The organism is Nonomuraea sp. NPDC050680, assembly GCF_040654555.1.
Taxonomy (GTDB): domain Bacteria; phylum Actinomycetota; class Actinomycetes; order Streptosporangiales; family Streptosporangiaceae; genus Nonomuraea.
This window is the reverse complement of record NZ_JBFAIF010000006.1, coordinates 225354-338611: the sequence shown is the minus strand read 5'-3', so window position 1 is coordinate 338611 and position 113258 is coordinate 225354. Positions and strand designations below refer to the sequence as shown.

At 69.5% G+C, this 113258-nt stretch carries 107 protein-coding genes, 1 other RNA gene and 3 pseudogenes (2 of these 111 cut by a window edge); 66 read left to right on the top strand and 45 right to left on the bottom strand.

The window, feature by feature from the left end; genetic code table 11:
- Both AB0H88_RS24045 and AB0H88_RS24040 read left to right on the top strand, forming a co-directional pair.
- On the top strand, positions 1 to 775 hold the end of the coding sequence (locus AB0H88_RS24045; protein ID WP_357647911.1) for a hypothetical protein. The gene continues 1508 nt to the left of window position 1, outside the view; only the last 775 of its 2283 coding nucleotides appear in the window; its start codon lies off the left edge, out of view; the stop codon is at positions 773 to 775.
- A gap of 322 nt (positions 776 to 1097) precedes the next feature.
- Positions 1098 to 1358 carry a WhiB family transcriptional regulator gene (locus tag AB0H88_RS24040; protein ID WP_214633495.1) on the top strand — a complete coding sequence of 87 codons (261 nt, stop codon included), beginning with the start codon at positions 1098 to 1100 and terminating at the stop codon, positions 1356 to 1358.
- A 91-nt stretch (positions 1359 to 1449) separates the two neighbouring features.
- Here AB0H88_RS24040 and AB0H88_RS24035 read toward each other — a convergent pair whose 3' ends face one another.
- The 3 genes from AB0H88_RS24035 to AB0H88_RS24025 all read right to left on the bottom strand — a co-directional run bounded on the left by AB0H88_RS24035 (position 1450) and on the right by AB0H88_RS24025 (position 3315).
- A complete protein-coding gene (locus tag AB0H88_RS24035) occupies positions 1450 to 2670 on the bottom strand; it encodes a methyltransferase domain-containing protein (RefSeq protein WP_357647909.1) in 1221 nt (406 codons plus the stop codon).
- Positions 2670 to 2816, bottom strand: coding sequence for a hypothetical protein (locus AB0H88_RS24030; RefSeq protein ID WP_357647907.1), 147 nt, complete (start codon positions 2814 to 2816; stop codon positions 2670 to 2672). The genes AB0H88_RS24035 and AB0H88_RS24030 overlap by 1 nt, the downstream gene beginning before the upstream one ends.
- Positions 2817 to 2922: 106 nt before the next feature.
- Complete coding sequence (locus tag AB0H88_RS24025; RefSeq protein WP_357647905.1) at positions 2923 to 3315, bottom strand: metallopeptidase family protein; 393 nt, start codon at positions 3313 to 3315, stop codon at positions 2923 to 2925.
- Positions 3316 to 3498: 183 nt separating this feature from the next.
- Here AB0H88_RS24025 and AB0H88_RS24020 point away from each other — a divergent pair, with 183 nt between their 5' ends.
- The 5 genes from AB0H88_RS24020 to AB0H88_RS24000 are packed head-to-tail and all read left to right on the top strand — an operon-like array spanning position 3499 to position 7587.
- The gene (locus AB0H88_RS24020) at positions 3499 to 3867 is read left to right on the top strand and encodes a DUF3499 domain-containing protein (RefSeq protein WP_225295960.1); all 369 of its coding nucleotides are present in this window, start codon (positions 3499 to 3501) and stop codon (positions 3865 to 3867) included.
- A 41-nt stretch (positions 3868 to 3908) separates the two neighbouring features.
- Entirely contained in the window at positions 3909 to 5345 is a 1437-nt protein-coding gene (locus AB0H88_RS24015; RefSeq protein ID WP_357647902.1) for a phosphomannomutase/phosphoglucomutase, read from the top strand.
- A complete protein-coding gene (locus tag AB0H88_RS24010; protein WP_214633501.1) occupies positions 5342 to 5509 on the top strand; it encodes a Trm112 family protein in 168 nt (55 codons plus the stop codon). Before AB0H88_RS24015 ends, AB0H88_RS24010 begins: the two co-directional genes overlap by 4 nt.
- Positions 5506 to 6612: an SIS domain-containing protein gene (locus tag AB0H88_RS24005; protein ID WP_357647900.1), complete on the top strand. Its 1107-nt coding sequence runs from the start codon at positions 5506 to 5508 to the stop codon at positions 6610 to 6612. The genes AB0H88_RS24010 and AB0H88_RS24005 overlap by 4 nt, the downstream gene beginning before the upstream one ends.
- A 51-nt stretch (positions 6613 to 6663) precedes the next feature.
- Positions 6664 to 7587 (top strand): cation diffusion facilitator family transporter, encoded by a 924-nt coding sequence (locus AB0H88_RS24000; protein ID WP_357647898.1) that lies wholly within the window; start codon positions 6664 to 6666, stop codon positions 7585 to 7587.
- 103 nt (positions 7588 to 7690) lie between these two features.
- On the opposite strand, the gene AB0H88_RS23995 is transcribed toward AB0H88_RS24000, so the two are convergent.
- The gene (locus AB0H88_RS23995; RefSeq protein WP_357647896.1) at positions 7691 to 9418 is read right to left on the bottom strand and encodes a phosphatidylglycerol lysyltransferase domain-containing protein; all 1728 of its coding nucleotides are present in this window, start codon (positions 9416 to 9418) and stop codon (positions 7691 to 7693) included.
- Between the two features lie 134 nt (positions 9419 to 9552).
- Between AB0H88_RS23995 and AB0H88_RS23990 the strand changes: the two genes are divergently transcribed.
- A complete protein-coding gene (locus tag AB0H88_RS23990) occupies positions 9553 to 10641 on the top strand; it encodes an alpha/beta hydrolase-fold protein (RefSeq protein ID WP_357647894.1) in 1089 nt (362 codons plus the stop codon).
- Positions 10642 to 10647: 6 nt separating this feature from the next.
- On the opposite strand, the gene AB0H88_RS23985 is transcribed toward AB0H88_RS23990, so the two are convergent.
- Positions 10648 to 11118 carry a GerMN domain-containing protein gene (locus AB0H88_RS23985; protein ID WP_357647892.1) on the bottom strand — a complete coding sequence of 157 codons (471 nt, stop codon included), beginning with the start codon at positions 11116 to 11118 and terminating at the stop codon, positions 10648 to 10650.
- On the bottom strand, positions 11115 to 11474 hold the full coding sequence (locus AB0H88_RS23980; RefSeq protein ID WP_357647890.1) for a MerR family DNA-binding transcriptional regulator: 360 nt from the start codon (positions 11472 to 11474) through the stop codon (positions 11115 to 11117). Before AB0H88_RS23980 ends, AB0H88_RS23985 begins: the two co-directional genes overlap by 4 nt.
- 101 nt (positions 11475 to 11575) lie before the next feature.
- Between AB0H88_RS23980 and ahcY the strand changes: the two genes are divergently transcribed.
- Both ahcY and AB0H88_RS23970 read left to right on the top strand, forming a co-directional pair.
- Positions 11576 to 13003 carry an adenosylhomocysteinase gene (gene ahcY, locus AB0H88_RS23975; RefSeq protein ID WP_357647888.1) on the top strand — a complete coding sequence of 476 codons (1428 nt, stop codon included), beginning with the start codon at positions 11576 to 11578 and terminating at the stop codon, positions 13001 to 13003.
- A gap of 148 nt (positions 13004 to 13151) precedes the next feature.
- Positions 13152 to 14387, top strand: coding sequence for an adenosylhomocysteinase (locus AB0H88_RS23970; protein ID WP_357647886.1), 1236 nt, complete (start codon positions 13152 to 13154; stop codon positions 14385 to 14387).
- A gap of 80 nt (positions 14388 to 14467) precedes the next feature.
- On the opposite strand, the gene AB0H88_RS23965 is transcribed toward AB0H88_RS23970, so the two are convergent.
- Positions 14468 to 15100, bottom strand: coding sequence for a DUF305 domain-containing protein (locus AB0H88_RS23965; protein WP_357647884.1), 633 nt, complete (start codon positions 15098 to 15100; stop codon positions 14468 to 14470).
- Positions 15101 to 15276: 176 nt separating this feature from the next.
- On the opposite strand from AB0H88_RS23965, the gene AB0H88_RS23960 reads away from it, so the two are divergent.
- The gene (locus tag AB0H88_RS23960; protein ID WP_357647882.1) at positions 15277 to 16668 is read left to right on the top strand and encodes a hypothetical protein; all 1392 of its coding nucleotides are present in this window, start codon (positions 15277 to 15279) and stop codon (positions 16666 to 16668) included.
- 117 nt (positions 16669 to 16785) lie between these two features.
- Here AB0H88_RS23960 and AB0H88_RS23955 read toward each other — a convergent pair whose 3' ends face one another.
- Entirely contained in the window at positions 16786 to 17058 is a 273-nt protein-coding gene (locus AB0H88_RS23955) for a hypothetical protein (RefSeq protein WP_357647880.1), read from the bottom strand.
- A gap of 255 nt (positions 17059 to 17313) precedes the next feature.
- Between AB0H88_RS23955 and AB0H88_RS23950 the strand changes: the two genes are divergently transcribed.
- Positions 17314 to 17850, top strand: coding sequence for an XRE family transcriptional regulator (locus AB0H88_RS23950; RefSeq protein ID WP_357647878.1), 537 nt, complete (start codon positions 17314 to 17316; stop codon positions 17848 to 17850).
- Positions 17851 to 17903: 53 nt separating this feature from the next.
- Positions 17904 to 19265 (top strand): hypothetical protein, encoded by a 1362-nt coding sequence (locus tag AB0H88_RS23945; RefSeq protein ID WP_357647876.1) that lies wholly within the window; start codon positions 17904 to 17906, stop codon positions 19263 to 19265.
- 5 nt (positions 19266 to 19270) lie between these two features.
- On the opposite strand, the gene AB0H88_RS23940 is transcribed toward AB0H88_RS23945, so the two are convergent.
- Positions 19271 to 20290 (bottom strand): RDD family protein, encoded by a 1020-nt coding sequence (locus tag AB0H88_RS23940; RefSeq protein WP_357647874.1) that lies wholly within the window; start codon positions 20288 to 20290, stop codon positions 19271 to 19273.
- A gap of 51 nt (positions 20291 to 20341) precedes the next feature.
- Here AB0H88_RS23940 and AB0H88_RS23935 point away from each other — a divergent pair, with 51 nt between their 5' ends.
- Positions 20342 to 21334, top strand: a complete 993-nt coding sequence (locus tag AB0H88_RS23935; protein WP_357647872.1) for a stage II sporulation protein M — start codon at positions 20342 to 20344, stop codon at positions 21332 to 21334.
- Between the two features lie 23 nt (positions 21335 to 21357).
- On the opposite strand, the gene AB0H88_RS23930 is transcribed toward AB0H88_RS23935, so the two are convergent.
- The 5 genes from AB0H88_RS23930 to AB0H88_RS23910 are packed head-to-tail and all read right to left on the bottom strand — an operon-like array spanning position 21358 to position 26763.
- A complete protein-coding gene (locus AB0H88_RS23930) occupies positions 21358 to 22731 on the bottom strand; it encodes a DUF58 domain-containing protein (RefSeq protein ID WP_357647870.1) in 1374 nt (457 codons plus the stop codon).
- Positions 22731 to 23708 (bottom strand): MoxR family ATPase, encoded by a 978-nt coding sequence (locus AB0H88_RS23925; RefSeq protein ID WP_357647868.1) that lies wholly within the window; start codon positions 23706 to 23708, stop codon positions 22731 to 22733. Before AB0H88_RS23925 ends, AB0H88_RS23930 begins: the two co-directional genes overlap by 1 nt.
- Positions 23698 to 24885, bottom strand: a complete 1188-nt coding sequence (locus tag AB0H88_RS23920; protein ID WP_357647866.1) for a DUF4350 domain-containing protein — start codon at positions 24883 to 24885, stop codon at positions 23698 to 23700. The genes AB0H88_RS23925 and AB0H88_RS23920 overlap by 11 nt, the downstream gene beginning before the upstream one ends.
- A gap of 34 nt (positions 24886 to 24919) precedes the next feature.
- Positions 24920 to 25540 carry a DUF4129 domain-containing protein gene (locus AB0H88_RS23915; protein WP_357647865.1) on the bottom strand — a complete coding sequence of 207 codons (621 nt, stop codon included), beginning with the start codon at positions 25538 to 25540 and terminating at the stop codon, positions 24920 to 24922.
- On the bottom strand, positions 25537 to 26763 hold the full coding sequence (locus tag AB0H88_RS23910) for a glycerophosphoryl diester phosphodiesterase membrane domain-containing protein (protein WP_357647863.1): 1227 nt from the start codon (positions 26761 to 26763) through the stop codon (positions 25537 to 25539). The genes AB0H88_RS23915 and AB0H88_RS23910 overlap by 4 nt, the downstream gene beginning before the upstream one ends.
- 269 nt (positions 26764 to 27032) lie before the next feature.
- On the opposite strand from AB0H88_RS23910, the gene mtrA reads away from it, so the two are divergent.
- The 6 genes from mtrA to AB0H88_RS23880 all read left to right on the top strand — a co-directional run bounded on the left by mtrA (position 27033) and on the right by AB0H88_RS23880 (position 34216).
- A complete protein-coding gene (mtrA, locus tag AB0H88_RS23905) occupies positions 27033 to 27710 on the top strand; it encodes an MtrAB system response regulator MtrA (protein ID WP_043620615.1) in 678 nt (225 codons plus the stop codon).
- Positions 27711 to 27728: 18 nt separating this feature from the next.
- Positions 27729 to 29477, top strand: coding sequence for an MtrAB system histidine kinase MtrB (mtrB, locus tag AB0H88_RS23900; RefSeq protein WP_357647861.1), 1749 nt, complete (start codon positions 27729 to 27731; stop codon positions 29475 to 29477).
- Positions 29464 to 31287 (top strand): LpqB family beta-propeller domain-containing protein, encoded by a 1824-nt coding sequence (locus AB0H88_RS23895; RefSeq protein ID WP_357647859.1) that lies wholly within the window; start codon positions 29464 to 29466, stop codon positions 31285 to 31287. The genes mtrB and AB0H88_RS23895 overlap by 14 nt, the downstream gene beginning before the upstream one ends.
- Before the next feature lie 65 nt (positions 31288 to 31352).
- Positions 31353 to 32072, top strand: coding sequence for a phosphoribosyltransferase family protein (locus AB0H88_RS23890; protein WP_357647857.1), 720 nt, complete (start codon positions 31353 to 31355; stop codon positions 32070 to 32072).
- Between the two features lie 615 nt (positions 32073 to 32687).
- On the top strand, positions 32688 to 33347 hold the full coding sequence (gene raiA / locus AB0H88_RS23885; protein ID WP_357647855.1) for a ribosome-associated translation inhibitor RaiA: 660 nt from the start codon (positions 32688 to 32690) through the stop codon (positions 33345 to 33347).
- 170 nt (positions 33348 to 33517) lie between these two features.
- Complete coding sequence (locus AB0H88_RS23880) at positions 33518 to 34216, top strand: response regulator transcription factor (protein ID WP_357647853.1); 699 nt, start codon at positions 33518 to 33520, stop codon at positions 34214 to 34216.
- A gap of 89 nt (positions 34217 to 34305) precedes the next feature.
- Here AB0H88_RS23880 and AB0H88_RS23875 read toward each other — a convergent pair whose 3' ends face one another.
- Positions 34306 to 35487, bottom strand: a complete 1182-nt coding sequence (locus AB0H88_RS23875; RefSeq protein ID WP_357647851.1) for a crosslink repair DNA glycosylase YcaQ family protein — start codon at positions 35485 to 35487, stop codon at positions 34306 to 34308.
- A gap of 132 nt (positions 35488 to 35619) precedes the next feature.
- Positions 35620 to 35880 (bottom strand): HGxxPAAW family protein, encoded by a 261-nt coding sequence (locus AB0H88_RS23870; protein WP_357647849.1) that lies wholly within the window; start codon positions 35878 to 35880, stop codon positions 35620 to 35622.
- A gap of 223 nt (positions 35881 to 36103) precedes the next feature.
- Here AB0H88_RS23870 and secA point away from each other — a divergent pair, with 223 nt between their 5' ends.
- The gene (secA, locus tag AB0H88_RS23865; protein ID WP_357647847.1) at positions 36104 to 38896 is read left to right on the top strand and encodes a preprotein translocase subunit SecA; all 2793 of its coding nucleotides are present in this window, start codon (positions 36104 to 36106) and stop codon (positions 38894 to 38896) included.
- Positions 38897 to 39015: 119 nt separating this feature from the next.
- Here secA and AB0H88_RS23860 read toward each other — a convergent pair whose 3' ends face one another.
- From AB0H88_RS23860 to AB0H88_RS23850, 3 genes are all read right to left on the bottom strand, one after another.
- Entirely contained in the window at positions 39016 to 39381 is a 366-nt protein-coding gene (locus AB0H88_RS23860) for an Rv3235 family protein (RefSeq protein WP_357647845.1), read from the bottom strand.
- Positions 39382 to 39807: 426 nt separating this feature from the next.
- Entirely contained in the window at positions 39808 to 41127 is a 1320-nt protein-coding gene (locus AB0H88_RS23855; RefSeq protein ID WP_357647843.1) for a PTS transporter subunit EIIC, read from the bottom strand.
- 24 nt (positions 41128 to 41151) lie between these two features.
- Entirely contained in the window at positions 41152 to 41892 is a 741-nt protein-coding gene (locus AB0H88_RS23850) for a GntR family transcriptional regulator (RefSeq protein WP_357647842.1), read from the bottom strand.
- Between the two features lie 113 nt (positions 41893 to 42005).
- Between AB0H88_RS23850 and AB0H88_RS23845 the strand changes: the two genes are divergently transcribed.
- The 6 genes from AB0H88_RS23845 to nagZ all read left to right on the top strand — a co-directional run bounded on the left by AB0H88_RS23845 (position 42006) and on the right by nagZ (position 47179).
- Entirely contained in the window at positions 42006 to 43043 is a 1038-nt protein-coding gene (locus tag AB0H88_RS23845) for an SIS domain-containing protein (protein WP_357647840.1), read from the top strand.
- Positions 43044 to 43051: 8 nt separating this feature from the next.
- Positions 43052 to 43315, top strand: coding sequence for a PTS glucose/sucrose transporter subunit IIB (locus AB0H88_RS23840; RefSeq protein ID WP_263655705.1), 264 nt, complete (start codon positions 43052 to 43054; stop codon positions 43313 to 43315).
- 11 nt (positions 43316 to 43326) lie between these two features.
- Entirely contained in the window at positions 43327 to 43773 is a 447-nt protein-coding gene (locus tag AB0H88_RS23835; protein ID WP_357647838.1) for a PTS glucose transporter subunit IIA, read from the top strand.
- Between the two features lie 76 nt (positions 43774 to 43849).
- The gene (locus AB0H88_RS23830) at positions 43850 to 44110 is read left to right on the top strand and encodes an HPr family phosphocarrier protein (RefSeq protein WP_357647836.1); all 261 of its coding nucleotides are present in this window, start codon (positions 43850 to 43852) and stop codon (positions 44108 to 44110) included.
- The gene (gene ptsP / locus AB0H88_RS23825) at positions 44107 to 45819 is read left to right on the top strand and encodes a phosphoenolpyruvate--protein phosphotransferase (RefSeq protein WP_357647834.1); all 1713 of its coding nucleotides are present in this window, start codon (positions 44107 to 44109) and stop codon (positions 45817 to 45819) included. Before AB0H88_RS23830 ends, ptsP begins: the two co-directional genes overlap by 4 nt.
- A 70-nt stretch (positions 45820 to 45889) precedes the next feature.
- Positions 45890 to 47179: a beta-N-acetylhexosaminidase gene (nagZ, locus tag AB0H88_RS23820; RefSeq protein WP_357647832.1), complete on the top strand. Its 1290-nt coding sequence runs from the start codon at positions 45890 to 45892 to the stop codon at positions 47177 to 47179.
- A gap of 32 nt (positions 47180 to 47211) precedes the next feature.
- Here the strand turns inward: nagZ and AB0H88_RS23815 are convergent, their stop codons facing one another.
- Positions 47212 to 47817, bottom strand: coding sequence for a FoF1 ATP synthase subunit a (locus AB0H88_RS23815; RefSeq protein WP_357647830.1), 606 nt, complete (start codon positions 47815 to 47817; stop codon positions 47212 to 47214).
- Positions 47818 to 47957: 140 nt separating this feature from the next.
- On the opposite strand from AB0H88_RS23815, the gene AB0H88_RS23810 reads away from it, so the two are divergent.
- The 5 genes from AB0H88_RS23810 to AB0H88_RS23790 all read left to right on the top strand — a co-directional run bounded on the left by AB0H88_RS23810 (position 47958) and on the right by AB0H88_RS23790 (position 51224).
- A complete protein-coding gene (locus tag AB0H88_RS23810) occupies positions 47958 to 48602 on the top strand; it encodes an HAD family phosphatase (RefSeq protein WP_357647828.1) in 645 nt (214 codons plus the stop codon).
- Between the two features lie 31 nt (positions 48603 to 48633).
- Positions 48634 to 49131 (top strand): hypothetical protein, encoded by a 498-nt coding sequence (locus tag AB0H88_RS23805; protein WP_357647826.1) that lies wholly within the window; start codon positions 48634 to 48636, stop codon positions 49129 to 49131.
- A gap of 105 nt (positions 49132 to 49236) precedes the next feature.
- Positions 49237 to 49689, top strand: coding sequence for a DUF2690 domain-containing protein (locus AB0H88_RS23800; protein ID WP_357647824.1), 453 nt, complete (start codon positions 49237 to 49239; stop codon positions 49687 to 49689).
- Between the two features lie 113 nt (positions 49690 to 49802).
- The gene (locus tag AB0H88_RS23795; RefSeq protein ID WP_357647822.1) at positions 49803 to 50429 is read left to right on the top strand and encodes an HAD family hydrolase; all 627 of its coding nucleotides are present in this window, start codon (positions 49803 to 49805) and stop codon (positions 50427 to 50429) included.
- A 30-nt stretch (positions 50430 to 50459) separates the two neighbouring features.
- Positions 50460 to 51224: a haloacid dehalogenase-like hydrolase gene (locus AB0H88_RS23790; protein ID WP_357648038.1), complete on the top strand. Its 765-nt coding sequence runs from the start codon at positions 50460 to 50462 to the stop codon at positions 51222 to 51224.
- Between the two features lie 111 nt (positions 51225 to 51335).
- Here AB0H88_RS23790 and AB0H88_RS23785 read toward each other — a convergent pair whose 3' ends face one another.
- Positions 51336 to 52901, bottom strand: a complete 1566-nt coding sequence (locus AB0H88_RS23785) for a penicillin-binding transpeptidase domain-containing protein (protein WP_357647819.1) — start codon at positions 52899 to 52901, stop codon at positions 51336 to 51338.
- Between the two features lie 114 nt (positions 52902 to 53015).
- On the opposite strand from AB0H88_RS23785, the gene AB0H88_RS23780 reads away from it, so the two are divergent.
- Genes AB0H88_RS23780 through AB0H88_RS23770 form a run of 3 tightly spaced genes read left to right on the top strand, consistent with a single transcriptional unit; the run spans position 53016 to position 56806 of the window.
- Positions 53016 to 53933, top strand: a complete 918-nt coding sequence (locus AB0H88_RS23780; protein WP_357647817.1) for a LysR substrate-binding domain-containing protein — start codon at positions 53016 to 53018, stop codon at positions 53931 to 53933.
- The gene (locus tag AB0H88_RS23775; RefSeq protein ID WP_357647815.1) at positions 53930 to 54787 is read left to right on the top strand and encodes a serine hydrolase; all 858 of its coding nucleotides are present in this window, start codon (positions 53930 to 53932) and stop codon (positions 54785 to 54787) included. Before AB0H88_RS23780 ends, AB0H88_RS23775 begins: the two co-directional genes overlap by 4 nt.
- Before the next feature lie 57 nt (positions 54788 to 54844).
- Positions 54845 to 56806 (top strand): acetoacetate--CoA ligase, encoded by a 1962-nt coding sequence (locus tag AB0H88_RS23770; RefSeq protein WP_357647813.1) that lies wholly within the window; start codon positions 54845 to 54847, stop codon positions 56804 to 56806.
- A 48-nt stretch (positions 56807 to 56854) separates the two neighbouring features.
- On the opposite strand, the gene AB0H88_RS23765 is transcribed toward AB0H88_RS23770, so the two are convergent.
- Both AB0H88_RS23765 and AB0H88_RS23760 read right to left on the bottom strand, forming a co-directional pair.
- Entirely contained in the window at positions 56855 to 57415 is a 561-nt protein-coding gene (locus AB0H88_RS23765; protein ID WP_357647811.1) for an NAD(P)H-dependent oxidoreductase, read from the bottom strand.
- A complete protein-coding gene (locus tag AB0H88_RS23760; protein WP_357647808.1) occupies positions 57415 to 58332 on the bottom strand; it encodes an NADP-dependent oxidoreductase in 918 nt (305 codons plus the stop codon). Before AB0H88_RS23760 ends, AB0H88_RS23765 begins: the two co-directional genes overlap by 1 nt.
- A 90-nt stretch (positions 58333 to 58422) precedes the next feature.
- Here AB0H88_RS23760 and AB0H88_RS23755 point away from each other — a divergent pair, with 90 nt between their 5' ends.
- The 3 genes from AB0H88_RS23755 (at position 58423) to AB0H88_RS23745 (ending at position 63190) form a co-directional block, all read left to right on the top strand.
- The gene (locus tag AB0H88_RS23755; RefSeq protein WP_357647806.1) at positions 58423 to 59385 is read left to right on the top strand and encodes an AraC family transcriptional regulator; all 963 of its coding nucleotides are present in this window, start codon (positions 58423 to 58425) and stop codon (positions 59383 to 59385) included.
- Between the two features lie 110 nt (positions 59386 to 59495).
- Complete coding sequence (locus AB0H88_RS23750) at positions 59496 to 61562, top strand: hydantoinase/oxoprolinase family protein (RefSeq protein ID WP_357647805.1); 2067 nt, start codon at positions 59496 to 59498, stop codon at positions 61560 to 61562.
- Positions 61559 to 63190: a hydantoinase B/oxoprolinase family protein gene (locus tag AB0H88_RS23745; RefSeq protein WP_357647803.1), complete on the top strand. Its 1632-nt coding sequence runs from the start codon at positions 61559 to 61561 to the stop codon at positions 63188 to 63190. Before AB0H88_RS23750 ends, AB0H88_RS23745 begins: the two co-directional genes overlap by 4 nt.
- A 38-nt stretch (positions 63191 to 63228) precedes the next feature.
- Here AB0H88_RS23745 and AB0H88_RS23740 read toward each other — a convergent pair whose 3' ends face one another.
- The 5 genes from AB0H88_RS23740 to AB0H88_RS23720 form a co-directional block, all read right to left on the bottom strand.
- Positions 63229 to 63858 carry a GNAT family protein gene (locus AB0H88_RS23740; protein ID WP_357647801.1) on the bottom strand — a complete coding sequence of 210 codons (630 nt, stop codon included), beginning with the start codon at positions 63856 to 63858 and terminating at the stop codon, positions 63229 to 63231.
- A 42-nt stretch (positions 63859 to 63900) separates the two neighbouring features.
- Positions 63901 to 65337, bottom strand: a complete 1437-nt coding sequence (locus tag AB0H88_RS23735) for an FAD-binding oxidoreductase (RefSeq protein WP_357647799.1) — start codon at positions 65335 to 65337, stop codon at positions 63901 to 63903.
- Positions 65338 to 65506: 169 nt separating this feature from the next.
- Complete coding sequence (locus tag AB0H88_RS23730; protein WP_357647797.1) at positions 65507 to 66982, bottom strand: ferredoxin; 1476 nt, start codon at positions 66980 to 66982, stop codon at positions 65507 to 65509.
- Positions 66983 to 67037: 55 nt separating this feature from the next.
- Positions 67038 to 67817: a hypothetical protein gene (locus AB0H88_RS23725; RefSeq protein ID WP_357647796.1), complete on the bottom strand. Its 780-nt coding sequence runs from the start codon at positions 67815 to 67817 to the stop codon at positions 67038 to 67040.
- 53 nt (positions 67818 to 67870) lie between these two features.
- Positions 67871 to 68989: a DUF1996 domain-containing protein gene (locus AB0H88_RS23720; protein WP_357647795.1), complete on the bottom strand. Its 1119-nt coding sequence runs from the start codon at positions 68987 to 68989 to the stop codon at positions 67871 to 67873.
- Positions 68990 to 69004: 15 nt separating this feature from the next.
- On the opposite strand from AB0H88_RS23720, the gene AB0H88_RS23715 reads away from it, so the two are divergent.
- Positions 69005 to 69217: a hypothetical protein gene (locus AB0H88_RS23715; protein ID WP_357647794.1), complete on the top strand. Its 213-nt coding sequence runs from the start codon at positions 69005 to 69007 to the stop codon at positions 69215 to 69217.
- A gap of 146 nt (positions 69218 to 69363) precedes the next feature.
- Here AB0H88_RS23715 and AB0H88_RS23710 read toward each other — a convergent pair whose 3' ends face one another.
- Entirely contained in the window at positions 69364 to 69975 is a 612-nt protein-coding gene (locus tag AB0H88_RS23710) for a DUF4142 domain-containing protein (RefSeq protein WP_357648036.1), read from the bottom strand.
- Between the two features lie 148 nt (positions 69976 to 70123).
- On the opposite strand from AB0H88_RS23710, the gene AB0H88_RS23705 reads away from it, so the two are divergent.
- The 4 genes from AB0H88_RS23705 (at position 70124) to AB0H88_RS23690 (ending at position 76664) form a co-directional block, all read left to right on the top strand.
- The gene (locus AB0H88_RS23705) at positions 70124 to 70669 is read left to right on the top strand and encodes a sigma-70 family RNA polymerase sigma factor (protein ID WP_357647792.1); all 546 of its coding nucleotides are present in this window, start codon (positions 70124 to 70126) and stop codon (positions 70667 to 70669) included.
- Entirely contained in the window at positions 70669 to 70866 is a 198-nt protein-coding gene (locus AB0H88_RS23700; protein WP_357647790.1) for a zf-HC2 domain-containing protein, read from the top strand. Before AB0H88_RS23705 ends, AB0H88_RS23700 begins: the two co-directional genes overlap by 1 nt.
- Positions 70867 to 70950: 84 nt before the next feature.
- The gene (locus tag AB0H88_RS23695) at positions 70951 to 71754 is read left to right on the top strand and encodes a tryptophan 2,3-dioxygenase family protein (RefSeq protein WP_357647789.1); all 804 of its coding nucleotides are present in this window, start codon (positions 70951 to 70953) and stop codon (positions 71752 to 71754) included.
- Between the two features lie 38 nt (positions 71755 to 71792).
- A complete protein-coding gene (locus AB0H88_RS23690) occupies positions 71793 to 76664 on the top strand; it encodes an NAD-glutamate dehydrogenase (protein WP_357647787.1) in 4872 nt (1623 codons plus the stop codon).
- Positions 76665 to 76854: 190 nt separating this feature from the next.
- Here AB0H88_RS23690 and AB0H88_RS23685 read toward each other — a convergent pair whose 3' ends face one another.
- Positions 76855 to 77679 (bottom strand): NAD(P)H-binding protein, encoded by an 825-nt coding sequence (locus AB0H88_RS23685; protein ID WP_357647785.1) that lies wholly within the window; start codon positions 77677 to 77679, stop codon positions 76855 to 76857.
- A 98-nt stretch (positions 77680 to 77777) separates the two neighbouring features.
- On the opposite strand from AB0H88_RS23685, the gene AB0H88_RS23680 reads away from it, so the two are divergent.
- Positions 77778 to 78581 carry a helix-turn-helix transcriptional regulator gene (locus AB0H88_RS23680; RefSeq protein WP_357647783.1) on the top strand — a complete coding sequence of 268 codons (804 nt, stop codon included), beginning with the start codon at positions 77778 to 77780 and terminating at the stop codon, positions 78579 to 78581.
- Positions 78582 to 78843: 262 nt separating this feature from the next.
- Here the strand turns inward: AB0H88_RS23680 and AB0H88_RS23675 are convergent, their stop codons facing one another.
- The gene (locus AB0H88_RS23675) at positions 78844 to 79860 is read right to left on the bottom strand and encodes a hypothetical protein (protein WP_357647781.1); all 1017 of its coding nucleotides are present in this window, start codon (positions 79858 to 79860) and stop codon (positions 78844 to 78846) included.
- A 47-nt stretch (positions 79861 to 79907) separates the two neighbouring features.
- Between AB0H88_RS23675 and prfB the strand changes: the two genes are divergently transcribed.
- Complete coding sequence (gene prfB / locus AB0H88_RS23670) at positions 79908 to 81023, top strand: peptide chain release factor 2 (protein WP_357647779.1); 1116 nt, start codon at positions 79908 to 79910, stop codon at positions 81021 to 81023.
- Here prfB and AB0H88_RS23665 read toward each other — a convergent pair.
- Complete coding sequence (locus AB0H88_RS23665; RefSeq protein WP_225295827.1) at positions 81009 to 81200, bottom strand: hypothetical protein; 192 nt, start codon at positions 81198 to 81200, stop codon at positions 81009 to 81011. The genes prfB and AB0H88_RS23665 overlap by 15 nt on opposite strands.
- 203 nt (positions 81201 to 81403) lie before the next feature.
- Between AB0H88_RS23665 and ftsE the strand changes: the two genes are divergently transcribed.
- The 8 genes and pseudogenes from ftsE to AB0H88_RS23625 all read left to right on the top strand — a co-directional run bounded on the left by ftsE (position 81404) and on the right by AB0H88_RS23625 (position 88287).
- Positions 81404 to 82093, top strand: a complete 690-nt coding sequence (ftsE, locus tag AB0H88_RS23660; RefSeq protein ID WP_049564761.1) for a cell division ATP-binding protein FtsE — start codon at positions 81404 to 81406, stop codon at positions 82091 to 82093.
- A 20-nt stretch (positions 82094 to 82113) separates the two neighbouring features.
- Positions 82114 to 83019: a permease-like cell division protein FtsX gene (gene ftsX / locus AB0H88_RS23655; RefSeq protein WP_357647777.1), complete on the top strand. Its 906-nt coding sequence runs from the start codon at positions 82114 to 82116 to the stop codon at positions 83017 to 83019.
- A gap of 23 nt (positions 83020 to 83042) precedes the next feature.
- On the top strand, positions 83043 to 83510 hold the full coding sequence (smpB, locus tag AB0H88_RS23650; RefSeq protein WP_357647774.1) for an SsrA-binding protein SmpB: 468 nt from the start codon (positions 83043 to 83045) through the stop codon (positions 83508 to 83510).
- Positions 83507 to 85405 carry a penicillin-binding transpeptidase domain-containing protein gene (locus tag AB0H88_RS23645; RefSeq protein WP_357647772.1) on the top strand — a complete coding sequence of 633 codons (1899 nt, stop codon included), beginning with the start codon at positions 83507 to 83509 and terminating at the stop codon, positions 85403 to 85405. The genes smpB and AB0H88_RS23645 overlap by 4 nt, the downstream gene beginning before the upstream one ends.
- A gap of 281 nt (positions 85406 to 85686) precedes the next feature.
- Positions 85687 to 86070: a transfer-messenger RNA gene (ssrA, locus tag AB0H88_RS23640) on the top strand.
- Between the two features lie 188 nt (positions 86071 to 86258).
- Positions 86259 to 86936 carry a DUF2071 domain-containing protein gene (locus AB0H88_RS23635; protein WP_357647770.1) on the top strand — a complete coding sequence of 226 codons (678 nt, stop codon included), beginning with the start codon at positions 86259 to 86261 and terminating at the stop codon, positions 86934 to 86936.
- Between the two features lie 93 nt (positions 86937 to 87029).
- Positions 87030 to 87710 (top strand): annotated as a pseudogene (locus AB0H88_RS23630) (pyridoxal-phosphate dependent enzyme); the annotation flags it as partial.
- A gap of 217 nt (positions 87711 to 87927) precedes the next feature.
- Entirely contained in the window at positions 87928 to 88287 is a 360-nt protein-coding gene (locus tag AB0H88_RS23625; RefSeq protein WP_357648034.1) for a 4'-phosphopantetheinyl transferase superfamily protein, read from the top strand.
- A 242-nt stretch (positions 88288 to 88529) separates the two neighbouring features.
- Here the strand turns inward: AB0H88_RS23625 and AB0H88_RS23620 are convergent, their stop codons facing one another.
- The 4 genes from AB0H88_RS23620 to AB0H88_RS23605 form a co-directional block, all read right to left on the bottom strand.
- Complete coding sequence (locus AB0H88_RS23620; protein ID WP_357647768.1) at positions 88530 to 88655, bottom strand: hypothetical protein; 126 nt, start codon at positions 88653 to 88655, stop codon at positions 88530 to 88532.
- 176 nt (positions 88656 to 88831) lie between these two features.
- Positions 88832 to 89206: a hypothetical protein gene (locus AB0H88_RS23615; protein WP_357647766.1), complete on the bottom strand. Its 375-nt coding sequence runs from the start codon at positions 89204 to 89206 to the stop codon at positions 88832 to 88834.
- Positions 89203 to 89748: a hypothetical protein gene (locus AB0H88_RS23610; RefSeq protein ID WP_357647764.1), complete on the bottom strand. Its 546-nt coding sequence runs from the start codon at positions 89746 to 89748 to the stop codon at positions 89203 to 89205. The genes AB0H88_RS23615 and AB0H88_RS23610 overlap by 4 nt, the downstream gene beginning before the upstream one ends.
- A gap of 265 nt (positions 89749 to 90013) precedes the next feature.
- Positions 90014 to 90886, bottom strand: coding sequence for a M55 family metallopeptidase (locus AB0H88_RS23605; protein WP_357647762.1), 873 nt, complete (start codon positions 90884 to 90886; stop codon positions 90014 to 90016).
- A gap of 128 nt (positions 90887 to 91014) precedes the next feature.
- Between AB0H88_RS23605 and AB0H88_RS23600 the strand changes: the two genes are divergently transcribed.
- Positions 91015 to 91302 (top strand): hypothetical protein, encoded by a 288-nt coding sequence (locus AB0H88_RS23600; protein WP_357647760.1) that lies wholly within the window; start codon positions 91015 to 91017, stop codon positions 91300 to 91302.
- Positions 91299 to 91727 carry a type II toxin-antitoxin system VapC family toxin gene (locus AB0H88_RS23595; RefSeq protein ID WP_357647759.1) on the top strand — a complete coding sequence of 143 codons (429 nt, stop codon included), beginning with the start codon at positions 91299 to 91301 and terminating at the stop codon, positions 91725 to 91727. Before AB0H88_RS23600 ends, AB0H88_RS23595 begins: the two co-directional genes overlap by 4 nt.
- 64 nt (positions 91728 to 91791) lie before the next feature.
- Here AB0H88_RS23595 and AB0H88_RS23590 read toward each other — a convergent pair whose 3' ends face one another.
- Positions 91792 to 92772 (bottom strand): alpha/beta hydrolase, encoded by a 981-nt coding sequence (locus AB0H88_RS23590; protein WP_357647757.1) that lies wholly within the window; start codon positions 92770 to 92772, stop codon positions 91792 to 91794.
- 67 nt (positions 92773 to 92839) lie between these two features.
- Here AB0H88_RS23590 and AB0H88_RS23585 point away from each other — a divergent pair, with 67 nt between their 5' ends.
- Together AB0H88_RS23585 and AB0H88_RS23580 are read left to right on the top strand one after the other, a co-directional pair.
- Positions 92840 to 93418, top strand: coding sequence for a TetR/AcrR family transcriptional regulator (locus tag AB0H88_RS23585; protein ID WP_357647755.1), 579 nt, complete (start codon positions 92840 to 92842; stop codon positions 93416 to 93418).
- Positions 93419 to 93748: 330 nt separating this feature from the next.
- The gene (locus AB0H88_RS23580; RefSeq protein ID WP_357647753.1) at positions 93749 to 95623 is read left to right on the top strand and encodes an MOSC and FAD-binding oxidoreductase domain-containing protein; all 1875 of its coding nucleotides are present in this window, start codon (positions 93749 to 93751) and stop codon (positions 95621 to 95623) included.
- A 31-nt stretch (positions 95624 to 95654) separates the two neighbouring features.
- On the opposite strand, the gene AB0H88_RS23575 is transcribed toward AB0H88_RS23580, so the two are convergent.
- A complete protein-coding gene (locus tag AB0H88_RS23575; RefSeq protein ID WP_357647751.1) occupies positions 95655 to 96149 on the bottom strand; it encodes a DUF4142 domain-containing protein in 495 nt (164 codons plus the stop codon).
- A gap of 243 nt (positions 96150 to 96392) precedes the next feature.
- Here AB0H88_RS23575 and AB0H88_RS23570 point away from each other — a divergent pair, with 243 nt between their 5' ends.
- Positions 96393 to 97124 (top strand): ABC transporter ATP-binding protein, encoded by a 732-nt coding sequence (locus AB0H88_RS23570; protein ID WP_357648032.1) that lies wholly within the window; start codon positions 96393 to 96395, stop codon positions 97122 to 97124.
- Entirely contained in the window at positions 97118 to 99520 is a 2403-nt protein-coding gene (locus AB0H88_RS23565; RefSeq protein WP_357647749.1) for an ABC transporter permease, read from the top strand. The genes AB0H88_RS23570 and AB0H88_RS23565 overlap by 7 nt, the downstream gene beginning before the upstream one ends.
- On the opposite strand, the gene AB0H88_RS23560 is transcribed toward AB0H88_RS23565, so the two are convergent.
- Positions 99506 to 102184 (bottom strand): AAA family ATPase, encoded by a 2679-nt coding sequence (locus AB0H88_RS23560; protein ID WP_357647747.1) that lies wholly within the window; start codon positions 102182 to 102184, stop codon positions 99506 to 99508. The genes AB0H88_RS23565 and AB0H88_RS23560 overlap by 15 nt on opposite strands.
- Positions 102185 to 102350: 166 nt before the next feature.
- Positions 102351 to 103016 carry a DUF6069 family protein gene (locus AB0H88_RS23555; protein ID WP_357647745.1) on the bottom strand — a complete coding sequence of 222 codons (666 nt, stop codon included), beginning with the start codon at positions 103014 to 103016 and terminating at the stop codon, positions 102351 to 102353.
- A gap of 197 nt (positions 103017 to 103213) precedes the next feature.
- On the opposite strand from AB0H88_RS23555, the gene AB0H88_RS23550 reads away from it, so the two are divergent.
- Positions 103214 to 103480: a cell division protein CrgA gene (locus tag AB0H88_RS23550; RefSeq protein ID WP_357647743.1), complete on the top strand. Its 267-nt coding sequence runs from the start codon at positions 103214 to 103216 to the stop codon at positions 103478 to 103480.
- Positions 103481 to 103584: 104 nt separating this feature from the next.
- On the opposite strand, the gene AB0H88_RS23545 is transcribed toward AB0H88_RS23550, so the two are convergent.
- From AB0H88_RS23545 to tnpA, 3 genes and pseudogenes are all read right to left on the bottom strand, one after another.
- Positions 103585 to 103932, bottom strand: a complete 348-nt coding sequence (locus AB0H88_RS23545; protein ID WP_357647741.1) for a hypothetical protein — start codon at positions 103930 to 103932, stop codon at positions 103585 to 103587.
- A gap of 243 nt (positions 103933 to 104175) precedes the next feature.
- Positions 104176 to 104346 (bottom strand): annotated as a pseudogene (locus AB0H88_RS23540) (alpha/beta hydrolase); the annotation flags it as partial.
- Positions 104347 to 104441: 95 nt separating this feature from the next.
- Positions 104442 to 104870: pseudogene (gene tnpA, locus AB0H88_RS23535) on the bottom strand (IS200/IS605 family transposase).
- Positions 104871 to 104895: 25 nt separating this feature from the next.
- Here tnpA and AB0H88_RS23530 point away from each other — a divergent pair.
- The 3 genes from AB0H88_RS23530 (at position 104896) to AB0H88_RS23520 (ending at position 108309) form a co-directional block, all read left to right on the top strand.
- Positions 104896 to 105414 (top strand): hypothetical protein, encoded by a 519-nt coding sequence (locus tag AB0H88_RS23530; RefSeq protein ID WP_357647739.1) that lies wholly within the window; start codon positions 104896 to 104898, stop codon positions 105412 to 105414.
- On the top strand, positions 105354 to 106037 hold the full coding sequence (locus tag AB0H88_RS23525; RefSeq protein ID WP_357648031.1) for a transposase: 684 nt from the start codon (positions 105354 to 105356) through the stop codon (positions 106035 to 106037). Before AB0H88_RS23530 ends, AB0H88_RS23525 begins: the two co-directional genes overlap by 61 nt.
- A 208-nt stretch (positions 106038 to 106245) precedes the next feature.
- Positions 106246 to 108309 (top strand): histidine kinase, encoded by a 2064-nt coding sequence (locus tag AB0H88_RS23520; protein WP_357647737.1) that lies wholly within the window; start codon positions 106246 to 106248, stop codon positions 108307 to 108309.
- On the opposite strand, the gene AB0H88_RS23515 is transcribed toward AB0H88_RS23520, so the two are convergent.
- On the bottom strand, positions 108306 to 108914 hold the full coding sequence (locus AB0H88_RS23515) for a response regulator transcription factor (RefSeq protein WP_357647736.1): 609 nt from the start codon (positions 108912 to 108914) through the stop codon (positions 108306 to 108308). The two genes, AB0H88_RS23520 and AB0H88_RS23515, sit on opposite strands and share 4 nt — an antisense overlap.
- Before the next feature lie 98 nt (positions 108915 to 109012).
- Here AB0H88_RS23515 and AB0H88_RS23510 point away from each other — a divergent pair, with 98 nt between their 5' ends.
- The 3 genes from AB0H88_RS23510 to AB0H88_RS23500 are packed head-to-tail and all read left to right on the top strand — an operon-like array spanning position 109013 to position 112943.
- On the top strand, positions 109013 to 109747 hold the full coding sequence (locus tag AB0H88_RS23510; protein WP_357647734.1) for an ABC transporter ATP-binding protein: 735 nt from the start codon (positions 109013 to 109015) through the stop codon (positions 109745 to 109747).
- Between the two features lie 5 nt (positions 109748 to 109752).
- The gene (locus tag AB0H88_RS23505; protein WP_357647732.1) at positions 109753 to 112176 is read left to right on the top strand and encodes an FtsX-like permease family protein; all 2424 of its coding nucleotides are present in this window, start codon (positions 109753 to 109755) and stop codon (positions 112174 to 112176) included.
- Between the two features lie 29 nt (positions 112177 to 112205).
- Positions 112206 to 112943 carry a DUF2071 domain-containing protein gene (locus tag AB0H88_RS23500; RefSeq protein WP_357647730.1) on the top strand — a complete coding sequence of 246 codons (738 nt, stop codon included), beginning with the start codon at positions 112206 to 112208 and terminating at the stop codon, positions 112941 to 112943.
- Positions 112944 to 113010: 67 nt separating this feature from the next.
- Here AB0H88_RS23500 and fusA read toward each other — a convergent pair whose 3' ends face one another.
- Positions 113011 to 113258, bottom strand: the final stretch of a protein-coding gene (gene fusA / locus AB0H88_RS23495; RefSeq protein WP_357647728.1) for an elongation factor G. Its footprint extends 1810 nt past the window's final position; 248 of the gene's 2058 nt are visible here — the last part of the coding sequence; its start codon lies off the right edge, out of view; the stop codon is at positions 113011 to 113013.

Genomic DNA, 113258 nt, shown 5'->3' with positions numbered 1-113258 from the left:
CGGCTACCAGACGGTCGACAGCCAGCCCAGCCCCTTCGCGCCCCTCGACAACCAGCCGAACCCATGGGCGCCCGCCGACCAGGCCCAACCCCCGGCGCAGACTCCGCCCCCGGCCCAGCCGCAGCCCCAGTTCGGCCAGCAGCCTTTCGGGCAGAACGCTTTCGACCAGCCGCAGGCCCCGCCCCAAGGCCAGCCCTTCACCGGCTTCTCGGGCCACGAGTACGCCACCCCAGCCGCCTACCAGGAGCCCGACCCGCCGGTGGACCCGCGTTCCCAGCAACTCCTGGACGCCTACCAGCAGGCCGAGACGTACCAGCACTCGTCGGCCGGCGCCGCCTCCGACCTGCGTGTTCCCGACTACGCGAGCCAGCAGCAGGCCAGGCCGTACGACGACCCCTTCGGCCACCCGCAGCACCAGCAGCCGGGCTACCCGACGCAGCCCCCCGCCCATCAGGCCCCCGCCCATCAGGCCCCCGCCCATCAGGCCCCCGCCCATCAGGCCCCCGCCCATCAGGCCCCGGCCCATCAGGCCCCTTACGAGCCGCCCCAGGCCCAGTACGAGCCCCAGCCGGGCCAGTACGAGCCGCAGCCCTACCAGCCGCACCACCAGTCGCAGCCCCAGGCGGCCGGCTGGGGCGATCACCCGGCGGAGTCCACCGTCCGGCTCGACCAGTCGATGTTCCGCGGTGACGCGCTGGGCGGCGACGCGCCCCGGCAGGGAGACGACCCGATCGACCCCACGGCCATATACAGCCCCAACGAGCCACGCAGGTAAGAGACCGTTAAAGCACGGCTAGAGAGAAGGTGGGCCACGGGCGGGAGTCTCTCCCGCCCTGGTACGGTTCCGACCACTGCCAGACGTTGCAACGCACCAGGCCAACGCCATGGATACGGGGCCAAGGCCGGGGTGCGAACATCACATGCCATGCACACCGGGGCGAGATCTGGTCTTTCCCCGGATAGCGGCATGCCGCTTGACTCCACGTACGGCACACGCGTGTAATTACAACCATGTTGTTACGCCTTCCTGTGGGTGGGTAGTAAGGAAGGCGTTCCATGGGGGGCTCCATTGCGGGCGGGCGGCAGGGAGGTGTGCAGTGACCGATCTGGTCATCGCACAGGATGAGCTTGACGCTGAAGAACTCGGCTGGCAGGAGCGCGCGCTGTGCGCTCAGACGGATCCGGAGGCGTTCTTCCCGGAGAAAGGCGGCTCCACCCGAGAGGCCAAGAAGGTCTGCCGATCGTGCGAAGTACGTGCGGAGTGCCTTGAGTACGCACTCGAACACGATGAGCGGTTCGGCATCTGGGGTGGGCTGTCCGAGCGGGAGCGCAGACGGATCAAGCGAGAGGCCGTTTAGGGATATAAGGGTTCGCGATGTAAATAGAGGAGAAGGGGTTGCACGGGCTGCCGTGTGACCCCTTTTCGCGCATGGAGGAGCGGGCTGCTGATCACCGAACAGCCGCTGGCACCCGCCCGAACCTGGACCCCGCTCCCGAAGCTGACGGACATGTCATCCGTCGTGCTTCCCCGATAGGCGTCGCGTCAAGCCACATCTGCTGGACGTCAGGGGTGACCGTCATGCCGAACCGGTCGCGCCCGGGCTTGCCCCAGCTCACCCAGCGGAAGTAGGCCTCGGTGACCTCCTCCCACAGGGGCCGTTGGCCTACCTGGTAGACCTCGTACTCCTTTGTGTTGGGTCGCCACGCCACGGTCGCCCAGGAGTACGCCTCGTCGGGGTCGGATACCCACATCCGGTACAGCTCCCCGTCCTCGTCCGGTTCCGCGCTGCCGCTCGAGGTCAGGCCCGTCAGCGACGAGATGGCGAGGTCCGCTCCGGACGGAGCGTAGGCGATCGTGCGGGGGTCCACGCGCGTGGTGTAGCGGTGTTTGTCCTCTGGGCCACGAGCCGGGCGGTCCGCGACGGGACGCTGGGAGCGCATCATCATGTACGAGGCGAAGCCGAGGAAGCGGCCGTACGCGGTGCCGTCCGGGGCGACGACGAGCCGCAGGGCGTGGTTGTCGCCGAACCCGGGACAGTAGGGCAGCACGATCTCCCCGCCAGGACGGCACTGCTCCACCCACGTGTACGGCACGGTGCGGATCCCGCAGGTGACGTGAACCCGATCGAACGGCGCGCGCTCCGGGCAGCCGGCCGCGCCGTCGCCGACGATCAGGTGCGGGTGCACGCCGGCCGCGCTCAGGTTCTTGGCGGCCTGTTCCGCCACCACGGGGTCGACGTCGATCGAGGTCACGTTCTCCTCGCCGACGAGATGGGACAGCAGGGCAGCGGTCCAGCCGGTGCCCGTGCCGATCTCCAGCACCCGGCGGCCTGGCACGGTGTCCAGGATCTGGAGCAGGTCGGCGACGGTGCTCGGCGCCGAGGCCGAGGAGGAGTAGCTGCCCACCTTGTCCCTGATGTCGGTGGCCCCGTCGTCGAGCTGGGTGACGATGGAGTGGGGCGAGTAGACCGCGTCCCACCAGGTGTCCGGGTCGGCGTCGCGGTCGATGATGTACGCGCTGTCGGGGGTGGTCGGCACGGGCAGCGCGACCGAAGGGATGAACAGATGGCGGGGCACCGCGCGGATCGCCTCTTTGACGCGTGGCCCGATGTCGTCGAACTCGTCGAGGTGCTCGATCAGGCGTTCAACCCCCTGCGCTGGGTCGTTCACTACTTCTTTCCGTCCTTCGAGTCGGCGCTGTGCGAGCCGTTGGAGGTCTTGTTCTGGTCCTTGTTGGAGCCGGCTTCTCGGCTTGCGGCGGATTTCGGATCGAGGGCCTCGGCCTTCGGGCTGTCGGGCTTCTCGTGCCTGCCCATGGATGCTCTCCCTCACATCGCGTGAACACTCACGGTAATCGTATGGCTACTCTCTGCAACTAGACAAGGGTTGCCAAACCTTGGGCCGCCGCGCCGGATCCGGCCGTCAGCGGCGGTCGTCGTAGCCCGGGTCGACGGTCTCGGGAGACAGGCCGAGGAGCGTGGCCACCTGCTCGACCACGGTGTCGTGCACCAGCGCCCCCAGCGTGTCGCGGTCGCGGGCGCGGGCCTCGAGCGGCCGCCGGTAGATGACGACGGCGGCCGGGTCCTGGCCGCGCGCGACGTCGGCGCGGCCGAACGGGATCGGTTCGGAGCCGAGCCGGGGCCCGTCGCCGAGCTCGCTCAGCGGCGGCACCTCCTCGACCGCGAACTCCACCGCCGCCAGCTGCTTGCCCCACTGCGGCCGGAGCCGGTCGACCGCGTCGAGCACGAGGTCGTCGAACCGCTCGCTGCGTGATCTGGCGATCGGCACGTGAGAGGGCGCGAGGGGGCCACGCATGCCGCGACCGTGCCGGTCACGCCGTCTGGGGCCACGCCGTTGGTTCACACGGCAAGTGTACGGGGAGGCGGCTTCGGGGCAGTTGGGGAGAAAGGCTGCGACAGGTGTCCGAATTGTGGCGACACGCTCGTTAAGAGCGCTCAGATAGTGGCGCCTCGCACTCTTACCAGATACGGTCCCTCCGTGAGCCCCGTCCGCCGCTGTTCCCGCACCGCTTGCAGCCAGCCTGCAGTCTTCACGCTCACGTACGTATACGCCGACTCGACCGCTGTTCTCGGCCCTCTGGCGACGTACGCCGAGCCACACTGTTACGACCTGTGCGCCGAACACGCCGAGCGGCTGACCGCTCCCCGCGGCTGGGAAGTGGTGCGGCTGCCCACGGACGGCACGTCGCCCAGCTCCGACGACCTCGAGGCGCTGGCCAACGCCGTCAGGGAGGCCGCCAGACCCACGCCCTCCGGCGGGGGTGAGCCGGTCGGCCAAGGGGTCGAGGTCGGGCGCAGGGGGCACCTGCGCGTTCTTCGGTCCGCCCAGCAACATCGCGACCGGTAGGCTCGTTCGTACACGTGACGACCTAGGGGCGGAGCTGGAGAGTGGGCGACCTCGCCAAGATCTTCAAGGCGTACGACGTTCGCGGCGTGGTGCCTGACGAGTTCGACGAGCCGACCGCCGAGGCCGTGGGGGCGGCCTTCGTCGAGGTGACCGGGGCGCGGTCGGTCGTGGTCGCGCATGACATGCGGGAGTCCTCCGGGCCGCTGTCCGCCGCGTTCGTGCGCGGCGCGCGCTCGCGCGGCGCCGACGTGGTGCACGCCGGGCTGGGCTCCACCGATCTGCTCTACTACGCCAGCGGCAGCCTCGGGCTGCCCGGCGTGATGTTCACCGCCAGCCACAACCCGGCCCGCTACAACGGCATGAAGATGTGCCGCGCGGGCGCGGTGCCGATCGGCGGCGACAGCGGCCTCACCGAGATCCGCGACCGCGCGGCCGAACTGCTCGGCAGCGGCCTCACCGAGATCCGCGACGGCGCCGCCGAGCTGCTCGGCGCCGGGCTCACCGAGCCGCGCGGCGACACCGCCGAGCCGGCCGGTTCGCTGATCGAGGCCGGTTCGCTGATCGAGAAGGACCTGCTGCAGGGTTACGCCGACCACCTGCGCAAGCTGGTCGACCTGTCGAGCGTCCGGCCGCTGAAGGTCGTCGCCGACGCGGGCAACGGCATGGGCGGTCACACCGTTCCCGCCGTCTTCGAGGGCCTGCCGATCGAGCTGATCCCGCTCTACTTCGAGCTCGACGGCTCCTTCCCCAACCACGAGGCCAACCCGCTGGAGCCGGCCAACCTGCGCGATCTGCAGCGAGCCGTCCGCGAGACGGGCGCCGACCTCGGACTGGCCTTCGACGGCGACGCCGACCGGTGCTGGGTGATCGACGAGCGCGGCGAGTCCGTCTCGCCCTCCGCGGTCACTGCACTGGTGGCCGTACGCGAGCTGGGCAAATACCCGGGCGCGACGATCATCCACAACCTGATCACGTCGGTGGGAGTGCCGGAGATCGTCCGCGAGCACGGCGGCGAGCCGGTGCGCACCCGCGTAGGGCACTCCTTCATCAAGGCCGAGATGGCCCGCACGGGCGCGGTCTTCGGCGGCGAGCACTCCGCCCACTACTACTTCCGCGACTTCTGGTTCGCCGACTCCGGCATGCTCGCGGCGATGCACGTGCTGGCCGCGCTCGGCGAGCAGGACCGCCCGCTGTCGGAGCTGATCGGCGCCTATGCGCGCTACCACGCCTCGGGCGAGATCAACAGCACGGTCGCCGACCAGGACGCGGCCCTCCGGTCCGTACGAGAGGCGTTCGGCTCCCGGGGCACCGTCGACGAGCTCGACGGGCTCACCGTGACCGGCTCCGACTGGTGGTTCAACCTGCGCGCCTCCAACACCGAGCCGCTGCTGCGGCTCAACGCCGAGGCGGCTGACGAGAGCAAGATGACGGCGATACGGGACGAGGTCCTCGCCATGGTTAGAGGGGTGTCAGTGTGAAGATCGACGACTGGCTGCTGGAGATTCTGGCCTGCCCGGCGTGCAAGTCACCGCTGCGCGCGGAGAGCGAGACCGAGGAGCTGGTCTGCACGGGTTGTGGCTTGATCTACCCGGTCAGGGATGACATTCCCGTCCTGCTCGTCGACGAGGCCAGGAAGCCGTGACCTGGGAGCCCGAGCGGCTCGATGACCAGCACCATCTCACTGAGGGCGACCCGGGCGGCATGCTGGTGGCGGTGGCGGCCTCGGCCGCCCAGGTCCGCATCGCCTACCGAGCCGCGGTCGAGGCGGGTGTCGACCGGCTGACCTCTCGGGTGCGGCCGCGCGCGGTCGTGGTCGTGGGCATGGGCGGCTCCGCGATCGCGGGCGACGTCCTGGCCGCGGTCTGCGGCAACGGCGCCCCGATGCCGATCATGGTCCTGCGTTCCCACCAGCTGCCCGGCTGGGTGGGCGCCACCGATCTGGTCATCGCGGTGTCGTGCTCGGGCAGCACCGAGGAGACGCTGTCCGCGGCCATGGAGGCCGTGCGGCGCGGCTGCTCGCTGCTCGCGGTCGGCAGCGCGGACTCACCCCTGGAGGCGATCGCCAGGCAGGCGTCCGCCGTCTACGTGGCGGTGCCCGCGACCGGGCAGGCTCGCGCCAACGTCTGGCTGCTGACGATCCCGCTGATCGTGTCGGCCGCCTCGCTGGGCCTGGTCAAGGCCGACGAGGAGCTCTACGAGCGGGTGGCCAGGACGCTGGAGGACATCGCGCACCGGTGCCGCCCGTCCAGCGAGTCGTTCGTCAACCCGGGTAAGACGCTGGCCATGGAGCTGGCCGAGAGCGTGCCGATGATCTGGGGCTCATCCTCCGTCACCGCGGTCGCCGGCTACCGGCTGGCCTGTCAGCTCAACACCAATGCCAAATACCCGGCGATCTACGGCGAGCTGCCCGAGGCCGGCCACAACCAGGTGGCCGCCTTCGACGGGCCGATGGCCGAGCGCGACATCTTCGCCGACGCCGCCAGCCACACGCTCAGACTCGTGATGCTGCGCGACGTCGAGGAGGACCCGCGGGTGGCGCGGTGCCGCGAGGCGACCGTACGCCTGGCCAACGACCGCGACGTGCCCGTCACCGAGCTGTCCGCCGAAGGCACGCATCCGCTGGAGCGGATCGCCTCGCTGATCGGCCTGGGCGACTACGCGACCACCTATCTGGCTCTCGGATATGGCGTCGATCCGACCCCTGTGTCGGCGATCACGGAGCTCAAGGCCAGAATTTCGCAATAGGATCCCTCTTCGGGCCTTAAACGACATGATCATGATGAGTGGAGTTCTCCGGTGAGCGCGAGTGGCGGTAACAAAGCGATCATTGCGGCGTTGAGCGCCAACCTGGCGATCGCCGTGGCGAAGTTCGTCGCCGCGTTCTTCACCGGGTCGTCCTCGATGCTCGCCGAAGGCATCCACTCCGTCGCCGACTCGGGCAACCAGCTGCTGTTGCTGCTCGGCGGCAAGCGGGCGCAGCGCGAGCGGGACAAGGCGCATCCTTTCGGATACGGGCGCGAGCGCTATTTCTACGCGTTCGTGGTGGCCGTGGTGCTGTTCACGATCGGTGCGGCGTTCTCGCTCTACGAGGGCGTCACCAAGATCCTGACCCCGCACCACGTGGAGTCGCCGATCTGGGCGTTCGCGGTGCTGATCTTCGCGATCATCGCGGAGGGTTTCTCGTTCCGTACGGCGATCAGGGAGTCCAACCCGCTGCGCGGCAGTCAGTCGTGGGTCACCTTCATCCGCCGGTCCAAGTCGCCCGAGCTGCCGGTCATCCTGCTGGAGGACCTCGGCGCGCTGCTCGGCCTGATCTTCGCGCTGTTCGGCGTGGCGATGGCGGTCATCACGGGCGACGGCGTGTGGGACGGAGTCGGCACGTTGATGATCGGCGTGCTGCTGGCCGTGATCGCGGTCGTGCTGGCCATCGAGACCAAGTCGCTGCTGGTCGGTGAGGGGGCATCCGCTGAGATGGAGGCTCAGATCCGGACCGCCCTGGAGGGCACGCCGGCGGTCGACCGGGTGATCCACATGCGCACGATGCACCTCGGGCCGGAGGAACTGCTGGTGGCCGCCAAGATCGCGGTCTCGCACGACGACTCGGCCTCCGAGGTCGCCAGGGGGATCGACGAGGCCGAGCGGCGGATTCGCCAGGCCGTACCGATCGCCCGGGTCATCTACCTGGAGCCGGACCTCGACCGCTCGCACACGACCGCCTGACAGGCCTGTCCCGCACTCGCGCACGCCGACCGCCTGACAGGCCTCTCCCCGTCCTCTCCCGCCCCGAAGGGCGCCTGGCATGTCCTGGCGCGCGCTTGCGCGCCTATGAGGTGAGCGGGGCCGTGTTGCGTCTGATGAGGCGGGTGGCGCGGCGCCAGCCGCGGCTGGGCAGGCCGAGCGTGATGAACGCCTCGGCCTGCAACGCCGACATCCCGATCCGCGGCAGGTCCCGGGCATTGGGGTAGACCACGAACCGCGGCTCCCAGACCGGCCGGAACTTGGCGTTGAACCGGTACAGCGACTCGATCTGGAACCAGTGCGACAGGAACACCAGCAGCCCGCGCCACGCCCGCAGCACCGGCCCGGCGCCGAGCCGCTCGCCCCTGGCCAGCGCCGCCCGGAACATCGCGAAGTTCAGCGACACCTGCTTGATCGCCATCTCGGGCGCGGCCTGGAGGGTCTTGACGATCAGCAGCTCGTTCAGTCCGGGCTCGGCGTCGCGGTCCCTGCGCATCAGGTCGAGCGAGATGCCGTGCGGTCCCCACGGCACGAAGTGCAGCACGGCCTTGACCTCGCCTTCCTTGTGCGCGGTGGCCACCACGCAGTCGGCGTCGGCGGGGTCACCGAAGCGGCCGAGCGCCATGGAGAAGCCGCGTTCCGTCTCGGTGCCGCGCCAGGAGACGGCGGCCTGCTTGATCCGTTCCTTCTCGTCCCCAATCAGGTCGGCGACCCGTCGGACGTGGCAGGTGTAGCCCCCGCGCTCGACCCTGTTGGCCATCTGGCGGACGTTGCGCATGGCCCGGCCCTCCAGCGTGAAGTCGGCGACCTCGACCACCGCCTCGTCGCCGAGCTCCAGCGCCGACATCCCGGTCCTGCGGGTCCACACCTCGCCGCCGACCTCACCGCAGCCGATCACCGCGGGCACCCAGGCGTGCCGTCTGGCCTTGGCCATGAACCCGTCGATCGCCGCCGGCCACGCCTCGCGGTCGCCGATCGGGTCGCCGCTGGCCAGCATGACGCCCGAGACGACCCGGTAGGCGATCGCGGCCTTGCCCGAGGGGGAGAAGAGCACGCTCTTGTCGCGGCGGAGCGCGAAGTAGCCGAGCGAGTCGCGCTGCCCATGTCTGCCGAGCAGCTCGCGCAGCCGCCGCTCGTCTTCCTCGGTGAGCTCGGAGATCGGGCGTTCGGGGCGCAGCAGCAGGTAGAGGGAGGTGACCGCGGTCAGCATGCCGAGCGCGATCAGCGAGAGGTAGACCAGGTCCGAGACGCGGTCGTAGGAGTAGGTGACCGGGCCCTCGATACCCACGAGGCCGAGCACCACGTGCTCGAACCGGTCGGCCACGCTTGGGTCGCCGACGATGACCCTCGGGTGGGCGCTGACCAGCAGATAGCCGAGTCCGAGGTCCAGGGCGCCGAGGCCGAGCAGGTTCCACAGCGCCCGCCAGCGGGTGCGGGGGTCGGACAGGGCGGCGAACTCACGCTTGTTCAGCAGAAGCGCCACGAAGACGACCAGGCTGAGTACGGCCGTGAACAGATGATGCAGGTGGACGAGCTCCATGGCCGCGCTGACCGGCAGCAGCACCACCATCGCCCGCCAGGCCCGCGCCTTCCTGCGGCGCAGCCCGTGCGCCAGCATCACCAGCAGGATGCCGACGATCAGGGCGGTCGCGCGCGCGACCGTGTTGACGATGCCGGGCAGCAGGTCGGACCACTGGCCCATCCTCGTGCGACCGAATCCCGGGGCCACGGCCCTGATGATGTTGAGCACACCGATCACCAGTGAGGCGTAGCCGGTGACAGTCGGCACCCATGGGCGCGCGAGCCTCTTCACAGTTCCATATTAGATTCGAGGCTCTATAACGGCGGTGTTAGCGCGCCGGTGGCGATCAGGCCAGGGGTGGTTTTGCCGCAAGGTTTTTAACTCGGTGCTTACGCCGCGCGGAGTACGCCTATCGTGGAGGCGATATGGGACTGACCTCGGTGAAACTGCAATTCCTCCTGGTGGTGCTCGCCGTGGGGGCGCTGGTCGCGACCGTCTGGCTGTGGCCCAGGCTGAGTGGCCGCGGCTGGCCGGCCTTACTGGGCAGGGTGGGTGTGCTCGCGGGGGACCAGCTGCTCACGCTGGTGGCGCTCGCTCTGATCGGGAACTCGTACTTCGGCTTCTACGGCTCCTGGGACGACGTGCTCGGCACCGACACGGGATCGGCGCCCATCACGGTCGCGGGCGTCGGCGCGGGCATCAAGGTGCTGTCCCAGCAGGCCGTACGGGGTGGGCGGATCGAGCAGGTGATGATGCCGGGGCCGACCACGCACCTCAGCGAGGAGGCGTACATCTTCCTGCCCTCGGCCTACTTCACCGACAAGCAGGCGCGTTTCCCCGTGATCCTGTCGCTGACCGGCTACCCGGGCGACCCGCGCAACCTCATGACCCGGCTCGACCTGCCGGGGCGGATGGCGAGCGCGATCGCCAAGCACCAGGTCAAGCCGACGATCCTGGTGATGATGCGGCCGAGCGTGGTGCTGCCGCGCGACACCGAGTGCGTCGACGTGCCGAACGGGCCGCAGGTGCAGGCCTACTTCGCCACCGACGTGCGGCGGGACATGATCGCCTCCTACCGGGTGGGGAGCGGCCGGGACTACTGGGGCGTGCTGGGCGGCTCGACCGGCGGCTACTGCGCGGTGAAGCTCACCATGACCCATCCGGACGCGTTCTCGGTCGCCGTGTCGCTCTCGGGCTACTACAAGACGATCATCGACGGCACCACCGGTGACCTGTTCGGCGGCGACAAGGCGGTCGAACAGCAGAACGACCTCATGTGGCGGCTGTCCAGCCTGCCCGCGCCGCCGGTCACCGTGCTGGTCACCAGCAGCAAGAAGGGCGAGGGCGACTACCAGTCGACGCAGCGCTTCCTGGCCGCGGTGAAGCCGCCGATGCAGGCCTCGTCGCTGATCCTGCCCAGCGGCGGGCACAACTTCAACACCTGGAACAGGGAGCTGCCGCAGGCCCTGCCATGGCTCGCCCAGCAGCTCCACGCCCCTGCCTCCGCCGCGTAGCGACCCTTACTCGTGGCCGGTTACGCAGGACGTGCCCGCGTCCGACTGGTCGAACAGGCAGCGGCCGTCCTTGTCCAGCGTGATCACCTTTTTGACGGACCTGAACTGCTTCAACGTGGTGGCGATCGTGTGCAGGGCGCGCGCGTCGCCGCCCACGCCGCTGCCCCACACCGTCCGGCAGAAGCGCAGCGTGGCCTTGCCGTCCTTGACCTTCAGCTTGAAGTCGGCGCCGCAGTCGGACGGCCCACGGAGCCGTCCGGTCAGCTCGGAGCGCAGGCCCCTCCCGCGCTCCGCCTTGGTCGGGCCCGCGATCAGTTGCTCGATCGCGAACTTGGCGACGCCGTGATCGGGCGCCTTCCTGGTCACCGCGACCACCTTGCCGGGAATGCCGTCTCCCTTGGAGAAGTACACCTTGACCTCGCCGGTCAGCTGCGCCGGGGAGAGGGCGAGCACGGTGGCCATCAGCAGTTCCATCATGACCGTTTGGACGCGTGGCCGGGAGCGGAGGTTCGCAGGAGGCGCAACGCCTTCTCCTGCTCGAAGTCCAGGGCGCGGCGCGGCGCCTGAATGCGGCCGATGCGCACGCCGAGATCGCGTACGGCGCCCGCCACGGCGGGCTCGCTGAGCACGCGCAACGCGAACGCCAGCTCGGCGGGCGAGATGTCGAACCGCTTCTCCAGCTCGATCCCCTGAGCGACGGCCGCGAGCTCGTCCGTGCCGAACCGCCGATGCGCACCCTGCTCCCGGACGGGCGGCAGAAGGCCAAGAGCCTCCCGGTATCGGAGCATTCGCGGGGACATGCCGAGCCGCCTGGCCGCTTCAGTGATGCGCATCCTTACATTCTTACGTCAGCTTTCGGGTGGTAGAGATGCGACCTTGCTCGGACGGCACCTAAACTCGTCGCGACAACTCCGTGATGCGAGGGGAAAACCCGATGGACTTCAAGGTCGCCGACCTTTCACTTGCCGACTTCGGCCGCAAGGAGATCCGGCTCGCCGAGCATGAGATGCCCGGCCTCATGGCCATCCGCCGTGAATACGCAAGTGCGCGACCCCTGTCCGGCGCGCGGATCATGGGCTCCCTGCACATGACGATCCAGACCGCCGTCCTCATCGAGACGCTGGTCGCGCTCGGCGCCGAGGTCCGCTGGGTCAGCTGCAACATCTTCTCCACCCAGGACCACGCCGCCGCCGCGGTCGTCGTCGGCCCCACGGGCACCGTCGATGACCCCAAGGGCGTCCCGGTCTTCGCCTGGAAGGGCGAGACGTTGGAGGAGTACTGGTGGTGCACCGAGCAGGCGCTCACCTGGCCCGGCGGCGTGACCCCCAACATGATCCTCGACGACGGCGGCGACGCCACGCTCCTCGTCCACAAGGGCGCCGAATATGAGAAGGCCGGGGCCGTCCCGTCCGCCACGGACGACGACCCGGAGGAGTGGCACGTCATCATCGACCTGCTGCAGCGCACGGTCGGCGACGACAAGCGGTGGACCGCGATCGCCGAGAGCATCAAGGGCGTGACCGAGGAGACCACGACCGGCGTGCACCGTCTCTACGAGATGCACAAGACCGGCTCGCTGCTGTTCCCGGCGATCAACGTCAACGACTCGGTGACCAAGTCGAAGTTCGACAACAAGTACGGCTGCCGCCACTCGGTGATCGACGGCCTCAACCGCGCCACCGACGTGCTGATCGGCGGCAAGGTGGCCGTGGTCTGCGGCTACGGCGACGTGGGCAAGGGCTGTGCCGACGCGCTGCGCGGCCAGGGCGCCCGCGTCATCGTGACCGAGATCGACCCGATCTGCGCGCTCCAGGCGGCCATGGACGGCTTCCAGGTCACCACGCTGGACGAGGTCGTCGGCCTGGCCGACATCTTCGTCACCGCGACGGGCAACTTCGACATCATCACCGCCGCGCACATGGCGAAGATGAAGCACCAGGCGATCGTCTCCAACATCGGGCACTTCGACAACGAGATCGACATGGCCGGCCTGGCCAAGCTGCCCGGCGTCGAGAAGCGCAACATCAAGCCGCAGGTGGACGAGTGGGTGTTCGCCGACGGCCACTCGATCATCGTCCTGGCCGAGGGCCGGCTGATGAACCTGGGCTGCGCCACGGGGCACCCGAGCTTCGTGATGTCCAACTCGTTCACCAACCAGGTGATCGCGCAGATCGAGCTGTTCGCGAAGACGGACGAATACCCGATCGGCGTCTACGTGCTGCCCAAGCACCTGGACGAGAAGGTCGCCCGCCTGCACCTGGACGCCCTGGGCGTGAAGCTCACCGAGCTGACCAAGGTCCAGGCCGAGTACATCGGCGTCCCTGTCGAAGGCCCCTTCAAGTCCGACCACTATCGTTACTGATCTATTTTTTACGGCAAAGCACGGTGAACGCCAGCCCCCGTGCGGGGCTGGCGTCTGTCCAGGGAAACGCTCCTCCGGTGATGCGGGGTCGGCCGCCGTTACGTGCGTGTTCTTGGCCGTCTTCTTCGGGAGAAATGTGGGGTGGAGCGTGGATCTTTCGGAGAGTGGGGAGCGGCATATCAGTTGGGCCGCTCGGTCCATGCCGGTGCTCATGGCCATCGGGGAACGGTTCGGGGCCGAGAGGCCGCTTGACGGGTTGAAGATCGCCGCCTGCCTGCATGTCACCGCGGAGACCGCGGTGCTCATGGGGGCGCTGAAGGCCGGCGGGGCCGAGATCGCTCTCGCCGCCTCCAACCCCCTGTCCACGCAGGATGATGTCGCCCAGGCGCTGCGTGGCTATGGGATCGCCGTACACGCGCGGGCCGGGGTGGATCGGGCCACCTACTACCGGCACATCCATCAGGCGCTCGATCTGGGGCCTGATCTTGTGCTGGATGACGGGTGTGATCTGGTCAACATCCTGCACACCGAGCGGACCGATCTCCTGGACGGGGTCTCCGGAGGTTGTGAGGAGACCACGACCGGGATCATCCGGTTGCGGCAGATGGCCGCCGAGAGCGCGTTGCGGTTTCCGGTCGTGGCCGTGAACGACACCCGGACCAAGCGGATGTTCGACAACCGGTATGGCACCGGGCAGTCCACCCTCGACGGGATCATGCGGGCCACCAACATGATGCTGGCCGGGCGGACCGTCGTGGTGGCCGGGTTCGGCTACTGCGGCCGGGGGGTCGCCGAGCGGGCCAAGGGGCTGGGGGCGCGGGTGCTCGTCACCGAGATCGACGCCGTCAAGGCGCTGGACGCCACCCTTCAGGGATACGAGGTGCGGCCCATGGCGGAGGCCGCCATGGTCGGGGATCTGTTCATCACCGTCACCGGTAACCGGGACGTCATCCGGGGTGAGCATCTGGCCGCCATGAAGGACGGCGCCATTCTCGCCAACGCCGGGCATTTCGACATCGAGATCGACGTGCGGGCCCTGGACGAGCTGGCCGAGGAGGTCCATCACGGGGTCCGGCCCAACACCGACGAGTACGTGCTGGCGGACGGGCGGCGGCTGCTGCTGCTGGCCGAAGGGCGGCTGGTCAATCTGACCGCGGCCGAGGGGCATCCGGCGGCCGTGATGGACATGTCGTTCTCGGCGCAGGCGCTGGCGGTCGCCTGGCTGGCCGAGGAGCGGGCGCGGCTGGTGCCGGGCGTCTACGACGTGCCCGAGGAGATCGACCATGAGGTGGCCAGGCTCAAGCTGGCCGCCGCCGGGATCGGGATCGACACGCTCACCGGTGAGCAGGAGGAATACCTGCATTCCTGGCGGGTCGGTTCCTAGACCGCATTCCTGGCGGGTCGGCTTCTAGAGCACCTTCCTGGCACGGGTTGGCTTCTCCTTCCGCCAGTCGAAAACAGACCCTAGAGCAGTTGCCCCATTCGCCGGATCTCCGCCGCCTGGCTCACCGAGATGTCCTCGGCGATCTCCTGGACGCGCAGGTGCGAGCCCTGGGTGATGACCTCGGTCGACATGGTGATCGCGCCCTGGTGGTGGGCGGTCATCAACTGGACGAACAGCTGGTCGAACGCCGGCCCCTTGGCCGCCTTGAGACTCTCCATCTGCTCCGGCGTGGCCATGCCCGGCATGCCCTCGTGGGCGGCGTGGTGGTCGGGAACCTGCTGGCCCTGGGCTTTCAGCCAGTCCGTCATCATGGCGATCTCCGGGCCCTGCACCTGGTTGATCCGCGACGCCAGGCGCTTCACACCGTCGTTCGACGCCCGCGAGGCGGCCAGCAGGGCCATGTCGAGGGCCTGGCGGTGGTGGATGATCATGTTCTGCATGTAGCGGATGTCGGCCGCGTTGGCCTTCTCGGGCGGTACGGCGGTGGCGGCCTCGCTCGGGCTCAGCGTTCTGGCCTCCTCGCCGGGCCGTCCGGGGGCGATGACGGGAGCCGTCGCGCCGGCGGTCGGGGCGGTCGGGGCCGCGGAGGTGCCCCCCGAGCAGCCGGTGACGAGCAGGATGGCGCAGGTGCCGACGGTTAGTGCGTTGCGCACCTGACCTCCTTGACCGCGGGGAGTCGCGACGTCGCACTATAGACGCCTTCTCGACTTCGAGGAAATAGGGCAAGTCAGCAAATTTCTTGACACAGTGCTTGCTAGGCGAGAGCTGACAATCTGGGTCAGAATTTTGTCATTTATGTATGCCTTATGACCCGGAAGGAGCCCCAAGGGTGCTGACCCTTCGCAGGACCCTGGTCGCGGCCGGAGTCGCCGTGGCGTTAGGACTGACCGCGCTGCCGGCGTCGGCCACCGACATCCCGCCGGCCGACACCGTGGTGACCAGCCCGAACGTGACCCACGTGCTGAACATCCCCAAGCCGGCGCCGATCGCCGCCACCATCAACACCGACATCGCCTTCCAGGGTGACTACGCCTACGTGGGCAACTACGGCGGCTTCTCGATCTACGACATCCGGAATCCGAAGAAGGCCACGCCGGTCAGTTCGGTCGTGTGTCCCGGAAGCCAGATGGATGTCACCGTCTACGGCAATCTGCTCTTCACCGCCGTCGACTCCTCGCGCAGCGACGACTCCTGCAACAGCACGGCCCTGTCGGCGGACCACAAGGAGGCATGGGAGGGCATCCGGATCTTCGACATCAGCGACAAGACCGCGCCCAAGTACATCAAGTCCGTCGAGACCAACTGTGGCTCGCACACGCTGACGCTGGTGCCCGGCAAGGGCTGGGACAAGAAGAAGAACGTCTACGTCTACGTGCAGTCGTACAACCCGAACGCGACCTTCCCCGACTGCCTGCCGCCGCACGACAAGATCTCGATCGTCAAGGTGCCGCTGAAGGACCCGACCGCGGCGGCCGTCGCGGCCACCCCGGTCGTCTTCCCCGACGGCGGCAACGAGACCCAGCCTGGGCTGCTCATCCCGACCAGCGGCTGCCACGACATCACCGTGTACGCGGAGAAGGACCTAGCGGCGGGCGCCTGCATGGGTGACGGCGTGCTGTTCGACATCTCCGACCGGCTGAACCCGAAGGTCACGGCCAGGACCACCGACCCGAACTTCGCCTTCTGGCACTCGGCGACGTTCAGCAACGATGCCAAGAAGGTCGTCTTCACCGACGAGCTCGGCGGCGGCGGCGCGGCCACCTGCAACGAGGCGACCGGGCCGAACCGCGGCGCGGACGCGATCTATGACATCTCGCACGGGCGGCTCGTCTTCAAGAGCTACTTCAAGATCCCGCGCTACCAGGCCGACAGCGAGAACTGCGTGGCGCACAACGGCTCGCTGATCCCGGTCAAGGGCAAGGACATCATGGTCCAGGCGTGGTACATGGGCGGGGTCTCGATCTGGGACTTCACCGACTCGGCCGCGCCGAAGGAGATCGGCTACTTCGAGCGTGGCCCGCGCGCCGACAACAGCGGTGGCGGCGTGTGGTCGGCGTACTACTACAACGGTTACATCTACGCCGCCGACTTCCACGAGGGCCTGGATGTCATCAAGATCAATGACCGGCTGACCGACGGTGCCGCACGGGTGCACGCCGACCAGCTGAACGTCCAGACCCAGCAGTCCTACCGCGAGTGGGGCTGGGGCCACGACGACTGATTCGGGCCACCTGGCACTGATCCGGCCACCTGGCACTGATCCGGCCACCTGGCACTGATTCGGGTACGGCGGAGCCCGCCCGGCTCCGCCGTACCCCGGAAGTTCTGAGTGGAGGTCTCAGGACTTCCGGCAGAGGCTGATGGCGTCCGCGACGGCCGCCACATCGGACCGGTCGTTGTAGTAGTGGAACGACATGCGCAGCAGGTCGCCGCGCGGCGCGGTCACGATCCGCCGCGCGGCCAGCCGGGCGGCCAGCCCCGGGGGGTCGTCGTCCGCTATCGCCACCTGCGGCCCGCGCGCGCCGGCCGGGCTCGCCACCCGCTCGCCCGCCGCCGCCAGCCGCTCGGCCAGCTCCTCGACGAGCGCCGGGCGAACCGCTCGCGCGCCCACTCGACCTCGGCCATCCACACGTCCCAGGGAGCGCCCTTGGTCCGCAGCGAGTAGCCGATCTCCTGCAGCGAGTACGCCAGCCGGGCGGACAGGGCGCCCTGGCTGCAGGTCGCCAGATGCACGGTGTCGGCCAGCGACGGAAACTCCGCCCGGAATTGGGCGGCGCTCAACATATGTAACATTCCGGGCCGCCTATCAGCCGCTTTCCTTGAATTCAATAAACCTTCAATCACGCTACATCGATAGGATCGCCGGATGATTGGCACCAGAATTCGCGAGCTCCGGTCCGAACGTAATCTCACCGTGGCGCAGCTCGCGATTGCCTCGGGGGTGCCGAGCGCGTTGCTCAGACAGGTCGAGCGCGATCGGGACGACCCCAGCCTGGAGACTCTGCGGAAGATCGCCAAGGCGTTGGAACTGCCGCTGTTCAGCCTGTTCCAGGAGTCGGATCCGGCCCTCGTGGCGGTGATCCGCGCCGAGGCCCGGGTGCGGGTCAAGTCGCCGTCCGACGGGATCACCTACACGCGCGTGTCGCCGGGTCGCGGACGGCTGGAGGTCCTGGAGGGGCACCTGCTGCCCGGTGGCTCGTCGGCCGGCGAGCCGTGGTCGCATCCGTCGGAGGAGTGCGTGCTGGTGCTGCGGGGGCGGCTTGTCGTCGAGGTCTCGGGTTTCACCCATGAACTGGAGACGGGTGACAGCTGCTATTTCGACTCCTCGCTGCCGCACCGCTATCTGAACACGGGCACCGAACCCACCGACTTCATCATTGCCGCGACGCCCCCGAGTTTCTGATTTTTCCTGCCATAGTGATGCGGCTAGTGCCAACCCAACCCAGGAGGTCCTTCGTGGTGTCCAGATTCGGCCGCGCCTTGATGGTGGCGGGAGCGGCGTTGCTGGTGCTGCCGGTGCTACCGGCCCACGCGTCGGACGACGTCAAGGCCAGCGCGAACGTCAAGCTCGTCGCCAACGTCCCGAAACAGGGGCCGTTCAAGGACGGGGACGCCTACGACACCGACCTGGCCTTCCAGGGTGACTACGCCTTCCAGGGCAATTACCACGGCTTCACGATCTACGACATCAAGAACCCGGCCAAGCCGGCGGTCGTCAGCCGCGTCACCTGCCCCGCTGCCCAGAACGACGTCTCGGTCCAGGGCGACCTGCTCTTCCTGTCGGTGGACGAGTCGCTGACCAGTGACTCCTGCAAGGCCGACGCCGAGACGCCCAGCGTGAAGTCGGCGTGGGAGGGCATCCGGATCTTCGACATCAGCGATAAGAAGCGGCCCAAGTTCATCAAGTCCATCGAGACCGCCTGCGGCTCGCACACGCACACGCTCGTGCCTGACAAGACGCGGCCGGGCAAGAAGAGCACGGCCGTCTACCTGTACGTCTCGTCGTACGGGCCCGCCAAGTCGTACCCCGACTGCAAGCCGCCGCACGACCGGATCTCGATCGTCAAGGTGCCGCTCGGCAAGCCCACCGCCGCCAAGGTCGTCGCGCGCCCGGTGCTCTTCCCCGACGGCGGCAACGAGAAGCAGGAGGACCTGCTCGCCCCCACCAGCGGTTGTCACGACATCACCGTGTTCCCGGCGAAGGACCTGGCCGCGGGCGCCTGCATGGGCGACGGCGTGCTCATGGACATCTCCGACAGGGAGCACCCCAAGGTCACGGCCAGGGTCACCGACGAGAACTTCGCGTTCTGGCACTCGGCGACGTTCAACAACACCGGCACCAAACTCGTCTTCACCGACGAGCTGGGCGGGGGGATCATGGCCGCCTGCGACGCGGCGACCGGTCCTCTGCGGGGCGCGGATGCGATCTATGACATCACGGACGGCCAGCTCGCGTTCAAGAGCTACTACAAGATCCCGCGCAACCAGAGCGGGGCCGAGAACTGCGTGGCGCACAACGGCTCGCTGATCCCGGTCGCGGGCCGCGACATCATGGTCCAGGCGTGGTACCAGGGCGGTGTGTCGATCTGGGACTTCACCGACTCGTCGGCGCCCGCGGAGATCGGCTACTTCGACCGCGGCCCGCTCAAGCCCCAGAACCTCGGCGGCTCCTGGTCGGCCTACTACTACAACGGCCACATCTACAGCAGCGACATCCAGAAGGGCCTGGACGTGCTGACCATCACCGACCAGCGGACCGACCCGGCCGCCACGAAGCGGCTGAAGGTCCTCAACACCCAGACCCAGTACGCCTACTGACCCGGCTACTGAGGCGGCGCGAACCCACCCGGAGTCGCCTGGGGCGGCGACTCCGGCGTGCTCGGCGCCTGCGGCTGGTAAGGCTGTGCGGGTTGCTGGTACGGCTGGGCGGCCTGCGGATGGGGCTGGTACGGCTGGACGTGCGGCGTCGCCGGCGGATAGGGCGCCTGGTATCCCGGCTGAGGCGCCTGGTACGCCCCCGGTTGAGCGAAGGCTCCAGGTTGGGCGAAGGGGCCAGGTTGAGCGAGGGGGCCAGGTTGGGCAGGGGGCGCCATGCCGTTGCGCTGGGCCAGCCGTACCTGGTCGCGCCTGCGGCGCTCGGCCAGGACGGCGCTCAGGTAGGCGTGCGGCGGCACGCCGGACGGCGCGGCGGGCGAGACGAACGCCGCCACCTGAGCCGCGATGCGCATCCCCACCTCGTGCTGGATCTGCGGCGACAGGTCGTGCCAGCGGGAGACGTACTGCCGGGCGGCCGTCGCCACCTCCTCGGGCAGCTGGGAGAGCTCCAGCGTCGCGGCCCAGGCGGCCAGCGGCGGCGGCATCATGATCAGATGCCCGTCGGACCGCGGCCCGCGCTCCGCGATCACGATCGTGCCCGCGAAGATGTCGCCCAGCCGCTTGCCCCGCTGTGAGACCAGCGAGGAGATCAACGCCGGCGCCCCGGAGAACATCCAGAACTCCACCAGCCCGGCCAGCCCGCGAAACAGCGCCTGCCTGAAGCGTTCGGGGCTCCCGTCGTCGCTGACCACCCGCAACCCGAGAGCCAGCTTGCCCAGGCTCCGCCCCCTGCTCACCGTCTCGAAGATGACCGGATAGCCCACGATCACCAGCACGACCAGCACGATCGACACGGCCGCGAACAGCGCCGTGTCGGTGACCAGGAAGAACGCTTGCAAGGCGACGTACGCGGCGATCAGGACGGTCATCTGAACCGCCATGTCGATGATGAGCGCCAGGGCGCGGGACGGCATCTGGGCCACCCGTACCTCGACGACGACGGCGTCACCGGTCACAACCTCTGACATACGTGGAGCCTAACGGCATTGACCCAATGGATGACCGGCCACAATGGTCGGGTGGACATCGATGCGTTCGTCACCGCACACCGCCCGGTATGGGACAGATTGGAGCACCTGGTCAAACACCGCTCCTCCCTGACCGGCCCCGAGGTCGACGAGCTGGTCGACCTCTACCAGCGGGTGTCCACGCATCTGTCGATCGTCCGCTCGTCCTCCGCGGACGCGATGCTGACCGGCCGCCTGTCCGCGCTGGTGGCCAGGGCGCGGTCGGCGGTGACGGGCGCGCACACGCCCGCCTGGCGGGAGCTGGTCAGGTTCGTCACCGTGTCGTTCCCGGTGGTGGCCTACCGGGCCCGGTGGTGGTGGCTGGCCACGTCGCTGGCGTTCATCGCCGTCGCGTGGGTGCTCGGCGCGTGGGTGGCGAGCAATCCCCAGGTGCAGACCTCGATCGCCTCGCCCGACGAGATCACGCAGCTCGTCGAGCACGACTTCGCCGACTATTACTCGGAGAACCCGGCCGCCTCCTTCGCCGGCCACGTGTGGATCAACAACGCGTGGGTCTCGGCGCAGGTCATCATCTACGCGATCCTCCTGGGCCTGCCGATTCCCGTGCTGCTCTGGTCGAACGCCGCCAACCTCGGCGTCTCCGCCGGGCTGATGGCCTCCCGTGACAAGCTGGACATCTTCTTCGGGCTGATCACCCCGCACGGCCTGCTGGAGCTGACCGCGGTCTTCCTGGCGGCGGCCGTCGGCATGCGGCTGGGCTGGACGGTCATCGATCCCGGGCCGCGCAAGCGGGTCGAGGCGCTGGCGGAGCAGGGCCGGGCGGTGGTCAGCGTGGCGCTCGGGCTGGTCGGGGTGCTGTTCGTGTCGGGGCTCATCGAGGCGTTCGTCACGCCGTCCGGGCTGCCCACGCCGGTGCGGGTGGGCATCGGGGTGCTCGCAGAAGGGGCCTTCCTCGCGTACGTGATCGTCTTCGGCAGGCGGGCGCTGCGCCAGAACGAGACCGGCGACCTCGAACGCGCCCCGGACGTGGCCCCCAGCGCCTGACCCCTACCCCCTCTACAGGCCGCCTACAGGCGGCCGGCGGCCTTCAGCGCCAGGTACGCGTCCGCCAGGGCCGGGGCGATGTCCTCCGGGGGCGCGTCCACCACCTCGACGCCGTGGCGGCGCAGCCGGGCGGTGATGCGCCGCCGCCCCAGCTGCGTGTGCTCGGCCGCCGCCGCGTCGTACACCTGCTCGGCCGTGTCCTTCCGGGCCGCCATCGCCGCCACGCGCGGATCGGAGACGCCCGCGACCAGCACCAGGTGGCGCGCGGACAGCTGCGGCAGCACCGGCATCAGCCCCTCCTCGAGCGCGGCCGAGTTGAGGTCGGTGAGCAGCACGACCAGGCAGCGCCGCTTGGCCCGGGACAGGACCGCCGCGACCATGCCCTGCGAGTCGGCCTCGATCAGCTCCGCCTCGATCGGCGCCATCGCGTTGACCAGCGACGACAGCAGCTCGGTGCGCGAGGCCCCGGCCACCCAGGCGCGTACGGCCCGGTCGTAGGCGAGGAAGTCCACCTGGTCGCCCGCCCGCGCGGCGAGCGCGGCCAGCAGCAGGGCGGCGTCCATCGACCAGTCGAGCCGGGGCCAGCCCGGCACCGGCCGGGGATCCGGCCGGACCAGCAGCCCGCCGGCGCCCGCCTGAGCGCCGGCCATCGGCGTCGGGGCGTCGCCCACCCGGCCCGCGGAGGTGCGGCCGGTGTCGAGCACGATGAGCACCCGCCGGTCGCGTTCCGGGCGCCAGGTGCGGACGACCACATCATGGCGGCGCGCGGTGGCCCGCCAGTCGATCGAGCGCACGTCGTCGCCCACCACGTACTCGCGCAGCGAGTCGAACTCGGTGCCCTGCCCGCGCACCAGGGCCGGGTGCTGGCCGTCGAGCTCGCGGAGCCTGGCCAGCCGGGAGGGCAGGTGCTTGCGTGACAGGAACGGCGGCAGCACGCGCACCGACCACGGCGCCCGGTGGGTGCCCTGACGGGCGGCCAGGCCGAGCGGCCCGAGCGAGCGCACGGTGAGCGCCACGGACTCGCGGTCGCCGCGCCTGGTCGGGGTGAGCGTCACGACGAGCTTGCGGCGCTCTCCGGCGGGCACGTCGAGCGGCTGGGACCGCGGTGAGGCGCCCGCGGAGGGCGGCCAGGCGTCCCGCAGCAGGCCGCGTACCCGCCTGCCGCCCGGGTTCTCCACCACCAGCTCGACCGTCGCCTGGCCGCCAAGGCGGACCAGCCGGTCGCCCGAGCGGTGGAAGCGGAGCGGGCGGACCGCGCCCGCGAACACCAGGTCCACGATGATCGCGGCGGCCAGCAGCAGGCAGACGCCCGCCACGGCGGGTCCCGGATCGGGCGCCAGCAGCACGACCACGATGCCGATCGCCGCCATCAGCCCGGCGCGTCCCGTCAGAGCCATCAGCGCGGGACCGGGACCGAGGCCAGGATGCCGTCGAGCAGGCCGTCGGAGGTCGCGCCCTCCAGCTCGGCCTCGGGCCGCAGCTGGATCCGGTGCCGCAGCGCGGGCCTGGCCAGCGCCTTGACGTCGTCGGGCGTGACGTAGGCGCGGCCCGACAACCACGCCCAGGCCCGCGAGGCGGCCAGGAGCGCGGTCGCGCCACGCGGCGAGACGCCGAGCTGGAGCGACGGAGAGTTCCTGGTGGCCCTGGCCACGTCCACGATGTAGCCGAGCACCTCGGGCGCCACATGCACCTTCGACACCGCCTCGCGGCCCGCTTCGAGGTCCTGGGCGGTGGCGACGGGCTTGATCTCGGACAGGTCGCGCGGGTCGAAGCCGCGCGCGTGCCGTTCGAGGACCATGATCTCCTGGTCGCGCGGCGGCAGCGGCACGGTCAGCTTGAGCTGGAAGCGGTCGAGCTGCGCCTCCGGCAGCTGGTAGGTGCCCTCGTACTCGATCGGGTTCTGCGTCGCGCACACCACGAACGGGTCGGGCAGCTTGCGCGCGTCGCCCTCCACGCTGACCTGCCGCTCCTCCATCGCCTCCAGCAGCGCGGCCTGGGTCTTCGGCGGAGTGCGGTTGATCTCGTCGGCCAGCAGCAGGTTGGTGAACACCGGTCCCTCGCGGAACTCGAACCGCGCCGTCTTCGCGTCGTAGATCAGCGAGCCGGTCACGTCGCCCGGCATCAGGTCGGGCGTGAACTGCACCCGCTTGAAGTCCAGCGACAGCGCGGCGGACAGCGTGCGGACCATGAGCGTCTTGGCCACACCCGGTACGCCTTCGAGCAGCACGTGCCCCCGGCACAGCAGCGCGATGACCAGCCCGGTCACCACGGCGTCCTGGCCCACCACGGCCTTGGACACCTCGGCGCGCAATGCGCTGAGCGCGTCCCTGGCCGCGTCACCGCCGGGCACGTGGGCGGTCTCCTCAATGTTCACTGACGGTCCTCTCGATGACGTCCAAGTAGCGTGCCAGGCCGACGAGCCCGGCGTCGTCGGCGGGGGGCGGGCCGTACAACGCGGCGCCGACCTCCTGCGGGTCCTGGCCGGTCCGTACGGCGATGGCGGCCACCAGCTCGTGCCGGCCCGAGCCGGAGCCGAGGCCGAGCCGAGGGGTGAGCCGGTCGATCGTGCCGGCCCTGAGCGAGTCGGCCGCCCGGCCCCTGGCCCGCCTGGCCCGGTAGAGCCGTCCGCGCCCCTCGACCGTCTCCGCGGCCCGCACGACGACGGGCAGCCGCTCGGTCACGACCGGCCCCAGCCGCCTGCCCCGCCAGAACGCCACCAGCAGCACCGTGATGACCGACATCAGCACGGCCCAGGGGATGCCCGCGGGCATCAGTTCGTAGATGGACTGACCGGCCTCGCCCGGCAGTTCGCCCACCGGCGGCGTCTCCGGCGCCACCAGCCAGGTCACGGCCTTGGCCGAGCCCAGCAGGTTGAGGGCGAGCGCGGCGTTGCCGTCCTCGGCCAGGCGTTGGTTGGTCATGAACTCGCCGCTGCCCAGAACCGTGGTGGTGCCGCCCGCGTTGGGGTAGCTGACCAGCGTCGATCCGTCGCCCGCCGGGTAGCAGCCGATGGCGCCCGACGGTCCGGTGAACGCGCTGCCGCCGATGAACGCGCTGCCCGCGGCCCTGGCACCGGGCAGTGAGCACTCCGGCTCGCGGGAGCGCTCGCGGGCGCTGCCCCGCTCCGGCCGTACGCCGGGGGCCAGCTCGTCGAGGTCGAAGACGTTGCCGACGATCACCCGGTCGCCCTGGATCGCGGCCAGCTCGCGGGTGTTGGCGTAGGTGGCGTCGGTGATCAGCAGCAGCCGGTCGCCCGGCACGGCACCGTTCGCCTTCGCGGCGGCCGCCGCCGACGAGTCGACCCGGTCGACGGTGACACCGCGGTCGCGCAGCAGCTCGGCCAGCGCCATCGAGCCCGACAGCGAGGAGTCGGCGGGATCCAGATGGCGGGCCGGCCTGGAGTCCGGTTTGAGCAGCACGGTCAAGACGGCGGCGAGCACGATGAGCGCGCTGAGCAGGATGATCATCCGGCTCGCCCGCCAGGTCGAGCGCACGGTCGGAGCGGTGGAGTAGGACTCGCCGGTCTCCTGGGGGCGCATGTCGAGGCTCATGAGGCTCTCCCGGCCGGCGGGACCGGCCTGGCGCTCATGGGGTTCTCCCGGCCAGCGGAACCGGCCTGGCCTGGCGGAGCCGCTCGTCGAGCTCGCTCATGGCGGTGTACGCCTCCCGGGTGCCCGGCACGTCGCCGTAGGTCACGTCGTCGAACGAGCGGGCGGCGGCCGTCAGTTCCACGGCGAAGGCGGGCAGCGCCTGGCCCGCCTCGGCGGCCAGTTCGTCGGCCGTGCGTCCGGGCAGCCCGTCGACCAGGGCCCGCTCCTCCAGGTCGCGGGCGATGGCGCGCAGCCGCTCCTGGATCGCCTCGGTCCAGCCGCCCTGGGCGGCCAGCCGCTCGGCCGCCTGGCGGTGCTCGGCGGCGGTCATCCTCCGCTCGCCGAACAGCCCGTCCGCCGCCGTCGCGTTCGCGCGCGAGGTCTTGCGGAGCTGCCACACGACCAGCGCGATCACCCCGCCGATGATCAGTACGATCACGACGGCGGAGATGATGCCGCCGGTCGTGCCGCCGCCCGTGGCCGCGTCCATGAGATCGCCGACGAACTGCGTGAAGCGCCGGTAGGCCTGGTCCAGCAGTGATTCCTTCTCGTATCCGGGCTTGAGGAGCTCATCCGCGGCCCTGCGCGCGGCCTCCCCCCTGTCGATCGGCGTCACGGCCTGGCGGAGTTGGACGGGTGCCAGAGCTCGTCGGCCGAGGCGTGCACCCAGCCCTGGCGCTGCTGCTCGATCGCCGCCGTCTGCAGCACCAGGTCGAACGCCTCGCTGCGCATCCGCCGGTCGGCGTAGAGGAGGCCCGAGACGCCCGCCTCGAAGGGATAGGTGATCATCGCGCCGAGCGTGCCGCCGATGGTGATCAGCACCGTGGACAGTACGGCGGTGCCCACCGACTCGCCGAGCAGGCCGAAGAGGGTCCCGGCGATGGTGAAGGGGACCTGCAGGATGCCCGCCACGAGCCCGACCAGCAGCGAGGTGAGCAGCAGGATGCCGAGCACCCGCCAGAAGTCGCCGGTCACGAGGTTCCAGGAGCGCCGCAGGGCGTCGACGGGGCCCCTTCCCTCCAGCACCACGGCCGGCGCCGCGAGCGCGAAGCGGGTCCTGAAGTACAGCACGTAGCCGATGTACAGGATGAGCAGCAGCACGGTGATCACGAGCACGCCGCCCGCCGCGGCGGGCGAGTCATCGCCCACGCCGGCCGCGATGACCGCGACGATGATCAGCGCGATGACGGCCAGCGGGACCAGCATGATGACGGCCATCAGCCCCACCACGCCGAACAGCGCCGGGACGCGGCCCTTGGTCAGCTGCCACGCCTCGCCGGCGGTGATCTTGCCGCCGAACACGGCGCGGCCGAGGATCCGCATCAGCACACCGGTCAGCAGCGTCACCACGACGAAGCTGACCGCGTAGGAGACGATCGCGCCGCCGTACTGGGCGATGAACCCGCCGTACACGCCGGTCACGTCGGCCGGCTCCGCCGAGGGATCGTTGAGCACCCCGCGCATGGAGTCGAAGGCGAACACCTGCCCGATCGCGATCGGGACGGCCCCGAGCAGGGCGGCGACCGCCGAGAGGCCCAGCACGGCCTTGGGGTTCGACCGGATCAGTTTGATCGTTCCGTCGAGGATGTCGCCCAGGCCCAGCGGCCGTAGCGGTATGATCCCCGGGCGCAGTGCGGGCGGGTGCGGCATGTAGCCGTAGCCGGGCGGCGGCTGTTGATAGGGCGGTTGCGGACCGTAGCCGGGTTGCGGCTGTGGCGGCTGTTGCTGCTCGAAGCCGGGGGCGGTCCACGGCGAGGTCTGCGGGGCGCCGTAGGGAGGGGGCTGTTCTGGAGCCCAGCCTGGTGGCGTCTCGGGCGAGGGACCGTGACCGTCTGACATATCCCAATCCTGGCATGGTGGGCGGGGCATTGGTGTCGTGCGTGCGATTCGCCGGCTCAACTTGCCCCCATTCCAGGGCGTTCCGGCGCAAGGATCTCATCGAAGGATGGCCGAAAGTCGGTTCGTTACCGCAGACTGAGATTGCGGTCGCGGATGCAAGTCTAAAACTCGTCTTTTGCGGGTCTCATGTCCCACGCATGGGCCAACTAAGGGTAACCTTCAGCGATCGTGCGGGTATGTCCCAGAATGCGTAGAACGAATGAGGGGCCATGAAAGGTCGCGTGCTGGTCGTCGATGACGACGCCGCTCTCGCCGAGATGCTGGGCATCGTGTTGCGCGGCGAAGGCTTCGAGCCATCCTTTGTCTCAGACGGGGACAAAGCCCTCGACGCTTTCCGGGACACACGCCCGGACCTGGTGTTGCTCGACCTGATGCTGCCGGGGGCCGACGGCATCGACGTGGCGCGCAGGATCAGGGCGGAGTCGGGGGTGCCCATCGTCATGCTCACCGCCAAGAGCGACACGATCGACGTCGTGCTCGGTCTGGAGTCGGGGGCCGACGACTACATCGTCAAGCCGTTCAAGCCGAAGGAGCTCGTGGCCAGGGTGCGGGCGCGGCTGCGCCGTACCGACGAGCCCACTCCCGAGATCCTGCAGATCGGTGACATCACCATCGACGTGGCCGGCCACTCGGTCAAGCGCGGCGAGGAGACCATCAACCTGACGCCGCTGGAGTTCGACCTGCTCGTCGCGCTGGCCCGCAAGCCGCGTCAGGTCTTCACCCGTGAGGTTCTGCTGGAGCAGGTCTGGGGCTACCGGCACGCGGCCGACACGCGCCTGGTCAACGTGCACGTTCAGCGGCTCCGGGCGAAGATCGAGAAGGACCCCGAGCACCCCGAGATCGTGGTCACGGTCCGCGGCGTGGGCTACAAAGCCGGGCCGGCCTGACCGGCGCCCAACCCTGCCATGCCCCCGACTAGCAAGAAACGACTCCGTCGCCGTACTCTCCGCCAGATTCTCGGCGGGGTCCGGCGGCGGACGCGGCGTGCGGCGGGCAGGGCACGGAGCGTATGGCGGCGCTCGCTCCAGCTCCAGGTGGTCACCAGCACCCTGGTGATCTCCGTGACCGTGGTGGTCGTGCTCGGCGTCTTCCTGTCCGACCAGATCAACCGGTCGGTCATCGAGAGCCGCCAGCAGTCGTCGGCCACCGAGGCGCTCGCCGACCGCGTGCAGATCGCCGACGCGCTCAGTCAGAAGCCCGATGACCAGGCCAAGTCGACCTCCGACGCGAGCGGCAACGCGCCCGCCGACCCGCTCGACGATGTCATGGACACGATCACCGGCTCGGGCGAGAACGGCTCCAAGAAGCGCTACGAGGTGCTGGTGCTCAACACCTCCAACCCCGGCAGGTCACGCGCCTCGGGCAAGGTGGCGCCGGAGGACGTGCCGCAGGCACTGCAGCAGGTCCTGCGGCGCGACGAGCGGAAGTACGAATTCGACAAGCCGTATCGCTTCACCGCGCCCATTGCGTTCACCGGTGAGAGCCAGCCCACGCCCACGCTGGTCATCGGCGGCGTGGTCAACCTCCTCGACGGCGAGAACTACGAGGTCTACCACTTCTTCCCGATCAGCGAGGAAGAGCGGATGCTGTCCAACGTCCGGCTCGCCATCGCCGTGGTGGGCCTGGGGCTCGTGGTGCTGCTGGCCGCCATCGCCTACCTGGTCGCCCGGCAGGTGGTCAGCCCGGTCCGGCTGGCCCGCGAGGCGGCCGAGCGCCTGGCGGCGGGCAAGCTCGACGAGCGGCTCAAGGTACGCGGTGAGGACGACCTGGCCCGCCTGGCCACCTCGTTCAACGAGATGGCCGTCAACCTGGCGCTGAAGATCCACCAGCTGGAGGAGCTGTCCCAGGTCCAGCGGCAGTTCGTGTCCGACGTCTCCCACGAGCTGCGTACCCCGCTGACCACCGTGCGGATGGCCGCCGACCTGCTCTACGACGCCCGCGAGGACTTCGACCCGATGGCCGCCCGCTCGGCCGAGCTCATGCAGGCCCAGCTGGAGCGGTTCGAGTCGATGCTGGCCGACCTGCTGGAGATCAGCCGCTACGACGCGGGCGCCGCCACGCTCGACCTCGACCCGGTCGACGTGCGTGACGTGGTGCTGCGCGCGATCGGCGACTCCGAGGCGCTGGCCGAGCGCCACTCCACCCGCTTCGAGCTGCGGCTGCCCAACGAGCCGTGCATGGCGGAGATCGACAACCGGCGGGTCGAGCGCATCCTGCGCAACCTGCTGTTCAACGCCATCGAGCACGGCGAGGGCAGGGACGTCGTGGTGACGGTGGGGGCCGACAGGGACGCGGTGGCGGTCGCCGTACGAGATCACGGGATCGGCCTGAAGTCGGGGGAGGACACCATGGTGTTCGACCGGTTCTGGCGCGCCGATCCGTCACGGGCGCGCACCATCGGCGGCACCGGGCTGGGCCTGGCCATCTCGCGTGAGGACGCCTCCCTGCACGGCGGCTGGCTGCAGGCGTGGGGGCAGCAGGGGGAGGGCTCGCAGTTCCGGCTGACGCTTCCCCGGGCGGCCGGGACCGACCTGAAGGGGTCGCCGCTGTCGCTGGTGCCTCCGGAGATCGAGATGCGGCGTACGTGGCGCGGGCAGATGACGCCGGTGCTGCTGCCGGCGTCGGCGGACGGGGTCGGCTATGACGAGGACTAGTGCCCCGGTGCCGGCTTCGACGACGGCCGGTCCCGTGGCCGGGCGGCGGATCAGACGGCTCGGCGCTGTTGTCGCCGTCGTCGTGGCTCTCGTCTGGAGCTCGGCCTGCGCGGTGATTCCCGTGGGCGGCCCGTTCCCGGTCGGCGAGGCCAATGGCGGCGACCCGATGAGCAAACCGTTCCAGCGCATGGTCGCCATCCCGCCGCAGGCCGGCTGGTCGCCGGTGCAGGTGGTGACAGGCCTGCAGGCCGCCATGGCCGCTTACGCCGACGATCCGGACATCCTGGCGAAGTACCTGACTCCGGAGGCGCGGCAGGCGTGGAAGCCCGGCGGTCCGGTGACGGTGCTCGACAACCTGGTGAAATACGACGTGGAGGGGAAGATCGGCGACAAGGAGATCACCGTCGCCCTCTCCGGCACCCAGGTCGCCCGCATCGAGAACGACGACACCTACGTGCCCACCTCCGTGGGGGTCGACAGGAAGTTCACGCTGGTCAAGGACCAGCAAGGGGACTATCGGGTCAAGTCGCTGGTCGGCGGCCTCCTGCTCACCGAGACGGACGTCACCCGCGCGTACCGGCCGACGAACCTCTACTACCTGAACGGCACGCCCGGCAGCGGCGGCGCCAACTCGGACATGCTCGTCGTCGACCGGGTCCGGCTGCGGTTCAAGCCCACCGAGAGCTTCGCCAAGACGATCATCGAACGCCTGCTCAAGGGCCCGAGCAAAGCGCTGCAGGGCGCGGTGGAGAACGTCTTCCCGCACGGCACGCGGGTCGAGTCCGTACGCGCCGAGGACGACCGCGTGGTGATCAACCTCAGCGGTCCCATCGACTCGGGCGACATCTTCGCCAGGGGACTCCAGGCCCAGCTCAGATGGAGCCTGACCAGCAACAACGTGGCCAACGGCCGGTACATCGAGGTGCAGTTGGACGGCGAGCCGTTCTACTCCTCGGAGCCGCTGACCATCCCGCCCAACATCAGCGACCCCTGGCTGGGTACCTCCTCGAACGCCGCGTACTACACCAGCAAGGGCGCCGTCTACGCGATGGCCACCGAAGGCCCCGGCCGGCCCATGGCCGGACCCGCCGGTCAGGCGAACAACCTGTACTCCGGCTTCGCCGTGGCCGTCGGCGGCTTCTCCGTCGGCCAGGGCGCCGACCTCATCGCCGCCAAGTCGAGCGCGGGCGGCATCTGGGTGACCAGAGCCGCGGCGGACGGCCGCTGGCAGCAGTGGATCCAGGGGGCGAGCGCCGACCTCACGCCGCCTTCCTGGCATCGGGATGGCACCCTATGGACGTACGACCGCCGGAACGGCGCTGTGCTCCGGTGCAATCCGGGTGCCGGGCGTGGGCCCGAACGGGTCGCCGCGCCCAGCCTCGACGGGTTCGACGTCACGCGGCTGCGGATCGCCAGGGACGGCGTGCGGGTGGCGGTGACGATCGGCAAGCACGAGATCCGCGTCGGCGCCATCACGGGAAGCGGCGCCGCCGTCATGCTCGGAAATTTCCAGACATTGAGCACGGTCGACGACGAGGAGATCCTGGACCTGGCCTGGCGCGACGGCGAGCACCTGGTGGTGCTGTCGAAGAGCCCGGCCGGGGCGGTGGTCAAGGAGATCAACGTGGGCGACGGCACGGTCACCAAGCTGCCGTCGGACACGCGGCTGCGGACGCTGGCCGCGCAGGGTGAGCGGATCCTGGCGGGGACCAAGCAGAAGAACGAGATCCTGGAGTCCAACCTGGACAAGCAGAAGTGGACCTCCAAGATCGCCGCAGACGCCGACACCCCGCTCTTCCCCTTGGGCTGACCGGACGGCGACCCGCTGCCCGGGCGGGGGTCGTTCGCGGGCTGAAACTGTCGGGGTCGGCGGGCATGCTGGTCCTCGTGTTCGCCGCTCTCGCCGACCTCGCTGACCTGGCCCTTCCGCAGCGCTGCCTGGGGTGCGCCACCCGGGGCCCGCGCCTGTGCGAGACCTGTCTGACCCCCGTCCCGGCCCGCCGCATGCCGAGACCCGCCCCCGCCGACCTCCCCGAGTGCTGGTCGGCCGCCGACTACACGGGGACTGTGCGCGAGGCGATCGTCGCCTACAAGGAGCGCGGCCAGACCACATTGGCCCGTCCCCTGGCGACGGCACTGGCGTTCACCGCCTGCCACGCCCTGGCCTCCACCGCCGTCGGGCCCGTCGGGCCCGTGGCCTTGGCCGTCGTCCCTGTGCCCAGCGCCCCCCGAGCTCTCCGGTCGAGGGGTCATGACCCGGTTGGCAGGCTGGCCGCGCTGGCCGTACGGCAGTTGGCGGCGTTCGGTCACCGGGCGGAGCTGTGGCCCGCGCTCGGGCAGGCGCGTCAGGTTGGAGACCAGGCGGGGCTGAGCGCCACGCAGCGGGCCGCCAACCTCGCCGCCTCACTTCGGGTCACTCCCGCCGCGAAGGCCCGCCCAGCGGCCGCTGTGCTGCTTGTGGACGACATCGTGACCACGGGCTCCACACTGGCCGAAGCCACCAGGACACTCCGGGTGCACGGCGTCGACGTCCTGCTGGCCGTGACCGTCGCCGCGACACGCCGAAGATCTTGCAATCCATTACGGTCACACTGAGTGAAGGAAGATCATTTCTCCGCTCTCACCTGGACGCCACACGTCACTACCCACTGGGCGGTGGTGGGGCAGCTCAAGCCTCCCGCGCGGAAGGGGATATGTGCCTGGGCGTACGCAAAAAGGGGCATCCGTCACGTGAGTCACATCGGAGGAAAATCACAGAAAGTGATCGTTTGACCGATCCCTAGGCTGACATTCGTCTCCGATGCGGATAGCGTTCTGACATGGCACCCGTTCGGGTCCGTGGTTGCGCAGGGCCGGGAGTCCCGGCTCTGCTAGCCGATGCCAGCCGCAGGCAAAACGGTCCACGTAAGGCGACTCTTTGTCGACCGATCACGGTGCGGCTTAGGGGTAAGTCCTGCCTTCCCGGGGGTCCAGATGTCCCCCGTCAGGAGAGAAGGGCAGTAGTGGCATCAGAGCCGCGAAATCCTCAGCAGGCGGATGTGGGGTCGAAGACCAGGTCGGCCGGACGGGTGCCACCCGAGAACCCGGTGACGGAACGTCGGAAGAGGGTAACGGTGACAGCAGAGAGGCAGACGGAAGACCCCGCCCGGCAAGCGCAAGCACGTCGTCGGGCGCTCTTTCTCAGTCGTTAGACGAAGGGGGGCTGTTTGCATGGACATCATCGTCAAGGGCCGGCACACAGGAGTGAGTGATCGGTTCCGAGACCAGGTGGAGACCAAGCTGGCCAGGATCGAACGTCTGGACAACAAGCTCATTCGAGTTGATGTGGAGGTGTCGAAGGAGCGCAATCCGCGCATCGCCAGCCAGCGAGAGCGCGTCGAGCTGACCATTCACTCTCGAGGACCCGCCATTCGCGCGGAGGCTTCCGCCGACGATCGATTCGCCGCCCTGGACATGGCGCTGGACAAACTGGAAGGTCGCCTCAGGCGGCTGTCCGACCGGCGCAAGGTGCACCACGGCAACCACGCCCCGCCCTCCGTGGCGGAGATCACCGCGACGCTTCCCGCCGCCGCCGATCTGGCCCCGCCGCGCAAGGCCGAGGCCGTACCGGAGTTCGACGAAGAAGAAGAGCTCCCCGACGACAAGCAGTATGACGACATCGTCCCCATCGAGATGGACGGTGACGGGCCGCTCATCGTACGAGAGAAGCACCACAAAGCGGAACCCATGACCATCGACCAGGCTCTCCTCGAGATGGAGCTGGTCGGCCACGACTTCTATCTGTTCCGTGACAAGGAGAGTGGCCAGCCGTGTGTCGTTTATAACCGGCGCGGCTACAACTATGGCGTACTTCGGCTCGTAGAGCCGTGACGCAGCGCTGAAAGATCTTCTCGACCACCCTAGGACCGCGTAAGACATGCCATCATTGGCGGTCCAACGGCTCTGGCCCCCCGACGAGGAGGAGACGTGAGCGAGCTCAGTCAGGTCATGAGCGAGCGAAGCGCGGAGATGGCGGTCTCCAGGCTGATCGAGGAGGCCTGGTGACGGAGTCCGGCGAGGCGCGCCCGTCAGGAGGCGAGCCGATTCGCGTCCTGATCGTGGACGATCACGAGCTGATCAGGCGGAGCCTGGCTCTGGCGCTGGCCGCCGAGCCAGACATCGAGGTGGTCGGTGAGGCGAGCGACGGACATGAGGCGGTCGAACTGGCCGACCGCCTCATGCCCGACGTGGTGCTCATGGACGTACGCATGCCGCGGCGCGACGGCATCGAGGCGGCGAAGGGCATCAAGGCCTCGGTGCCGAGCACCCGCATCATCATGCTGACGGTCAGCGACGAGGAAGAAGACCTCTTCGAGGCCATCAAGGCGGGCGCGACCGGCTATCTGCTCAAGGACGTGCAGATCAACGACGTCCCCGCCGCCGTGCGCGGAGTTCACGAAGGCCAGTCGCTCATCAATCCGGCCATGGCCGCCAAACTCATCAACGAGTTCGCGAACATGAGCAAGAAGGAGAGCGAACGCCCGCCCCAACTCCCCGTGCCGCGGCTGACCGAGCGGGAGATGGAGGTGCTGCGCCTGGTGGCCAAGGGGATGAACAACCGCGAGATCGCCAAGCAGCTCTTCATCTCCGAGAACACGGTCAAGAACCACGTCCGCAACATCCTCGACAAGCTGCAGCTCCACTCGCGCATGGAGGCTGTGGTCTACGCGGTACGCGAGCGCATGCTGGAGATCACCTGACATCGCCCTCGGGCGGGCGCGGCGGCTACGGCTCGCCCGCCCACTCGGCGGGTGTGGCGGGTGCCGATCGTCTACGCCCTCCGGGGCTCCTATCTGGGGTCCGCCTCCAGGTGGGCGATGAGGGCGGGGTCGGCGCGTTCGACTCGTACGGCGTCGCAGCCCACCCACTCGGCGGCCGACCACAGCGCGTCGCTCAGGGCGTCGGCCCACTTGGCGCCGGTGAGGCCCGGCTCCAGGCTGAGCTGCCTGGCCACCAGCGTGGTGCCGTCGCGGGCCGGGTCCACTCGGCCGATCAGCCGGCCGCCGGCCAGCACCGGCATCGTGAAGTAGCCGTGCACCCGCTTGTGCTTGGGCACGTAGAGCTCAAGTTGGTAGTTGAAACCGAAGACCCGCTCGGTCCGGCCGCGATGCCAGATGAGCGAGTCGAACGGCGACACCAGCGTCGTGCGGTGCCGCCCGCGCGGCGCCGACTCCAGGGCCGCCGGATCAGCCCACGCGTTGGTCTGCCCCCTGGTCGAGGGCCAGCCGGTCACGCGTACGGGCACCAGCCCGGTGGCCCCGCTGAGCAGCACCTCGTCGAGGATCGCGGCGAACCTCCCCTTGAGCCGCAGGAAGTCGATCAGGTCGCCCCGGGTCGCCACGCCCAGCGAGGCACCGGCGATGGCCGCCAGCCGTACGATGCACTCCTCGTCGGAGAGGTCCTCGGCCAGGAGGTCGGCGGGGACCACGCGCTCGGACAGGTCATAGACCCGGCGCCAGCCGACACGGCGGCTGCAGACGAGCTCGCCGATGTCCAGCAGCCATTCCAGGCCGATCTTCGAGTCGGACCAGTCCCACCAGGGGCCGCCGTTCTTGGCGCCGCCGACGTCGGAGGTGGTGAGCGGGCCCGAGGCGCGCACCTGGTCGAGCAGCTTGTCTACGTGGTCGGGCACCTCGTGCCAGCGGTAGCGGCGGTCGCGGTAGGCGCGCCGCCTGAAGGAATAGAGAGGCCAGTGCTCGATCGGCAGGATGCAGGCGGCGTGGCACCAGTATTCGAAGCTCTGGGCGGGATTGTGCCAGTAGGCCCGCTCCACCTTGGGCCTGCCCACCGCGCCCAGGCGCGCGTAGGCGACCAGCTCGTGGGAGCGGGCCAGGACCGAGATCGTGTCGAGCTGGATCGCGCCGAGCCTGCGGAGCATGCCGTGCACGCCGCCCCGCCGGGCGTCCGCGCCGAGCAGGCCCTGGGCGCGCAGGATCAGCCGCCGCGCCTCGTCGGCCGTCAGATCCGTCATGTCAGCACATTGGTACGGCGATGCATGCCGCGATGCTAGCGGCGGGCACCGACAGAAAGCCGACGGGAGGCTCAGGCGTCCTGGAGGGGCGGGGTGCCGGAGGTCAAGGCGTCCCCGCGGTTCGCCGGAGGGTCAGCGGTGGTCTTCCGCGTGCAGTCCCGCCCTGGGCGCGTCGATCACGACGTCGGTGAAGATGTCGAAGACGAGGGCGAGGATTCCGCCCACGACGAACACCCCGGCGCCGATCCAGATGAGCGTCCAGTTGGCGGCGGTCATCCCGTAGCCGGCGACGACGGTGCCGAGCAGCATCACGGTCACCGCTAGCCATGAGGACGCACGGCCGCCATGGTTACCGAGATTCTCCGTGTGCTCTGACTTGCGCCCCTCAACCATCACAAATCCTTCCCTTTGCCGGATATACCGCAAACGGTGCGAACCAACGGCTTACCGGCATACGCTCTGCCTAGCCCCATTCTCCCAGACATGCCCGACGCTCTCGTCGTCGCGGTGGCTGTGTCTGGTTGCTGAACCGCCTACGATGGCAACGGGGAAGTTTGTCTCAGCCTCTCCTCCTGGCGGCGCCGCCGGGGTAGACCTGCGAGGAGCTTTACATAAAGTGGCAGCCATTCTCGACAAGATCCTACGTGCCGGCGAAGGCAAGACGCTGCGCAAGCTCAAGCGGATCGCCGATCAGGTCAACTCCATCGAGGACGACTTCACGAGCCTGTCCGACGCGGAGTTGCGCGCCCTGACGGACGAATTCAAGCAGCGGCTCGCGGACGGCGAAACCCTCGACGATCTGCTTCCCGAAGCGTTCGCGACCGTGCGCGAGGCGGCCCGCCGCGTGCTCGGTCAGCGTCACTTCGACGTGCAGATCATGGGCGGCGCGAGCCTTCACCTGGGCAACATCTCGGAGATGAAGACCGGCGAGGGCAAGACCCTCACCTGTACTCTCCCCGCCTACCTCAACGCGCTCGCCGGTAACGGCGTCCACGTCATCACGGTCAACGACTACCTGGTCAAGGTCGGCGCCGAGAACATGGGCCGCGTCTTCCGCTTCCTCGGTCTAGAGGTCGGCATGATCCTGTCCGGGCAGGCCCCGGAAGAGCGGCGCAAGCAGTACGAGGCCGACATCACCTACGGCACCAACAACGAGTTCGGCTTCGACTACCTGCGCGACAACATGGCCTGGTCGCTGGACGAGTGCGTGCAGCGCGGCCACCACTTCGCGATCGTCGACGAGGTCGACTCCATCCTCATCGACGAGGCGCGCACCCCGCTGATCATCTCCGGTCCGGGGGAGCAGTCGGGCAAGTGGTACACCGAGTTCGCCAAGATCGTGCCGCGGCTGCGCAGGGGCGTCGAGGCCAAGAACGCCGACGAGGAGAGCACCGGCGACTACATCGTCGACGAGAAGAAGCGCACGGTCGGCGTTCTGGAGTCCGGTGTCGCCAAGGTCGAGGACTGGCTGGGCATCGACAACCTCTACAAGGCCGAGCACACCCACCTGGTCGGCTTCCTGAACAACGCTCTGAAGGCCAAGGAGCTGTTCAAGAAGGACAAGGACTACATCGTCGCCGAGGGTGAGGTGCTCATCGTCGACGAGTTCACCGGCCGCATCCTGCACGGTCGCCGCTACAACGAAGGCATGCACCAGGCCATCGAGGCCAAAGAGGGCGTGAAGATCAAGGACGAGAACCAGACTCTCGCCACGGTCACCCTGCAGAACTACTTCCGCCTCTACAAGAAGCTGTCCGGCATGACCGGCACCGCTGTCACCGAGGCGAACGAGTTCCACCAGACGTACAAGCTCGGTGTGGTCCCGATCCCGACGAACCGTCCGATGATCCGCAAGGACCAGGCCGACGTCGTCTACAAAACCGAGGACGCCAAGTTCGCCGCGGTCGTCGAGGACATCAAGGAGCGTTACGACGTCGGCCAGCCGGTGCTGGTCGGCACCACCTCGGTCGAGAAGTCCGAGCGGCTGTCGAAGGCGCTCAAGCGCCGCGGCGTCCAGCACGAGGTGCTCAACGCGAAGAACCACGCGCGTGAGGCCGCGATCGTCGCCGAGGCGGGCCGCAAGGGCGCCGTCACCGTCGCCACCAACATGGCCGGCCGAGGCACCGACATCATGCTCGGCGGCAACTCCGAGTTCCGGGCCGACCTCGAGCTGCGCCAGCGCGGCCTCGACCCGCTCGAGACGCCCGAAGAATACGAGAAGGCGTGGCCCGAGGCGCTCGAGAAGGCCAAGGCGGCCGTCAAGGCGGAGCACGACGAGGTCACCGTGCTCGGCGGTCTCTACGTTCTCGGCACCGAGCGGCACGAGTCGCGCCGCATCGACAACCAGCTCCGCGGCCGCTCCGGCCGCCAGGGCGACCCCGGCGAGTCGCGCTTCTACCTCTCGCTCGGTGACGACCTGATGCGCCTGTTCAACTCGGCCAGGGTCGAGATGATCATGACCAGGCTCAACATCCCCGACGAGCAGCCGATCGAGTCCGGCATCGTCTCCAAGGCCATCGCCTCCGCCCAGCACCAGGTCGAGCAGCAGAACTTCGAGATCCGCAAGGAAGTTCTCAAGTACGACGAGGTCATGAACCGGCAGCGCAAGGTGATCTACGCCGAGCGCCACCGCGTGCTGGAGGGCGCCGACCTGCACGATCAGGTGCAGGGCTTCATCGGCGAGGTGATCGACGGCTACGTCACGGGCGCCACGGCCGAGGGCTTCGCCGAGGAGTGGGACCTCGAGAAGCTGTGGAAGGCGTTCGGCGAGCTCTACCCCGTCACGGTCACCATCGACAACGTGGTCGAGGAGGCCGGCGGCCGCGAGGAGCTCACCGCCGAGCTCATCAGCGCGAAGATGAAGCAGGACGCGCTGGAGGCCTACGGCAGGCGTGAGGAGGAGCTCGGCGCCGAGGCCACCCGCGAGTTCGAGCGCCGCGTCATCCTGTCGGTCCTCGACCGCAAGTGGCGCGAGCACCTCTACGAGATGGACTACCTGCGCGAGGGCATCGGCATGCGGGCCTACGCGCAGAAGGACCCGCAGATCGAATACCAGCGCGAGGGCTTCGAGATGTTCGCCGCGATGCTCGAGGGCATCAAGGAGGACTCGGTCGGCTTCCTGTTCAACATCGAGGTCGAGGTTCAGGAGAACCCGATCGTCGAGGAAGAGGACACGATGATGGCGGAAACCCGCTCGATCATCGCGCGCGGCCTGCGCGGGCCCGAGCGGCCCGCCGAGCTCGAATACACCGCGCCGGGTGAGGCGGGCGAGGTCGAGCACACCCGGGTTCGCAGCACGGAGGCCGAGCGCGCCGCCTACGGCAACGTCGAGCGCAACGCGCCCTGCCCCTGTGGCTCGGGCAAGAAGTACAAGCGCTGCCACGGCGACCCCAAGAACGCCCAGGCATAACGCACCGGTCCGGTTCTGGGAGAAGGCCCTCGCCTGTCGGCGGGGGCCTTCTGTCTGCTTCCTGATGGACGGCTGCCTCGGCTTGCCTCTGGTGGGCGTTCGGTGCGTGGTGAGGGGCGTCAGGCGGTTTCGAAGTCCGTGCACAGCCATTGCACGCCGCGCCGCTCAAGCCGCACGGCGAGTACGTGGCTGCGTTCGCCGCAGTGGACGAGCAGGCACATCTCGACCGCGCCGTCCTTGGGCTCCTTCACGTGCGGGCTCCCCACGAACGGCGGTCGTTTCGTCTCGATCATCCGCCCCGCTCTGACGAGCTCGCGGTAGGCCCGGTCGGTGAGCCGGTCGGCGACGCTCTCGGGTGGACGCCGTCCCGAGAGCACCTCGGCCAGCGCCTGCCCGAGCAGCCGCAGCTTGCGCTCATCAGGGCTGACTCCGGGGGGTCCCCATACGAGCGGGTCGGAAACGGCGGCGTGCGGAAGGGATGACATGGGGCCTCCGATGTCATAGGGGGAGAGGGACAGTACAAGGAGTTTCCGGCCCGGCCCCCGAATACATCGCCCGCCAACTTTCCCGCTCCGCCCACCGATTCGAGGTGAATGGCGAGGAAGATCACCGGAAGTTGGAGTGGTGCCGAGCGGCGCGATCCGTATTTCGGTCCGGTGGTAGCCATCAATGGGCCGCCCCCAACGAATTCGGCCAGCCTCTATGGTCGGAGTTGCCGATGTCGATCGGGGTGTCGCGGCCCGTAACCCCTCTGCGGCACTGTGTGGTAGGCCATGGCCAAGAGGGCGCACGTCACGGCGCCCAGCTCGGTGAACCGGAGGAGCGTGCCCCTGGACGGGGCTCAGCCCTGTATGGCGGGTGGGGACCACCGGGCCTGCCGTAAAAGGGGTAAAAGTCGTAAAAGAGGATGGTTATGACGGCGGCTCGCCTGAATCGACGTCGGGTTCGGGCTCGCGCCCGGGGGTCATGATGTTGAGTTTGCGGATGAGGAAGCTGAACACCACGTAATAGACCACCCCATAGATCACCCCGAGCAGGAGGATGCCCGGCAGGTTGTGGGTGTTCGACTTGCTGGCGTTGAGCAGCATGTCCAGCAGTCCCGCCGAGAAGCCGAAGCCGAGCTGCCCGCCGATGAGGGTGGTGAGCGCCATCGCCAGCCCGGTCAGCACAGCGTGTACGGCCAGCAGCACCGGTGCCACGAAGATGAACGCGAACTCGATCGGCTCGGTGATCCCGGTGACGAACGAGGCCAGCCCGGCCGACAGCATGATGCCGCCCACGGCCGCCCGCCGGTGCGGGGGTGCGGCCCGCCACATGGCCAGCGCGGCGGCCGGCAGCGCGAACATCATGATCGGGAAGAACCCGGCCATGAACTGGCCGGAGTGCGGGGCGCCACCGAAGTAGCAGTTCCAGTCGCCGCCGAGGACCTGGCCACCGACCTGGCACTGGGGCACCACGTACCAGACGATGGAGTTGACGAAGTGGTGCAGGCCGAGCGGGATCAGCAGCCGGTTGATCAGGCCGTAGATGCCGGTGCCCAGCGGGCCGAGCGTGGTCAGGGCCTCGCCCGCGTGGCCGATCCACTCGCCGAGAATCGGCCACACCCAGCCGATGAGCACGCCGAGGAGCAGCGCCACGATCGAGGTGATGATCGGTACGAACCGGCGCCCGCCGAAGAAGGCCAGCCAGGACGGCAGCTTGATCCGGTGGAAGCGCTGCCACAGCATGGCGGTGACCAGCCCGATCATGATGCCGCCGAGCACCTGGGTGGGGTTCTGCATGCCGTAGTTGATGATCTCCTTGATGCCCTGGGGCTGGACCGCCCTGATCAGGACCGTGTCCCTGATCGCCGAGCCGAAGAACATCACCTTGGTCACGCGGTCGAACACCAGGTAGCCGACCACCGCGGCGAGCGCGGTCGAGCCGTCGGACTTGCGGGCGAACCCGATCGCCACCCCCACCGCGAACAGCAGCGGCAAATTCTCGAACAGCGCCGCACCGGCGGCGGCCAGCACCTCGGCGACCTGGTTCATCCAGCCGAAGCCGGCCACGTCGGCCAGGCCGCCCGGCTCGGCGCCGTTGGAGCCGAGCATGTCGGGCTGGCCGAAGCGGAGCAGCAGCGCGGCCGCGGGCAGGGCGGCGATGGGCAGCATCAGCGAGCGGCCCAGGCGCTGGAGCACGTTCATCACGCGTGAGAACGGCGAAGGCCTGGCGGCGGTGGTCTCGTTCACCGGGCGTTCCTCCGGGTCGGGCCCTCAGCCCCGTCTGGTGGGCATTTCCAGAATGGTGCGCAGCTGGTAGCGGTCCGCGCGATAGGTGGACACGCCCAGCTCCGCGCAGATGCCGCCGGAGAAGGATCTGCGCTGCAACAGTAGTACGGCCCCGCCCCGGGCGAGTTTGAGCAGATCGGCGTCGCTCGGATCGGCGATGCCACCGTCGATGGTCAGCTCGCCGGCGTCCATGACCAGCCCGTAGCGCCTCTCCAGCAGCTCGTAGAGCGACCTGCCCGACAGGTCGTGCTCGGCCAGGTCGGGAGCCAGCTTGACCGGGATGTGCGCGCGCTCGATGGACAGCGGTTCGCCGTCGGCGGTGCGCAGCCGCTCGATGAAGTGCACTTCCTCGCCCGGCTGGATGCCCAGCTCCTTGGCCAGGTGGGCGCTGGCGCGCACGACCCGCCGGTCGAGATCGCGCGAGCCCGGCTCCATGCCGCGCGCCCGCATGTCGTCGCTGAACGACGTGAGCTGCAGCGCCAGCTCGATCTTGGGTCTGGCCACGAACGTGCCCTTGCCCGGCACCCGGTGCAGGCGGCCCTCGGACACCAGGTGGTCGACCGCCTGCCGGACTGTCATCCTGGACAGGCCGAAGCGCTGGCAGAGCTCGCGCTCCGACGGGATGGCGGCGCCGATGCTCAGCTCGTCGCTGTCGATCAGGTCCAGCAGGATCTCGCGCAGCTGGAAGTACTTCGGCACCGGGCTGTCCGGATCGATGTGAGCCACGGATCCTCCCCTCGATCTGACCTGGGCGATGGGCTATGGTTCGTACTGGTCTAGTCCGGACTAGACCACATGTCGCAAAACAGGGTCAAGTCTGCACGGTAACGATTTGAGGGATGATGACCACCAAGATGCGCAGCGAGATCGCCGAGCAGCCCGAGGCGCTGCGGGCCACGCTCGACTCCCTGCTTCCCAGGGTCGATGAGGTGAGAGCACTGGGCGAGCGGACCCGCCAGCTCCTGTTCATCGCGCGTGGCACCTCCGACAATGCCGCAGTCTACGGCCGCTATCTCGTCGAAGCCCGCACGGGCCGGCTGGCCGCGCTCGCCGCCCCGTCCGTGGCGACGACGTACAAGCGCAAGCTGGACCTCGACGGCGTGCTGGCCGTCGCCATCTCGCAGTCGGGCCGGACCGAGGAGATCGTCGAGACGCTGACCTGGGCCAAGGACTGTGGCGCCACGACGGTCGGCGTGACCAACGGCGGCCCGGACAGCCCGCTCGCCCAGGCCGCCGACCTGGCGCTGTGCACGCTGGCGGGCGAGGAGAAGGCGGTCCCCGCCACGAAGACCTACACCACCCAGCTCGCCGCGCTGGCCGTGCTCGCGCTCGGCCTCGGCGCCGACGTGGACGCGGCCGACCTGCAGCGGGTCCCGGACGCGGTCGAGAAGCTGATCGCCGAGCCGGGCGACCTCGACGCGGTCGTCGAGGGCCTGGCCGACAAGCAGGGGGCCGTGGTCTCCGCGCGCGGGCTGGCCTTCTCCACCGCGCTGGAGACCGCGCTCAAGCTCAAGGAGGCGTGCTACCTGCACGCCATGGGCCTGTCGTACGCCGACCTGCTGCACGGGCCGATCGCCGTGGTCGACGCCGACACCCCCGCCCTGCTCGTCGCCGCCGAGAACAGCCCGACGCTGTCCGGTACGGTCGCGCTCGCCGAGCGGGTCGTCGCCGCGGGCGCCGCGGCCTTCACCATCGGCGGCGGCCCGGCGCTGGCCCACGCGGGTACGGCGGCGCTCAACGGCCCCGACCTGCCCGAGTGGGTCGCGCCCATGGGCCTCATCGTGCCGGGGCAGTTGCTCACCGAGGCGCTGGCCCGGAGGCTGGGCATCGACCCCGACGCGCCGCGCGGGCTCAACAAGGTGACCCAGACTGACTGACGTTTAGCCTGGTCGTAACGTTACGAGGAGGACGGATGGCGGCTGATGCCAGCGCGATCATCGCGGGGCTCGGCGGTGCGGGCAACATCATCGACATCGAACCCTGCATCACCCGGTTGCGTACGGAGGTGCGTGACGTCTCCAAGGTCGACCAGGCCGCGCTCAAGGCGGCGGGCGCGCACGGCGTCATGGCCGCGGGCAACGTGGTGCAGGTCGTCGTCGGGCCCGAGGCGGACACCATCGCCAGCGACATCGAGGACATCATCGGCTAGAGGGCGAGATCATGACGACTGTTCTCGCCCCGGTCGAGGGGGTGGCTGTGGGGCTGTCGGCGGTGCCCGACCCGGTGTTCTCCGCGGGCATGGTGGGGCCGGGAACGGCGATCGATCCGGCGCGGGAACCCGGCAAGGCCGTAGCCCCAATAACTGGAAAAATCATGAAATTGCATCCGCATGCCTATGTCATCGTCGGGGATGACGGCAAAGGCGTGTTGGTGCACCTGGGCATCGACACGGTCCAGCTGAAGGGGAAGGGCTTCGAGTTGCTCGCGGCCGAGGGGGACAGAGTCCGCGCGGGCCAGCCCGTGGTGGCCTGGGACCCGGCCGCGATCGAGGCCGGTGGCCGCTCGCCGGTCTGCCCGGTGGTCGCGCTCGACGCGCCCGCCGGTTCGGTGACGGCCATGACCGGCGGGCCCGTGCACGCCGGCGACGAGCTCTTCCTGTGGGACTGAAGAGAGCTGTGGGGCCAGAGCTGTGGAGTAAGTGCCGGGGCCGGGTGGTCCGGACCGGTTGGACGAGGAGGAGTACATGGCCGAGCGCAAGGTCACCGTGGCGGCGGAAGTGGGCCTGCACGCCCGCCCGGCGGCGACATTCGTGCAGACCGCCGTCAAGGCCCCGATGGACATCACCGTGAGCAAAGGGGTGACCGGCAAGCCCGTCAACGGCAAGAGCATCCTGCAGATCCTGGGGCTGGACGTCCGGCAGGGCGAGGACATCGTGATCAAGGCCGAGGGCGAGGGCGCCGACGAGGTGCTCGACGCACTGGCGGCGATCGCCGGGACACCATGAACCTGCGGGGGGCCGGGGTCAGCCCGGGGATCGGGACGGGGCCCGCGTACGTGCTGACCGGGGCCGTCCCCGAACCCCCCGCCGGCTCCACGTACGAGGGCCCGCCGGAGCCGGAGCGCGAACGCGCGGTGGCGGCGCTCGGACAGGTCGCGGGGGAACTGGAGGCCCGGGGCAACCGGGCCGGCGGCGAGGCCAAGGAGATTCTCAAGGCCCAGGCGCTGATCGCCGAGGACCCCGGTCTGGTGGTCGGGGTCAAGGCCCTGATCGACGAGCGCGTCGCGGCGCCCCGGGCGGTCTACCAAGCTTTCGCGAAATATCGGGACATGCTGGTGAGTGCGGGCGGGTACCTCGGCGAGCGGGTCGCCGACCTGGACGACATCAGGGACCGCGTGATCGCCCGCCTCACGGGCCACCCCTTGCCGGCCCCGCCGCCCGTTCCGGGCACGGGTGAGCCGTATGTGCTGATCGCCGTCGACCTGGCGCCCGCCGACACCGCGTCGCTGTCGAAGGACGCCGTGGCCGCGTTCGTGACCGAGGCGGGCGGGCCGACCAGCCACACCGCGATCCTGTCCAGGGCGATGGGCGTGCCCGCCGTCGTGGCCTGCCCGGGCGCGACGGAGATCCCGGCCGGCATCCGGGTGCTGGTCGACGGTAACACCGGGGAAGTACGGCTGGAGCCCACCGAGTCCGACATCGCCCAGCATGTCAGCGCGCACGAGGCCAGGCGGCGACGCATGACGATCGGCGGCCCCGGCCGGACCCGGGACGACTTCCGGGTGCAGCTGCTGGCCAACATCGGCGGCCCGGACGATCTCGACGCGGCACTGGCGGCCGGGGCCGAGGGGGTGGGACTGTACCGGACCGAGTTCCTGTACCTCGGGCGGACCGAGGCGCCGTCCGTGGCGGAGCAGGAGGAGGCCTACCGGGCGGCGCTGGCCGCGTTTCCGGGCGGAAAGGTGGTGGTGCGGACACTGGACGCCGGAGCCGACAAGCCGCTGGCGTTCCTGCCGTCCGCCGCGCCCGAGCCGAACCCGGCCCTGGGCGAGCGTGGCCTGCGGCTGTTCGAGAGGTTCCCCGAGGTGATGGCCGCCCAGCTGGAAGCGCTGTCCGTGGCGGCGGCGGTGAACCGGTCGGGTGCGGTGCGGGTCAGCGCGGCGGCGGCCGAGCTCCACGTGATGGCTCCGATGGTCGCCACGGCGCAGGAGGCCCACTGGTTCGCCGACGCCTGCCACGCCAGGGGGCTCCCGCAGGCGGGCGTGATGATCGAGATCCCGGCGGCGGCGTTGCGGGCGGAGAGCCTGGTCACCGTGGTCGACTTCGTGTCGATCGGGACCAATGACCTGGCGCAGTACGCCTTCGCCGCCGACCGCCACTCCGCCGCGCTGGGCTCGCTGCAGGACCCGTGGCAGCCCGCGCTGCTCGACCTGGTCGCCATGACCGCGACGGCCGCCTCCGACAACGGCAAACCGTGCGGCGTCTGCGGGGAGTCGGCCGCCGATCCGGCCATGGCCTGCGTGCTCGTGGGGCTCGGGGTGTCCACGCTGTCCATGGGGGCCGCCGCGCTGCCCGCCGTACGGACCGGGCTGGGGGCGCACACGCTCGACCAGTGCCAGCTGGCCGCGCAGGCCGCTCGGGGAGCGGCTACGGCGGCGCACGCCCGCGCGGCGGCCCGCTCCCACCTGCCGGGCCTCGTCGAGCTGGGGCTCTGACCGGACCGGGGAGACGGCATTTGTCAGCTGTGTGGCTCAGGGGTCCCACAGCATGGATACCTTTGAGAGCATGTTTCGACGGACAGGCACGGCTGGGCTCCTCGTGATGGCTCTCGCGGCATGCGCCGGGGGAGGTGGTGGCCCGGCGGGTGCGGCTCCGGCGACCCGGCCGGAGGTGGCACCTCCGTCCACGGTTCAGCAGAGCTCGTCGGCGGGCAGCGAGGGCAGCGGGCTGTCGCGGGTCCTGTCGAAGATGAGCGTGGAGGAGAAGGTCGGCCAGCTGTTCATGCCCGTCCTGTACGGCACGGGCCCCGGCAGCGTGTCGGGCGAGAACCAGGCGAGGTACGGCGCGCAGACCCCGGCCAAGGTGGTCGCCAAATACCACCTCGGCGGCGTGATCCTCTTCCCGGCGAACATCCAGGGTGTCGGCCAGGTCGTCGACCTGACCAACGGGCTGCAGCAGGCGTCGAAGGACGTGCCACTCCTGATCGGCACCGACCAGGAGAACGGCCTGGTGTCCAGGATGGGCGCGCTGATGACCGACTTCCCCGGCGCCTCGGTCATTGGCTCGACCAAGGACACCGCGATCGCACGGTCCGTGGCCAGGGCCACCGGCGAGGAGTTGCGCGCGGTCGGCGTCAACCTGGACTTCGCCCCGGTCGCCGACGTGAACATCGACCCGAGGAACCCGGTCATCGGCAAGCGCGCCTTCGGCGACCAGCCCGGCGAGGTGGCCAAGATGGTGGCCGCGTCGGTCAAGGGCTTCAACGACGCCAAGGTCGCCGCCACCGCCAAGCACTTCCCCGGCCACGGCGACACCAACATCGACAGCCACACCGGGCTGCCGGTGATCAAGCACACGAAGGAGCAGTGGGAGCGGATCGACGCGCCGCCGTTCAAGGCCGCGATCGCCGCCGGCGTCGACGCCGTGATGAGCGCGCACATCGTCTTCCCCAAGCTCGACCCGTCACGTGACCCCGCGACGCTGTCCAAGCCCATCCTGACCGGGCTACTCCGGAACAAGCTCGGCTTCCAGGGAGTGATTTCCACGGACGCGCTCAACATGGACGGGGTGCGCAAGAAGTACAGCGACGCCGAGATCCCCGTACGGGCCATCCAGGCGGGTGCCGACCTGCTGCTCATGCCGAACAACCTGCCTGTGGCGTACAACGCGGTGCTGGCGGCGGTGAAGTCGGGCAAGATCTCGCCGCAGCGGCTCGACGAGTCGGTGACGCGGCTGCTCAAGCTCAAACAGGCCCGCGGACTGCTGCCCAAGGCGCCCGTGGCGTCGGCCGCGCAGGCGGCCAAGGTGCTGCGCAGCGCGGAGCACCGGAAGGTGGCCGCCCGCGCCGCGCGCTAGTACGAGGCCGCCCGCTAGTACGGGGCCGCCCGCTAGTGCGAGCCCTTCAGCCCGCTGGCGATGAACATCGCGGCGAGCAGGGCGAACAGGAACGCCTGCAGGAACTGGATGAACATCTCGAACGCGGTCATCACCATCGTCATCGCCACGCCGAGGACGCCGATGCCCGCGCCGAGCACGGTGAGCCCGTAGCCGCGCACGCCGTGGTGCTTGACGCCGAGGTAGACCTTGACGACGTACACGCTGATCGCCAGCCCGAGGGGAAAGTCGATGTGCGCGGCGACCGGGAACTGGATGAACGGGATGACGCCCATCAGATTCCAGACCAGCACGGTCAGGAAGATCGTGAGGAGCAGGCCCATCCACCGGTCGGCGTCCTTGCCGAGATTGGGCTTGGCCACCTGTTCGCGGACGAACACGTAGGCGTACTCGCCGAGGTTCTGCCAGTCTCGGGGGACCAGTCTCGGCTTGGCGAAGGCGCCCCAGCACAGGGCGATGACGACGATCGAGGAGAGCAGGGCGAGCAGCGTGGGCTTGGTCAGCCATTCCGGCCCGCCGGGGATTATCGGGTCGAAGTCGAACAGCTCCGTACCAGGAGCTTTGAACTCATCCGAGGTGATCAGGATCGTCGTCCGCACGGCGGTCCCTCCATGGGGTCAGCTCAATGGACCCTCACCATAGCCAGGGAATTTGGCCCGCCCTTTATCTGGGGTTTATGTGGGTCTGCGGGTGATGTGCGACGCTCAACTACCCTAGAACGGGATTCCAAGGAGGAGCCTTGATCACAGGGGTACTGATCGACTGGGGTGGCGTGCTCACCACCAGTCTCTCCGTCTCCATCGGCAAGTGGATCGAGGCGGACCGCATCGACGACCGCCACTACCGAGCCGTCATGCGCGAGCTGATCGACCAGGCCTACGGCGGCGAGCAGGAGAGCGTCGTGAACGCCCTGGAGCGCGGGGAACTGGACGGGGCCGCGTTCGAGCGCGACCTGGCCGCCCGGCTGCTGACCGTCGACGGGGTGTCGCCCGAGGCCGAGGGGCTGCTGGAGCGGATGTTCGCGGGCTTCGAGCGGGTCGAGGCGATGTACGACATGCTGCGCGACGTCAAGAGCAACGGCGTCAAGACGTGCCTGCTGTCCAACTCCTGGTCCAACGTCTATCCCCGGGACGGCTGGGACGAGCTCTTCGACGCGGTCGTGATCTCCGGAGAGGTCGGCATGCGCAAGCCCGAGCCGCGCATCTTCGAGCACGCGCTCGGCCGGGTCGGGCTGCCCGGCGAGGCGTGCGTGTTCATCGACGACATCGAGGTCAATATCCTGGCCGCTCGGGGCCTCGGCATGGCGGGCATCCACCACCGCGACGCCGATTCGACCATCGCGGAGCTCGAGACTCTGCTCCAACTTCCGTTGCGACGGGCATGATAGAGCCCCTGCACGTTGTGAAAGGTTCGTGATGCGCGTCTATTTGCCGTGCACGCTCCCCGCGCTGGCCCGAGCGGTCGAGGCGGGGGAGCTAGGCCCGGCCCCGCTGACCGGCTACGCGGTGACCCCCGCGCTGACCGAGTGGTACGCCTCGGGTGACACCGAGGAGCTCGAATACGTGGCTCTCACCGAGGCCGCCCGCGCCTCGCTGCGCCTGCTGGCCGCCGACGGCGTCGAGGCGTCCTCCCGGCGGGTGGTCGTCGTCGCCGAGGTGCCCGACGGCTCGCTCTCCATCGGCTCCGACCTGGAAGAACGGGCCCGAATACGCGTGGCGGAGCCGGTTCCGATGGGCAAGGTGGCCGCGGTCCACGTCGACGACCTCTCCGCGATTCCGGACATCCAGGCCGCGGTCGCCGCCCTCTCCGCCTCCGACGAAGGCGACGACGACGCGCGCTTCACCGTGGACGGCGCCGAGGCGCACGAGCTCATGTGGTTCGCCACGCAAGAGATTGCCGATCTCATACAGTGACGTTAGGAACACGTTAAATCGATCACAGAAGCTTGACCATCACTTGAAGGTTCTCGCTAAGGTCCCTGCGGACACCCCTTCCCGAACTCAAGGAGTCGGTTCCGAGTGAAGCTTCGAGTAACGGCTATCGCGGTGGGCGCGGTGGCGGCGGCCCTGCTCACGATCTCTCCCGCCAGTGCGCAGGCGACCGCGAAGCCGTACGACCACAAGGACCCCTACACGACCGGCTGCGGCAACTCAGCCAAGATAGTGAAGACTGGCTCGATCACCAGCCGGGCCAACGGCAAGGTCGGCACGATCCAGCTCTGGTGGTCGGGCAGGTGCAAGACCAACTGGATCGAGATCAGGACGGCCACGTCCGCGTCCGGCAGCATCAACGTCTACACCGCGGACGGCAGGTACGACCGGTTCGCCTTCAAGAAGGGCAACGGCGGCCGTCACTGGGGCAACATGCTCTGGGCCAACAACATGTGCGCTTGGGGCGGCGCCAGCGTCCAGTGGAACGGTGGCCGGGGCGGCCAGAACGGCGCCGGCACCACCGCCAAGGCCTGCGGCTAGCCACACCTCTGTAGTGCGGGTCTGACCCGCAGTCACGGGTGAAGCCGCGGCCAACGGGCTGCGGCTTCGCCGTTCACCGGGATGTCACACCCGCCCGTTAAAATGATCGCGACATGACAAAGCACATCATCTGGGACTGGAACGGCACGCTGTTCCACGACATCGACGCCGTGGTCGGGGCCACCAACGAGGTCTTCCGGTCGTACGAGCTGCCTCCGCTGACCGCTGACGACTTCCGCGCGGTCTACACCCGGCCCATCTGGGTCGCCTACGAGCGGCTGCTCGGCCGCCCGCTCAACGAGGGCGAGTGGGAGCTGCTCGACAACGGCTTCCATGAGCACTACTTCCGCCTCAGCGCCGCCTGCGGGCTGGCCGCCGACGCCGAGCTGTCGCTCACCAGCTGGACGGGCACCCAGTCGCTCTGCTCGATGGCCCCGCACACCCACCTGGTGCCGCTGATCGAGTCCTTCGGCATCACCCGGCACTTCACCAGGGTCGACGGCCTGGTGGGGCTGACCGGCGGCGAGAAGGCCGCGCACCTGACCGCGCACATCGAGGCCATCGACGTCGAGGCCCGCGAGATCCTGGTGATCGGCGACAGCGTCGACGACGGGCTCGCCGCCAAGCACGTGGGCGCCAGGGCCGTCCTCTACACCGGCGGGATGACCACGCGCGCCGAGCTGGAGGCGACCGGCCTGCCGGTCGTCGACACCCTCGCGCAAGCCCTCACCTATGCCTGAATGCCCCAGCAGGCAGCCCTGGGCGGGCAGATGGCCGTACCCTGGCTGGATCCCCCACAGGAGGTCGCCATCAAACGCCTTGTGCTCTGGAACATCGACCTCACCTTGGTCGACGTCGCGATCGTGACCAGGGACGCCTACGCCGAGGCGTTCCGCGCCGTGACGGGGCGGCCGCTGCTCAAGCTGGCGGCCGCGCGCGGCCGGCCCGACTCCGAGATCGTCTTCGAGACCCTCGCGGTCAACGGCATCGTCACCGAGGACGACACCCTGCCGCGATTCCTGTCCGCGCTGGCGATGGCCTTCGCCGACCGGCGCAAGCGGCTGGCCACCGAGGGCCGGGTGATGGCGGGGGCCAAGGAGGCGCTCAAAGCCGTCGCCGGACTCGACGGCGTGGTCCAGTCGGTGCTCACCGGCACGATCAAGAGCAACGCCGTGCACAAGCTCAAGGCGTTCGGGCTGGACAAGCACGTCGACTTCGAGCTCGGCGGCTACGGCGAGGAGGTCTACCCCAAGGCGACGCTGCTCCAGGTCGCCCAAGGACGGGCCAAGGCGCGCTTCGGCGTGCCGTTCACCTCGGCCAACACCGTGGTGATCGGCGACTCGACGCGTGACGTGCAGGCCGCCAAGATCGGCGGGGCGGCGATGATCGGGGTGGCCTCGGGCCGGTCGATGGCGAGCGAGTTGCGCGAGGCCGGGGCCGACCTCGTGCTGCCCGATCTGTCCAACGCCTCGGAGGTGGTGGCCGCGGTCGCGGGCCTCACCACCCCGGTCGACCGCAGACCGGTCAGCCCCTGACCGCCAAGCCACCCATCAGCTCAGCGCGCTGAGGAAGCGGCTGTAGGCCAGCTCAGGGCGCTGAGGAAGCGGACGTGAGTCAGCTCAGGGCGCTGAGGAAGTGGCCGTGAGTCAGCTCAGGGCGCTGAGGAAGCGGGCCGCGATCGGGGCCGCCACCGCGGAGCCCGCGCCGCCGCCCTCCACGATCACCGCGAACGCCAGGTCCTCCCGGTAGCCGATGAACCAGGAGTGCGCCGGCGGCTCCTTGCCCGAGCCGTACTCCGCCGTCCCGGTCTTGCCGGCCGTACCGGAGGGGAAGCTCACCGCATGCGCGGTTCCGTCCGTGACGACGGCGGGCATGAGCTCGCGCAGGGCCCGCACCACGCCGTCCTCCAGGGGGCGCGGCTTGAGGGTGCGGTCCGGCACCAGTTCCTGGGCGACCAGCCGGGGCGGCCGCCAGGAGCCGTCGGCGATGGCGGCGGCCACCGAGGCCATGTTGAGCGGGCTGGCCAGCACCCTGCCCTGCCCGATCGAGGCGGAGGCCAGGTCGGTGTCGTCCTTCGGCGCGGGGAACTCGGCCTTCACCGCCGGCACGCCCGGCGTGATCGCGGAGCCGAAGCCGAACGCGCCGGCCACCTCGGCGAGCCGGCCGTTCCCGAGCTCGGCCACCCCCATGGCGCCGAACGTGGTGTTGCACGAGTGGGCGAAGGCGTCGCGGAAGGAGAGCCTGCCGTAGTCGTGGAAGCCCGCGTTGTGGAAGGGGAAGCCGCCGATGTTCTGCTCGGCGGGGCACTCGACCTGCTCGTCCGCCGCTGCCCCGTCCGCGACCAGCGCGGAGGCGGTCACGACCTTGAACGTCGAGCCGGGCGGGTACTTGCCGAGCAGCGCCCGGTTGAACCCGCCCGGCTTGTTGACCACCGACAGAATCTCGCCGGTCGACGGCCGGATGGCCACCAGCGAGGCCGGCTTTCGCACGCCGTCGAGCGCGGCGGCGCCCGCCCGGTGCACCTTGAGGTCGATCGTGGTGTGGAACGGCGTCCGCTTCGCCGGCTTGACCACGGTCTGGAGGAACTGCTCGCCCTGGTAGAGGTCGATCCTGCGGGACTGCCCGTCGGCGAGCCGGTCCGGATAGGTCTGCTTGAGCCCGTCGACGAGTTGCAGCACCGAGCCGGGCGCGTCCGGGGTGTCGACGCGGCTGCCGTCGGCCGCCAGCACCGGGACCGTCGCGGTCTTCTCCGTGATCAGCCGCAGGGACCTGCCCTGCTTGAGTGAGGGGTTGATGGCGGCGGGCGTCCAGTCGACCTTCCATCCGCCACCGCGTTCCACGAGCTTGAGCCTGCCGTCGTACGTCCAGCTCTTCGGGCCGGTGAGACCGGCGTGGAAGGCGATCACCCCGCCCGGGCCCTCGGCGGCGGTCGCGTCGCGCTTGAAGGTCGCCCCGGTGAGCTTGAGGTCGGTACGGAAGCGCTGGTGCCAGCGCTCGAAGTCGGCGGGCGGGTTGGCGACGAGCTCCCGCATCCGCGCATAGTCCTGGACGGACCAGGCGGACAGGTACGAGTCCGCCGTCTCCTCCGGGGTGCCCTGCGTGCGCAGTACCCAGATCGTGCCGGCCACCGCGACGGCGGGGACCAGCACGGCGGCGGTGACCCACGGCCAGCGGCGTTTCCGCCTGGGCGGCGACTCCGGCTGAAGATTCATGAAGATTGTCCCCCTTTGTGACCCCATGCGGCCGAGCACACCAGAGCCCACCGTGTGGTGTCCAATACCGATATGAGCGCCACATAGATATAAATGTGGATATAGTTGCTGGTCATGGACCTTGTCCGGCATCTGCGCTACTTCACCGTGGTGGCGGAGGAACTCCACTTCGGCAATGCCGCGATCCGGCTCGGCATGGCCCAGCCGCCGCTCAGCCAGCGGATCAAGCGCCTGGAGCAGGAGCTCGGCGTGCGGCTCTTCGACCGCTCCGCCCGCCAGGTCCGGCTGACCGAGGCGGGCCGCCTGCTGGTCGGCGAGGCCCGCGAGATCGTGGCCAGGGCCGACCGGCTGCGCGAGCTCGTCCGCCACGGCGAGGGCCGGGCGCTCAAGCTCGGCGTCCCGCCCGACCTGGCCGCCGCGGTGATCGCCGCCCTGGTCGAGGGTTTCCGCGCGAGTAATCCGGACGTACGGCTCACGCCGGCGGAGATCTGGACGGCCGATCAGGTGGCCGCGCTGACCGAAGGCACCATCGACGTCGGCATCGTGCGCCACCCGATCAACGCGCCGGGGCTGCGGTTCGGGCAGGTGCTGGTGCAGCCGCAGGGCGTGCTGCTGGCCGAGGGGGACCCCCTGGCCGCGGCCGGGGAGGTGCACCTGGCCGACCTGGCGGGCCGCGAGCTGCTGATGCCGCCCAAGGAGGGGGAGCCGGGGCTGCACGCCGCGACGCTGGCGGAGTGCCGCCGCCACGGCTACGTGCCCGCCCAGGTGCATCAGGGCGCCGGGCTCGGCCTGGTGCTCGCCGGGGCGGCGGTGGCGTTCGGGGCCAGGATGGACCACCCTGGGATCGCCTGGCGTCCGCTGCTAGGCTCGCCGATCAGCTCCCGGGTCTCCACGGCCTGGCGAGTGGAGACGGACGCGGTCGCCGGCTTCTCGGCGGTGGCCGTACGAACGCTGAAAGAGAGCGCCGGGATGACGGACGAGGCCACGGCGCCCGTGCGGCACATCAGCCGCAGACCCGGGATGCTGGCATGAACGAGCCGGATCTGGCCGCGCTGTTCGGCGCGGCGGGCGTGATCGGGTGGCTGCACGCGACCGACCTGCGCTCGGGCCGGGAGATCGGGCTCGGCTCCGACGAGCCGCTGCCGACCGCCTCGATGTTCAAGGTGCCGCTGATGGTGGAGTTCTGCCGTCAGGCCGACGCCGGGCTGGTCGATCCGGCGAGCCGGGTGACCGTGGGGGCCGCCGATCGGGTGACCGGGCCCACCGGCCTGTGCGCGATGCTCGACGACGTCACGATCTCCCTGCGCGACCTGGGCCATCTGATGATCACGCTGAGCGACAACACCGCCGCCGACGCGCTGCTGGCCAGGGTCGGGCGTGAGGAGATCAACGCGATGCTCGACGGGTTCGGGCTGCGTGAGACGCGGGTGCGGCAGAGTTGCCGGGATATCCACGAGAGCATGGCCGAGGACGCCGGGCACGGCTGGCCGTACCTCGATCCGGAGGACATCGCACGGCTGCGGGTGCTCGACCCCCCGCGCACCAACAGCGCCACGCCGCGCGAGATGACCACGCTGTTCGGGCTGATCTGGCGCGATCAGGCGGCCTCGGCTGAATCGTGCGCCTGGATGCGTAATGTCCTGAACCTGCAAGTCTGGTCGCACCGGCTGGCCTCCGGCTTCCCGTACGACGACGTGGAGGTCAGCGGGAAGACCGGGACGCTCCCGACACTCCGCACCGAGGCGGGCGTGATCGAATACCCCGACGGCGGCCAGTACGCGGTGGCGGTGTTCACCCGCTCGGTCAGCACCGCGCTCAACCAGCCGCGCGCTGACGCGGTGATCGGCACGGCCGCGCGTATGGCGGTGGACCACCTACGTCGGTAGCAAGTTATGTGGCGGTTCGGGTATGACTTTCCCCCTACCGGCCGACAGGATGGGCACATGGTTGCTGAAGGCACACTTCTCTGGGAACCGACCGACGACGTCATCGCGCGCGCCAGGCTGACGCACTACCTGGAGTGGCTGGGCCGGGCCGGGTCGGACTATGAGGAGGTGTGGCGCTGGTCGGTCGACAGTCCGGCGGAGTTCTGGACGTCGATCTGGGACTACTTCGAGGTCATCGGCGAACGTGGTGACGGGCCCGTCCTGACTGGGACGATGCCGGGCGCCGACTGGTTCACCGGGAGCTTCGTCAACTACGCCGAGAACGCGCTGCGTGAACGTGACGGCACCGCCATCGTCTTCGTCTCGGAGGACGGCGCCCGCCAGGAGCTGACCTACGCCGAGCTGCGTGACGAGGTCGCCCGGGTCCGGGCGGGCCTGGTACGCCTCGGCGTCGGGCGCGGCGACCGGGTGGCCGGTTACCTGCCCAACATCCCGCAGGCCCTGATCGCCTTCCTGGCCACGGCGTCCCTCGGCGCGATCTGGTCGGCCGGCTCCCCGGACTTCGGCGTGCCGAGCATCGTGGACCGGTTCAAGCAGATCGAGCCCAAAGTGCTGATCGCGGTCGACGGCTACCACTACAACGGCAAGAGCTACGACCGCTCGGCGGCCGTCAACGAGATCGCCGCCGAGCTGCCCACGCTCCGCGCGACCGTCTGGATCCCCTACCTTTCCGCGGCCGAGGAGGGGCAGCCGCCGCAGCAGGCCGAGCCCGGCGCCGCGCACACCGACTCCGTGCCGCACGGCGAGGTGATCGGCTGGGAAGGGCTGCGCGCGGAGGAGGGGCCGCTGGAGTTCGAGCGGGTGCCGTTCGGCCACCCGCTGTGGATTCTCTACTCCAGCGGTACGACCGGGCTGCCCAAGCCCATCGTGCACGGGCACGGGGGAGTGATCCTCGAACACCTCAAGTCGCTCTCCTTCCACCAGGATCTCGGAGAGGGGGACGTGTTCTTCTGGTACACCACCACGGGCTGGATGATGTGGAACTACCTCATCGGTGGCCTGCTGGTGGGCGCCACCCCGGTGCTGTACGACGGCTCGGCCGCCTACCCCTCCGCCGCGGTGCTGTGGCGGATCGCCGCCTCCGAAGGGGTGACCTACTTCGGGGTCGGCGCGCCGTACATCATGGCCTCGCTGAAGGCCGGGGTCGCGCCCGAAGGGCTGGAGGCGCTGCGCGGCATCGGCTCGACCGGCTCGCCGCTGCCGCCGGAAGGGTTCGCCTGGGTGGCCGCTGAGCTGCCGGGAATACCGCTGGGGTCGTTCTCCGGCGGCACCGACGTGTGCACCGGGTTCGTCGGCGCGACCGTGCTGCATCCGATCCGGGCGGGCATCATCCCCTGCCGGTCGCTGGGGGCGCGGGTGGAGTCGTTCAACCCCCTGGGCGAGCCGGTCGTGGGGGAGGTGGGCGAGCTCGTGCTCACGCAGCCGATGCCGTCGATGCCGGTCATGTTCTGGAACGACCCCGACGGCGACCGCTACCGCGAGAGCTATTTCGACGTCTACCCGGGCGTGTGGCGGCACGGCGACTGGATCAAGCTGAACGAGGACGGCAGCTGCGTGATCTACGGCCGCTCCGACTCGACGCTGAACCGGGGCGGCGTCCGGATGGGCACCAGCGAGTTCTACCGGGTCGTCGAGCGGTTCGACGAGATCGCCGACAGCCTCGTGATCGACACCGGCCAGCTCGGGCAGGAGGGGCGGCTGCTGCTCTACCTCACACTGGCCGAGGGCGTCACACTGTCGGACTCGCTGGTCGAGGCCCTGCGTACCGCCCTGCGGCAGGAGCTGTCACCCCGGCACGTGCCCAACGAGATCCACGCGGTGCCCGGCATCCCGCGCACCCTGTCGGGCAAGAAGCTAGAGGTGCCGGTACGCAAGATCCTTCTCGGCACCCCGGTCGAGCAGGCGGCCAACCCCGACGCCATGGCCAACCCCGAGGTCCTGCGCCACTTCAAGCCCTGACCCCCGCTTCAAGCCTTGCCGCCCGCTTCAAGCCTTGCCCCCCGCGCTTCAGGCCGCCCTGAGCGGGCGCAGCGCTGTACCCCAGGAGACGATCTGGTCCAGCATCGTGGTGACCATCTCCTCCCGGTGCGCCGCGGGCTTGAAGTCGGTGAACCCCTCGAAGTCCGTGTGGAGCGAGAGCGTGACCTGGGCCGGTACGTCGGCGACCTTGACCCGGCCGAGCACCTGCCTGAGGTGTTCGGCCGCGCGGGCGCCGCCGTCGACGCCGTAGCTGACGAACCCGGCCGCCTTGTCCGCCCACTCGGCGTAGAGGAAGTCGATCGCGTTCTTCAGCACGCCCGAGGTGGAGCTGTTGTATTCCGGGGTCACGAACACGAAGCCGTCGAACGAGGCGATGCGCTCCGACCAGGCGCGGGTGTGGGGGTGTTCGTACTGGCCATAGGCCGCGGGGAACGCCTCGTCCAGGTGCGGCAGGTCGAAGTCCCGCAGGTCCACCACCTCGAACTCGGCGTCGCCGCGCTTGACGGCCAGGTCGCGCACCCACTCGGCCACGGTGTCCCCGTTGCGGCCCGGCCGGGTGCTGCCGACGATGATGCCAATCTTGATCATTATTTATCCCCTTGAATGATGATTTTTCCGCGTGTCTGACCGGCCTCGGCCCGGCGATGAACCTCGGCAAGGCTGGTCAGGGGGTAGGTCTCGGCGACCTCCACCACGAGCTCGCCCTTGTCGATCAGCGCCACCAGCCGGGCCAGGTGCGCCGGCTCGTTGCGGGCCACGAAGTGGGTGGCCCGGGGCGAGTCGATCGGGGTGGCGATGGTGACGATCACCTCGCCCAGCGTGGCCAGCGTCGCCGCCTGCTCCGGGCCGATGGCCGCCAGGTTGAGCACCACGTCCATGCCGCCGGGCAACGGGGTCGAAGTAAGTGCTGACAAAGTGGTGTAGTCGACGACCTCGTCGGCGCCGTAGCGCCGCACCGCCGCCGCGCTGCGCGGACCGGCCGTCGCGATCACGGTCGCGCCCGCCAGCTTGGCCAGCTGCACGGCGAACAGCCCCACCCCGCCGCCCGCCCCGTTGATCAGCACCCGCTGCCCCGGCTCGACGCGGGCATGCTCGTGGACCGCCTGCCAGGCGGTGAGCCCGGCGACCGGGATGGCGGCGGCGTCCGCCAGCGGGAGCCGCTCCGGCGCCCTGACCAGCGAGCCCGCCGCCGCCACCGTGTACTCGGCCGCCGCCCCCTCCACGAGGCCGATGACCCGATCGCCGACGGCGGGCCCTGCTACGTCCGCGCCGACCTCGACGACCGTGCCGGCGAGGTCCAAACCCAGCGTGTACGGCAGGGTGACCGGGAGCAGGTCCCGCAGGAACCCGGCCCGCAGTCCCACCTCGGACGGGTTGAACGAGGTGGCGGCCACCTGGACCAGCACCTCCCCGGGCCTCGGCGACGGCCGGGGGATCCGGTCGTAGCGGATCACGGACGCGTCGCCGTACTCGTGGATCCGGGCGGCGCTCATGGTTGGGCTCATGGAGGACAACGGTAGGAGCCCGGCGCGAGATGGCCAATGCTTGTGTATCTGCATTTTATACGCGAGCGTCTCGCGAGATAGACTTCTGTCATGGACGTGCTCAGCGACGTGATCGCCATCATGCGCACCGGACAGCCCCGGTCCGCGCTCGTCGAGTGGCACGCCCCCTGGGGCCAGTGGTTCCCCTCGGCTCCGGGCTCGGCGGGCTTCCAGGTGATCATCCAAGGCTCCCCGTGGCTCATCCCGCCGGACGGCGACCCCGTCCAGCTGAGCGTCGGCGACGTGGTCTTCTTCCCGCACGGCCACGGCTACGCGATGGCCGACAGCCCGGCCACCCCGCTGGCCGACCCCGAGTGCGATCCGCTGGAGGAGCGGGACCTGTTCGCCTCGGCCTCCATCGAGGGGCCCGGCGCGGCCACGGTCCTGCTCTGCGGCGGCTACCGGCTCGACCCCAGCCGGGCCCATCCGGTCCTGCGCGACCTGCCCGACATGGTCCACCTGCCCGCCCGCCTCGGCCACCACCCCGAGCTCCGCGCGGCCGTCGACCTGCTCGGCAGCGAGATCGGCAGTCCGCGTCTGGGCGCCGACACCATCGTCGCCTCGCTGCTCGACATGCTGCTGCTGTACATCCTGCGAGCCTGGCTCGACACCGAGCCCGGGCAGTGCGAGGTCGCCGGCTGGGCCACCGCCCTGGCCGACCCGTCGATCAGCGTGGCGCTCGACGCGATCCACCGCGATCCCGCACATCCCTGGACGGTCGAGGCGCTCGGCGGCAAGGCCGGGCTCTCCCGCGCGGCCTTCTCCCGCCGCTTCACCAGCCTGATCGGCCAGCCGCCGCTCAGCTACGTCACGTGGTGGCGCCTGGCCACGGCCGCCCGCCTGCTCCGCGAGTCCGATGACTCACTGAGCGAGATCTCCGCGCGCGTCGGCTACACCTCCGAGTTCGCCTTCGCCAACGCCTTCAAGCGCGAGTACGGCACGCCGCCCGGCAGATACCGCCGCCACGTCTGCCCGTCGTCACCCGCGCCTGCTGGGGTGGCGCAAACGCCTTAGCGCCCGGAAGCGGCGGGCCCGACTGCGTGGGGTGCGAGACGCATGAAGCGGGCGCGAAAGCCGTGCACCCGGCACACCCACGGACAGCCGGCACCGCATACGGTGCGGCCATGACTTTTCGTGTCGCCATGGACATCGGCGGTACCTTCACCGACGTGGTCCGCTACGACGAGCGTACCGGTGCCGTGCTGGCCTCGAAGGCGCCGACCACCCCCGGAGATCTCGCCGAGGGCGTCTTCGCCGCTCTCGGCCGCGTGGTCGACGACCCGACCCTGATCTCCTTCTCGTGGATCTCCTTCTCGTGGATCTCCTTATCGCGGATCTCCTTCTTCGTGCACGGCACCACCCAGGGTCTCAACGCCCTGCTCGAACGCAAGGGCGCCAAGGTCCTGCTGTTGACCAGCGCCGGCGCGCGCGACGTCTACCAGATCGCCCGCGGCAACCGCGAGCGCATGTTCGACCTGCGCTACCGCAAACCGACGCCGCTGGTGCCCCGGGCCGACGTCATGGAGGCGGCGGGCCGGCTCGACTGGCGCGGCGAAGAGCTTGAGCCGCTCGACGAGCAGGCCGTACGGCGGGCCGCCCACCGCGTCAGGGCCGAGGGCTTCGACGCCGTCGCGGTCACGCTGCTGTTCTCCTTCGCCAACCCGGCCCACGAGCTCCGCGCGGGCGAGATCCTCAGGCAGGAGCTCGGTGACGACGTCCTGGTCGTGCTCAGCCACGAGGTGGCCAGGGAGTGGCGTGAGTACGAGCGCACCTCCTCCGCCGTTCTGGAGGCCTACACCGGACCGGTCGTGCGCACCTACCTGTCGCGGATCGAGCGGCGCTTCGCCGAGCGCGGCCTGGCCGTGCCCGTACACGTGATGCAGTCGTCCGGCGGCCTGGTCAACGCGGGTTTCGCGATGCGGCGGCCCCTGCAGACCCTGCTGTCGGGCCCCGTCGGCGGCACGATGGGCGGGGTCGCCGCGGCCCGCCTGCTCGGCCGCCAGAACGTTATCTGCGTGGACATGGGCGGCACCTCCTTCGACGTCTCCCTGGTCGTCAACGGCCGCCCGGACGTCAGCGCCGAGGCGCACATCGAGGGCTTCCCCGTCCTGATGCCGATCGTGAACCTGCACACCATCGGCGCGGGCGGCGGCTCCATCGCCTACACCGAGGCGGGCGCGCTGCGCGTCGGCCCCGAGTCGGCCGGAGCCGTGCCGGGGCCCGCCTGTTACGGCAGGGGCGGCGACCGGCCGACCGTGACCGACGCCAACGTCGTGCTGGGCCGCGTCGACCCCGCCTGGTTCGCCGGCGGTCTCATGGCGCTGGACGTCGAGGCGGCGGGTACGGCCGTCGCCACGCTCGCCGAGACCCTCGACATGGATCCGCTCCAGCTGGCCGAGGGCGTCTGCGACGTCGCCAACGCCAAGATGGCCCAGGCCATCCGTACGCTCACGGTCGAGCACGGCGTGGAGCCGCGCGAGTTCGCCCTGGTCGCCTTCGGCGGCGCGGGCCCCATGCACGCCGTCTTCATCGCCCGCGAGCTCGGCATCGGCGAAGTGGTCGTGCCGCGCTTCCCCGGCGCCTTCTCGGCGTGGGGGATGCTGGAGGCCGACGTACGGCGCGACCTCACCCATCCGTACTTCCGCGCCCAGGACGACCTCGACGGCGGGCACCTGGCGGCGCGGCTGGCCGAGCTCGAACGCGACGCCATGGCCGCGCTCGACAGCCAGGGCGTCCCCATCGACCGGCGCCGGGTCGAGCACGCGCTGGACATGCGTTACGAGGGGCAGGACTACACGCTCACGATCCCGCTCCTGAACGCCACGGAGCCCGCGGAGCCGGGCTTCCTCCGGGCCATCGCGCAGCGCTACGCCGAGGCCCACACCAGCAGGTACGGCCATGCCACGCCCGAGGCGCCGGTCGAGTTCGTCATGCTGCGCAGCACCGGCTTCGGCGCCTTCCCCAAGGTCGCCGCCGCGGCTCCGGTGAGCGAGACGCACCCGCCCGCCGTACGTGAGGTGATCTTCGACGGGCAGGTGCACCGCACCGCGGTGCTGCGCAGAAGCGCCCTGGACGGCGAGATCGAGGGGCCCGCCATCGTGGTGGAGGAGACGGCCACCACCGTCATCCCGCCCGGCTGCCTGGCCACCGTCGACGCCAACGGCTTCCTGATCATCAAGGTGACCTCATGATCGACCCCGTGACCACAGAGATCATCCGCTGCGCGCTCCTCCAGGCGGCGGAAGACATGAACACCACGCTCATCCGCTCCTCCTACACGCCGGTCATCTACGAGGCCAAGGACTGCGCCGTCGCGCTCATGGACCGCGAGCACAACGTTCTCGGTCAGTCGAGCGGCCTGCCGATCTTCCTCGGCAACCTGGAGGTGTGCACCCGCGAGACCGAGCGGATGTTCGGCCGTGAGGCCTGGCAGGAGGGCGACGTCTGGGTGCTCAACGACTCCTACATCGGCGGCACGCACCTCAACGACGTCACGGTCTACGGCCCGATCTTCGTCGGCGGCGAGCTCGTGGGGTTCGCCGCCTCGCGCGCCCACTGGCTCGACATGGGCTCCAAGGACCCTGGCGGCTCCATGGACTCCACCTCGATCTTCCAGGAGGGCTTGCGCATGGGCCCGATGAAGATCTACGAGAACGGCGTGCCCTGTCGTGACCTGCACGAGGTCATCGCCCGGAACGTCCGCTTCCCTCACGCCACGCTCGGCGACCTGCGCGCCCAGGTCGCCTGCGCGATGACCGGACAGCGCCGCCTGGCCGAGATCGTGGGGCGCTGGGGCGTGGCGACCGTGATGGCGGCCCGTGACGAGATCTTCGCCCAGACCGAGCGCCTCGAACGCCAGGCCGTCGCCGCCATCCCCGACGGCACCTACACCGCCGGGGGGTTCCTCGACAACGACGGCATCGACCTGTCCACCCCGCTGCCGGTCAACGTCACCGTGACCGTCGAGGGCGAGCGCGTCCACGTCGACCTCACCGACTGCGCCGACCAGGCGACCGGGCCGGTCAACTGCGGAGCGGCGCAGGCGGTCGCCGCCGTCCGCGTCGCGTACAAGCTGCTCATCAGCGCCGACGTGCCGCTCAACGGCGGCTCGTTCCGCCCCCTCGAGGTGGCCACCAGGCCGGGCTCCATGCTGGCCGCCCAGTCGCCCGCCGCCTGCCAGTACTACTACTCCCACCTCGGCCTGCTCATCGACCTCGTCGTCAAGGCGCTGGCCCCGGTCGTGCCCGGCAAAGCCGCCGCGGCCTCCTACGGTGACTCCCTCATCGTCCAGTTCACCGGCACCGATCCGCGCACCGGCAAGCTGTACGTCTCGCAGGAGGCCACGGTCGGCGGCTGGGGCGCCTGGGAGGGCGGCGACGGCGAGAGCTGCCTGATCAACAACGTGAACGGGTCGCTGCGTGACATGCCGATCGAGGTGCTCGAAACGCTCTTCCCGGTCCGCGTCACCCGCTACGAGGTCCGCCCCGACACCGGCGGCCAGGGACAGTGGCGCGGTGGCAACGGCGTGGTCCGCGAGTACGAGTTCATCGGCGACACCTCGCTCTCGCTGTGGTTCGAGCGCTCGGTCACCCCCGCGTGGGGCCTGGCCGGCGGCGCGGCCGGCGCGCCGCCGCGCGTCACGCTCAACCCCGGCACGCCGCGGCAGCGCGAGATGCTCAAGGTCAACGCGCTGCCGGTCAGGGCGGGAGACGTGCTGCGCTGCGAGTCGGGCGGCGGCGGTGGGTACGGCCAGGCGGACCTGCGCGCTCCCGAGGCCGTCGCGGACGACCGCACCCAGGGGATGGTCACCGGCCCTTGATCACGTGGCAGGCCGGCTGGAGGGCCGGCCGGGTGGCGCTAGAGACCGAAGAGCGGGAGGCAGGGCTCCAGGTTGTGGATCTCGATGCCGTCCATGGGCTTCCAGTCGGACCGGGGCAGGCGGAAGCGGCGGCCTGTTGCCACCGTGCCCTTGCGGTTGTGCAGGATGATGCCGTCCTCGTGGTAGCCGAGTCGGCGCGTCACCGCGAGCGAGGCGTGGTTGTCGTGGAACGCCTCCGTCGTCGCGTACTCCGCGCCCAGCCCCTCGAAGGCCAGGTGGAGTACGGCCGCGCGCATCTCCCTGCCGATGCCCCGGCCCTGGAAGCGTTTGCCGAGCCACGAGCCCGTCCCGGCCTCCCGGGTGACCAGGAAGTCGGCGGCCATCAGCGCCTGCACGCCGACCACCTGTCCCTCTGAGACCACCGCGAACTCCAGCGTCCACTTCTCCCGGGTGAACTCGGCCCAGGTGCGGAAGTGGTAGCGGACGGTGGCCTTGGCCCGCTCCTGCGGCTCGGCGTCGGACCACGGGAACAGGAACGGCATGTAGCCCGGCTCGTGTACGCCCTCGGCCGCTCGATCACCGAGCTCGTCGAGGTCCGCCAGCGACGGCACGCGGAGTTCGAGACGCGGGGTGGTCACGGAGAGCCCGAAGAGCGGCCAGTTGCGCATGCTCCCGATCTTCCCAGCTCACAGCCCGGCCCGGCGACCGATTTAGACACCTTGGGGCAGGTGGAAGAGCCGGCCGGGATCGTAGGCGGTCTTCACGGCGGCCAGGCGTGGCGCGTTGGCTCCGTAGTAGGCGGTCCGCCAGTCGGTCAGGTCCGGGTCGATGTAGTTCACGTACGCGTGATCGCCCAGATGCGCCCGCATGTCGCCGTGGATGCCGCGCAGCCAGGCCCGGCCGGTGCCCTTGGAGTAGTACTGGACGCCGAACAACGCCGCCCGGTGCGGGAAGGCGGTGGCGTCCGGGCGGACCCGGGCGACCGCGCCGCCCAGCGCGTCCAGTTGCACGGTGTGCTCCCCGGCCCGGGCCACCCCGGCGACCAGCGCCCTGACCCCGGCGGCCGACAGTTTCTGGTAGGCCAGGTGCGACTTGGCCGCGAAGGTGTCCCTGCTGAGGCGGCCCGCGGCGGTCTGGCCCGGAAGGTGGCACTGCGCGACCGAGAGCGACGAGCAGCCCGCCATGATCATCATGGCGTGCCCGTAGGACGTCGTGGAGGCGTAGCGGGAGGAGGGACGGCCGATCCCGGCGACGAGCGGCGCCAGGAGGCGGTCGAGCGCCGCCTTCCCGCCCAGGTACGTGCCGCCGATCTGCACGTCCAGCCCGTTGTTCCGGGTCAGGTGCAGCGTGGACCACAGCTCGTCCGGCGCGGTGGGCGCCCAGGACTGCCAGGCCTTGACCGCCGCCTCGGCCTTGGCCCACGGCCAGTGCAGGAAGAACACGGTGCTGTCGCGGGTCTGGTGGGTGCGGAAGGTGAAGGACACCGCCACGCCGAAGTTCCCGCCGCCACCGCCCCTGCACGCCCAGTAGAGGTCGGGGTGGTGCTCGGCGTCGCAGGTCAGGAGGCGGCCGTCGGCCGTGACGATCCGCACGGATTCGAGCGTGTCGCAGGTCAGGCCGTACTTCCTGGAGACCACGCCGATCCCGCCGCCCAGCGCCAGGCCGCTCACCCCGACCGTGGGGCACGAACCGGCGGGGATGCTCACGCCGTGGCGGCCCAGCTTGTCGTAGACGTCGACCAGCTTGGCCCCGGCGCCGACGGTGGCGCGGCCGGCCGCGTGGCTGACGGAGTTCATCCGGGAGACGTCGATCACCAGGCCGGTGCCGGTGGACCAGCCCGCGTAGGAGTGGCCACCCGAGCGGGCGGTGACGGGCAGGCGGTTGGCGCGGACGAAGGACAGGCACGTGGAGACGTCCGCGGGGGTCGCGCAATAGGCGACGCCGCCCGGCCTGATGCCGTCGAAGGCGGGATTGAACAGCCGTCGCGCCGCGCCGTACCCCGCGTCGGCCGGCAGGACCAGCGTGCCGGTGAGGCGGCGGCGTAACCCCGGCCAGTCGGGGGCGGAGGAGGCGAGCGCGGGCGGTACGGAGACCAAGCCCAGTACCGGTGCCAGCGTGGCGGCGCGGAGGAAGTCGCGGCGGTCCATGGTCGTCTCCTGGTGATCGTGGTGAACCGATCGGTGAGACGACCATGGAAGCCGCCAGGTTGGTCACAAATGCATAACCAGAGCAGCCCGGTCAGTTCCGGAGGGGTCTGGTCAGTATGCGGGGAGCCCGGTCCGTCCGCCTGAGCGCTCAGGCGGACGGACCGGGTGACTAACCCGCCCGTACCGCTATGGACTCATTGAGGCGCAGGGCCAGCGCGGGGCACATGTCGACGGCCCGACGCGCCTCCTTCGCCATCCAGCCCGGCACGGTCTTGAAGGTGGGGAAGCCGTATTCGTCCAGTTCCACGAATTCCGGCAGCAGGTGCGCGCACAGGCCGTGGCCCTCGCAACGGGTCCAGTCCACGTCCAGGCGGTACTCGGGCTCCTCCTCGTGCTCCGGAAGGGGCAGCACGCCGCGGACCGGCCGGCCGCAGGAGCCGTACTCCAGGTGAAGGGCGATGTCGCTCTCGAAGGCGTCCAGGGAGGAGAGGACGAACCTGGCGGTGCCGTCGGGGTGGAAGCAGGCGCCTCTTCGCTCGACGGCGCGTACGGTGCGGCGTACCGCGTCCGTGGACCCGGTGCCCTCGGCCAGCGCGAGCAGTGCCCGCGCCACGTCGGGCAGCCCGAGGCGGCAGGGGCCGCACTGGCCCGAGGACTGGGCGGCGAGGTAGGCCGCCACCCGGGTGGTCTCGCCGAGTGGGCAGGTCGAGTCGCCGAGCGGGACGATGATCCCGGCGCCCAGCTCGCTGCCCATCGCCTTCATGCCTTCGCGCGAGATCACCGCGGAGAGGGCGTTCTCGTAGCTCATCCACGCGCCGTGGTAGCCGCCCATGAGGACGCCGTCGCCGATCTCCGCCTCGCACAGGTCGAGGACGTCGATCAGCGGGGTGCCCGTGGGCGCCTCGACGACGGCGGGGTTGGTGGCGCCGCCGCTCACGCTGAGCAGGACGGTGCCGGGCTCCTTGGCGGTGCCGTACTCGGCGTACCCTTCGGGGCCGAATTCGGCGAGCAGGGCGAGCTGGGCGAACGTCTCGGTGTTCGACAGCAGCGTGGGCAGGCCGTCCACGCCGCTCTCGGCGGCACGCTTCTTGCGGCCGTTGGGGATGGCCACGTCGCCGTTCACGCCGCGCACCAGCGCGCCGCCCTCGCCCGAGATGAACCGCTCCTCCAGGGCGACCACCCGGATCCGTACGTGGCTCTCGTGGCCACCCGCAACATTGGCGGCGCGCCGCTCGGCCACGGCCGCGGAGACCGACGACTCGGCCACCTCGCCGCCGGACCCGATCGCCACGACGACCTCGCGCGCGTGCAGGGCCTCGGCGGCGAGGACCGCTCCGTCGAGCACGAGGTGCGGGTTGCGGATGAGCATCATGGTGTCCTTGAAGCTGGCCGGCTCGCCCTCCGAGCCGTTGACCAGCACGACACTCTCGCGTGCCCCGGCGGCGTCGGCGACGGCGCGCAGCTTGCGGCCGACGGGGAACGCCGCTCCGCCTCGGCCGCGCATGTCGACCTCGTTCACCTGGGCGATCAGCGTCTCGATATCGCGCAACACCGGCTCGCCATGAAGCGTCCGGTGCGCCGGCAGGTCGATCCGCCTGGTGTGCTCCAGCCCGGCGGTCAGCCGGGCCGGGCCCACGCGTAACACGCGTGGGACTCTGTGCGGGATCACTCTGGCGCCTCCTGGGCATTCCTGTGCGGTCTCATCCCGCCTCCCGGTACTTCCTGCGCGCCGCGTCGAGGCTAACCGGCGCGTTGACGTCCACCGGCCGCTCGACCGGTGAGGTGTCGACCTCCATCGTCTTCACCCATTCCGGCTGGAGAGCCGGCCTGAGCGTGGTGGCGAGCACCCGGACCAGCAGTGCCCCACCGACCGCCGCCAGGCAGGCGATGTAGGACCACGCCACCCAGGGCGCCGGAGGGCGGCCGGCGGTCAGGCCGTGCATGATGGCCACGGGCCAGGACAGGTACGCGGTGGCATGAAGCGCCCGCCATATCCATGGCTTGCCCGTCACCGCGAACCGTCCTCGGACCATCCCCGACACAACGATGATCACCATCATGTCGAAGGCTACAGCGCCGAATCCCACATAGATACCGGCAATTGGGACCACCGTCGCGGCCAGTGGGGCATGCCCCAGACTGACCATGAGCGTGATGTGCGTGACCAGGTAGGCCATCCCGATCATCGCTGTGGCCCGGTGCGCCAGTTGTGCCCTGACCCTGTTGGACGGGGACAGGAAGACGCGTTCGGTGGTGAGCAGACCGAGCCCGACCGTCGCGCTCAGCAGCACCAGGGCGAACACGCCCGCGTAGAACTCGAGGAAAGCCACCCCTTGGCCGAGCACTGAGATCCCGCTGTCGGTCCTGGTCAGGGCGAACCCCGCCAGGACCAACGCGGCGAGCGCGGCGCTTACTCCGAACCGGACATACCTGGAGTCCAGCTTGCTCGGAGCGTGCCGGGGCAGTCTTCTGTGGAGCATCGATTCCCTCCATGGTCGTGATTGAGGGTGCGACTCGGGAGGGCCGATCTACGTCAGCAACGACGTCCGCGGTTGATGCAGCTGACCACGAAGTTCATGAGCTGGTCAGACATCACGTTGGCGAAGTCGGCGTGATCGGTCACCGGATTGTGCTTCTGCTCAGGGAACGCGTCCACGGCGAAGGACGGCCCCTGTGGAACCGAGTACGTGAGGGACATGCGCAGCTGTGGGATGGCCTTGGTTCCCTGCGGGCAGGCGCCACCCTGTCCCGGGAACGCCACGTGCGTACGGTGGTTGGCGCTGTCGGTGTTCTGGCCGTCCCAGCAGCTTGGGAAATCCAGAATACGGACGACTTGGCTGCCGCGTGGGCAGAGTGGATATTTGTTATTAGTGATGCGGTTCTGGAAGCCGGTACACGTCCACGCCGCCTTCGCGTTCGCCCCGCCGTTCGTGGCCGCCTTGGCGTCACCGGTGATGATCCTCAGGAACCTCGGCATCGCGACCACCCTGGACGAGGCGTTGCCGCGGAACTGGAGGGTCACCTGGCGGGCCCGCAGCACCTGGCCGACGTTGCCGTCCGCGTCTTGGGTGTTGACGTCCACCTTGCGGTCGCGAAGCACCGGCCAGAAGTAGGTCGATTTGTCGCCGAAGCGGCAGGTGGTACCTCCCGCGGCGAGACTCTGGTCCGTCGAGAACCCGTCCGTCGTCAGGTTGCCCACGTAGTCGTGCAGGTGGTGCGCGCCGTTGCTCACGCCCGGAGCGACGATGAAGTTGTCCGGGTTGTTGTGCTTGTTGCCGTTCGTCCCGCAGGAGGAGACGAAGGTGCCCCTTGAGCCGTTCCTACCGAATTGGGGGTTGGCGAGCTGGCCGCGGCCGACCTGGCGGATGTCGACGAAGTCCTCGACGAACGGGCCGAGGTCGGCGCACTCGCCCTCATCGTGGTCGCTCTCGGTGGGGGAGGGGGTCGCGGACGGGCTCTTCGTCGGGTTCTGGTTGTTGTTGTTGCCCCGGCGGCGGAGCTGCTGCTGGCCCTGGTCCTGCTGCTGCTGACCCTGCTGGTCCTGCTGGTCCTGACCTTGCTGGTCCTGCTGCTGCTGATCCTGGTTGTTGTTCTGCTGGTCCTGGGCGTTACCGGTGTCCTGCGTTCCCGGCTCCGGGGTCGGCGCGGCCAAGAGAGTCCCGCCGCCTTGCTGCTGCTGCTGACCCTGCTGCTGTTGCTGGCCCTGGTCCTGCTGCTGGCCCTGCTGGTCCTGTTGCTGCTGCTGACCTTGCTGGTCCTGCTGACCCTGCTGGTCCTGCTGCTGCTGATCCTGGTTGTTGTTCTGCTGCTGGTCGTCCTGCTGCTGTTGCTGGTCCTGGTTGTCCGGAGCCTGCTGCTGTCGCCGTTGTTGCGTCGGTGATTGAGACGGCTGCTGGTTGCTCTGCTCTGCCGGATCGCAATGGTCCGCAAGCGCCGGACCGACGCCGATCACGGCCGCGGACACCAGGCCGCTGGCCATCACGGCCAGGGCGGACACGACCGCGGTCGTGCGTCTGGATCTCCTCATTACTTTCTCCTCGTATCGACCGCCGTAGCGACGGGTGGAGCGGGTGAGGGCGTGGGGGGCTCGGGAAGCTCGCCGAAGTCGACCAGGCCAGTGCCTTCGAGCAGCGTCATGTGCTTCAGCACCACCGTGTTGGCGGTGTTGGCGAACTTCCTGATCTCGCTGTTGCGGGTCCCCGACCGCACCTCTGCCACGACGGCGAAGACCTTGCCGTGCGCGGCTCGCAACAGGTTGGCGAAGTCCTTGTCGAAGGCGGGACCCTTCTCCGCGGACAGCTGGGCCATCCAGCTCTGCTGATCGGCATTGGCCACGTCTGGGATGGGCACGCCGAGCTTCGCGGCGAGCGCGCGAGTCGCCTCGTCCAGCTTCGTGTGATCTTCGACCAGGTGCCTCCCGGTCTCCTTCACGCTCGCTGACTCGGCCCGTGTCTGGGCCCATTGGCCAACAGGAATCTCCCAGAGGCCTGCCTGGCGTACTCTGACAAGCAGGTCGCGGTCAGCCGGCCCGAGAGGACCGGCGGCCGACTGCGTGTACTGAGTGGATCCTGCGGAGCTTCCTGGTGGCAGGACCAGCAGGATCGTGACCGTGGCAGCCACTGCGAAGCCGCCGAACATGAGCAGTTCGCCGCGCAAAAGCCTGTGCATGATCGGAGGTACGCGGGCCTTCGGGGACCGGTTCACTCACGGGGTCCAAATAGTCAGAAATGACTGGAGTTATCGGAGTGCCTACCGGAGTGATAACGAAGGTGTAAAGATGTGCCCCGTGCTAGGTCATCTCGCCGGCAAGTTAGAGAGCACGGATGCCGAGGCGGAACACCGCATTGCGGTGCTCTACCAGGAGTTCGGCGGCCCTCTGCTGCGCCACGTACGCAAGTCGACCGGGAACGATCTTCAATGGGCCGAAGACGTCGTTCAAGAGACGATCGTTAGAGCCTGGCGTCACTCGGCAAGACTTCAATGGGAGCCCAGCCTCATCTGGGCATGGCTACTGACAGTGGCCCGCCGTATCGTCATCGACGGTCGCCGGCGTAAGAGTGTTCGGCCTCACGAGGTCGAGCCGCCGGAAGTCGACATGCTGGCGGTCCCTGACGGCTCGGAGCGGGCGCTCTCGGCCATGGTGGTCGCTGACGCGCTGCGGAGCCTGTCAGAAGAACACCGGGAAGTCATTGAGCAGACCTACCTTCGGGACCGTACGATAAATGAAGCGGCGGAGATTCTGGGGATCCCGCCGGGCACGGTGAAGTCCAGGCTCTACTACGGGATCCGGGCTCTCCGTGTGCTTCTGCGGGACAAGGGGGTAGCCGGGTAATGCATGAAGAGGTGGTCGCCTACGTCCTCGGTGTCCTCGATGAAGAGGACCTGGAGGAGTTCGAGCGCCACCTCGACACATGCGCAAGGTGCCAGGCGGAGCTCCAGGACATGGCCGAGATTCCGAGCCGGCTCGACGAGCTCAAACACCTGCCCTCAGCCGCTGAGGACGACCCGCCCATGTCGATGTCACGTTGACCTTTTTCCCCTTTTCGGGTGATATCGGTACGGCGAGGCGCGTACGCCCGGTCGAGCGGACCGGGCGGCTTGGGGAGGTGTTCGGTGGGCATCGATGGTGATGCGGCCGTTCCTCCTGACAGGCGATTCGGCGAGGAGGGCGGCCGGCTGAGCTATGGCGGCTACCTTCGGCTGCCCGAACTGCTCGACCAGCAACGGCCTCAGTCCCAGGCGCCCGACGAGCTGCTGTTCATCACCATCCACCAGGTCTACGAGCTCTGGTTCAAGCTGCTGCTGCACGAGCTGGAGGCCGGCCGCGAGGCCATGTTCCAGGGCGAGCTCTGGCAGGCCAGGCACGTGTTCCAGCGGGTGCACGCGGTGGAGCGGGTGCTGATCGGGCAGGTCGACGTGCTGGAGACGATGACGCCCCAGGACTTCCTGGAGTTCCGGGCCAGGCTCGCCCCGGCGAGTGGCTTCCAGTCGGTGCAGTTCCGCGAGCTGGAGTTCCTGTCGGGGCTGAAGGATCCGAGCTACCTCGGCCGGCTCAGGGACGCCGACGAAGCCGAGCTCGGCAGGCTGCGCCGTCGGCTCGCCGAGCCGACGCTGTGGGATGCTTATCTCACCGCCCTCTCCCAGCGTGGGCTGCCGGTCTCCGACGACGAGATCATGGGCACGCTGCTGGCCGTGGCGAGGGACCGCGGGTCGCACGACGACCTGTGGCAACTGGCCGAAGATCTGCTGACCCACGACGAGACCGCCGCCCAGTGGCGGACCCGTCATGTGCAGATGGTCGAACGGCAGATCGGCACCAAATCGGGCACCGGCGGCTCGACGGGTGCCCCCTACCTGCGAGGTAGGACCCGCCTGCACTACTTCCCGCTGCTGTGGGAACTAAGGGCCTGGCTGTGACAAGCCATGGCAAACCCTCACAAAGGAGTGAGAGCGAAATGCCGCTCGACGAGGCCAAGGATGAGCTGCTCCAGCGAGCCGCGCAACGATGCGCGGTGAGCAGCGACCATGTGAGCCCCGAGGACGCGCTGGCCTTCCTGCGCGTCTACTACCGGCACATCGCGCCGGAGGACCTGCTCGACCGCACCCCCATCGACGTGTACGGCCCGGCGATGTCGCAGAAGCAGCTGGCCGAGGTACGCCCCCAGGGCCGGGCCGTGGTCCGCGTCTACACGCCGACCCTCGAGGAGAACGGCTGGGACCCCGGGCACTCCGTGGTGGAGGTCGTCACCGACGACATGTCCTTCCTGGTCGACTCCGTGACGATGGAGCTCGCCAGGCATGACATCAACACCTATCTGGTGGTCCACCCGCAGATGCGAGTACGCCGTGACATGACCGGCAAGATGCTCGGCGCGGGCCAGGAGGAGGTCACCGGCCAGATACTGGTCGAGTCCTGGATGCACTTCGAGATCGACCGGCAGTCCGACCCCGAGGTCCTCGCGCGGCTGGAGGCCGACCTCCAGCGGGTCCTGTCCGACGTGCGGCAGGCGGTCGAGGACTTCAGGAAGATGCGGGGGGTGGCCGTACAGACCGCCGAAGACCTCACGCTGAACCCGCCGCCGCTGGAGCCCGCGGAGGTCGAGGACAGTCTCGACCTGCTGCGCTGGCTCGCCGACGGGCACTTCACCTTCCTCGGCTACCGCGAGTACCGCCTGGAGCGGACCGACGAGGGCGACGCGCTGCGCGCGCTGCCCGGCGCGGCGCTGGGCATCCTGCGGGACGACAAGATCGGCTCGGAGAGCTTCTCCGTGCTTCCCCCCGAAGTGCGCGCCAAGGCGCGGGAGAAGCAACTGCTGATCATCACCAAGGCCAACTCCCGGGCGACCGTGCACCGCGCGGCCTACCTCGACTACATCGGGGTGAAGCTGTTCTCGCCGGAGGGCGAGGTGATCGGCGAGCGCCGCTTCCTCGGCCTGTTCACGCACGTGGCCTACAGCGAGTCGATCTCCAGGATCCCGGTGCTCAGGCGCAAGCTCGCCGACGTGCTGGAGCAGGCCGGGCTGGCCCCCGACAGCCACGACGGCAAGGACCTGATCGAGATCCTGGAGACCTTCCCGCGCGACGAGCTCTTCCAGACCTCGCTCGACCAGCTCCTGCCGATCGCGCTCGGCGTGCTGCGGCTGCGCGAGCGCAAGCAGGTCAAGCTGTTCCTGCGCCGCGACGACTACGGCCGCTACATCTCCTGCCTGATCTACCTGCCGCGCGACCGGTACACCACCCAGGTGCGCTACCGGATGCAGGAGCTGCTGCTCAAGGCGCTGGGCGGCAAGACGCTCGACTACAGCGCGATGATCGGCGAGTCCGCCCTGGCCCGGCTGCACGTGGTCATCCGCGGCGAGCGCGGCCGGCAACTGCCGCCGCCGAGCGTCGACGTGCAGGAGCTCGAGTCGCGGCTGGCCGCGATCACCCGGTCGTGGGAGGACGACCTGGCCGCGGCGCTGGCGGAGCAGACCTCCGACGTGGAGGCTCCCCAGCTGAGCAGGCGCTACCAGTCTGCCTTCCCCGAGGGCTACAAGGCGGACTTTCCTCCGCAGATGGCCGTGGTGGACCTGCGCCGCCTGGAGGAGCTGGTCGGCGCCGACGAGAACGAGATCGGCCTCAACCTCTACGAGCCCTACGACGCGGCCGAGGGCGAGCGGCGGCTGAAGATCTACAAGCTGGGCACGCCCATCTCGCTGTCGCGGGCGCTCCCGCTGATCCAGCGGCTCGGCGTCGAGGTCGTGGACGAGCGGCCGTACGAGATCGACCGGGACAACGACCCCGCCACCAAGAACGCCTGGATCTACGACTTCGGGCTGCGCTACACGCCGAACGAGGAGGTCGACAGGAAGGACTTCAAGCGGCTCTTCCAGGACGGCCTCATCGCTCTGTGGAAGGGTGAGGTCCAGGCCGACAACTTCAACGCCCTCATCCTGCGGGCCGGACTGACCTGGGAGCAGGTCGAGATCCTGCGCGTGTACGCCCAATACCTGCGTCAGGCGGGTTCCGCCTTCTCCCAGCGCTACATGGAGCGGGTGCTGACGGGCAACGTGCGGCTGGCCCGGCTGCTGGTGCGGCTGTTCGAGGCGCGGCTCGACCCCCGGCGCGGCGACGACGTGCGGGCCGACCTGACCGACGCGCTCACCGAGGAGATCCTGGGCGCGCTCGACGAGGTCGCCTCGCTCGACGAGGACCGGATCCTGCGGGCGTACCTGGAGATGATCCAGGCGACGCTGCGTACCAACTACTTCCAGACCGTCGGCGGGCGCCGCAAGCCGTACATCTCGCTGAAGTTCGACCCGCAGGCGATCAGCGTGCTGCCGCTGCCGCGGCCGAAGTACGAGATCTTCGTGTACTCGGCCCGGGTCGAGGGCGTGCACCTGCGCTTCGGCAAGGTGGCCAGAGGCGGGTTGCGGTGGTCGGACCGGATGGAGGACTTCCGGACCGAGATCCTCGGGCTGGTCAAAGCCCAGATGGTGAAAAATACCGTTATCGTGCCCACTGGGTCCAAGGGCGGATTTGTCGTGAAGCGTCCGCCGGTGGGCGGAGGGCGCGAAGAGCAGCTCGCCGAGGGCGTGGCGTGCTACCGGATGTTCATCTCCGGGCTGCTCGACGTCACCGACAACCTGGTCGACGGCAAGGTCGTGCCCCCGCCGGACGTGGTCAGGCACGACGGCGACGACACCTACCTGGTGGTCGCCGCCGACAAGGGCACCGCGACCTTCTCCGACATCGCCAACGGAGTGGCCAAGGAGTACGGCTTCTGGCTCGGCGACGCCTTCGCCTCCGGCGGCTCGATCGGCTACGACCACAAGGCGATGGGCATCACCGCGCGCGGAGCCTGGGAGTCGGTCAAGTACCACTTCCGCACGATCGGGACCGACATTCAGACCACCGACTTCACCGTGGCCGGTGTCGGCGACATGTCGGGCGACGTGTTCGGCAACGGCATGCTGCTGTCGCGGCACATCCAGCTGGTGGCCGCCTTCGACCACCGGCACATCTTCCTCGACCCCGACCCTGATACCGCCCGCGCCTTCGCCGAGCGGCAACGGCTCTTCGAGCTGCCGCGCAGCTCCTGGGCGGACTACGACACCCAGCTGATCTCGGCGGGCGGCGGCGTCTACCCGCGTACGGCCAAGTCCATCCAGATCACGCCGCAGATCCGCGAGGCGCTCTCCATCCCCGCGGCGGTCAACTCGATGGCGCCGAACGACCTCATCAGCGCCATCCTCCGGGCCCCCGTGGACCTGCTGTGGAACGGCGGCATCGGCACCTACGTCAAGGCGAGCACCGAGTCCAACGCCGACGTGGGCGACAAGGCCAACGACCCGCTCCGGGTCGACGCCGGAGAGCTGCGCTGCAAGGTCATCGGCGAGGGCGGCAACCTGGGGTTCACCCAGCTGGCCCGCATCGAGTTCGCGCGCGGCGGCGGGCTGGTCAACACCGACTTCATCGACAACTCGGCCGGGGTCGACACCTCCGACCACGAGGTGAACATCAAGATCCTGCTCGACCAGGTCGTCCGCGACGGCGAGCTGACCGACAAGCAGCGCAACCAGGTCTTCACCTCGATGACCGACGAGGTCGCCGACCTGGTGCTGCGCGACAACTACGCCCAGAACGTGGTGCTGGCCGCGACCCGGGCACAGGCCCCCGAGATGCTCCACATCCACTCCCGCTACCTGCGGCGCCTGGAGCGTGACGGGCTGGTCAACCGGGAGCTGGAGTTCCTGCCCTCCGACAAGATCCTGGCCGAACGCCGTCAGGCCCGGCTGGGTCTGACGGCGCCCGAGTTCTCGGTGCTGCTGGCCTACACCAAGCTGGTGGCCGACGCCGAACTGCTCGCCTCCGACCTGCCCGACGATCCGTACCTGGCCTCGTGGCTGGTGTCGTACTTCCCGTCGGCGCTGCGCGAACAGTTCCGGCCGTACATGGACGCCCACCCGCTGCGCCGCGAGATCATCACCACCACTGTGGTGAACGAGCTGGTCAACTCGATGGGCACCACGTTCATGTTCCGCTTCAGCGAGGAGACCGGCGCCTCGACGCCCGACATCGTCCGTGCCTATCTCGTCGCCCGCGAGGTGTTCGACCTGGCCAGCTTCCATCGCGCGGTGGAAGCGCTGGACAACAAGGCCGACACGTCGATACAGATCGCGATGCTGCTGGAGGCCAGGAAGCTGGCCGAACGCGGCACGCGCTGGCTGCTCGGCAACCGCCGCCCGCCGCTCGACCTGGCCGGGTCGGTGAGCTTCTTCATCAAGGGTGTGAACGGCCTGCTCGCCCACATCCCGAAGCTGCTCGCCGGTCCCGACCTGGCGGCCTTCGAGGAGCGCCGCGACTCCTTCGTGGTCCGCGGCGTGCCGCTGGAGCTCGCGGAGCGGGTGGCGGCCATGGTGCCCGCCTATTCGACGTTCGACCTGGTGGAGATCTCGTCGCTCACGGGTCGTCCGGTCAACGAGGCGGCGGAGGTGTACTTCGACCTCGCCGACCGCCTCCAGCTGGCCCTCCTCAGGGAGCGGGTGATCGCGCTGCCGCGTGACAACCGCTGGAACTCGATGGCGCGGGCGGCACTCAGGGACGACCTGTACGCGGCCCACGCCTCGCTGACCCGCGACGTGCTGGCCCACAGCACGTCTGGGCTGTCTCCGGAGGAGCGACTGGCCCGCTGGACGGAGGCGAACTCGGCGGCGGTCCACCGGGCCCGCCAGACGCTCTCGGAAATCTGGGAAAGCGAGAACTTCGACCTCGCGACCCTCTCCGTGGCCCTCCGCGCCATCCGCACCCTCGTGGCATCAAGCAGCCTTCCCCACACCGAAGGCTGATCGCTTTCAACACCTTTTCCATCTTTTACGGCCGGCCCGGTGGGCCCCAGCCGCCGCACGGCGCTGGGGCCTGTCCAGGGGAACGCTCCTCCGGTGGAGGCGGCTGGGCGCCGTGACGTGCGCGTTCTTGACCCCGGCCGTGGTCGCGTCTTGACCCCGACCGGGGGCCTTCTCGGCCCTCGGCCCCTGGTTAGTTAGTGGTCGTGAAGGCGTGCTTGTGGTCTTCTGCCCACTGGGCGAATGTTCTTGGGGGTTTGCCGGTTAGGTCGGCAAATATGGTTGTTGGTGTTTCTGGGGTGTTTATGGCTGTTATGGAGTTTTGAACGAGTGACTCCACGATTTCCGGTGAGCCCCAGCGGGACAGAGCTTGGCGGTGGGTCTCCAAGTCCTGTAGGTGCCACTCGATCGGCTTGCCGATAACTCGCGCGATCGTGTTCATCTGGTCGCGCTGGGTGAGGGAATCGGGGCCGGTCAATGTGTAGACGGCGTTCTCGTGGCCGCATCCCGTCAGGGCTTTCAGCGCGATTTCCGCTATGTCGGCCTCGTGGATGGGAGCCGAGTGGGTGTCAGGGAACGGGCTGCTGACCCTGCCTTCCGCGATGATCTCCGGAGCCCACCCGAGGGCGTTGGTGGCGAAGGCGCCGGGCCGCAGGGCGGTCCAGGAGAGCCCTGAGGCGGTCACCGACTCTTCCGCCACGCCGTGCATGCGGGCGATCGCGTCCGTGGCCGCGGGGTCCGCCAGGGCGGCCGACAGGAGGACCACGTGGCGCACTCCGGCCTCACGGGCCTTCGCCAGGAAGGCGGCCAGCCCCTGCGGGTCGGCGTAGAGGAACATCCGGTCGACGCCGTCCAGCGCGAGTGCCGCACTGCCCGCGTCGACCACGTCCACACCGGTGGGCAGGTGGGTGGCGGCGGGATCTTTGCTGGCGGCGCGGACCTGCTCGCCGGCCGCCAGGAGCTGTCGTATGAGACTGCGGGCCACGTGTCCACGGGCCCCGGTCACCAGGATCGTCATGCGGACATGCTGGTCCGGGGCCGTGCCGGGCGGGTAGGCACCGCCAGGGCTGGGACTCGCGGTACCAGGCCCGGGCGGGCTGGGTCATCATGGTGGGGATGAACAGGGAGGAACTGGGCGGCTTTCTGCGTAGCCGGAGGGGCCGGATCCAGCCCGCCGAGGTGGGGCTGGCACCCGGCCCGCGCCGACAGACCCCGGGGCTGCGCCGCGAGGAGGTGGCGCTGCTGGCGGGCATCTCCGTCGACTACTACATCAGGCTGGAACAGGGCCGCGGCCCCCACCCGTCCGACCAGGTCCTCACCGCGCTCGGCCGGACGTTGCGGCTGACGGCCGACGAGCACGACTTCCTGCTCCGGCTGGCCGACCGCTCCCCGGCCCACGCCGAGCCCGCCCGCGAGGTGCCCGCCAACGTCCGGCGCCTGCTGGACCGCCTCACTGACGTCCCGGCCATGGTGATCAACGCCTGCTACGACGTACTCGCCTGGAACAGCATGCTGGTCGCCCTGATCGGCGACCTGTCAGAGACGCCACCCCGGGAACGCAACACGCTGCGCTGGCTCTTCGGCAACCAGGCCGCGCCGGCCGACAAGCTCCAACTCGCCCGCAAGTGCGTGGCCGACCTGCGAGCCACCGGCCGCTACCCAGCCGACACCGACATCAGAACCCTGGTCGACGACCTGAAAGAGCGCAGCCCTCACTTCGCCGAGCTGTGGGCGGCCCGCGACATCGAGGTCCAGCGCACCCTGACGAAGCACATGATCCACCCCATCGCCGGCCCCATCGAACTCGACTGCGACTTCCTCCCCATAGCCGGCGCGGACCAACGCCTGGTCCTCTACACAGCCGCCCCCGGCACCCCCTCCCACGAGGCCCTCAGGCGCCTGCGGGAGACCTACGCGTAGCGGACTCGTTCCTGCGGCCACCGTGTGGAAGGCCATGGCCGAGTAGGCGCGCGTAGCGATGCCAAGCCACCTCCACCGGAGGAGCGTGTCTCTGGGCGGGCCCGGCTCTGTGCGGTGGGTGGGCACTGGCCACGGCCGGGGCCAAGTAGGCGCACGTCACGGCGCCCAGCCACCTCCACCGGAGGAGCGTGCCCCTGGACAGGGCTCAGCCCCGTACGGCGGGTGGGGCCCACCGTGCCTGCCGTACAAGAAGAAATTGGGTCTAGGGGTCGCCGCCTACGGCCTTGGTGAGGGCGCCGGTGTGGGCGATGATGGCGGCCGGAGTGGGGGTGCCGGACGGCGGGACGACCGTCGCGTACTGGTTGATCTCCGTAGTTTTCAGGAAGCGGCGAGCCCTGTCGTTGTGATAGAGCCAGCGGGCCGACTCGGGCACCGGCACGAAGTCGGCCTTGTCCGTCTCCACCGTGGTCGTCGTCGTGCGCGTCATGGCGTATTGGATCAGTGCCCCGCCGCCCACCATGCGCAGCGCGTAGACCGGATAGTCGCCGGCGCTGAAGATCGAGTCGTAGCTGAACCCGCCGATCTTGGCCCGCTCCCGGTCGGTGGTGATCTGCTCGGCCACGTCCGTGGTGTAGGGGCCCCGTTCGAGCAGGCCGGCCGCCACGCCCGTCTCGCCCGCCTCCGCCACCGTGGCGTGCAACGGGCCCATGAACTGCGGACTGATGGTGATGCTCTTGTCGTCGGGCGCCAGCACCGTCGCGTAGCCTTCCGCGTCGCGCTGGATGTCGGGCGGGTCCTGCCCCGGCAGCAGCTGCGTCGCCGCGCTGAGCCGCCAGTCGTCGTCCTTGGCGAATGTCAGCAGCGTCGGATGGCCGTTGCGCGTGGCCAGCACCGTGAACCAGGGCGCCGCCTCACCCTGCTTGAACCGCGGGACGATCAGCGTCGGCGCGCCCCACGTGTAGCGAGGCGGCCGGTTGCCCGATGACAGGAACGCGGCAGAGGTGAGTTGTGCCTCCGCGTCGCGGGTCAGCTGCATCGCCAGCCGTAGGTCGCCCCCGGCCCGCAGCAGGTCGTCGGTGGCGGTGAACGTGGCGAACGCCTTGGCCGCGTCGGCCGGGGTGATCAGCGGGGTCTCCGCCGAGGGCGTCGGGGTCACGGGCTTGGCCGTGGTCGCCGCCACCTGACTGGGCTGGGGTTGTGGCGCGGCCGAGCAGCCGACCGCCGCGGCCAGCAGGCCGGCGGCGAGCGCCAGCACCTTCCGCCGACCGTAACTACGCACGTGGCCATGTTATTCGGGCCCGCGAGGGTCGCGTACCCTAAGGAAACGTGGCAGGCATCGATCCAGCAGAAGAGATCAACGAGCTCGCGGGCACCCTGCGGAGCATCCAGGACGTGCTCGACCTCGGCGCCATGCGCAAGCAGATCGAGGAGCTGGAGGGGCAGGTAGCCGCGCCCGACCTGTGGGATGACCCTGAGCAGGCCCAGAAGGTCACCAGCAAGCTCTCGCACATGCAGGGGGAGCTCAACCGCGTCGAGGGGCTGGTCCGCCGTCTCGACGACCTCAGCGTCCTCTACGAGCTGGCCGCCGAGGAGGGCGACGAGGACACCAGGGCGGAGGCCGACAAGGAGCTGGCCTCGCTCCGCTCCGACATCGGCGCGCTGGAGGTCCGCACCCTCCTGTCCGGCCCCTACGACGCGCGCGAGGCGCTTCTCACCATCAACTCGCAGGCCGGTGGCGTCGACGCCGCGGACTGGGCGGAGATGCTGCTGCGCATGTATCTGCGGTGGGCCGAGCGCAAGGGCTTCCCGACCGAGGTCTATGACACCTCCTACGCGGAAGAGGCCGGCATCAAGTCGGCCACCTTCACGATCAAGGCCCCCTACGCCTACGGCACGCTCCGTGGCGAGCACGGCACCCACCGTCTGGTCCGCATCAGCCCGTTCGACAACCAGGGCCGCCGCCAGACCTCGTTCGCCGGGGTCGACATCGTGCCGGTCGTCGAGCAGACCGACCACATCGACATCAACGAGGACGAGCTCCGCATCGACGTCTACCGCTCGTCGGGACCCGGCGGGCAGGGCGTCAACACGACCGACTCGGCGGTCCGCATCACTCACCTGCCGACCAACATCGTGGTCTCCTGCCAGAACGAGCGCTCGCAGCTCCAGAACCGCGCCTCGGCGATGAACGTGCTGCAGGCCAAGCTGCTGGAGCGCAAGCGGCAGGAGGAGGCTGAGCGCATGTCCGAGCTGCGGGGCGCCTCGACCACCTCATGGGGCACGCAGATCCGCAACTACGTGCTGCACCCCTACCAGATCGTGAAGGATCTACGCACGGGCACGGAGGCGGGCAACCCGACAGCCGTTCTCGACGGCGACATCGATGGCTTCATCGAGTCGGAGATCCGCTGGATGCGCAGGCAGGAATCAGAGCCCGCTTAGGTGCTTGAGCACCAGGGCCAGGAAGAGCAGCACGACCAGCAGTAGCAGGATAAGGGCGGGTGACAGCCCGGCGAAGCCGTGGTTGTGCATCCGCTCGCGGTTGGCTCGGCACAGGGGGCAGCGGCCCTCGATCACGGGGTGGGCGCACTGCGCGCATACGAGGTGTTGGCAACTCATGTCAGCCCCAAGTGTAGCCGCACAATCGTTTTGTTTCCGTTATGGACGTTCCATGCCAGTCTTCCCCCTAGACTGTGCTCTGGCCAATCGGAACGTCGATCATCAGTAAAGAAAGCCGTCCCCGATAGGCGTGTGGCGGGAAGTGGGCATGTGCCACCCTCGCTTCCGTCCTGACCCCTAGACTGGCATGCCGTGATGCTCTCGTGATCCATTTCGATAATGTCACCAAGGTCTACACGAACCAGAACCGGCCCGCTCTCGACCATGTCTCCGTTGACGTGGACAAGGGCGAGTTCGTGTTCCTCGTCGGTCCTTCGGGATCAGGCAAGTCCACCTTCCTGCGTCTGGTTCTGAAGGAGGAGCGGCCCAACTCCGGGGCGATTCACGTCGCCGGCAAGGATCTGGCCCGCCTGTCCAACTTCAAGGTGCCTCACCTGCGCCGCCGCATCGGCTGCGTGTTCCAGGACTTCAGGCTGCTCCCGAACAAGAACGTCTATGAGAACGTGGCGTTCGCGCTCGAGGTCATCGGTAAGCCACGGCGGTTCATCCGCAAGGTGGTGCCCGAGGTCATCGAGCTGGTCGGCCTGGAAGGCAAGGCCCACCGGATGCCCGACGAGCTGTCAGGCGGCGAGCAGCAGCGCGTCGCCATGGCCCGCGCCTTCGTCAACCGGCCCATGATCCTGCTGGCCGACGAGCCGACGGGCAACATCGACCCCGCGACGAGCATCGGCATCATGAAGGTGCTCGACCGGATCAACAGGACTGGCACTACGGTCGTCATGGCCACGCACGACGCGGCCATCGTCGACTCCATGCGCAAGCGTGTCGTGGAGCTGGAGGACGGCAAGATCGTCCGCGACCAGTCGCGTGGCGTGTACGGCCAGGCGTACTGACAGGGAGCAGTAGACAGAACATGCGGGCGAACTTCATCTTCTCCGAGGTCTGGATCGGCCTCCGTCGGAACCTCACGATGACGATCGCGGTGGTCATCACCGTGGCCGTCGGCATGGCGATGCTGGGCATCGGCCTGATGATCAACGCCCAGGTCACGATGATGCAGGGCTTCTGGTACGACAAGGTCGAGGTATCGGTCTTCTTGTGCGGCAAGAACACCCCGATGCCCAGTTGCAAGGGCAAGCCGATCAGCGCCCAGCAGACCAAGGATCTGCAGGGCGAGATCCAGGGCATGCCCGGCGTCGAACAGGTCCTCTACGAGAACCAGGCCACCGCCTACGCCAACTTCCAGAAGACCTATGCCGGCAACAAGCTGCTCGTCCAAGCGACGACGGTCGACGACATGCCCACGTCCTTCCGCGTCAAACTGAAGGACCCCAACAACTATCAACCGATAGTGCAGGCGCTCCAGGGCAAGGCCGGCGTGTCGCAGGTGACGAACCAGAAGGATCTGGTCAATCAGTTCTTCGGACTGCTCGACAAGCTGAGATCCGGCGCGCTGGCGGTGGCCATCGTCCTTGTGCTGGCCGCGGCGTTGCTCATCGGCAACACCGTGCGGCTGTCGGCCTTCAACCGCCGTCGAGAAACCGGGATCATGCGGCTGGTCGGGGCGTCCAACCTCTACATCCAGCTGCCCTTCGTCATGGAGGGCGTGATCTCCGGGCTGATGGGCGGGGTGATCGCCGCCGTGATGCTGATCGTCGCCAAGGTCTTCCTGTTCGAGGAGATCGCGCGTTATTTCGCGTTCGGCAGTCAGCTCGGCTGGGACTCGGTGGCCTCGGTGATCACGCTGACCATGGTGATCGGTGTGTTCATCTGTGTGCTGGCATCCTTCGTCACGCTCCGCCGCTACCTCAGGGTCTGACGAATCGCCGGTAAGGTCAGAGCATGCCACGTGAGACCGGGCGGAAGGTCGTCGCCCAGAACAAGCGTGCCCGGCACGACTACCACGTCGAGGACACCTTCGAGGCGGGGCTCGTGCTGCAGGGCACCGAGGTGAAGTCGTTGCGTGAGGGACGGGCGTCCCTCACCGACGGCTACGCCTCCATCGACGATGGCGAAGCGTGGTTGATGAACGTCCACATCCCCGAATACACCCAGGGGACGTGGACGAACCACGCCGCCCGTCGCAAGCGCAAGCTCCTGCTCCACCGCAAGGAGATCGACAAGCTCGCCGCCAAGACCAAGGAGGGCGGGCTGACGATCGTGCCGCTGTCGCTCTACTTCAAGGACGGCCGGGCCAAGATCGAGATCGGCATCGCCCGCGGCAAGAAGGACTGGGACAAGCGGCAGACGCTGGCGGAGCAGCAGGCCAAGCGCGAGATGGCCCGGGCAGTGCGGCAACGCAACCGATGAGCCGTCCCGTACGCCTGGGCCGCGTACGCCGCGGCCTGGCCGTGACCGTCACGCTGGCCGTCGCGAGCATGACGCTGACCGCCTGCTTCGAGGAGTCGTCCCCGCACGATGCCGTGCGGGACTTCCTGGTGGGCTGGCAGTCGGAGGACTACGACCTGGCCGCCGGCCGTACCGACGGTGACCGGGCGACCGTACGCAAGGCGCTCTCGGACGCGAAGGCGGAACTCGACGCGGCCTCGTTCCGATTCAAGATCAAAAGCATCAGCCGGGCCGGCGACCAGACACGGGCCGACTTCCGCGCCGAGGTCGATCTGGGGGAGAACAACCCCCTCTGGGGGTATGACGGCGTACTCCCGCTGCATCTGGTGGACGGCCAGTGGAGGGTGCGCTGGTCGCCTTCCGTGCTGCACCCGCAGCTGAAGGACGGCCAGCGGTTCGCCGTCTCCACCGACCCGAACCCCCGCCAGTCGGTCGTCGACCGCAACGGCACGCCGCTGCAGAGCCCCCAGTTCCTCTACGTGGTCCGGGTCATCCCGTCGCAGCTCGGTGACCAGGCGGAGGAGGTCGTCGAGCAGCTCTCGGCGATCACCGGGTTCGCCCAGGACCGGCTGCTGAGCCGCATCAGATCGTCGCCGCCGAAGCAGTTCGTCCAGCTCGCCAACTTCGGCTCCCAACGCTACCGCGATCTGAAGGACAAGCTCGCCAAGATCCCGCAGCTCAATATCCAGCAGCAGAAGCAGCCTGTCGCGCCCGACGACCCCAAGGACATCGTCGGCAAGGTGAGCGCGCTGACGCCGGAGACCGAGCAGAAACTCGGCGGTCCGCAGCGGGCGGGCGACTCCTACGGACAGAGCGGGCTCCAGCGGGCCTATCAGGACTACCTCACGGGATCCACGCAGACCCGGGTGATCATCCTCGACATCAAGACCGGCAACGAGGTCGCGCAGCTGAAGGACTGGCCCGGCCGCAAGAACGTACCCGTGCGCACCACGATCGACAGCGCCAAGCAGCGCGCCGCCGAAGCCGCCGTGAAGCAGGCGGAGACCAGCGCGCTGGTGGCGGTCGACCGGTCGACGGGCGAGATCCTGGCGGTGGGCACGAATGGCCTCAACCAGGAGAAGGACGCCTTGGCCGGCAAGTTCCCGGCCGGCACCGCCTTCTCGATCGTGGCCGCCGACGCGCTGATCAAGGCCGGGATGAAGACCAAGCAGAAGCTCGCCTGCCCGGCCGAGCGCACGGTGGGCGGCGCGCACTTCGTGACGGCGAGCCAGGTCGTCGGTGCCTCGCCGACGTTCAAGGACAACTTCGCCAAGGGCTGTGTCACCGCCTTGGCCTCGCTCGCCCGGCGCGTCGACGCCACGGCCCTGGCCAAGAGTGCCGAGGCGCTCGGCATCGGCAAGGACTGGCGGCTGCCGCTCAAGTCGTTCAGCGGCTCGCTGCCCGCGTCGTTCAGCGCCTCGCCGCCCACGCGGGTCGGCGATGCCGACAAGGCCAGGGCCATCGCGGGACAGAACGTCGAGGTCAGCCCGCTCAGCATGGCCCTCGTCGCGGGGGCGATCGCCTCGGGCACCTGGCACCCGCCGGTGCTGGTGACCGACCCCAAGACGCCCGGCCCCTCGACGGAGACGGTCTCGGTCAAGCCGCCGCAACCGGTCGCCGTCGACCCCAAGGTACGCACGGCGCTGACCGCCATGATGCTCGCCGGCGCCACCGGCTCGCCCGCCCAGGCCGGCCGCGGCCAGGTCTACGGCGTGACGGCCGCGGGCGATCAGGAGAAGCGGATGGGGTGGTTCGTGGGCTGGCAGGGCGAGGTGGCGATAGCCGTCCTGGCCAAGAACTACGATCCCGCGGCGATCGCGGGCGACTTCTTCTCCGGCCTGCGCGACGCCAAGTGATTTCTTGTCACTCTAGGCAACCCTTCGGGTGGCCGGCTGCGTCTTACTCAGTGACTGCCCCGCTCGGGGGGTTGCGGGTGCAGTCGCCGTGACGAGTCCAGGACTTCATCTCGGGGGAAGTCCTGCCGTCCGGACCGGCTCGACCCTGCCGGTCGGCCCCCGGAGACGCCTACGCGTTTCCGGGGGTTTCGGCGTGTGGGGAATCAAGTTGACGCCGCAGGTGTTGGGGGATGTAAGGTCTTGTTGCTCGGCTCTTCGGGGCCGTGTTGACAACTGCACATGGGGGTGACTGGCTTCGACTTCGACTTTGCAAGTCAGGTGAAGCGGGCCGAGGACTGCGGACATAACCTCGTTAACACTGTGACCGCAAACAACAAGTGCCAATTCTAAGAGCACTGTGGTCGGCCAGGGCAACCTGGCCCTCGCTGCCTAAGTAGCGTAGCCACTGTCAGCCCGGGAGTGCCTTCGGCCCGGGACCTGGCATCGCTAGAAGGCTCAACCGCTCAACCCGGCCACGGGGGAGAGCGGGAAATCAAACAGTGGCTGAGCCCGTCGGCGACACGCCTGCGTGATTGCCGGGGCTGAGAAAAGCACAGCAGGCTGCGCCCGGAGAAGCCCTGTCTTGGGGTTGAAGGACGCGGGTTCGATTCCCGCCACCTCCACTGTGATGATGCGGCGGCACCCGATGCGGGTGCCGCCGTTTCGCTTTCCCTGCACAAAGGACTTTTCGGCGGACGTGCCGCCGACTCCTCGCCTACATCGGGCGGTCGGTGCCCTTGGGGTTGCACGTGCCGCGTAGGGGCTGGGGAGCGGGATGCGAGCTCCACCAGCGCCCCACGTCAGCTTGCCCGTGATGTATCACCGGTGGTCGCGGATCACGTTCATCCACTGGCGTTATCGGCCGGAGCAGGTGCAGGCGTTGCTGCCGGCTCAGCTGACGGTCGAGACCTTCGACGGCGCGGCGTGGGTGGGACTCACGCCGTTTCTCATGCGAGGGGCCCGGGTTCCGGGCGTTCCCGCGTTGCCGTGGCTGTCCACGTTTCCGGAGACGAACCTGCGGACATACGTGCGCGATGCCCGGGGACGTACCGGCATCTGGTTCTTGTCGCTGGACGCCGGACGCCTGGCCGCCGCTCTCGGAGGGCATGGCGGTTACTGGCTGCCCTATTTCTGGTCTGACATGTCGGTCGCCACCAAGGACGGCCATACGCGGTACCGGTGCCGTCGGCGTCTGCCTGGGCCGGTCGGCGCGCGGTGCGACGCGGACGTGGAGATGGGCGTGCCGCTGGTGGAGCGTGAACGCGACGAGCTCGCGCACTTCCTGACCGCCAGGTTCCGGTTGTTCAGCCTCGTGGCCGGCCGGCTGGCCGCCGCGCAGGTGGAACATCCGCCATGGCCGCTGCACCACGCCCACCTGGAGGGCCTGGACCAAAATCTCATCCAGGCCGCGAGGCTGGCCGCTCCGGAGGGGCAGCCCGTTGTGCACGCCTCTCCGGGGGTGCCGGTACGGGTGGGAATGTGGAACTGGTGAATGCTTCATCGTCGCTTCTGGGGCATGAGGGGTGTCCAGACATCGATGAAGAAGGAGATCAGACCTGACTCAGAGCCGTGACGATCACGGAGCGTGTGTGGCGGGGCGTGCCGGGGCGCCGCCCTGGTCGAGTCCACATCCGGCAACCTCGGCGTCGCCCTGGCGTCGGCGGCCCGCGCGCTCGGGATCTCGTTCACCGCCGTGGTGGACCCCAGCCTGTCGCCCGTGCTGGCCGAACGGATGACCGGCCTGGGCGCCGAGCTGTCCGAGGTCAGCCGGCGCGACGCCCAGGGTGGCTACCTGTCGGCCCGCCTGGACCGGGTCGCCGCGCTGCTGGCCGCCGAGCCCGCCCTGGTCTGGACCGACCAGTACCACAACCCGGCCAACCCGCTGGCCCATTGCCAGGGCACCGGTCCGGAGCTGCACAAGCAGGCGCCCGGATCGATGGACGCGGTGTTCGTGGCCGTGTCCACCGGCGGCACCCTCGCCGGGCTCGGCCGGTACCTGCGCGGGCGGCAGCCGAAGGCGCGGGTGATCGCGGTGGACGTGCCGGGGTCCCGGGTGTTCGCCGACCCGGCGGGCACCCGGCTGCTGACCGGTATCGGGGCGTCGCGGCCGTCGGCGTTCCTGCGGCCGGGGGACTGGGATGACGTCGTCATCGTGGACGACGCCGATACCGTCTCCCACTGCCACACTCTGGCCGAAACGACCGGGATCAGGCTCGGCGGCTCCAGCGGGGCCGTACTCGCCGCCTGCGCCCGGTACCTGGCCGAACACCCGGAGATCACCTCCCCGGTCTGCGTCTGCCCCGACTCCGGCGGCAACTACACGCAGACGCTGTACGCGCCCAAGTGGCTGGCGGACCGCGCGGGTCTCCCGCTCGGTGAGGGCGACGCCGACGAGTTCGCCTACGTCGAGGTCGTGGTCGATCGCCTCGACGCCCAGCCTGGAGGGCAGTACCCCCGGGGTGTCCTCCACTGGTGCGGCGCTCATGAGTGCTCTTGGGGGAGGAATGCGGCGGGCAGGTCGCGAGTCACCTCGACGCCGTGCCCTGGACGCGCTCGACCCGCCCAGCAGCCCGTCGGCGTTCCTGCGGCTCTGGACCAGGAAGGAGGCGGTGCTGAAAGCCCTGGGAGTCGGCCTCGACCACGCCCCCGACCAGGTGGATGTTGTCGGCACGGGAGAGCCGGTGCGTGTCTTGACCGAACAGGGGGAGGCGACGCTGCTGTCCCTCAACCCGCCCCGCGGATACCACGCCAGCCTGGCGGTGATCCGCGGCCCGGTGCCGATCGTCGAGCGCGACGGCACAGGCCTGCTCGCTAGCGGAATCCAGAAGGAGCACCTCTTGTGATCATCGTAGGTGGCGGGATCGGCCTGCCGGTGTGACCCCGGGGGTCGTCCGCGAACTGGTAGGCGCGGGCCGGGACATCGAGCGTGAGCGATCACGACAAGGCGTCCCGGTCCACCGCGCGGCGTTGCCGGTGGTGGACGGCGAGCCGACCGGGCGCGGTGCATGCCATGGGCAAAGGCGCAGGCGACCCACGGCTCGACGCCTGAGGGCAATTGACGCCTCAGGTCAACTCTCTCGTTTACTCAGCTGTTCCTGATCATGCGGTCGCCGCCGAGGGCGAGCAGGCAGAACATGTCGAACTGATGAAGGTCGGCCTTCTTGAAGTTGCCATGGGCATACCAGCGGCCGATGGCTTGCTGATGCTCCACGGGCCCACTCCTGGCCGCGCGCCTCGCGCCATGCTGTACGAGCTCATGGAAGAGCGCATAGTAGGCCGTTGATGTAGCACGCCTCAGGTAGGCAGTCCGAGGACGGCCGCGCCCAGCGGTACGGCCTGCGAGGGTGTCGGCTAGATGGAGGTAGTCGTCTGCCTTGAAGTCTCGCCTCACGGCCAGTCCTGCTGATCCCTAATCAGGGCCTGGTCAATAACGCCTGTGTTGTTGTCTTCCAGTGGCTCGTCGACGTCTTCCCGGGCTTGGAATTCTTCAGGGGTGAACAGCTTGACGTAGACGTGCTCATCGATCTGGCGTTGAGCGACAAGCTTGTTCACCTCCCTACGCAACGCATGGGTGAATTCGGCCGGCCACCCGTTCTCGTCGGGCGTGTCCATAATGATCACAGCTCGGAGTGCTGCCTCGCCATCGGCATCGAGGTACGGCTCAACCGAAGCCTTCTGGATGTGCGGCGCGTCTGGAATTCGCATGTTGCGGATCGCCATGGCCAGTTCGTTCAAGACTTCGCCCTGCCGCTTCATGCTCATGATGACCATCTTCGCACTTCCCGACTTCGACCAGAGGGCAGGCGAGAGTGCATCACCAGAGGATCCTGTTCCGACCGAGCATCTTCTTCGTGGTCAAGCCGACACCCAGCGTAGCGCCCCTGGCGGCCCAGGGACTGTAAAACCGTGGTGGTAGCGGCGTTCGTGAGTTCGCCCCGGCTGTCCTTGATGCGGACGACGCCGCCGCCGGTCAGAGCTTGAGTCGTCGGCAGACGAGGGCGGTTTGGGTTGTGTGCGAGCGCCCATGCTCCGATCAGTGCCTGCGAGGTGCCCATGCCGCTGGTGGGCGCGGCGCAGTAGCCCGCGTCGCCGACCAGCGTGACCCGGCCGTGGGACCAGCGGTCCAGGTGGACCTGACAGGAGGAACCGAAGTAGAAGTCGCCGGCCTCGCTCATCGCCTCCAGCAGCCGGGGCACTTCCCAGTCGTGCTCGGCGAAGGCGGCCCGCACGGCCTGTTCCTGCTCCTTGCGGTCGCGGCGGTCCAGCGTGGGGGAGGTGGTCCGCGGTGCAGGCCGAGCGATCACAGAGGTACGTGAACACCTCGCCAAAGGGCAACGCCAGGGACGAGAAGGGCTCGGCCGTGCGCCGCTCGCATTGCTGACCGGTCTGATGCTGCAGTGGCTGGTGGATCCGGACCACGCGCCCACCGGAGCAGATGTGATCACCGAGCTCCAATCACTCCGTCACCTGTGACGTCCGGACGCAGGCTTGCCACACCTCCGGCACAGGGGCGCTCGTGGTGATCGTGCTCCGCCACATTTACCGATGCGTTCATCGTTCGGATCGGGATCAGATGGCGCCGAGCGTGGCGATGAGTTCAGTGACCTGGTATGCGGTCGGGAAGTCCGGTGCCGGGTAGCGCAGCGTGCGGCCGTCTTCGAGTTCCATTCCCGGCACCAGCAGCGCGTGCTCGGTCATCCGCGGCCGATGTACCTGTACTTCCAACTGCACGGGGCCGTCGAAGCGCAGCGGACGGACGGCCCCGCGGCCGGCCAGCGCCTCAGGTATCGCCTGTTCGATCCTGTCGCATGCCTCGTCGGGATGCAGTAGCGCGGCGGCGCGAGCGCCCAGCGCCTGTTTGACCACCACTGAGCGGATGCCCGGGGCAACCTCTGCCGCCTCCGCCGCCACGGTGTCGTCGCCGCTCACCAGGACCGGCGGTACGCCGCTGTGCGCCGCGAGCGCGGTGTTCAAGCCGATCTCGCCAAGGGAGCGGCCATTACAGCGCACGTCGGCGATCACTCCGCCAGAGACGGTGTGAGCCATGACCGAGCGGGGCGTGCCCGCCTTGCCGTGATAGCCGATGAACAGCACCGCGTCGATACTGTCCGCCAGTCCGGCCATCATTCCGCCGGGCTTGGGCGCGCCACGCAGTAACTCGGCACGCCGGTCCAGCAGTTCGGGGAGAAGATTGCGGAACCGCGCGTGGGCCTCGGTGACCAGTACCTGGGCGCCTGCCTCGTAGGCGTGGACGCCACGGACGGCTGCGCTGGCCTCCGCCGTGAGCAGCTTGCGGTTGCGCTCGTATTCGCTGTGGCCGGGACTGACATCATCGCCATCGACCACTCCGGCGATTCCCTCCATGTCCACCGAGACAAGCACCCGCATCTCGATCACGCCTTTCCAGGTCGTTCGCACGTACGCCGGCGGCTGAAGCGCCATGGTATCGAGCGCTCTGCGGTCCCTCGCCGGTGCGGTCGGCCGGCATGTAGATCATGTCCGACGGGATCCCTGTCACCTGCCCGGTGTATCTCGTGGTACGTCGTGGTACAAGGGGGTACGGTTGAGCTATGGATGCTCCGAGGCCTCGACCGACCGAGGTGAGCGTGCGCCAGTTCGTCAACGACTCTGGCAGCGTCACGCGCGGCCTGCGCGAGGGAAAGCGGTACATACTGACGATCAACGGCGAGCCGCTGGCCGAAGTGAAGCCGATCAAGCGCCGCAGGTTCGTCCCTACAGCTGAGGCGCAGGCCGTGTTCGCCACCGCCCCGGCCATTGACTGGGGCGAGGTACGGGCTGATCTGGACACGATGATCGATGACGAGCTACGCGATCCGTTCGATGGGACCGGCCTGTGATCCGGCATGAGCGGGGCGTTCTCGACACCAACATCGTGGCCGCCTTCAAGCTCTTCGATCCCGCCGAACTGCCCGCGGAGTCGGCGATCACCGCCGTTACGCTCAGCGAACTGTCGCGTGGCCCGTACTCCACCGATGATCCGGTCAGGCACGCGGGAAGGGTCGCGGTGCTCCAGTATGCCGAAGCGGCATTTGGCGACCCACTGCCGTACGACGCCGACGCAGCCCGCGTGTTCGGGCAGATCTGTGCCGTCGTGTACGCGCAGGGCCGACAGCCACGAAGCCGGACCGCCGACTTGATGATCGCCGCGACAGCCGCCAGTAACGAACTGCCCTTGTTCACCGCGAACCCCAAGGACTTTGACGGCCTGGAACGGCTCGTGAGCGTGGTCGCCGTGACGCGACCTTGCGGCGCGACGGGTTAGCCTCAGGAGCGGCGAGCAGATGCGGCGCTCGCCGAACCGGCTCTGCGGTGACCCTTCAGCCCCGTCACCCGGCGAAGGCTTCGCGCAGGAACTCGACGATCTCCGCCCGCGCGGCCTTGGCCTGCGGCACCACGCCCGGCATGCTGAGGAACGCGTGCGTCGCTCCCGGATATTCGGTGAGCCGCGCGGGCGTCCCGGCCGCCCGCAGCCGTTCGGCGTAGCAGCGGCCGTGATCGGCCACCGGATCAATGGTCGGCACCACCACGAGCGCTGGGGCCAGCCCGCTCAGGTCGTCGGCGTACAGCGGTGACAACGCGCGAGGATCCGTTCCCTGCGGAACGGCGAGCTGCTGGAAGAACCGCATCTGCGTCAGGGTGAGGGCCGGGCTGTTGGCGTACTGGCGCATCGAGGCGTGGTCGAATCCCGCCGAGGTCAGGTCGACAGGGGAGTTGACCAGCACCTGCGCCCGCAGGGGCAGGCCGGACTCCCCGGCCCGGATCGCGGCCAGGGCGGTGACCATCGAGCCGGTGCTCTCACCGAAGACGGCGGTCCGTGCCGGGTCGATTCCCCACTGCGCGGCGTGCCGCACCACGTGCCGGAGTACGTCCCAGCCGTCGTCGACGGCCGCCGACAGCGGAGTGTCCGGGGCGAGGAGGCGATGCTCGACCGAGACGACGACTGCGGGCAGCTGGGCAGCGAGGTGGCTGTTCACCCAGTCGCTCTGCACGGCCGTACCCACGAACCCGCCTCCATGCACGTGGAGTACAAGTGGCAGGCCTTCGCCGCCGTGCCCGGGCGAGGGCCGGTACACCCGGACCCGGAGCCGGCGGTCGGGTAGCGCTACCTCTTGCCACTGGATCGTGGCGCCGCGGTCAGGGAACCCGGTGATCAGCCGCGCCAGACGGGAGGCCCGCTTGCGGTTCACCGTGTCGCGGAGGGCGACCAGTTCCTCGGCTGTCATCGCCAACCAGTCCGGCTCCTTCTGCAGGGCATGCATCAACCGGATGCCCAGCGGCGGCCGCTCCGTACCGGTGGCCTCGCTCATCTGTCCCCCTGGTTTCGCTACGGCAAGTATCGATACCGATGGTAGCGCAAAGGGATATCGTGTGAGCATGACCCGAACGACCACCTCCGCCCGGCCGCCCGGCCGCCCACGCGCCGGCCTCAACGACGTGGTCTTCGCCGCGACGCTGAGCACGGTGCACGAGCTCGGGTACGCGAGTGCCACCGTCGATCGCATCGCCGCCGCGGCCGGTGTCGCGAAGACGACGATCTATCGTCGCTGGCCGTCGAAGGGCGCGCTGATCGTGGACTGCCTGCTGGAGGCGTTCGGCCCGGTGCCGCTGGAGGGCGTCAGCCGGGCCGAGCTCATGTCCTCGGCCATCCACTGGATCGCGGCGAAGATCGGCGAGCCCGGGGTGGGCGACGCGTTCGCGGGCGTGTTCAGCGACGCCGTCAGTGATCCGGCCGTGCGCGAGATCCTGTCCGCGCGGTTGCAGGACCCGTACCGGCTCGCGCTCCAGGAAGCGCTCGGCGAGCCGGAGCACCGGGTCCTGTTCTTCGTCGACGTCGTCGTCGGAACCTTGCTCCACCGGATGGGCATGACCGGTGAGCCGATGGTCGACGCCGACGTGGCCGCATTGGCCGAGATGGTTCTGGCGCACTTCGCTGACGGTGCCGATCCGACCTAGGCCTGCTGTTTTAGTACTGCACCCACAGGTAGTAAAGGCCGGGAGCATTCCAGTTGGTCGGGATGACGGTTTCGCAGTAGTACTGGCGCCAGGTGTGGTTGGTCTGACCGTCGTAGCCGATCCCGGCGCATTGGTCGGGCCAGCCGTAGGTGCCCTGCTTGACATAGCCGGGTATCTCGGCCTGTGCGGGCGAAGCGAGGTTGAATGCGGTGAGACCCAGAAACCTGTTCCGGCGAACGGTGCATGACCGTTTTGTTGCTATCCGTTCTGTACGTTCGGTTTACGCCACGACTCGCCCCCGTACACGGACTCTGACGCGAGGAGGGACGCATGGCGCGGCTGGTATCGGTCAACGTCGGCCTTCCGCAGGACATCGCCTGGCAGGGCAAGACGGTGCGCACCGGCGTGTGGAAGTACGCCGTCACGGGCCCGCGGATGGTGCGCCGGCTCAACGTCGAGGGGGACGGTCAGGGGGATCTGGCCGGGCACGGCGGTGAGTATCGCGCCGTTCTGGTCTATCAGCTCGACTCCTACCGTCACTGGCAGGAGCACCTGGGTCGCGATGACTTCGCCTACGGGCAGTTCGGGGAGAACTTCACCGTCGACGGGCTGCCGGACGACGAGGTCTGCGTCGGAGACCGGTTCCAGGTGGGCGAGGCGCTGTTCGAGGTCACCCAGCCGCGTGTCACCTGCTACCGGGTGGGGTTGCGAATGGGCGAGCCCCAGATGGCCGCGTTGCTGGTGTCCCACCGGCGTCCGGGTTTCTACCTGAAGGTCCTCGTCGAGGGCCGGGTGGAGGCGGGGCAGGAGTTCGTCAAGGTCGCCTCCGGCCCCGAGGAGGTCACGGTCACCGATATCGACGCGCTGCTGTACCTGCCGGGCCACTCCCGTCGGCAGCTCGCGCGGGCGCTGCGCATTCCCGCTCTCAGCCCCGGCTGGAGAACGTCGTTGCAGGCGCTGCTCGACCAGGACGGCGACGCCTCCGGCGCAGCTGGAGGCAACGCGGGGCTGGCCCCAGCCGTCTCTCCGCCGCCGGCCTGGCCGGGGTTCCGGCCGCTCCGGGTGAAGCGGATCGAGGCGGAGAGCGCCAGCGTGTTCTCCGTGACGCTGGCCGCCCTCGACGGCGACTCGCATCCTGCCGCCTCCGACGGCGACTCGCGTCCTGCCGCCTACGATGGCGACCCGCGTTCTGCCGCCTCCGACGGCGACCCGCGTGTTGGCGCCCCCGACGGCGATCCGCTTCCTGCCGCGCTGCCGGGCCAGTTCCTCACCGTTCGGGTGCCATCCGAGAGCGGCGGGCCGTCGCTGATCCGCAGTTACTCGCTGTCCGGCCCGCCGGGCGGCGCGGACTATCGCCTCAGCATCAAGCAGGAGTCGCACGGGGCGGCCAGCGGATACCTGCGTGCTCATCTGCGTACCGGAGACGTTCTCGAGTGCGCGGCCCCGCGAGGCGCCTTCACACTCGTGGCCGGTGACGGTCCCGTTGTCCTGATCTCGGCGGGGATCGGTGCCACCCCTGTCATGGCCATGTTGCACGCGCTCGCCGTCGAGCGATCCTCCCGTGAGGTGTGGTGGCTGTACGGCGCTCGCGACGGCACCGAGCACCCCTTCGCCGACGAGAGCCGTGACCTGCTCGGTCGGCTGGCGAACGCGCACCGGCACGTCTGCTACAGCCGTCCGGCCCCCGGCGACCGGCAGGGCGTCGACTACCAATCCAAAGGCCGGCTCTCTCTCGACCTGCTCTGCGGCCTCGGCCTGCCACGCGGCGCCGACACATACGTGTGCGGCCCACCCGCGCTCATGCGGGACCTTCCGGTCGCGCTCGCCGCCTCCGCCCTCGCTCCCTCCCATGTCCGTACGGAAATCTTCGGCGCCGGTCCGTCTCTGACGCCCGGCATCACCGGCGCCTCCGTGACTCCCGTGCACCAGCCCGCGGGTCCGCCGGGCGACGGGCCCGCGGTCTCCTTCGCGCGCAGCGGGCTGACGGTGAGCTGGAGCACCGCGTACACGAGCCTGCTGGAGCTCGCCGAAGCCTGCGACGTGCCCACCCGCTGGTCATGCCGCACTGGCGTCTGCCACAACTGCGAGAGCGGCCTGCTGGCCGGAAGCGTCGACTACTCGCCCGAGCCGCTCGACGCGCCCGCCGACGGCGACGCGCTCATCTGCTGCTCCCGGCCACGCGAGGACGTCATCCTGGACCTTTGACGCGCCGCTCCCCGGCCTTCGAGCGCACGCCTCAGGTGCCGCTTTTGGCCTCCAGCAGCAGGTCCAGGTGCTTCTGGACAATGGGCTTGGCGTCGGTGGCGAGCTGCTTCACCTCGGGGGAGGATCCCTTCCGCAGTTCCCTGGCGCCGTTGGCGAGACTCTGGCGGTGTCCGGCGATCTGCGCGGCCAGCCATGCCCGGTCGAATGCTTCGCCGCTCTTGCCGGCCACCTCTCCGAGCTGGCGGCGCTGGGCGGCACTCGGCTTGTCGGGCAGGTCCACCCCTGCCTGCTTGGCGACCCGGCTCACGTCGTCGTCCATTTTCGTGTGATCGCTGACCAGTCTGGCGCCCAGGTCCTTGACCGCCTGGCTGGCGCCCATGTCCTGAGCGGCCTGTCCGGCCTGGATCTCGGTCAGGTTGCCTTGGTGTGCCTGCCGGAGGAAGGTCCGGTCCTGTTCGTTCACGTCCAGGTGCGTGAGCGCGCCGGCGGCCACGGGAGGCATCACGGTAATCGCAAGGGCGAACATGATGGGAATGATCGCTTTGTGCATTGAATGTCCTTCTTTGGTCGGTTTGTCTGTTCCGACTTGGTGCCCTCCGCTGGCTCCAGATGAACTCATGTGTGATCAAAATGAACGCATGGGCCGCACCGAGTCGGCCGCCAAGCACCTGCTCTTGGTGAAGGGAACGAAGCGGCGGGGGTCTGGTCCTAGTCACTTGTCCGATACCGCGGGTGGGCCGGCGTCCCTAGCGTTCTGATCGTGAAACTCATGGAAGCCTTGGACTCCGCGGTTGAGTTGACGGCGGTCACGAAGCACTACGCGCACGGCGTCACCGCGCTCGACAACGTGACCGTCGGGTTCGGGCGTGGCACCTTCACCGCTGTGATGGGGCCGTCCGGATCGGGCAAGTCCACGTTGTTGCAGTGTGCGGCCGGCCTGGACAAGCCCACGTCGGGGCGGATCATGGTGGACGGCAGGGACCTGACCCAGCTGACGGAGCGGAAGCTGACCTTACTGCGCCGCGACCGCATCGGATTCGTGTTCCAGTCGTTCAACCTGCTGCCCTCCCTGACCGCGGAGCAGAACGTGGCGCTGCCGCTGAAGCTGGCGGGCCGCAGGGTGGACCGTGAGCTGGTACGGCAGAGCCTGGACGCGGTCGGTCTGGCGGAGCGGGCCGGGCACCGTCCCGCCGAGCTGTCCGGCGGCCAGCAGCAGCGCGTGGCCATCGCCAGGGCGCTGGTCGCCAGGCCCGCCGTGCTCTTCGGCGACGAGCCGACCGGCGCGCTGGACACCAACACCAGCCGGGACGTGCTGAGGCTGCTGCGCTCGCTGGTGGACCGGCATGCGCAGACGGTCGTGATGGTCACCCACGACCCGGCCGCGGCGGCGTACGCGGACCGGGTTCTGTTCCTCGCGGACGGCCGGATCTGCGGTCAGTTGCTCGACCCCACGGCCGAGGCCGTCTCGGGCCGCATGCTGATGCTGGAGGAGTCGTGCTGAACATCGCGTGGCACACCCTGCGCACTCGCCTGGTCTCCTTCGTCGGCACATTCCTCGCACTCGCGCTCGGCGCCGCCCTGATCGCCGCGATGGGTCAGGTGCTGGCCACCACTGTGGACTCTCCCGACCGCGCCCCGCAGCGTTACGCCGCCGTGCCGTACGTGGTCGTGCCCGACGAGCAGCTGCGCGTGGAGACCTGGCAGGGAGAGCAGAGCCGGCCGCTGGCGGAGAGACACGGCCTGACCGCCGAGCTGGCCGCCCGCTTTCCCGGCGCGGTCGTCGACCGGATCTTCCCCGCGCAGGTCGCGAGCGGCCAGGACGGGATGGGACAGAACAAGTTGGGCGGGGACGCGGTGGGTCGGCCCTGGTCGGCGTCCCGTACGGCGCCGCAGCGGCTGGTCGAAGGCCGGGCGCCGCGGACCGCGCGGGAAATCGTGGTGAGCGCGGGAGCCCGGGTGGGCGACAAGGTGAGCGTGATCACGCGGTCGGGGACGAAGCCGTACACCGTGGTGGGTGTGACGGACGGCCCGCCCACCGTGTTCTTCACCGACGATCAGGCCGCCAGGCTGTCTCCGCGCATCGACGCGCTCGCCCTGTGGACGAGGCCGAGCGGCGTACCCGTGCTCACCGGGCAGGAGCGGGCGCTGATGGACCCCAACCGCGAGGGCGATGAGCGGGCCCGCGACAACGCCAACACGATCGTCGGCATCGCCGCCGGATTCGCCGTGTTCATCGCCGTCTTCGTGGTGTCGTCGACGTTCGCGTTCGCGGTGGCGCAGCGGCGGCGCGAGTTCGCGCTGTTGCGGACGGTCGGCGCGACCCGCCGCCAGGTGCGGCGCATGGTGTACGGAGAGGCCGGATTCGTCGCCGTGGCCGCCTCCGCGCTGGGGGCGCTGGCCGGGCCGTACGCCGCGGGGCCGATTCTGGATTGGCTGGTCGGCCTCGGGATGGCGCCTGCCTGGCTGGTGCCGAGCAGGCAGACCTGGCCGGCAGTCACGGCCTTCGCCGTGAGCGTGGTGGTCGCGCTGGCCGGCGTGAGCGTCGCGGCCAGGCGGGCCGGTCGGGTGCACCCGGCGGAGGCCATGCGCGAGGCCGCGATCGAGCCTCGGGTGATGACCTGGGGGCGCCTGCTCGTCGGCGTGGGGCTGTTCACCACCGCGCTGATCAGCATGGCGATGAACGCGGTGAGCGATCCGCAGGGCGCGACCAACAACAAGTCGTTCATGCCGATCTTGATGCTGCTCGTGGCGGGCGTTGGACTGCTCGCCCCGATCGTCGTGCGACCGGTCGCCAGGCTGCTCGCCGTACCGCTGAGCCGCCTTCGTGGCGCGGGCGCCACCTTGGTGCCCGCCGCCGCGGCCACTTCCGTCAGGCAGACCGCGGCGACGGCGGCACCGGTCCTGGTGGCGGTGGGACTGGCGGCCGCGCTGCTCGGCGCGGCCGCGATGACCGACGCGGCCAAGACCGCGATGCAGGCGGCACCCGTACGGGCCGACTACCTGGTGCTCCCCGAAGGATCGGTAGGACTGGATCGGCAACTCGTCGAGCGCCTGCGGGCCATCCGCGAGGTGGAGATCGCGACCACGGCCCCGACCAGTATGTACACCCTTGAGGGAAAGACCGCGCTGATCCAGCGGCCTACCGAGGCCGTGGACCCGGCCCGGTTCGGGAGCATGCTCGACATCCCGGTGACCAAGGGCTCCCTGGCTCAGCTGAACGACCGGACCATCGCGGTCTCGGAGACGTGGGAACTCGAACTCGGCGAGAGCGCGAAGCTGTGGCGGGCCGACGGCAGCGAGATCTCGCTCAAGGTGGTCGCGCTGCTCGCCCCGAACGCGCCGTCCGACTCCTACGTCACCACAGCACACGCCTTCTCCGCGCCGGTGACCACGGCCTATGTGAAGCTGCGGCCAGGAGCCTCGGCGCGGGACGTGGAGTCCGCTCTGCGGCGGTCCACACAGGGGCACAACGCGCGGGCGCTCACCAAGGACGCCTGGGTGAGCGAGACGGGCGACCGGCGCGGCTCCGCCAGCCGCCTCGGGCTCCTGGTGGTGCTCGGCATCATCCTCGCCTACACCGCGATCTCGCTGGTCAACATCCTGCTGATGGCGGCTTCCGATCGGTCGGCGGAGCGGGCGTCGCTGCGACTGCTCGGCGCGACCCGCGCCCAGGTGGTGAGGTATGTCGCCGGTGAGGCGCTCCTGGTCGTGGCCATCGGCGTGCTGCTGGCCGCCGCCGTCGCGGCGATCAGCCTGGGCGGGCTCTGGAGCTCGCTGGTGCAGATCGCCGGGCCGATCGCGATCAGTGTGCCCTGGCCGGCGGTCGGCGCGGTGATCGCCGGATGCGTGGCGCTCGCGATCGCCGCCGCCGTGGCACCCGCGCTACGCCGCGCCTAGGTCCAGCCTGGCCAGCTCCACCCGGGAGGAGACGCCGAGCTTGGGGAAGGCCCGGTAAAGGTGGTAGCTGACGGTCTTGGGGCTGACGAAGAGCCTGGCGCCGATCTCCCGGTTCGTCAGGCCCGTCATGGCCAGCCGGACGATCTGCAGCTCCTGCGGCGAGAGGCCGGCCAGCTTGTCGAAGGCGGCGGGAGCGGCGATGATCTCCCCGGCGGCGCGGAGTTCGGCCGCGGCCCGCTCGGCCCACGGGGCGGCGCCGAGCCGCTGGAACGTCTCCAGCGCGGCACGCAGTTTGGTACGCGCGTCGCGCTTGCGCCGCTCGCGGCGGAGCCATTCGCCGTACACCAGTTCGGTCCTGGCCTGTTCCAAGGGCCGGCCGTGCGGCTTCAGCGCGGCGGAGAAAAGCTCGTCGCCCGGCTCGAGGAGCGCGCGGCAGCGGGCCAGCACCGCGTCGGCCCAGTCGAGCCGGGCCGCGCCGGCCCATTCCGCCAGCCGTTCGAGCGGCTCCTTCGCCCGGTCCGGCAGTCCCGCGCGGACGGCCGCCTCCACCTGGTCGGCAGCGAAATAGACGGCCTGGATCTGGTGGCGTACCGGCCCGGAGAGGGCGGACTCCAGCCGGTCCAGCGCCTGCGCGTGGCGGCCACGGCTCAGATCGAGCATCGCCTGGGCCCACTCCGACCAGGCCACGCCATTGGCGATGCCGGTCACGGTGAAATGCTCGGCACAGCGCGCGGCCAGCTCCGCGCACCTGGCGTCGTCGCCCTCGACGGCGGCGATCCAAGCCAGCATGCCCTCCAGGTAACCGGTCCGGTGCGGCTGGCCGAAGTCCCTGGCGATCCTCAGCCCCTCCGAGGCATCAGCCTTGGCGTCGGCGAACCGGCCGAGATAGACCGCGGACGCGGCCAGCGTCACGTGCGCGATCGGCAGCCAGCCGGTCATGCCGAGCGCACCGCACTCCTCGACCAGCGCCGCCGAGATCTCCCGCTGCGCCTCGAACTCGCCCACCAGCCCAGCCACGAACGCGCCGTTGACCCGCAGACCGTAGGAGCCGCGCTCGATACCGCGCGCGTCGAGCACCAGCGGGCGCATGCCGGGCAGCGCTCTGGCCGGACCGTGGCCGAGCGACTCGGCGGCCGCCTCGACCGCGTCCACGGCGGTGTCCAGACCGTCCTCCTGGCGCAGCGGCAGGCGGCGCAGCCGTACGGCGGCCTCCTCGACCCGCCGCGGGTCGCTGAGCTGCCAGGCGTTGCGTCCCGCGTCGATGAGCATGAGACCGGCGGCGACCGGGTCCAGCTCGGCGACCCGGCTCGCGCCGGAGAGCAGAATGTCGTGGGCGGTATGGACGGAGCCGCGTTCGAAGGCGACCCTGGCGCGGAGCCCGGCCAGCCTGGCGATGGAGCGCGGGTCTTCGACGAGGCGGGCAGCCCTTTCCGCCAGCGCCTGGGCCCGGTCGGGCAACCCCGCGTCCGCGGCGGCCACGGCCGCCTCCGTCAGCCGTCTGGCCAGCGATCCCGGGTCGGTGGTGAGTTCGGCGGCGCGTTCGAGCGCGGCCGCCGCCGCCGCGTGGCCGTGCCGTGTCCTGGCCCGTTCCGCGGCGCGTTCCAGCGCGATGGCCACCTGCTCGTCGGGCCTCAGAGCGACCGCGGCCAGGTGCCAGGCCCGCCTGTCGTCCTGGTCGTCCAGCACGTCGGCCAGCGCCCGGTGCACGACCAGCCGCTGGTCGAAGGCGGCCGAATGGACGGCGGCGGCCCGCATGAGCGGGTGCGCAAAAGTGAGGCCGCCGCCGTCGGCGAAGGTGAGGAAGCCGGCCCGCTCGGCCGTACCGAGTGACTCGGCGCCGATCCCGAGCCGTTCGGCCGCCCGGAGTACGGTGCCCAGGTCGCCGGTGTTCTCGACGGCGGCGAGCAGGATCATCAGCTGGGCTCCGTCCGGCAGTCGCGCGATGCGGGTCGCGTACGCCTCCTGGATTCGGCGTGGCAGCGGCATCGGGGTGAACGGGTCGCCGGTGCGCGGCAGCTCGATCAGCGCGAGTGGGTTGCCGGAGCTCTCGGTCAGGACCCGGCTTCTGAGGCCCTCCGCCAGGTGCGGGTCGCGTTCGGTCAGCAGCTCGGCCGCCGACTCCGCGTCGAGCGGGCCGAGCCGGCGCTCCGGCAGGCCCTGCGCGTTGAACCCGTCACGTGCGGCGAAGAGCAGGACGACTCCCTCGGCGTCGAGCCGCCTGGCCGCGAAGACCAGCGCGTCCGCGGAGGCCCGATCCAGCCAGTGCGCGTCGTCCACCAGGCAGAGCAGCGGGCCGTCCTCGGCGATCTCGGACAACAAGGACAGCGTCCCGAGTCCGATGAGGAAACGGTCCTCGCCCGCGGCCTCACCGAGGCCGAGCGCGCCTTTCAGCGCGAGCGCCTGTCGCTCGGGCAGCGCCTCCGCGCGAGCCAGCTCCGGCCGCAGTAACTGGTGCAGCGCCGCGAACGGGAGCTCGGCCTCGGTCTCCACCCCGACGCTGCGGAGCACCCGCAGATCGGTAGCCCGTTCGGCGACGCTTCTCAGCAGGGCGCTCTTGCCGATGCCCGGATCACCGTAGATCACGAGAGCGCCGCTGCGCCCCGCTCGCGCGTTCTCCAGCAGCCCGTCGACGACCGCCTGGTCCTCTTGTCTGCCCTTAAGCATGCGCGGTCAGCCCTGAGAGGTGATACCAAGTCACCGGAAAAGAGTACGGGCTGGCAAAAGCCGCTGTTGGCGCGTCCCAGTGGACTGGTCCGCCTCGGGTCCTCTCGCGGGTGGGGTCTTCCCTGGGACGAGCGGAGCCGGGAATCCGCTTACCGACAGTTCCCGATCAGTTGTACGGGTCGCGGCTTCGGCGCTCGTATTCGCGCTGTTCGTACTCGCGAGGACGCTCATACCCGCGCTGCTCGTGTCCCCGGTGCTCGTGTCCCCGAGGGTCCTGTCCGCGCTGGTCGTATCCGCGCTGCTCGTATCCTTGCGGCTCATACCCGCGGCCCTGCTCGTACGGATACGGCTCGGGATCCGGTACGCGCTCGAACTCCATGGCCGTGCGTCCGATCGAGGCCAGGAGCGAGAAGATGGCGATGCCGACGACCAGGTTGATGGCGGCCGTGGCGACCTGCCTGATGAGGTCCACGGAGTACATGAACGGCAGGATCGTGATGATCACGGTGAAGAGCCCGGCGATCCAGCCGAAGAACTTGGTGGGCTCCGGCGTCGACAGCATGAGGACATAGAGCAGGAGCGTCGCGAGGAGCGCGGCCGTGGCGGCCGAGATCGCGTATCCGGTGATCGCCGTGCTGCCGTAAGCGGAGTTCCCGTACGGAGTGAGCGCACGGATGCCCAGGAGCCGGTTGCTGATCATGGCTCCGACGACCACGATCAGTGCGGCCACCACGGCGGCGGCCACGCCGCCTCCCCACACTCGCGCCGGATTGACTCTCGGTCGGGCCGACCCCGAGTGGCGATGATGGCGGTCATGGGAGGGATATGACATGCGAATCACCTTTGTCGCGAATGCTGATCAAGCACTTACGGAACCATACACGCGCTGTCAAGAGCGGATGACGCGCCGTGCGCGCGGTGTGTCCCGTGGATCGCCTCGCCACGTTCTGGGTTCATCGGCCGCCCCTTATCCGATAGCGTCGTCGGCGCACTGCGCGCGATTCCCGGCTGACGGCAGGAGCGAAATCGGTGTCTGAGCCCTATCCCCGTGAAGGAACGCCCACCCCGCCCCGGCAGTCCACACGCTCCGTGCGACGGTGGGCCGTGGCGATGTCCGCCGCCTGGATCGTCGGCGTCCTGTTGATCGTCATGTACTACGTGGATCCCACTCTCCCGGTTCTCGGTGAATTCGGGAATTGGAATCTGTTGGTGGGGTTCGGGCTGCTCTTGCTGGGCGCGGTCTTCGGGGTGTTCCTGCTGGTGGCCCTGGTCTTGTCGGCACGCCGCCGCCCCTGAGCACTGGTCTTGTCGGCACGCCGCCGCCCCTGAGCACTGGCCTTGGCGGCACGCCGCCGCCCCTGAGCACGCGCCTGAACAGGGCAGCGGCGCGCCTGGGCTGCCTAGCAGCTCTTGGGTAGCGTCACCTTGTTGGGCATGCTGTAACCGATCTTCTTCTTGCCCTTGGTCTTGGGGTTGACCGTGATGCACTTGTCGAAGATCTTGCCGCTCTCCTGAACGAACTGGAGATTGATGGCGCGCTTCTGGTTGCAGTGGTTGTTGAAGTAGACCGTGGTGGAGACGTTGCCGTCACCCCAGGAGATATTGATCTTCGATCCACTTGGCGACGCGCATTTGGCGGACTTCTTGTGCGTGGCCGAGACGTCCGCGGTGGCGGCGGTCGGGGCGCTCAGCAGCGCGGTTGCGGCGGCGGTGGCCACCAGGGCGGATGCGAGCTTCTTGACGTTCAAGCCAGATCCCTTTCGTGTCTGACGTGGCCGGAGTGAAGCACGCCGGCCAGCGTGACGAGAGGTGTTGACCTTTGTCACGCTAGCTCGTCATTCATTAAAGTGCGCCCCAATTAGGCGTCCCTGGCGGGGTTTCGGCCACTCGGCGGCCCGCGCGACCTGCGCGTATTGTGAATGATTTTTTCTCCGGCGATGGCCCGCGTGGCCGCGCGGCGGAGTCTCCATCGGTGAGCTGCCGAAGGCCGGTCAGCAGGCCTTGTCGCGGTTCGGCAGGCGGCCGGTGGTCAGGAAACCGGTGACGGTCTGGTCGCCGCAGGCGTTGCCGTTGGCGAGGTAGGAGCCGTGGCCGCCGGAGTCGACGCTGACCATGCGGGCCCGATGCCCGAACGCCTGCCGCATCTTCAGCGGAATCTGCCGTGGAACGCCGGGCGTTTACGCCCGGGAGGAAACGCCCGGCGCGGGAGGGCCTCCAGCCTCGAGCGGTCCCGTGACGGCTGGTTCATGTGAGCGGGTCAGTCCGGCTGTTTCTGGTTTTCGATGTACTCCTTGATGATCGATGGTGGGGCGCCGCCACAGGAGGCGGCGAAGTAGGACGGGGACCAGAAGTGCCCGCCCTGCAGGTATTGGCGCACGTGTGGGCCGGACTCTTTGCGCAGGAGTCGGGCCGAGACGCCCTTCCAGGGAGTTGATCAGGACCGACAGGGCCACTTTGGGCGGTAGTGGATCGGCAGGTGCCCATGATCGTGCTCGCCGTTGAACGCGACCAGGACGGCGCCGAAGTTGTCGCATACCTCGATCATGATGGCTTCACAGCGGCGCAGCATCTCGTCGGTGAACGCTTTGCGCCGGTATATGGGGATGAAGACCAAATGGGCGTGGAGGCGGCAGGCGACGGTGCGCCCCCTGCGGATATCGGGATTGGATTCCCATCGCGGTGACATGGACCGAACGATAAAGTGTTCGATTGTGAGGCTGGTGGTGCAGGTGAGGCTCCTGCCGACGCCCGAGCAGGCGGCGGCGCTGGAGGCGACCCTGCGCGCGGTCAACGCGGCCGCCTGCCAGGTCTCCCGCCACGCCCACGCCCAGCGCACGTTCCGCAACTACGACCTGCGCAAGCACACCTACACGCAGATCAAGGACCGGTACGGGCTGGCCGCCCAGGCCGCGCAGCACGTCATCAAGAAGGTCGCCGACGCCTACGCCACCCTGCATGCCAGTATCCGAGCCGGGAACCTCGGCAAGGCAGGCTCCGCCCGCCGGGTACGGGCCGAATCCACGCCGATCGCCTTCCGCGCTGAGGCCGCCCAGCCCTTCGACGACCGCTGCCTGTCCTGGCAGATCGACGCGCGGACGGTGTCGATCTGGTCGGTGGCCGGGAGGCTGAAGAACCTCAGGTTCACCGCCTCCGCCGAACAGCTCAAGACCTGTCGGCACACCGCAAGGGCGAGTCCGATCTCCTCTACCGGGACGGCAGGTGGTTCCTGATCGCGACCTGCGACCTGCCCGACCCCCGCATCAAAAACCCGGATGCCTTCCTGGGGGTGGATCTGGGCATCGTCAACATCGCCACCACCAGCGACGGAGCCCGGCACAGTGGCAAGGCCCTGAACGCGGTCCGGCACCGCCATCGCGAGCTACGCCGCCGCCTGCAGGCCAAACGCACCAAATCCGCCAAGCGGTTGCTCAAGCAGCGCCGCCGCAAAGAAGCGCGGTTCGCCGCCAACACCAATCATGTCATCGCCAAGCAGATCGTGACCGAGGCAGAACGCACCGGCCAAGGGATCGCCCTGGAAGACCTCCAGGGCATCCGGGACCGGGTACGGCTTCGCAAGCCCCAGCGGGTCACGCTGCATTCCTGGAGCTTCCACCAACTGGGAGCGTTCGTCGGCTACAAGGCGGCCCGGGCCGGGATCGCCGTCATCCACGTCGATCCGGCTTTCGCCTCCCAGCAGTGCTCGTCGTGCGGGCATGTGGACCGCAACAACCGGCTCGATCAAGCCTGTTTCTCGTGTACGTCGTGCGGCTTCGCTGAGCACGCGGACGTCAACGCAGCCCGCAACATCGCCGCACGCGGTCAGACGGGCTGGGCAGTGAGTCACGCTGCCTGACGCGGACCGGACCGTCGAAGCCATCGACGGCGAGGAGCTGCAAGCTCGGTCGTCTACGGCCGATAAGCTGACTGATCGTTCGGCTTGCGTCAACGACTCTGCCGAGCCGCGGAACTCCGAGCCAGAGACCGCGTCACCGAACACCCATGACCTCTTCACAAAACGGACAACCCGTAGGCTTGCCCCCGATCTGACACGGGGGAGTGAGTTGTCGCAGGTTCCGGTGCCGCGCCTGGCGCGGGGGATCGTGATCGTGGTGCTCGCCGGGTTCGCGTCCGTCTATGTGTTGGCGGGCTCGCCGCTCGCGATCGTGGCGTTCGGGCTGCAACTGGTCTACGTACTGCGCTCCCTGAGGCGGTTCAGGGGGCCGTGGCTGCTGGTCGTACAGGCGGCGGTCGGTTACGCGGCCACGCTCGGCTTCGGCACGTCCGTCGGGATCCTCGGCTTCCTGGGCGGATCGCTGCTGCTGACCCCGGCATGGCCGCTGGCCCCCCTGGTGGCGGTCAGCGCCGCCGTCGTCGGTCCGGCGGACCCCGCGATCAGCATGGTGCTGGTCGCCCTGGTGATCTACGGCCTTACCCGGCTCACCGATCGGGTGGACGAGATGTACGCCGCCCGGCTCGCGCTGGCGCTCGCGGCGGCGGCCGAGGAACGGTTGCGCATCGCCACCGGGCTGAGCGACGGCCTCGGCAGAGGGCTCGCGGCGATCGCCGTGGGCGTCCGGTCCGCCGTGGATCGACCGGAACGCGCCGCGGAGACGCTCGGCGAGGTCGTCGCCACCGCCCGCCGCTCCCTGGCCGACGCCAGGAACGCCGCCGCGGGCTACCGCGCCACGTCACTCGCGCCTGAGATGACGACCGCCCGTGCGATGCTGACGGCCGCGGCGATCGAGACCGAGACGCGGGTCGGGCACTCCGAGCCGCTCGGCCCCGCGGGCGCGCTGCTCGCGGCGGTGCTGCGCGAGGTGGTGACCGAGGCGGTACGCCAGAACACGGCCAGGACATGCGTGATCGAGACCACCGCCGCCGATGGGACGGTACGCCTGCGCGTCACCCACGACGGCGCCCGCACGGCTGAGGACGAAGGCCTGGCCGACCTGACCCGGCAGCTGGGTGCGGCGGGCGGCAGCCTGACCACGGGCCTGTCCGCCGAAGGCCGGCTGACCGTGGACGCCCTGCTGCCCGAGGGGCCGGCGGAGGCAGCGGAGGCGGCCGAGGACCCGGGCGCTTATCGGCTGTCGGTCGCGCTGCTCGCCGCGGTGCTGGTCGGGTTCTCGATCAAGGCGCTGCTGTTCGTCCCCGCGAGCCTGATGGTGCCCGCAGCCGCCTGTCTCGCCGTGATCGTCGTCATGCAGCTCCGTTCGATCAACGGGCGGCACATGCTCGCGCTCGCGTTGCTGGCGCTGCTGGTCTACCTGCCGATCCCGGTGTTCGGACGGGCCTGGCTGGGCGCGGCCGGGTTCCTCGCCGGTCCGCTCCTGCTCGCGTTCCCGTGGAGCGTGGCCTGGCCGCTGGTCGGGTGCGTGATGGCGAGCGTGGCGGTGAGCGCGGTGCTGCTCGGCCTGCCGGTCCCGCTGACGGTCAACTTCACCGCGAGCACGCTCGTGACCGGTCTGGTCGTGTACGGGCTGCTCAAACTCGCTCAGCTGGTGCGGGAGTTGCAGGAGGCCAGGCAGGCGCTGGCCCGCGCCGCCGTGGTCGAGGAGCGCCTGCGCGCCGCTCGCGACCTGCACGACCTGCTCGGCCACAGCCTGGCCGCGATCCTGCTCAAGTGCGAGCTGGCCAGACGCCTGGACGCCGCGCGGGCCCGGACCGAGTTGGCGGACGTGCTGGCGATGGCCGAGAAGGCAGAGGGGGATCTGCGGGTCATCTCCGGTGAGCGGCCGGCGATGTCGTTGGCCGCCGAGGCCGAGTCGGCACGGTCGGTGCTGGCCGCCGCGGGCATCCAGGTGGAGCTCGATCTCGCGCACGCGCAGCTGTCCACCGAGGTGGAGAACGTCCTGGCCACCGTGCTCCGGGAAGCGGTGACCAACGTGCTCAGGCACAGCTCGGCCCGGCATTGTGTAATCACGACGGTGGTGGAGGACGGGATGGTACGGCTCAGCGTACGCAACGACGGCGTGCGCTCGTCGGAAGGCCGGCCCGGTTCGGCTGGGATCGGCAACCTGACCACCCGCCTGGCGGCCCTGGACGGGCGGCTCGGCACAGCTCGCGAGAACGACTGGTTCGAGCTGACGGCCCAGGCGCCGACCTCCCTGCACATGGTCGGCTAGATCCAGCCCGCCTCGGTGGCGATGCGGACGGCGTCGGTACGGTTGCGGGCATTGAGCTTGGCGACGATGGCGGTCAGGTAGTTGCGTACCGTGCCCGCGCCGAGAAAGAGCCGGGTCGCTATCTCGGCCGCGTCGGCGCCGCCCGCCGCCAGCCGCAGCACGTCGGCCTCTCGCGAAGTCAGCGGGTTGTCGGCCAGGTCCCAGGCGGTGACCGCCAGCGAGGGGTCGAGCACCCGCTGGCCGGCCGCGACGTCGCGGATCGCCGCGACCAGGTCCTCGGGCGGCGCGGTCTTCAGCAGGAACCCGTCCACCTGCGCCCCGAGCGCCCGGCGCAGGTGACCCGGCTTGCCGTGCCCGGTCAGCATGAGCGTGCGGCACGACGGCAGCTTCGCGCGTATCTCGGCCGCGGCGGCCAGGCCGTCGAGCGTGCCGGGCATGTCGATGTCGAGCACCGCGACATCCGGTCGGTGGACCAAGGCTGAGGGAACGGCGGCGTCGCCCGACTCGACCGCGGCCACGATCTTCAGGTCCGGCTCTAGGCCGAGCAGGGCGACCAGGGCGCCTCTGATGACGTGCTGGTCCTCGGCCAGAAGCACATGAATCACAGGGATATGTCTACCAGTGTCCGGATCATGATGAGGTCATGGCGCAGGCGTGATCGTGTCTCTGGTCCGCGCCGTACCTGGTCAGCAGGCTGGGAGCCATGACAGACGTGCTGCGCTTGGACGCGGTGAGCAAGGTGTACGGCAAGGGGCAGGGCGCGGTCGCGGCCCTGCGCGAGGTGTCGATAGGCATTCCCCGCGGGAGTTTCACCGCGGTCATGGGCCCTTCGGGATCGGGCAAGAGCACGTTCCTGCATTGTGCGGCGGGACTGGACGTGCCGTCCTCGGGTTCGGTACGGCTCGGCGGCACCGAACTGGCCGGGATGGACGAGACCGCTTTGACCGAGCTGCGCAGGCAGCGGATCGGCTTCGTATTCCAGGCGTTCAACCTGGTCTCGGCGCTCACCGTGATCGAGAACATCACGCTGCCGCTGCGCCTGGCGGGCGTACGGGTGGACCGGGCATGGCTCGACGAGGTCGTGTCCAAGGTGGGCCTGACGGGACGGACGGGCCACCGGCCCGCGCAGTTGTCCGGTGGCCAGCAGCAGCGGGTGGCCATCGCCAGGGCGCTGGTCACCCGTCCGGAGGTCGTGTTCGGTGACGAGCCGACCGGCGCGCTGGACACGATGACCGCCCGTGACGTGCTGACGCTGCTGCGGGAGATCGTGGACGTAACGGGACAGACGGTGGTGATGGTCACCCATGACCCGGTGGCCGCCTCGTACGCCGACGCGGTGCTGTTCCTGGCCGACGGCAGGATCGTGGACTCCGTGGCGGCGCCCACCTCGGAGCAGGTCGCCGAGCGGATGACCAGGCTGGGAGCGTGGGTGCGTTGACCTCCATGATCTCTGTGGCCCTGAGGACGCTCCGGCACCGCAAGGCCGCCTTCGCCGGGGCGTTCGTCGCCCTGTTCTGCGCCGCCGCGCTGGTCTGTGCCTGCGGCATGCTGCTGGAGACGGGACTGCGCGGAAGCGTGGCGCCCGAACGCTACGCGGGCGCCCCGGTGATCGTCAGCGGGGACCAGTTCGCCCGCCAGACGGTCCGCGCGTCCGAGACGAAGACCAAGACCAAGGCCAAGCAGCTGTCCGAGCGGGTCTGGGTGCCCGCGTCCCTGGCCGACCGGTTGCGCCGGATTCCCGGGGTGTCGCGGGTGGTCGCCGAGGTGACCTTTCCCGCCTACGTCGCGGGCCGCCGGTTCCAGGGGCACGGCTGGGAGTCGGCGGCGCTCACCCCGTACACGGTGCGCACGGGACGTGAGCCCAGGGCGGCGGGAGAGGTGGTCGTGGAGGCCGCGTCAGGGCTTTCGGTGGGCGCGCGCGTGCCCGTGCGGACGGCGGCCGGGAACAGGACCTACCTGGTCACCGGCGTCACCGCCCAGGACCTGCCGAGCCAGGACACGCTGTTCTTCGCCACCGCAGAGGCGCGACGCCTGGCGGGACGGCCGGGGCAGGTGGCCGCGATCGGCGTCTTTCCGCGGGTGGACGTGTCCGAGGTGGTCAAGGGCGCGCTCGCCTACACCGGGGACGAACGCGGGGCCGTGGAGTTCCTGGACGCCGAGAAGTCGCGGGTGAAGCTGATCAGCCTGGGCGGCGCGCTCGGCGGGACCTCGCTGCTGGTGGCGATCCTCGTCGTGGTCGGCACGTTCGCGCTGTCGATCCAGCAGCGCCAGCGGGAGATCGCCCTGCTCAGGGCCGTCGCCGCTACTCCTCGCCAGGTACGCGGGATGCTCGGTGGCGAGGCGCTGCTGGTCGGCGTGGTGGCCGGGACCCTCGGCTCGGCGGCCGGTGCCGGGCTGGGATTCTGGTTGCGGTCCAGGTTCGTCGCGCTGGGCGCGATGCCGGACAACCTGCGGCTGGTGGTCAGTCCGTATCCGCTGCTCGCCGCGCTGGGCGCGGCCGTGGTGGCGGCCTGGGCGGCGGCCTACCTCTCGGCTCGCCGCGCCGTACGGATCCGCCCGGTGGAGGCACTCGGTGAGGCGGAGCTGCCGACGGCGCGCATCCCCCTGGGCAGGATGGTCGCCGGTCTGCTGTGCGCCGCGGGCGGTGTCGCGCTGACTCTGGTGCTGTCGGCCCTGTCGAGCGAGGCGGCCTCCGGCCCGGTCACCCTGCTCACCGCGCTGGTGTGGACGGTCGCCGTGGCCCTGCTCGGCCCGGTGATCGCGCAGGTGGCGGCCGCCCTGCTCGGGGTGCCGCTGCGCGCGGCCCGGACGAGCGGATACCTGGCCGCCGCCGGCCTGCGGGCCACGTCCAAGCGGTTGAGCTCGGTCGTCACGCCGCTCAGCCTGATGGTGGCGATGACCTGCACGATCCTGTTCGTACAGACGACCATGGGGTACGCGGCCCAGGAGCAGGCGACAGCGGGCACCAGAGCGGAGCACGTCCTCGGCCCGCACGTACCCTCCGGCACGGCGGCGGCCGTGCGGCGGCTTCCGGGTGTCGAGGCGGTCACCGAAGTGCTGCGTACCTCCGTGCGGGTGGGCCTGGACAAGTACGGCGCGCAGGCCGTGACCGCCGACGGGCTCGGCAGGACCATGGACCTGGGCGTGCTCTCCGGTTCGCTCGGCGACCTCGATGACGGCTCCGTCGCGGTCAGCCGGACGGCGGCCGAACGGCTGGGCGTCGCGGCGGGCGCGAAGATCAGCCTGACACTGGGTGACGGCACCCCCGCCGAGCTGCGCGTCGTCGCGATCTACTCGCGGGGGCTGGGATTCGGCGAGCTCACGCTCTCCCACGCGCTGGTGGCCGGGCACGTGGACGACCCGCTCGGGACCGTGCTGGTCGCGGCCCCCTCGGTGACGCGGGCGGACCTGGAACGGGCCGTGTCGGGGGTCGGCGTACTGGACCGGGCCCAGGCGGTCGAGGCGGGCGGGGCCAACGGCGAGGTGAATTATGTGGCCATGGGGCTGATCATCGCGTTCACGGCGATCGCCGTGGTCAACACGATCGCCATGTCCACGTCGTCGAGGTCGCGGGAACTCGCCCTGCTACGCCTGGTCGGCACCACCCGGCGGCAGGTGCTGCGGATGCTGAGCCTGGAGACCCTGGCGGCGGTCGTCGTCGCGGTGACCATCGGGACGGTGATCGCGCTGGTCACGCTGTCGGCGTTCAGCATGGGGATGACCGGTTCGGTGGTGCCGCACATCCCCCCGCTCACCTATCTCGCGGTGGTCGCCGCCGCGGCCGGCCTCGCTCTCCTGGCCACGGCGCTGCCCGGCCGCCTCGTCCTCGGCCGGCGGCCGGTCGAGCTGATCGGCGCGCGTGACTAGGTCGAGCGCGTCGTGGCTAGCCTTTGGGTATGAGCTTCGCCGGTACGCCCCGGCCGCGGCCGCGCTGGTTCCACGCGCGGACGGAGCTGGAGGATTTCGCGATCGTCAGCTACCGGGTGGACGCCGACGCGCTCGCCCGGCAGCTGCCCGAGGGGTTCGTCCCGATGAAGATCGACGGTCCCGGAGCCCTGGTCTCCGCCGTCGCCTTCCGGGACCGGGACTTCCACTTCCGGTTCCTCCCGTCGGTGGGGATCGACTGCGGGCAGATCAACTACCGTGCCTACGTCACCGCGTACGGCCACACGGGTGTCTGGTTCTTCGGCACCAGCCTGGATCACCCGGTCGTCGCGATCCCGCAGCATCTGTGGGGCATGCCGTGGCGCCGCGATCGCATCCGCATCGAGGCGGACTGGGACGCCGACCCCGCCCGGTGGCGGCTGGTGGCCGGGGACGCCCGCTGCGAGGCGGTCGAGCCGGCCGAGCCCCTCACCCGGCTGGCCGGTTTCACGGACGAGCCGGACTGGCTGGAACGGCTCACTCATCCGACCCTGGGCTGGTACCGGCGGCGAGACGGGCGGGTGGGTGTCTACAGCATTTGGCATCCGCCGATGCGGCCCCGGTATCTCGTCGCCGATTCCGCGCGCTTTCCGGTCTTCGAGCGGCTCGGGCTGATCACGCCGGACACCGCGCCGCACTCGATCCTGGCTCAGGCGCGGCTGAGCTTCGACATCCACACCCCGCCGCGCCGCTTCCGCCCGGGAACGTAGGTCCGGATGGCCCCGTCCGGGTGCGGACGGGGCCATCGTCTACGGGTCATCGCCTACGGGTCATCGTCTACGCGGACGGCCTCGGGGCCGGGGCGTAACCGGCGGCCCGGGTGGTGAAGGTGCCCCGGCCCTGGGTTCGGCTGCGCAGCCGGGTCGCGTACCCGAACACCTCGGCCAGCGGCACGGTCGCGGTGATCACCACGGTGCCCGCCCGCGCGGTCGAGCCCGAGATCCGGCCGCGCCGGGCCGCCAGGTCGCCGAGCACCCCGCCGGCGGCGTCGTCCGGCACGGTGGCCGTGACCTCGACCACCGGCT

Coding starts and splice junctions, on each gene's coding strand:
- AB0H88_RS24030 (WP_357647907.1), bottom strand. CDS start 2,816: ATGGGCAGGCACGAGAAGCCCGACAGCCCGAAGGCCGAGGCCCTCGAT.
- AB0H88_RS24025 (WP_357647905.1), bottom strand. CDS start 3,315: ATGCGTGGCCCCCTCGCGCCCTCTCACGTGCCGATCGCCAGATCACGC.
- AB0H88_RS23990 (WP_357647894.1), top strand. CDS start 9,553: ATGGGACTGACCTCGGTGAAACTGCAATTCCTCCTGGTGGTGCTCGCC.
- AB0H88_RS23985 (WP_357647892.1), bottom strand. CDS start 11,118: ATGATGGAACTGCTGATGGCCACCGTGCTCGCCCTCTCCCCGGCGCAG.
- AB0H88_RS23980 (WP_357647890.1), bottom strand. CDS start 11,474: ATGCGCATCACTGAAGCGGCCAGGCGGCTCGGCATGTCCCCGCGAATG.
- ahcY (WP_357647888.1), top strand. CDS start 11,576: ATGGACTTCAAGGTCGCCGACCTTTCACTTGCCGACTTCGGCCGCAAG.
- AB0H88_RS23950 (WP_357647878.1), top strand. CDS start 17,314: ATGATTGGCACCAGAATTCGCGAGCTCCGGTCCGAACGTAATCTCACC.
- AB0H88_RS23940 (WP_357647874.1), bottom strand. CDS start 20,290: ATGTCAGAGGTTGTGACCGGTGACGCCGTCGTCGTCGAGGTACGGGTG.
- AB0H88_RS23930 (WP_357647870.1), bottom strand. CDS start 22,731: ATGGCTCTGACGGGACGCGCCGGGCTGATGGCGGCGATCGGCATCGTG.
- AB0H88_RS23920 (WP_357647866.1), bottom strand. CDS start 24,885: ATGAGCCTCGACATGCGCCCCCAGGAGACCGGCGAGTCCTACTCCACC.
- AB0H88_RS23910 (WP_357647863.1), bottom strand. CDS start 26,763: ATGTCAGACGGTCACGGTCCCTCGCCCGAGACGCCACCAGGCTGGGCT.
- mtrA (WP_043620615.1), top strand. CDS start 27,033: ATGAAAGGTCGCGTGCTGGTCGTCGATGACGACGCCGCTCTCGCCGAG.
- mtrB (WP_357647861.1), top strand. CDS start 27,729: ATGCCCCCGACTAGCAAGAAACGACTCCGTCGCCGTACTCTCCGCCAG.
- AB0H88_RS23895 (WP_357647859.1), top strand. CDS start 29,464: ATGACGAGGACTAGTGCCCCGGTGCCGGCTTCGACGACGGCCGGTCCC.
- AB0H88_RS23890 (WP_357647857.1), top strand. CDS start 31,353: ATGCTGGTCCTCGTGTTCGCCGCTCTCGCCGACCTCGCTGACCTGGCC.
- raiA (WP_357647855.1), top strand. CDS start 32,688: ATGGACATCATCGTCAAGGGCCGGCACACAGGAGTGAGTGATCGGTTC.
- AB0H88_RS23875 (WP_357647851.1), bottom strand. CDS start 35,487: ATGACGGATCTGACGGCCGACGAGGCGCGGCGGCTGATCCTGCGCGCC.
- AB0H88_RS23870 (WP_357647849.1), bottom strand. CDS start 35,880: ATGGTTGAGGGGCGCAAGTCAGAGCACACGGAGAATCTCGGTAACCAT.
- AB0H88_RS23860 (WP_357647845.1), bottom strand. CDS start 39,381: ATGTCATCCCTTCCGCACGCCGCCGTTTCCGACCCGCTCGTATGGGGA.
- AB0H88_RS23845 (WP_357647840.1), top strand. CDS start 42,006: ATGATGACCACCAAGATGCGCAGCGAGATCGCCGAGCAGCCCGAGGCG.
- AB0H88_RS23835 (WP_357647838.1), top strand. CDS start 43,327: ATGACGACTGTTCTCGCCCCGGTCGAGGGGGTGGCTGTGGGGCTGTCG.
- AB0H88_RS23830 (WP_357647836.1), top strand. CDS start 43,850: ATGGCCGAGCGCAAGGTCACCGTGGCGGCGGAAGTGGGCCTGCACGCC.
- ptsP (WP_357647834.1), top strand. CDS start 44,107: ATGAACCTGCGGGGGGCCGGGGTCAGCCCGGGGATCGGGACGGGGCCC.
- nagZ (WP_357647832.1), top strand. CDS start 45,890: ATGTTTCGACGGACAGGCACGGCTGGGCTCCTCGTGATGGCTCTCGCG.
- AB0H88_RS23805 (WP_357647826.1), top strand. CDS start 48,634: ATGCGCGTCTATTTGCCGTGCACGCTCCCCGCGCTGGCCCGAGCGGTC.
- AB0H88_RS23795 (WP_357647822.1), top strand. CDS start 49,803: ATGACAAAGCACATCATCTGGGACTGGAACGGCACGCTGTTCCACGAC.
- AB0H88_RS23790 (WP_357648038.1), top strand. CDS start 50,460: ATGGCCGTACCCTGGCTGGATCCCCCACAGGAGGTCGCCATCAAACGC.
- AB0H88_RS23785 (WP_357647819.1), bottom strand. CDS start 52,901: ATGAATCTTCAGCCGGAGTCGCCGCCCAGGCGGAAACGCCGCTGGCCG.
- AB0H88_RS23780 (WP_357647817.1), top strand. CDS start 53,016: ATGGACCTTGTCCGGCATCTGCGCTACTTCACCGTGGTGGCGGAGGAA.
- AB0H88_RS23775 (WP_357647815.1), top strand. CDS start 53,930: ATGAACGAGCCGGATCTGGCCGCGCTGTTCGGCGCGGCGGGCGTGATC.
- AB0H88_RS23770 (WP_357647813.1), top strand. CDS start 54,845: ATGGTTGCTGAAGGCACACTTCTCTGGGAACCGACCGACGACGTCATC.
- AB0H88_RS23765 (WP_357647811.1), bottom strand. CDS start 57,415: ATGATCAAGATTGGCATCATCGTCGGCAGCACCCGGCCGGGCCGCAAC.
- AB0H88_RS23760 (WP_357647808.1), bottom strand. CDS start 58,332: ATGAGCCCAACCATGAGCGCCGCCCGGATCCACGAGTACGGCGACGCG.
- AB0H88_RS23755 (WP_357647806.1), top strand. CDS start 58,423: ATGGACGTGCTCAGCGACGTGATCGCCATCATGCGCACCGGACAGCCC.
- AB0H88_RS23750 (WP_357647805.1), top strand. CDS start 59,496: ATGACTTTTCGTGTCGCCATGGACATCGGCGGTACCTTCACCGACGTG.
- AB0H88_RS23745 (WP_357647803.1), top strand. CDS start 61,559: ATGATCGACCCCGTGACCACAGAGATCATCCGCTGCGCGCTCCTCCAG.
- AB0H88_RS23740 (WP_357647801.1), bottom strand. CDS start 63,858: ATGCGCAACTGGCCGCTCTTCGGGCTCTCCGTGACCACCCCGCGTCTC.
- AB0H88_RS23735 (WP_357647799.1), bottom strand. CDS start 65,337: ATGGACCGCCGCGACTTCCTCCGCGCCGCCACGCTGGCACCGGTACTG.
- AB0H88_RS23725 (WP_357647796.1), bottom strand. CDS start 67,817: ATGCTCCACAGAAGACTGCCCCGGCACGCTCCGAGCAAGCTGGACTCC.
- AB0H88_RS23710 (WP_357648036.1), bottom strand. CDS start 69,975: ATGTTCGGCGGCTTCGCAGTGGCTGCCACGGTCACGATCCTGCTGGTC.
- AB0H88_RS23700 (WP_357647790.1), top strand. CDS start 70,669: ATGCATGAAGAGGTGGTCGCCTACGTCCTCGGTGTCCTCGATGAAGAG.
- AB0H88_RS23690 (WP_357647787.1), top strand. CDS start 71,793: ATGCCGCTCGACGAGGCCAAGGATGAGCTGCTCCAGCGAGCCGCGCAA.
- AB0H88_RS23685 (WP_357647785.1), bottom strand. CDS start 77,679: ATGACGATCCTGGTGACCGGGGCCCGTGGACACGTGGCCCGCAGTCTC.
- AB0H88_RS23680 (WP_357647783.1), top strand. CDS start 77,778: ATGAACAGGGAGGAACTGGGCGGCTTTCTGCGTAGCCGGAGGGGCCGG.
- AB0H88_RS23665 (WP_225295827.1), bottom strand. CDS start 81,200: ATGAGTTGCCAACACCTCGTATGCGCGCAGTGCGCCCACCCCGTGATC.
- ftsX (WP_357647777.1), top strand. CDS start 82,114: ATGCGGGCGAACTTCATCTTCTCCGAGGTCTGGATCGGCCTCCGTCGG.
- smpB (WP_357647774.1), top strand. CDS start 83,043: ATGCCACGTGAGACCGGGCGGAAGGTCGTCGCCCAGAACAAGCGTGCC.
- AB0H88_RS23645 (WP_357647772.1), top strand. CDS start 83,507: ATGAGCCGTCCCGTACGCCTGGGCCGCGTACGCCGCGGCCTGGCCGTG.
- AB0H88_RS23635 (WP_357647770.1), top strand. CDS start 86,259: ATGTATCACCGGTGGTCGCGGATCACGTTCATCCACTGGCGTTATCGG.
- AB0H88_RS23625 (WP_357648034.1), top strand. CDS start 87,928: ATGAGTGCTCTTGGGGGAGGAATGCGGCGGGCAGGTCGCGAGTCACCT.
- AB0H88_RS23615 (WP_357647766.1), bottom strand. CDS start 89,206: ATGAGCATGAAGCGGCAGGGCGAAGTCTTGAACGAACTGGCCATGGCG.
- AB0H88_RS23605 (WP_357647762.1), bottom strand. CDS start 90,886: ATGGCGCTTCAGCCGCCGGCGTACGTGCGAACGACCTGGAAAGGCGTG.
- AB0H88_RS23600 (WP_357647760.1), top strand. CDS start 91,015: ATGGATGCTCCGAGGCCTCGACCGACCGAGGTGAGCGTGCGCCAGTTC.
- AB0H88_RS23590 (WP_357647757.1), bottom strand. CDS start 92,772: ATGAGCGAGGCCACCGGTACGGAGCGGCCGCCGCTGGGCATCCGGTTG.
- AB0H88_RS23585 (WP_357647755.1), top strand. CDS start 92,840: ATGACCCGAACGACCACCTCCGCCCGGCCGCCCGGCCGCCCACGCGCC.
- AB0H88_RS23580 (WP_357647753.1), top strand. CDS start 93,749: ATGGCGCGGCTGGTATCGGTCAACGTCGGCCTTCCGCAGGACATCGCC.
- AB0H88_RS23575 (WP_357647751.1), bottom strand. CDS start 96,149: ATGTTCGCCCTTGCGATTACCGTGATGCCTCCCGTGGCCGCCGGCGCG.
- AB0H88_RS23570 (WP_357648032.1), top strand. CDS start 96,393: ATGGAAGCCTTGGACTCCGCGGTTGAGTTGACGGCGGTCACGAAGCAC.
- AB0H88_RS23560 (WP_357647747.1), bottom strand. CDS start 102,184: ATGCTTAAGGGCAGACAAGAGGACCAGGCGGTCGTCGACGGGCTGCTG.
- AB0H88_RS23555 (WP_357647745.1), bottom strand. CDS start 103,016: ATGTCATATCCCTCCCATGACCGCCATCATCGCCACTCGGGGTCGGCC.
- AB0H88_RS23510 (WP_357647734.1), top strand. CDS start 109,013: ATGACAGACGTGCTGCGCTTGGACGCGGTGAGCAAGGTGTACGGCAAG.
- AB0H88_RS23505 (WP_357647732.1), top strand. CDS start 109,753: ATGATCTCTGTGGCCCTGAGGACGCTCCGGCACCGCAAGGCCGCCTTC.
- AB0H88_RS23500 (WP_357647730.1), top strand. CDS start 112,206: ATGAGCTTCGCCGGTACGCCCCGGCCGCGGCCGCGCTGGTTCCACGCG.